Raw genomic sequence first — 113,383 nt, forward strand, 5'->3', positions numbered from 1 at the left:
CCTCCTCCTGTGTCACCCGGTAGTCCAGCGTGACGCTCCAGGGCTCGAATGGGCGGGAGGCCGCGCGGGCTTCCGCCAGCGCGGCGCAGGCGGACGGAAACAGGGAGGTCTCCCAGCGTGCTTTCCAGATCTGCGCCAGCTTGCCGTAATAGCGGTTGATACGCCGGGCGCCCCGACTCTCTGCGTCCAGCTCAGGGGTGCGCAGGGACAGAACCAGCACCGGCTCGCCCTCCCACTTCAGGGCCTGCTTCCACAGGCAGTCCTTGACCATGTCATCAGCTCCTCTCCCTTTATGCTATGAAGAGACGGGAAAAACGTGAAAGCAGCGGATTGCCTCTTTACCTTCGTACTTCACAGTGGTAAAATAATAAGGAGCAAGGCTCTGATTATAGGAAAGCGAGGTCCCGACATGACCAAAAAGCCCAAGAAGGAGCACAGCGACCTGCTGTATGAAAGTATTCTGACTTTGCAGGACCTGGATGAGTGCCGCAAGTTTTTTGAAGACCTCTGCACCGTGGCGGAGCTGCGGGCCATGGAACAGCGGTTCGAGGTGGCGCTTCTCCTCAGCGACGGGATGATCTATAATGATATTTTGGAGCGTACGGGGGCCAGCAGCGCCACCATCAGCCGGGTGAACCGCTCGCTGAACTACGGTGCGGACGGCTACAAGAACGTATTGCCCCGGGCCAAGGACATCCGAAAGAAGTACGAGCAGGACGAATGAGCAGCTACGAAGCGCTGGCGGGGCGGTATGACGCACTGACCGCCGATGTGCATTATGAGGTATGGGCGGATTATGCCGAAAAGCACTTTCGAAGGGCCGGGCTTCCGGTCCACACGGTGCTGGACCTGGCCTGCGGGACCGGAAGCCTGACCTGCCGGCTGGCGGAGCGGGGCTATGAGATGATCGGCGTGGACCAGTCGGAGGAGATGCTGGCTGTGGCGGCGGAAAAGGGACGGGCCGTCCAGGGTGAGAAGCCCATCTTCCTCCACCAGTCCATGCAGGAGCTGGATCTTTACGGGACCATCGACGCCTGCGTCTGTTGTCTGGACAGCGTTAACTATGTCACGTGCCCGGCGGACCTACGCCGGGCGTTCCAGCGCGTTCATCTGTTTCTCATGCCGGGCGGGGTCTTTCTGTTCGATGTGAACACCCCGGAGAAGCTGAGGAATCTGGACGGCCAGATGTTTATGGATGAGACCGATGACACATACTGTGTCTGGCGGGCGGAATACTCGGCCCGCCGTCGAATCTGCACCTACGGCATGGACCTGTTTTTTCGCGAGGGCGCGCTGTGGCGCCGGGAGGAGGAGGTCCATGAGGAATATGCCTACGAGCCCCGGGAGCTGACGGATTATCTCCATGCGGCCGGCTTTCGGGATGTGAAGCAGTACGGCGAATTAAAGCTCCGCCCGCCGAAGCCGGGGGAGGGGCGTATCTTTTTTGCCGCGCGAAAGGATTTGTGAACCATGGATGAGATTATAAGGATGATGACCGGGGACGGCATGGTCAAGGCTGTGGCCGTCACCGGCAAGGATATGGTCGAGCGTGCCCGGCAGATCCACAAGACGCTGCCGGTGGCCACCGCCGCCCTGGGCCGGACGCTGATGGCGGCCTCCATGATGGGGGACATGCTCAAGGAGAAGGACGGCTCCGTGACCCTCCAGATCAAGGGCGGCGGGCCGCTGGGCGCCATCACGGCGGTGTCGGACAGCCGGGGCAATCCCAGAGGTTACCTGCAGAACGGCCAGGTGGATATTCCCCGCAAATACCAGGGCAAGCTGGATGTAGGGACCGCCGTGGGAAGCAGCGGCTCTCTGACCGTCATGAAGGACATGGGACTCAAGGAGCCCTATATCGGCAGCGTACAGTTGGTCAGCGGGGAGATCGCCGAGGATATCACCGCCTACTTTGTGGAGAGCGAGCAGGTCCCTACCGCCTGCGCGCTGGGGGTGCTGGTGGACAAGGATCAGAGTGTGGCTGCGGCGGGAGGCTATCTGGTTCAGCTTCTGCCCGGAGCGGACGAGAGCGTGATCCAGCGGCTGGAGGAGTCCATCGCCCGGCTGGGACCTGTCACGGACGCCCTGCACGGCGGCGCCGACGCGGTGCAGCTTTTGGGGCGGGTGCTGGAGGGGCAGGAGCCGGAGCTCCTGGAGCGCAGACCGGTGGCCTACAAGTGCTATTGCAGCCGGGAGCGGGTGTCCCGCGCCATCATCAGCATGGGCAAAGAGGAGATGCAGAACCTCATCGAAGAGCAAGGCGGGGCGGAGCTGACCTGTCAGTTTTGCGACAAGGTGTATCGCTTTACTAAAGAGGATTTGCAAGAACTTCTGGAGGAAGCGACGCGATAAAGGACAAAAAATATCCAGGAAAGGCAAATTTGGTGTTGACATCTTAGCCTGGCTTTAGTATAATAACTTTCGCCGTCTGAAAGAAACAAATACGGCACCAGGGGAGCATAGCTCAGCTGGTAGAGCGCATGCCTTACAAGCATGATGTCACAGGTTCGAGTCCTGTTGTTCCCACCACAGGTCTTTGACCTGACACCATCTGGCGCGGTAGTTCAGTTGGTTAGAACGCCGGCCTGTCACGCCGGAGGTCGAGGGTTCAAGTCCCTTCCGCGTCGCCATGGGCGGCAACGCCCGCATTTGCCTCTGTAGCTCAGTTGGTAGAGCAGAGGACTGAAAATCCTCGTGTCGTTGGTTCGATTCCGACCGGAGGCACCAATCTCCGGGGGATGCCCATTGGCGTCCCCCGGGAGATTTTTCTCTTCCCATGCATCAAACGCGAATCTGCGGCATATGCTGGACTGTTGATTCGCAGGTGTAGCTCATCTGGTAGAGCGCCACCTTGCCAAGGTGGAGGTAGCGAGTTCGAGCCTCGTCACCTGCTCCAGGAGACTGTGGGTCTCCGCTTTCCGGCGCCATAGCCAAGTGGTAAGGCAGAGGTCTGCAAAACCTTTACCCCCAGTTCGAGTCTGGGTGGCGCCTCCATAAAAATAACCACACCGTCAGGTGTGGTTATTTTTATGGAGACCTGGGGATTTTAACATGCTCGGGCGAAATGAATTCCCCTGCGCCGCCCCGCTGTGCGGGGCCCCGGTTCCGGCCAGGCATCTATAGTGTTCGGACAAGACAAAAAGAAGGACACGACAAAGGGCAGTATCCGTAAGACAGTTATATACAGGAACAGCGTGACTTTCGAAGTCACGCTGTTCCTGTATATAATAATATAGATAGCCGCAAAGCGGCGCAAGCGGTGTAGCCCCTTGTTCGGAACGCAGTGACGCAAAAAGTACATACGGGGCTACACCGTATAGAAATGCGCCCCCCGTCCTAAAGGATTTTAGAAACGGTTCGGCAAACCGGAAGTTGTCTGCCTACTAATTTACTCAACATCAAATTCTCTCGCCAGATAATACGGTGTTCCGTCTTTTGCTTTCATTTCCAATACTATCCGATAGGTTCCCGCTTCCAAGCGAGTACCATAATAATCATATTTTTGAACAACGCTCCCCTGCAAGCCTGTCCCGTCATTTCCACCCAACGAAAATTCTAAATTTCTAAAAGGAAATGCGTCTTGCGAATATGCCAAACGATACCATTGCCCGTCAATATAGCGTTCGAGATACTCAAAGCCAGGGCCACCATCCTCAATGAAGGAATAGACTTCTTTAGAATTTGCAGTAACGGCCCAGCGAATTGTATAGCCTCTAAATGGAGACCATGATGGCTTTTCGATGGTCAGTTCAAAGCCATCAACTTGATTGACAGGATAAGAGACTGGCTCTCCCAGTTTGGGATACTCTGCTGTGACCTGTAAAGTAAGCCATACCCCGCCAGCACAAATGAAGATAAAAATAAGTAAAACAATCCAACCACTGTATTTCTTCATTAGAAACCTCCTCTGAAAACCCCGGTTTGGCGCATATTTTTATCAAACATATTGTAGCAGAAACCCGCAAAGAAATCTACTGTACAAAGAGAAACGCCTGAAGAATTCGCAAATTCTTCAGGCGTTGTGTTTATATTCAGCCAACAGCTTTTTCGGGGTACGGGCAATACTGTCTTACGAACACCGCCCCAAAGTCGTGTCCTTCTTTTTGATTTTGCGCGCGCCTTTGACGGCATTTTTGGGCCTATGTCCACATACTCCTGAGTAGAGGAGGTGTGGACATGGTTTTTTTAGAGCGGCTTGGCGGCTGGATCTGGAATCCTTGGCTGCTGGGCGGCTTTTTGCTGCTGGGACTCTATTATTCCCTCCGCAGCGGATTCTTTCAGGTGTTTGAATGCAGGCTGTGGCTGCGGGCGACGCTGGGCTCGCTGCTGCGCAAACGCGGGCGGGGGAATGGAAAGGGGCTGACCCAGTTTCAGGCCCTCTCCACCGCCCTGGCCTCCACCATCGGCACCGGCAGCATCGCAGGCGTGGCTACCGCCATCTTCTACGGCGGGCCGGGCGCGGTGTTCTGGATGTGGGTCTCCGCCTTCCTGGGGATGATGACCGGCTGCGCGGAAAAGACGCTGGCGGTCCGCTACCGGCAGCGGAACGGCGCGGGGGCATGGCAGGGGGGGCCCATGGACTATATGGAGCGGGGACTGAAGCTGCGACCGCTGGCAATGATGTTCTCTCTCTTCTGCGTATGCGCCTCCATCGGCGGCGGGGATATGGTGCAGGCCAACTCCATCGCCACCTCTCTGGAGCACGCCTTCGGCTGGGACCGTCTGGCAGTGGGGTGCGTGACCGCCGTCCTCACCGGTCTGGTCATTCTGGGCGGCATCGGCCGCATCGGACGGGTGAGCGAAAAGCTGGTGCCGGTGATGGCGCTGCTCTTTTTGGGCGGCGGGGTGCTGGTGCTGGCCCGCCATGCCGTCGCGATACCGGCGGCCCTGACGGAGATCTTCACCCAGGCCCTGACCCCAAAGGCGGCCCTGGGAGGCGGGATGGGGTACGGCATGGCGGCGGCCATGCGCTACGGCGTGGCCCGGGGTGTGTTCACCAATGAGGCCGGCCTGGGCTCCTCCGCCATGGCACATGCCGCGGCGGACGTGGATGAGCCGGCTGAGGAGGGCATGTGGGGCCTCTTTGAGGTCTTTATTGCCACGCTGCTGGTCTGCACGGTTACCGCACTGGTCATTCTGGTCTCCGGCGTGTACGCGCCCCAGACGGCTCTAAGGGCCATCCAGGCGGGAACGGTGGACAGCTCCATGGTGGGCGCAGCCTTGTCGGGAGCGGCTTTTGCTACGGTGATGGGCCGGTGGGGGGGACCCTTTGTGGCGGTCTGCCTTTTGATGTTCGCCTTCTCCTCCTTGCTGGGCTGGAGCTATTATGGGGAGCGGGGGCTGGAATACCTCACCGGCACCAGCCGCTGGACGGGCGTCTACCGCATGGCCTTTCTAGTCTGTGTGGTCCTGGGGAGCGTTGGGGACGTGGGGACGGTCTGGCAGCTGGCCGACGTGTGTAACGGGATGATGGCGCTGCCCAATCTGGCAGCCCTGTTCCTCCTGTCGCCGGAGGCACTACGACTCATCCAGGCGTGGACGCGCAGGCAAAAAAGCGCCCCGGACCGAGCGTGAAGTCGGTCCGGGGCATTCCATACCGTCAGGCGGCGGGAACTACGGATGCAGCACCAGGGAGGGCCGAAGAGGCGTCGGGGGCGGCCTCCGGCGCAGAGACCGCAGGCTCGGGGGAGACGATGGGGTCCGGCGTGGCCTTTCCGTCGATGGTGAGGCTGTAGCCGTTGAGGATGGGGTTGACCTCCTCACCGGTCTGGGGCGCGTGGTCGATGGTGACCGAGTCGCCCACCTTGAGGATGACCGCCGCCGGATTGTCCAGCGCGGAGAGGGAGTAGTAGACATCTTCGCCCTCCAGACGGACGAAGTAGTAGGTGTTGCCGTCCAGAACGGCGGAGAGAATCTCCTCTACGGCGCCGGAGATGGTGGTCTCAGGCAGGACCTCAGGAGTGGTGATGTTGTTTTCAGCCAACTGGAGGATATAATCCTTTTCACATTCCGCCACGGTGTTGCCGATGCCCACGATCTGATACTGCGAGACGTTGACCATGGCGTACATCTTGACGAGCTGGGCGGCGTCCTTCAGGGCAATGAAGTAGGTGGGCTGGCCGGAGATGTTGAGCAGGAGAGGGAAGGTGGCCTGGTACTGAAGGTGCTGGACCTTGCCCTGCGCGGAGGCCATTGCGGACTGCTCCGTGGCGCCGGGGGCCTTATAGTACTTGGTTTCCTTGGTCCGCTGGTTGGACAGCAGGAAGCCCACGTTGGACTGGTCGGAGCCCACGGAGGTGACGCCGGTGTACATATATACGTCGTCGCTCAGGGCAATATAATTGAAGCCCTCGGTGGTGTGGGTTACGTCCCGCTGACCAAAGATGGAGTTGATGAAGCCGTTGACCAGGGTGCCGTGGTAGTCATACTGCTCCATGATGAGTGAGGCCAGGTAGACCCGGTCCACCCAGGTGGGCACATCCTCGTAATACTCGCACTCACCGGTGACAGCATCCATCAGTACGGCGCCGTCGATGTCCCGGCCGCCGAAAAGACCGATGGTCATCTCCAGCTTGGGACAGACCCAATAGGGGTGGCCGCTCTCGTCGATCTCAAAGGTGGGCGTGGAGAACATATAGGTGGGATAGGTAAACCGCAGGTGCCGCATGACGTTGCGGTTCAGGGGCTCGGAGGGGGAATACTTCATGCCCTCCGGCAGGCGGACCACCTCGGCCTCCTGGGAGACCATGTCCACGATGATATAGGCGGGCAGGCCCTGGCTGCGGTTGTTGAACCATTTGATGAGATCGCCGTAGTTCAGCGGGGTGACGCGGACGGGGCGGCCCTGATAATTGATCTGGGTGTAATCATCGGCCACCTCGAACTGGCTGACCATGTCGGACAGCTCGCCCAGCTTGCGGTCGCCCAGGCGCTGAGCGGACTGCTCATCCAGCATGGGGATCTGATCGAAAGAGATCTCCTCCACCTCGGCGGCAAAGTCGCCGTTTTCCACCGTGAGCAGGTCCCGATAGGAGGCAGCTCGGAAGATGGGCATGGAGATGACAGTGCCCAGGATGGCGATCACGATGAGCAGGAGCATCAGAATGCCGATGGGCAGGCATTGGGACTTGATGAAGCGGAAATACTCCTTGATGCCGCCACTGGCGTCCATGTGGAAGCCGGAGGTAATGAGGGCGCAGACCACGTAGATGATGCACAGTACGAAGAAAAAGCCGTAAAAATTGCTGTCATGGAGGTTGATCGCCGGCAGGGAGACGTAAAAATAGAGCAGGCCGAGAACGAGGGTGACAAGAATGTTGATCAGGATGCGGGAGGCTTTGTTTTTCAGGCCGCGGCGCGGTGATTTTTCCATAAAAAGCTCCTTTTTCATTCGGAATGGTTCGGTATTATGCTAATGTAACATATTATACCTTTGAATGCAAGGGATGAAACATGAACAGATTGTAACGCTTAGAGCGCGGCGGCCTCGGCTTCGACTTTGGCCTCGCTGTCCTGCATGGCGCGGAGTGTCATGTCCAGCAGCTTGTCCAGGTCCCAGCCCAGCAGGGCGGCTCCCTGGGCGATCACATCCCGGGAACAGCCGGCGGCAAACTTCTTGTCCTTAAACTTCTTTTTCAGAGACTTGAGCTCCATATCGGTGCAGCTTTTGGAGGGCCGCATGAGGGCCGCCGCGCCGATGAGCCCCGTGAGCTCGTCGCAGGCGAAGAGCACCTTTTCCATCTCATGCTCCGGTTTGACGTCGCAGGCCAGTCCCCAGCCGTGGCTGGCGGTGGCGTGGATCAGGGCCTCGTCCAGACCGTGCTCCCGCATGAGGACCTGGGACTTGACGCAGTGCTCTTCGGGCCACAGCTCGAAGTCCAGGTCGTGGAGCAGCCCGACGGAAGACCAGAAGCTCGCTTCCGCGCCGTAGCCCAGCTCCCGGGCGAACCAGCCCATAACGGCTTCCACCGTCAGGGCATGGCGCAGGTGGAAGGGGTCCTTGTTATACTTCCGGAGCAGATCCAGCGCCTGCAAACGAGAGAGTTCCATATCTTTGACACCTCTTTGGAAAATGTACTTCCATTTATAGCATGTTTTGGGGCACAATACAATGGCCCGCAGTTTTTTCGCAAATTTTGAAAATTCCCTCTTGACGGGAGGGCAAAAGATGATATAATAATCAATGCTGTTCGCCGCAGAGCACGCCCTCCGGCGGTCCGTACTTCCCTGTATTCGAGAAAGATTGCATACAGCATCAGATGGAGTGGTATCGAAGAGGTCATAACGAGCACGACTGGAAATCGTGTGACGGTCAAAAGCCGTCCGAGGGTTCGAATCCCTCCCACTCCGCCAAAATCCCCGTAACCGCAATGGTTACGGGGATTTCACATTTTTTGGGATACTTGCCGTGAAACAGGTATAAAAATAGAAGCACCGCTTCCCGCCCGGATCGTTCAAGCGTTACGGACAATGACCCCACAAAAGCGTACCACAGTGCGTCTTCTGCCCCCAGTCTGCCCAGGCGGGACCGGCTTCTGAAGGGCGCCGCAAAATAAGAAAATCACGCAGGGCATCAGTAGCTCATACGGGGCGAACCTGAAGTCTGCATGCCTGCGGGATGCATCGAAGGTAATCAGCTCACCCTCTTCCACCGCTGCGGAGCGGTCAGAGGTATTCGAGCCAAAACCTTCTATGGATAGTATACCCCAGCCCGGCGGAGGAAGCAAGCAGAGAATTCCTTTGTAATTCCCCGTAGTGGAGCGCAGAGAGAAATTGGACTTGCCATTCCTTACTCCACAGGGTAAAATAATTCATTGACAAACAATGAGGCGCTGGAGGACTGGCATGGACAGGACAATGGAGATGATTCTCTCCCGGGTACAGAAGCCCGCACGGTATACGGGAGGGGAATACAACGCGGTGGTCAAGGACCGCCGGAGTGTGGACACAAGGGTAGCACTCTGCTTTCCGGATACGTATGAGATCGGCATGTCCAACCTGGGTGTACGCATCCTGTATGGACTGATGAATGAGCAGGAGGGCGTCTGGTGTGAGCGGGTCTTTGCCCCCTGGGGGGATATGGAGGCCGAGATGCGCCGAGAAGGGCTTTCCCTCTACGGGCTGGAGAGCGGCGACCCCATCTCGGGGTTTGACGTGATCGGCTTTTCCCTGGGCTATGAACTGGCCTACACCAATGTGCTCAATATGCTGGACCTGGCCGGGCTGCCCCTGCGCACGGCGGACCGAGGGGAGGAGAGCCCCCTGATCATTGCAGGCGGCACCTGCGCCTACAACTCCGAGCCCCTGGCGCCCTTTATCGACATCTTTTGCCTGGGTGAGGGGGAGGACGTGCTGCTGGAGCTGCTGGAGCTCTACCGCCGCGCCCGGAACGAGGGGTGGCGCAGGCGGGAACTGCTGGTAGCCGCCGCCCGTATCCCCGGCCTGTATGTGCCGTCGCTCTATGAGGTGACCTACGGGGAGGACGGCGTGGTGACCGCCGTCACGCCGACGGAGGGTGCGCCTTCCGTGGTGACCAAACGGATCGTCCAGGATTTTGAGCACTCCTATTTTCCCACCAAGACCATCGTGCCCTCCACCGAGATCGTCCATGACCGGGTGATGCTGGAGGTATTCCGCGGCTGTATCCGGGGCTGCCGCTTCTGCCAGGCGGGCTATGCCTACCGGCCGGTGCGGCCCCGTTCCCCCCAGCGCCTGCTGGAGCAGGGCATCGCCGCGTGCCGGGATTCCGGCTATCAGGAGATGACCCTGTCCAGCCTGTCCACCAGTGACTACCGGCCTCTGGAGGGCCTGTGCGACGGCCTGCTGGACTGGTGTGAGCCCCACAAGGTCTCGCTGTCCCTGCCCTCCCTGCGGGCGGACAACTTCTCCATGGGACTCATGGAGCGGCTCCAGCATGTGCGAAAGAGCGGGCTGACCTTCGCCCCGGAGGCGGGGACCCAGCGGCTGCGGGACGCCATCAACAAGAACGTCACCGAGGAGGATCTGCTCACCTCCTGCCGCACCGCCTTTTCCGGTGGGTGGAGCTCGGTGAAGCTCTACTTCATGCTGGGCCTGCCCACCGAGACCGACGAGGACGTGCTGGGCATTGCCGAGCTGGCCAGGAAGGTGCTCCAGGTCTGGCGGGATGTAACTCCCAACCGGCGCCGGGGCTGCCGCATCACGGTGTCCACCGCCTGCTTCGTCCCCAAGCCCCACACAGCCTTCCAGTGGGAGCCCCAGGTGGAGCGGGAGGAGTACCTCCGCCGGGTCAAGCTGTTGCGGGACAACATGCGGGAGAAATCCATCACCTATCACTGGCACGATCCGGAGACCAGCTTCCTGGAGGCGGTTTTTTCCCGGGGGGACCGCCGGCTGGCCGACGCCATCGAGGCCGCCTGGCGGGACGGGGCCAAATTTGATTCCTGGAGCGAGTATTTCAGCCTGGAGCGGTGGCTGAAGGCCCTGGCGGCCTGCGGCCTGGACCCGGCGTTCTATGCCAACCGGACCCGGAGCCGGGACGAGGTGCTGCCCTGGTCCTGCGTTTCCACCGGCGTGCGCACGGAGTTCTTGTGGCGGGAGCGGGAGCTGGCCTATCAGGCCAGGATCACCCCGGACTGCCGGAAGCAGTGCACCGGCTGCGGGGCGGACAAGCTCTATACGGGAGGTATCTGTGATGCCTGATCAGCGCATTTCCTTTTCCAAGACTGGGCGCGCCCGGTACATCTCTCACCTGGATTTGATGCGCACCTTCCAGCGGGCGTTTCTGCGGGCCGAGGTGCCCATCCGGCACACAGAGGGCTTTAACCCCCATGCCTATGTCTCCATCCCCCTGCCCCTGTCGGTGGGCTATTCCAGCGAATGCGAGATTATGGAATTCGGACTGATGGGGGAGGTGCCTTTGAGCGAGGTGCCCTGGCGGCTGACCCGAACGCTGCCGGAGGGCATTACGGTCCACCGGTGCTACGACGCCGCACGGCCCTTCAAGGAACTGTGTTATGTCAACTATATCATCACCCTGGAGTATGAGGCGGGGACCCCGGTGGGGGCGGAAAACGCCATCCGGGCCCTGTTGAGCCGGGACGCGCTGGTGGTGACAAAGAAGTCAAAAAAGGCCAAGTCAGGTGAGACGCAGGTCGATCTGATCCCACTGATCCACCGGGTGGACTATGAGGGACGCCGGGATGCGCTGACCCTGAACGCAGTGCTGCGGGCCCAGAACCCGGGCCTCAATCCGGCGCTCATTTTGGAGGCGATTGGGAGGGAGTGCCCGCAGGCGGCGCCGGACTATGTGAGCTATCACCGCAAACGGGTGCTGGACCGGGAGTTCCAGCCCTACGAGTAAAAAACGCCGCGTGCTGTTGTGAGCACGCGGCGTTTTTTTACCGGCAGAGGCCGCCGGGGCCGTCGGGCTCCCAGGGGAAGCCCCTGGTGTCCGGCGAGCGCTCCGGGTCGATCTGGGATTCGGAAAAGCAGAGGACATCCTCGAAGTTACGGGAGATATACATGCCGTAGAGGCGGCTCAGCATATCCCAGGTCAGTTTATCCAGCGCCCCGGTTTCGTCCAACCCGGCCCGGCGCTGGAGCCAGAGCGCGTTGCGCACGGAGGCGCCGGTGTGCCGTCCGGTGACCGGGGTAGGCTCAATGCCGGACAGCACATGGGACAGGGCCAGAAACAGGGACTGGACCAGGTACATATGGACGCAGCAGTCCCCGGGCCGGACGGTGAAGGCCAGGTCTCGGAAGGCCTGGACCGACCTGGGCGGAGCGGTGATCCGCAGGGAGGCGTAATAAGCGGTGACGATGGCGTCCCAGGTGCCGTTGTCCACCCGCCCGGTGACGGGGCGGCCGCTCTGGCGCTGGAAGCGCATGACCGCCTCCAACGTCTCCTCACCAAAGATGCCGTCGGGGATGAGACAGGGGATATTATGGTCGCAGTAGGAGATTTCCCGCAGCATGACCTGGAGGCTGTGGATGGGAAGCCCCAGAAAATCTCGTTCGCTTCGCATCAGCTCCCACTCCTTTCCACATCCCGGTCGCCAAGGCGGAGCTCCCGACCAGGGAACTGGGTCATACGGGTGATCTGGGAATAGAAATCTGGATCGTTGCCCAGCCCTTGCAGCTCGGCGGGGAAGAGAATGTCATCGGACAGCACAGTGACGTCAATACCCTCAAAGGCGGAGTAGAGGGCGTTCCAGGTGGCGGTATCCACCGTCCCGGTGACAGGAATTCCCTGGGCTGTTTGGAAGGAGCGGACCGCCTGGCGGGTGGCGGGACCATAGATGCCATCCAGTGTGACGAAGGGGATCAGAGGATCAAACTGGGCTAGGATGGAGAGAAAATATTGGACCATCAGCACCTGATTCCGGGGAGAGCCCTCGGACACCGCCTGCGGGGCCTGAAACGGAATGCCGAACATCCGCTGCCCCTCGCTGACCAGCTCGGACAGACGGTTTACCCCCACATAGAGGGAGACCAGCCGATACCAGGTGGCCTTGCCCACCACGCCGTCGGCGGTAAGGCCAAAGATCTCCTGGAAACGGCGGACGGCCTCCTCGGTCTGCTGGCCGAACACTCCGTCTACCGGCTGAATTTTGGGGATGGCAGGGTAGTTCTGGCCGATGCGGTTGAGCTCCGTTTGGACCACCACCACGTCGGGACCGGCTGCGCCCCGGCGCAGGGGCGAGCCGGGATAGGAGTTTTGGAGGCCCTGGACAGGGGCCTCCACTACCAGCTCGATGTCGTTTCCGTAGTACCGCCGCAGGATGGCCATGCTGTCCAGCCCCTGCTGGGCCAGCTCTTGACTGCCCCATTGGGACAGCCCGTCGCAGGTGACGGTGGTGCCGTTGCAGAACTTGGCGGCCAGAGGCTCCACAAAGCCCTGACGGCGGATATAGTCGTTGAAGATATCGTCCACCAATCGGTCGATATTGTCAAAGATGTTGCGGCCTTTGATGAACTTCTGGTCCGTGGCGGTGGTGGAGGTGATCTGGAAGGGATAGCCGCGGCTGACGTAGTATTCGGTGTAGACCCGGTTCAGGGCGAAGGAGATCTGCGCCAGAATATTGGCGCGGAGCGCCGAGAGCTCCCAGGTGGGATAGATCTCGCTGGAGGCTACATTTTTGATGTAGTCGGGGAAGGAGACGGTGACGTTTTCCGCGCTCTGGCTGGCGGGGCCCAGGTGTACGGTGATAAATTCGGGGACATAGGGGATGACAACAGGCGCCATGTGATTCTCCTTTACAGAGGCTGCGGCGTCACCGCAACGGTGCTGGTCATATCTGCCGGGTCGGGGTGTTCGGGCAGGGGGATTAGCTCGGCGTCCTGAAGCGTCTCCACTCCGGAAAAAATTTGCACATTTTCGACACGCAGCATCTGAAAATCCGGATGCTCGACCTGGATGTCACAGGTGGCGTAAGGATGCTCTGGGCCTGGGTGCGTGCTCCCGGCGGCGGCGGGGGCGGGGATGGATATCGGCTGGATCAGCCCGCTCTCATCCGTCACCCGAAGGGCAATGAGATCGCTGCGACCGTCCTGGGTAGGGCGGGTGAGGGTTACGCTGGCGTCGGGTACCGGGATCTGGGCCCGGGAGGTGTACACCCGGACGAGGACGCTGCCTTGCTCTTCCACATTGGATTCCTCCTTCTTTTTCATGCTCGATCCAATTTATGCGCAGACGAAGAAAGAATTGCAAGAAAAGAAGGGGTATAGTATACTGAATTTAAAACGGAGAAAAAGAAAGAGGTGCGCAGTATGCAGGCATTTACCTATCAGGTACCCACGAAGGTGATATTCGGGAGGGAGACGGAACAGCAGGCCGGACCGGCGGTGCAGGCGGAGGGCGGCTCCACGGTCCTGGTGCTCTATGGCGGCGGCAGCGCCGTCCGGAGCGGGCTGCTGGGCCGGGTGACGGCCTCCCTGACCGGGTGCGGACTGCGCTGGTACGCCAAGGGTGGTATCCAGCCCAACCCGGTGCTGCGCTTCGTCTGCGAGACCTTGGAGGAGTACCGGGACAAGGAGATCGACTTTATTTTAGGCGTGGGCGGCGGCAGCGTACTGGATACGGCCAAGGCGCTGGCTGCGGGACTTCCCCGGCCGGAGGTCCCGGTCTGGGACTACTATTCCGGAAAGGAGAAGCCCATTACAGCAATTCCGGTGGGGGCCGTGCTCACCATTGCCGCGGCGGGCAGCGAGACCAGCGACTCCACGGTCCTCACCAACGAGGCCACCCAGGAGAAACGGGGCTTTAACTCAGAGTGGAACCGCCCGCGCTTTGCCATTCTGAATCCGGAGCTGACCTATACACTGCCGCCTTATCAGACGGCCTGCGGCGTGGCCGATATCCTGATGCATACGCTGGACCGCTATTTTTCCGACGTACAGGGCAATGAGCTGACCGACGCGCTGGCGGAGGCCATTCTGCGCACGACCGTCCGGTTCGGGAAGACCGCCCTGGTCCGGCCGGACGATTATGAGGCCCGCTCGGAACTGATGTGGTGCGGGAGCCTGTCCCACAATAATTTGACCGGCCTGGGCCGGACCAAGGATTTTACCGTCCACCAGCTCGGCCATGAGCTCTCAGGGCGGTACGGCATGGCCCACGGAGCCAGTCTGGCGATTATGTGGCCCGCCTGGGCCAGGCAGGTGTGGACCCGCGACCCCGCCCGCTTTGCCCGTCTGGGCCGGACCGTGTTCGGCGTATCGGAGGAAGACGACGGGCAGGCCGCGCTGGCGGCCATCGCGGCGGTGGAGGCCTGCTTCCGGGACCTGGGGCTTCCCGTCAGCCTGGGGCAGTCGGAGGCCGGCGTAATCCCGGAGGAGGAGCTGGAGGCGCTGGCCCTGGGGTGCTCCCGCGGTCGGAGCCGTAGCGTGGGCAGCTTCTGCCCTCTGGACCACGACGGACTGCTGGCGGTCTACCGGGCCGCCAATCACTGAGCCCGCGGTGGCAGAAGGAGTAACCCATGATGAGAAAACAGGCGGCGGCGCTGCTGCTGGCCTTGACCCTGTTGGGCGGCGCCGTCACTCTGGCGGTCTCCGGCGGCACGTCCGGAGACCCGCTGGTGTCCAAGAGCTATGTGGATGGGACATATGTGCCCGCGCTGACGGCCCGGGCGGAGGAGCGGGCCGCCAAGCGCCATGAGGAGACCTATGCCGCGGCGGCGGACCGGCTGGAGGCCAAAGCAGACCTCTATGCGGCCCGTGCGGGGGTGCTGACGGGAGAGGGCAGCTATCATGCCGCCTTTACGGACATTCGGCTCAAGCAGGGGGATGTGGTGCAGGTGAGCGCCGGCTCGGGCTTTTTGCTGCTGGCGGGGGAGGCCTCGCTTTCCTGTCCCTCTGGAAAGGTGCTGGACCTGTCCAACGGCTGGGAGAAGTCTACTGGGGTCCTGACTCTGGAGCGGCGCTACCTGGCGGTGGAGAACACCGTGGCCGCTGTCACGGTGACGTCGCCCACGGCGGTGCTCTCGCTGGAGGGCTTCTACCGCCTGACCGGGAGCGGCGCCACAGACTATAACGCCCTGGCGGACGCCATGAAGGCCCTGGGGCTGTTCAAAGGGAGCGATACCGCCTATGGCTCCGGCTATGACCTGGAGCAGCCGCCTACCCGCATCCAGGGTCTGATTATGTTTCTGCGGCTGCTGGGGGAGGAGGAGACGGCGCTGGCCACCACGGCCCAGAACCCCTTTACCGACGTCCCGGCCTGGGCCGGGCCTTACGCGGCCTACGCTTATGAAAAGGGGTACACCAAGGGGGTGGACAGTGCCGCGCGGCTGTTCGGCACCGACAGCGCCATCAAGGCCGAGGAGTACATGACCTTTGTGCTCCGGGCGCTGGGCTATCGGGACTCCGGCGAAAGTCCGGACTTTATCTGGGATGCGTCCCTGCAAAAGGCGCAGGAGCTGGGTGTTCTCACCGCCGGGGAGTACCGGCTGCTGGCGGAGAGCCGCTTCCTCCGGGCCCAGGTGGTTTATGTCTCCTACTTCGCCCTGGACGCTGCGTACAAGGAGGGGGGAACTCTGCTGGCCCGTCTGGAGAGCTCCGGCACCCTGGACCCTGATGCGGTCCGTCAGGTCCGGTCGGGCGTAACGGTCTCCCGTCTGAACTAAATCGAAATTTTTGAAGCGCCGAACCAAACCGTACCTGATACATAAGATGGAGTGAGGCCGCCAACGGCGGTCCGACATCTAAATCAGGAGGTACTTCATTATGGGGTTTAACGGTTGCGGTTGGGGCGGCGGCGGCTGCCTGTGGATCATCATCATCCTGATCGTCCTGTGCTGCTGCTGTGGCGGCGGAAACTGGGGCGGCTGTGGCTGCAACAATGGTTGTGGCTGCAATGGCGGCTGTGGCTGCAACAACGGTTGCGGCTGTTGATGATCTGACACATACCATAGCCAGATGGCGCGGGCGGGGCAATATTGCCCCGCCCCACATTGCGCAAAAAAAGAAAAATAACGCTTGCATTTTCCATTTTGATGTGCTAAAATAATCTAGCTGTCAGGGAGAGACAAGCCTGACAAGCGATTTGCGGCTGTAGCTCAGTTGGATAGAGTGACTGGCTACGAACCAGTAGGTCGGGGGTTCGAATCCCTTCAGCCGTACCACGTCGGAGTAAAGTATGCTTTGCTCCGACGTATTTTTATTCCTACGGAACAAAAGTACGTCATCCGTCCGCTCCCTTGCTCCTCTTTTCTGAATCGAAGGCCAGCGCAGCAGGTTGGATTCGGGTGGAGAAACGGAAATACCCGGAATGAAGCCGCCTGATAAACAATGATAATCCGAACTACATTCTCCAAGTTGGGGCGTGTGTTCGGATTTATCATTTCGATCGAGCGTATTATTCAAAGAGCAATGGAGGGGAATGTGAACCGCTCCCCGCCATTGCCTTTTTGCGCTGTTGATATATAATGTATAAGGTAAGTATACTAATGAATCCTGAAGTTTGACCGAGCATAAAAGGGGAGGATGGGACGCCCCATTATCTGGCGGCTGAGTTTGATGTTGATTAAACCGGTGGAAGGGAGAAAGATTGTACCAATGTACTTTCCAGACAATATGAACTTTCAATACTTCTTTTTCGCTACATACCCTGGCTATTTTTTGCAGGCGTTGCCGATCGCTCTAGTCGCTGGAATTATCTACGCAGTATATAAAAGAAAAAAACAGGGCGTTTCTTTGCAGGAAACGATTTTATCCTCGCTGTTTGTATGTTACATTACAGGGCTTCTATCTCTGACCTTGTTTAACCTTGTCATGAGCGATATTTACTATTTTCTGTTTTATCATATGCCCAGTGGGAGCAGTTATCATTGGTTTACTTTTGAATATGATTTTATTCCCGACTTTTATTTCGACTTCAGTTCGGAAAATGCCGGTAATATCCTGATGTTTCTTCCGTTTGGGGCTCTCTACCCATTATTTCACAGGAATAGTACATGGATACATACCATCCGAATGGGAATTGGAGTTTCCGTTGGGATTGAATTATTGCAACCGATTTTTGGCCGGAGTTTTGATATTAATGACATTATTTTAAATGGGTTTGGAGTTATTGTGTCCACAGGAGTCTTTTTCTTATTAAAAACGGTGTTCCATCAGAAGTCATAGCAGTGAATCTTTGTATGTGCGATCTGAAATCAGAAGCTTGAACACTGCATCGGTCATTCCATCACCAGAAAAGAGGATTTGGAGAGGGACCTGGATTCATAACTGCCATTTTTAATCGTTCCGGCAGTATATTGGCTTCGAGGGTCAGCCGCATGCCCTAGCCTGCGGTCCCAAAAGTGCTTCTCGTATTTTGTGGAGAAAAAACGCTTGCTGCGGCGCAGGGCCAAGCGGTGATCCTTTTTCTCCTCGGACTATACCCCAACTCCCGTATCCGGACAAATTCCCATCGGCTTATCTTTTGCGAAGCTTTGTGGCCAGCTTTACAAACTCATACCACAACACCGACGCAGCGGCAAGGCCAATCGCTGTAAATAACTGCGCGCCGGTGAGCGGGGCGAGCTTCAGATAGAGGGAAACCGGCGTGTACAGAATCACGGCCAGCAGCGTCAGCGTACCCAGATTGACTGCCCACATGACCGGGTCTTTGCTGAGCCGCCTCACGGAGCGGTAAGCGAAATCGTGGTCAGAGCTGTTGACCTGCACCAAAAACAAATTTGCCAGCATGATGATGGCAAGACCCATGGCGCGAGCCGCCGGGGCGTTGTCCGGATTGCCCGCCAGTGACGCAAAATAAGCGCCAAAGGACGCGGCGAATATAAAAATCCCCTGTAAAACGCTCTTGGCCAACAATTTTCCGGTCAGCAGTTTTTCCTTCGGGTCACGGGGCGTGCGAGCCATGATATCTTCTTCCGCAGGCTGACGCTCCAGAACAATGGAGCAGGTCGGGTCAATGAGCACCTCCAGCAGCACCACGTGAAGCGGCAACAGCAGCAGCGCCGCAGGCGCAATCCCCAGGAAGGGCGCCAGCAGGGAGGCCGCGGCAATGGGAATATGAATGGTGAACACATAGCCCACCGCTTTACGGATGTTGTCGTAGATCCGGCGTCCATCCCGGACGGTCTCCACAATGGTGGTAAAATTGTCGTCCAACAAGATCAGATCGGCGGCCTCGCGCGAAACCTCGCTGCCACGTTTTCCCATGGCAATACCAATGTCGGCATACTTCAGGGCCGGCGCGTCATTTACACCGTCACCGGTCATGGCGACGATCGCACCGTTTTCCTGAAAGGCTTTGACGATGCGCATCTTGTGCGCGGGAATGACGCGGGAGAAAATAGACGCGGTTTTCACTGCGACCCGCAGTTCCTCGTCAGACATGGCCTCCAGTGCCTCGCCGGTAATGATATTGTCGCTTCCGGGAACTCCGATTTTTTGGGCAATAGCGGAGGCGGTGATCCCGTTGTCTCCGGTGATCATGACCACACGAATTCCTGCGCGGTTGCAGACGGCAATGTCGTTCTTGACACTTTCGCGGGGAGGATCGGCAAGCCCCACCAGGCCAAGCAGTGTCAAACGGCAGTCGGTGATGGCGGCGGGGATTGCAGCTTCATTTTCTGGATGGGCGGCGGCAATGGCAATCACGCGCAATCCCTGAGAGGAAAGCGCTTGCATCTGTTCTTCCGCGGCACACCGCGCCTTGTCCGTCAAAGAGCAGAGGGTCAAAATACGTTCCGGGCTGCCTTTGGCGGCAACGACCAGTCTGCCGCCCTTGCGCCAGACGTGTCCCATCATTTTCCGCTCATTGGTAAAGGGATACTCGCGCACAAACTCATTGCTAAACAGGCTCTCTCTGGAAATGCCGTGCGCCTCGCAGCAGCGGAGCATCGCTTTTTCCATGGGGTCGTAGGCGTCGGTTTCACAGCCAAGTCCCATCGTCTCAACGAGCACCTGCTCTGTGCCATCTGCCACCCAAATTTCCTGTACGGTCATTTGGTTCTTGGTAATGGTGCCGGTCTTATCCACGCAGAGGACGGAGACGGCCCCCAGCGTCTCCACACTGGGCAGCTTGCGCACCAGCGAGTTTTTCTTTGCCAGCCGCCACGCGCCCATGGAGAGGAACACCGTAAGGATGACCGGAAATTCTTCCGGAATCATGGCCATTGCAAGCGTCACGCCGGAAAGGATGCTTTCAATCAGACGGTCGGAAAATGGATGATCGGGAATATTGAACCAGGTAAATACGGCCACCAGCGCAAACAGCACGCCTGCTAAGATGGCACAGGTTTTCACCAGCTTGCCGGTCTGCTTTTGCAGCGGGGTATCCGCCTGCGGCGCGGTGGCCACGCCAAGACCGATTTTTCCGTATTCGGTCTGCGCGCCAATTTGATCCACCTGAACGACAGCGGTGCCCTGCGTAACCAGGGTACCGGCATAACAGTAATCCTTGCGCCAGTAATCCGTTGTGGGTTCAGTGCTTCCCGTGGGCGTTTTCCAGACGCCCTCCACTTCGCCGGTGAGAGAGGATTCATCCACGCACAGGTCGGCGCAGCGCAGCACTACGCCGTCTGCCGGAATCTTGACGCCCTCACAGATCATCATCAGGTCGCCCGGAACCAGGTCGGCGCTGGCGATCCGTTGTTCCTTCCCGTCGCGGATGACAGTGATCTGCGGCGCGGATAGATCCTTCAGCGCATGGAGCGTTTGGTCGGTTTTCCACTCCTGGATCACATCAATGCTGATGATGCCCACCACGAAGATGAGCATGATCGCGCCGTCCCTGGGCTCGCCCAGAATAAAATAGATAATGGCGGCGGCAATGAGCAGCAAAAACATAGGCTCACAGAGAATATGAAATATTTTCTGGAAAAAGGTTTCCTTCTTCTGTGGCGACAGCTCGTTTTTACCGTATATGTCCTGCAATCGCTTTGCTTCGGCAGAGGTTAGCCCTGCCACGTTCGGTTGGCTGACTGTCATAAAAGAATCCTCCGTTTCCCGCTGCCATCTGGCAATGCGGTGTCATGATTTCTCCTATGGCACTCCATTTGAGGTCGGCTGTTCCATAAATAGGTATAAAATAGCACACCTATGGAACATACAACTGTCCCACAGATGTGCATAAAAGGAAATGCAATCTGCTGCCGCAGATAAAGCGGCCCGGCCCCACGCCCGCTTCCGGGCATCGCCTGCTCAGTTTGTACTGGTGATCTCGCATCCCGGCAGAACCGGAATGTAATGCAGTGCAAAGAGATTACGTTCCATTATATGTGAGAAGACGTGGAATGTCAACCGTTGGGTGTGCCGGGCAGTAATAGGACCCATGACAAGGTCCCGAAAGCTGTGCAGAAGGCGCTGCCGGTCGGCAGCGCCTTCTACATTTCAGTCTGCGTCCAGCGGGTCCAAGGCCGCGTTGGAGGGGATGGCGGGCTCCGGAAGCTGCTTGTAGAGCACATCGTTTACATGGGAGAGCATCCGCTGCTGGTAGTCCTGGATATCGTCCAGGGAGCGAAAACTGGTGTTGCTCTTTTCCAGCGCAATCTGAGCATCCAACGGCAGCGCGTTGAAATAGGCGATGGCCTCCGGGGAGAGAAGCGCGCGGTCAAGCATGGCCTTCGCCCTCTGCTACGATGCGCTCCAGGACGGCCATCAGGTCGTTCATGTTTTCCAGCTTGACGTCCATGGAGAGAATGTGGTTTTTCAGGTCAATGGGCATGGACTCGAACTGGGCACGGATCTTGGGAGATACTGTGGACATTGGAATCACCTCGCGCCTAGTATGAGCCAAAACGGGCAAAAAAAAACGCCGGCGACCCAAAATGTCGTCCGGCGGAACTTCTTGGTCTGCCTCCCCGGAAGAGCCATTGCCCTTCCGGGGAGCACAGCGGTGTTGCAAAGAGAGAGAGGGAGGAGGTTGGAATTGGTATTAGGTCTTTGCAAGTATAGAATATCATACTGAAAAGGGAATTGATGGACAGTTTTATAACGTGCTGTGAACTTTTTATGAACGACAATATTTTCCTTTTAGACGGGGTCCTGAATGTGGAACAGACTGTCCAGCACCAGCCAGTTTTGGGCAAAGGGGCGCATGAGATTCCAGTATCCGGCTCCGGACAGGCCGTATTCCGGGATGAGGGACAGCTTGGCGGCGATGCTCCTGGCGTCTTCAAACCAGACCTCATGTGCCGTACCCCTCTCGTCCATGTAGCGGAACCAGGGCGCCTGGGCGGTCTCATCGTATTGGATGGCCACACCATAACGCCGGGCCAGGCTGACGGCATACTGGGGGGAGATGGAGGTGGCCCGAGTCTCCCCCTGGCGGAAGGGCAGCGGCCAGTCATAGCCGTAGGCCGGGATGCCCAGCCAGATTTGACCGGCGGGGAGCTCCGTCAGGGCGTACTCCACCACCGAGCGCACATTGGGCAGCGGTGCTACCGCCATGGGCGGGCCGTATGTATAGCCCCACTCATAGGTCATTAAAAAGACGCGGTCGGCGGCGGCCCCCAGGGCGCGGTAGTCGTGGCCCTCATAGAGCAGACCGGGCTGGTCGGCCGAGGTTTTGGGGGCCAGCGCCACCACCACGGGGTAGCCGCGCGGATTCAGCCGCTCCCGCAGGCGGCGGATGAAGGAAGCATAGGCCGCCGCATCCTGGGGGAAAACAAATTCGAAATCCACGTCCAGACCGCTGTAGCCCTTGGTCTCCAGCGTGTTGAGTACATTGTCGATCAGGACGCCCTGGACGTCCTGGTCGTTGAGGACCAGACTGGCCAGCTCGTTGGAAAAGCTGCCCTCGTCGGTGAGGGTGGACAAGTGCATCAGAGCTCCGGTCCCCACATTGCGGGCCGCGGTGAGGAGCGCCTGGTCCTCCAGCGGCACCAGCGCGCCGTCCGGCTGGATGCCATAGGTAAAGGGCGTGATATAGGTGAGGAAGGGAAGGGTACGCCGCAGCAGGCCCGGATCAATAAAGGGGTAGGCATAGCCGTTGACCGCAATGGGGGGGTATTTTGCGCTGTCACCCTGATAGCTGAGGACCACGGTCTGGCCGGAATAGAGGGTGGGGGAGCCCTCCAGGACGGTGTTGTTGCGGTAGAGCTGGCGGACCGGTACGCCGCTGGCCCGAGCCACGGAATAGAGCGTATCGCCGGACCGGGCGGTGTAGACCTGGTCGGGGAAACGGAGGACCAGCGTCTGCCCCACCACCAGCTCGTAGGGGGGAAAAAGCCGGTTTTCGCTGGCAATCCGCTCCGCAGACAGCCCGGATCGCTGGGCGATGGCATTCAGAGTGTCGCCTGCCTGTACGACATAGATCTCCATGGGAGCCTCCCGTCAGACCAGGGTGACGTAGTCTGAGCTGGCATACCCCACCACGCCGTCAAACCGGACCAGATACCAGCCCTGCCACTGGTTGATGACGGTGAGCCGGGCGCCGTCGTAAGCGCGGGCCACGATGGGGGCGGTGGTGGAGGGCCTGGAGCGGATGTTCAGCGAGCCCCAATTTACATCCACCACGGCGGGACGGGCGGGGCGGGGCTCCAGGAAGGGGATGCCGAAGTACTGGCACAGAGAGCTCACGATGTTCCGGGCGATGGCGTTCAGATTGTTCTTGACCCAGGCCGCGTCGTCGGGATTGTCGTGATATCCCAGCTCAATGAAGACCGAGGGCGCCCGGACCCGCCGGACCTCACCGATGGCGGTGGTGGGCTCCGCCCGGACCCGGTCGGGGAGCGGATAAATGTTTTTCAGATTTTCAGCCACGATCTCCGCCGCTCGCCGCCCCTCGGTGCTGCCGGGATAGTAAAAGACAATGATGCCGCGGATCTGGCCGTAGAGGCCCTCCGGAGCGGCATTGGAGTGGAGCGCCAGGTGCAGGTCGTAGTTGCCCTCGTTGGAAGCGCGGATGGCGGCGGCGGCGGTCATTTCGGGCGTGTTGCGGACGTACTGGATGCCGGAGGCGTCCAGATAGGGGACCATGGCGTCCGCCAGCCGGTTCATCCACTCCTCTTCGGTGCCGCCGCTGACGTAAAAGTTGTTCTCCTGGGTGGAAGGAGAGAGATAAATGATAGGCATGGGGATTCCTCCTTTGGTGGTATCCCATCCTATGCGCCCCAAGCGGGTTTGGAACCTTTTGCCGGTGAACCTCGTCTAAAGGGCATAACACAGCCCCATTCCTTCGCGCAACGGATGAAAGTGAGGTGCCCAATGAAAGGAAAAACAATCCTGCCGCTCGCACTCCTGCTCGCCGCGGTGCTCACCGCCTGCTCCGGCGGGAACAGCGCCACCATGGCCGCCGCTCCCTCGGCGGCGGCGGAATACAAGGGAGAGATGGACCGCCCGGAAGAACCGGCCCCTGACATGGCTCTGAGCACAACGCTCCGGGCCGCAGGCGTCTACGAGGACGCCAAGCTCATCCAAAGGGCCGATTACGAAGTGCAGACCACGGACTACCCGGCGGCCGAAACGGCGCTGGAAGCTCTGGTGGAGCGCTGCGGCGGCTACTTTGAGTATCAGGAGACCAGCGGAGGGGGCTATTACGAGAGCGCCGCCCGCCGCTGGGGCAGCTTTACCATTCGGGTCCCCAAAGAGCAGTATGATGCCTTTACGGGCTCGGTGGGCGAGGTGGGACATGTGGTGAGCCAGTCCGGCAGCGCAGAAGATGTGGGACAGAACTATTCCGACATCGAACTGCGCCTGCAAACCCAGAGGACCAAGCAGGAGCGGCTGCTGGCCCTGTTGGAGAAGGCGGCGACTATGGAAGATATCATCTCCCTGGAAAACGCCCTGTCCGAGACCGAGTATCAGATCGAGCAGTATACCTCTGATTTGAAGCGCTACGACTCCCTCATTGATTTTGCGACCATTGAGCTCCGGCTGACCGAGGTGGCCCGGATCAGCGACGAGCCCGGCGAGGTGGCGCCGCTGGGAGCTCGGGTCGCCTCTGCTTTTGGCGAGGGTCTGCATTCCTTTGGCGACGGGCTGGGAAATTTGGCCGTCTGGCTGGCCTATCATGCGGTGGGTGTCACGGCGCTCCTGGCCGTTTTAATGGGGGCGGGGCTGGCCGTCCGGAGGCGGCTTCGGAAGCGCGGCGCGGTCCATGCGCCGCCCGACGCCCAGACAGAGGAAACAGAGGGCCGGTAGAGGCAGGGGGATGGGTCTGCGACCCGTCCCCCCTTGTTATCTGAGGGAAATGTGATATAATGACTGCCCTGAGGACCTGCTCGTCCCCGACTCTGAAAGGGAGGGATTTACCCGATGGAACAGCTCCTATCCGCGCCGCAGGCCCTGATGGACCGGCTTGCGGCTCTGCTGGAGGCGTATCCCCTGGCAACGGCCTGGTACACGGCGGCGGCGCGGTTCGTTTTCCCTGTTCTGGCTCTGCTCATTCTGGCCCGCACCATCCGCTCCCTGGTCACGGTGCCCCATGTACCGGAGGTCTGGGCTTATTTGTCCCTGCCCAACGGGGCGGACGAGCCGCTGACCCATTGGGAGAATATCATTGGCCGCTCCGGATTTTCAGACGTGGTGCTCAACTACCCCACCGTCTCCCGCCAGCACGCCGCTCTGATCCGGGGGGAGGACCGGAATTGGACCCTCTATGACCTGGATTCCAAGGGGGGCGTGGCGGTCAACGGCAGGGAGGTGGCGGGGCAGGCCGCCGTCCAGTACGGCGACGTGCTCTCGTTGGGCGGCGTGGAGACGGTGCTGCTGGCGGTCTCCCCGGAGGAGGAGCAGGAGCGCCGGTCCCGGCGGCGGGCGGAGCGGCCGGTGTCCCCCTGGCTGGGGTTGGTGCTGCTGACTCTGTTTCAGGTCATGACCGCCGTCCAACTGGTCATCGCGGCGGGGGAGCGCGCCTCCGCCGCCATCCCCATGACCTTTTTGTGCCTGAGCCTGGCCATGTGGGCTTACTGCCTCACCCTGCGGGCCCTGCGGCGCATCGGCTTTGAAATGGAGACCGTGGCCTTTTTCCTCTCCACCCTCTCTCTGGCCGTCACGGCCTCCTCGGCCCCCTCGTCCCTGCCCAAACAGTTTTTGGCCGTCCTGCTGGGGCTGCTGCTCTTCCTGGTGCTGGGGGTCTTCCTGCGGGACCTGGAGCGGGCCAAAAAGATCCGCTGGCTCATGGCGGCGGCGGCCATCGGCCTGCTGGGCGTCACGCTGCTGCTGGGAACGGGCAAATACGGGGCGAAAAACTGGATCGTCCTGGGGCCGCTGTCCCTCCAGCCCTCGGAGCTGGCCAAGATCTGTTACATCTTTGCCGGATCGGCCACCCTGGACCGCCTGTTCCGGAAACGGAACCTGGGGCTGTTCATCGTCCTGACCGGGGCCTGCATGGGCGGTCTGGCCCTGATGAGCGATTTCGGCACCGCCGCCGTGTTTTTTGTCACCTTCCTGGTCATTGCCTATCTGCGCTCCGGCGACTGGGCCACCCTGGGCCTCATCACCGGGGCCTGCATGGGCGGGGCCGCCGTGGTGGTCACCATCAAGCCCTACATCCTCCAGCGGTTCGCCACCTGGGGCCACGCCTGGTCCGACGCCTCCGGCGGCGGCTACCAGCAGACCCGGGCCATGTCGGCGGCCGCCTCCGGCGGACTGGTGGGCGTGGGGGCGGGGAAGGGCTGGCTCCACCGGGTCCCGGCGGCGGATACCGATCTGGTATTCGGGATGTTGGCGGAGGAGTGGGGACTGGTCATCGCGGCGCTGGCCGTCCTGTCCATCGTCACCCTGGCGGTCTTTGCCGTCCGGGCCTGCCGGGCGGGCCGGTCCAGCTTTTACACCATCGCCGCCTGCGCCGCCGCCTCCCTGATGGTGTTTCAGACCTGCCTCAACGTCTTCGGGTCGGTGGATCTGCTGCCCTTCACGGGTGTGACCTTCCCCTTTGTCTCCAACGGCGGCTCTGCCATGGTGGCCTCCTGGGGGCTGCTGGCCTTTCTCAAGGCCACGGACACCCGGCAGAATGCCAGCTTTGCCATACGCCTGCCCTCCAGAAGGGCCCGCAAGGCCCCGGAGCGGCAGACGCCTGATTCGGCGGAGCAGGAGGGGACGGCATGAAGCGCATCGAAAGACGGGCGGGGCTGTGTCTGCTTCTGGCGGCGGCCCTGGTGCTGGGCCTGGGGATCTTTACCTTCCGGGAGCTCCGCAGCGGGGGGGCCTGGGCGGCCTCGGCCTTCAATCGACACATCTACAACAGCAAGGGCCAGCTTGCGGTGGGGCGGGTGCTGGACCGGGACGGGGATCTGCTCTCCTGGGTGGACGCGGAGGGGAACCGGGCCTATTACGCCAACCCCACCGTCCGCAAGGCCACCCTCCACGCGGTGGGGGACGCCCAGGGAAAGATCGGCACCGGGGCGCTGGTGGCCTTCGGCGACAAGCTGTCCGGCTACAATCTCCTTACCGGCGCTTACAGCCCCTTTGGAGAGGGGAACGATCTGTATCTGACCCTGGACGCCCACCTCAACTATGTGGCCTATCATGCCCTCAACGGACGGAAGGGGGCGGTGGGGGTCTACAACTATAAGACAGGGGAGATCCTCTGCATGGTCTCCAACCCCTCCTATGACCCGGCAGACCCGCCGGAGATCCAGGAGGGGGACGAGCGCTATGAGGGCGTGTATCTGAACCGCTTCCTCTCCGGCACCTTCGTGCCCGGCTCGGTGTTCAAAACGGTCACCCTGGCTGCGGCCGTTGAGCACATGCCCGACCTGATGAGCCGGACCTTTACCTGCACCGGCTCTACCCTGGTGGGCGGGGAGGCGGTGACCTGTCCCGGCGCTCACGGGGAGCTGGATATCTACGGAGCGCTGGCCAGCTCCTGCAATGGGGTGTTTGCCCAACTGGCGGCGGAGCTGGGCCCGGAGGTGATGGAAGCCTACACCCGGAAGGCGGGACTCACCGGGAGCTACCGCATCAATGGACTGTCCACGGCCAAGGGGAGGTTCCAGTTTTCCGGAGCTACGGCAAATCAGCTCGGCTGGGCGGGAGTGGGGCAGTACAACGACCTGGTGAATCCCTGCGCCCTGATGGTGTATATGGGCGCCATCGCCAGCGGCGGGAAGGCCGCCGTCCCCCAACTCATTCTTCAGACGGTGACGCCGCTGGATTTCCGGGTGTCCCTGTATGTCCGGCACCGGACCGGGCGGCTGGTGGAGGCGGACACGGCGGAGCTGCTGGCCGACATGATGGCACGGAACGTCGCCGAGACCTATGGCAGCGGCCGGTTCCCCAACATGGACCTCTGCGCCAAGTCCGGCACTGGCGAGGTGGGAGGCGGGAAGGCGCCCAACGCCTGGTTTGCCGGGTTCCTACGCAATGAGGACGCCCCCTATGCCTTCGTGGTGCTGGTGGAAAACGGCGGCAGCGGCGCGGAGGCCGCAGGCGGCGTGGCGGCCAAGGTGCTGAATGCCCTGGTCAACGGCGATTAAAGACGGCGGAAGAAATCCGAACGCCCCCCGGCTTTGCCGGGGGGCGTTCGGATTTCGAGCAGGATACTTCGCCCGCATCACATCAGAGGCATAAGGGGCAGGACGCTGTACTGGAGCAGGACGCGCATTTGGGGGTAGATCCGCCGGAAGCTGGTGACCAGACGATCCAGGACCTTTCCTCCGTTTTCGTAGCTGGCGCAGGGAAGCAGGAGCAGATACTGGGTGGCGCTGAAGCGGGTATAGGCATCCCCCTGACGGAGGCCGGAATGGATGACCTCCCGTACGCGGCCCATGCTGACGCCGATCTGCCGGGTTGTGAGGGGTTTTCCACGGGCGTCCAGCACTGAGAGCATGGCAAGCTGCACCACCTGCCCGGTGCGGGCGGCAGTGCGGGCCGACAGACGGTACACATCCTGAAAGATGGCGTATTCGCAGTAGTAGGGGCCCGGGTTCGGCCGGACCTCGCAGAGGGTCTCCCGGACTACGCGGAGGTCCATCTCCACGCTTTGGGTGGACCGGACCAGCTCACGGTAGAGCGCGGTCAGCTCCGCCGAGGGACTGGCGCCAAGCTGTTCCATAAAAAGTTGGGTGACATAGCGGTAGTGCTGGATAGCGGTCTGCTGCGCGCCAGTGGCGATCATGGCCTGCATGAGGTGCAGGTGCGTCCCTTCGTCATAGGGGTCCACCAGGATGGCACGGCGGCACAGGTCCACCGTTTCGGCATAGCGGTCCTCAGCGTCCAGAAGCCCGGCGGCCTCGGTACAGAGCTTGAGGAACTTGGCATGATAGTACACCCGCAGGGAGACAGCCCAGGGCTCGTGGGAAGCCTTTGGGAGGAAATCTCCCCGGTACAGGGCGGCGGCGGCCAGCATGTGCCCCAGCCGATCCGGTCCCGGCCGGGCGGCGGCCTCGCAGAGCGATTCGAACTGCTCGGTATCTACGGTGATGTCCAGGTCATGGTTCCAACGGTAAGTACCCCGCCGGTAGAGGAGGATCTCCTTCCCATTTTCAAAGCCCAGGGCCTCCACGGTATGTCTGGCCCGGTGGAGAAGGGTTTTTAGCGTGTTGACCGGATTGTCGATGTCCGAATCCCCCCACAGCACGTCGATGATCTCGTCTTGGGAGACCACCTTGGAGCGGAAAGCAATGAGATACTCCAAAAAGGTCCACAGCTTTTTGGAGGAACTGGATTGGTCCGTCACCACAAGGGCCTCGCCCGCCACGCGGCGGGTCATGGTAAAGCTTCCGAACATAGAGATGTGCAGCGTATCTGCCGTGCCCACGGGACCACCTCCTTCCAAACCAATCTGCACCGCACGATAGCGGAGCAACGCAGACACAGCCGGGCGTGGGTCGCTTTCCAGCAGCAGCGTCTGAAATCCCACATAAATTCTAACACAGTAAGAGTCCCGAGGCAAGGCATGTCCCCAAAAATGTGCAGTTGTAACCAAAGGAGAACCGCCGGATGCTATACTAAGGATGCCAATTGTGAAGACAATGAGGAAACGGAAGGTGGTCTCAAATGACCCAGGGTCAGAGCCGGTTTGTTCCCTATGAGATGAAGCGCAGCTTGATTCGGGTGTACTCCTATCGTAACAAGGAGATACGGGGGACGCTGCAGAATCCCTATTTTGAAGAAGAGCCGTATTTTGACAACCTGACTCAGCTCCTGATCCGGATGGAGGGGCTGCTCGATGCGCTGGATTTCCCGCAGCGCAGCATGGAGGGCCGTGCGTTCGATCAGCCGGAGCAGAGGGTGGCGGCCGGGGCCCCCCGACCGGCGCCGGAGGCGCTGGGGGAGCAGAAGCCCCTTGCCACGTTCCAGTTGAGCGTTTTGTTTCGGCAGAACGCCAGTTGGCAGGGCAGCCTGACGTGGCTGGAGCGGGCGGAGGAGGCCCGATTCCGCAGCGTTTTAGAGCTGGTTGGCCTACTGGACAGCGCGCTGGCCGCCTGGGAGTGAGAGGGAACGTGAACAAAGGCTCCGGGTCCTGTAGGACCCGGAGCCTTTTCGTTTGCAGACTTGTTTATTTGGTATAGTTGTCAAAGTAGCCCTGGACCAGCACGATGGGAGTGCCCTTGTCGCCGCTGCCGGAGGTCAGGTCGCACAGGGAACCGATCAGGTCGGTGAGCCGCCGGGGCGTAGTGCCCTGAGAGACCATCTGGCCGGTGAGGTCGCTGTCCTTGTGGCGGATATAATCGGAGATCGCCTCCTTGAGGGCGTCGCCGGAGAGGTCGGCAAAGTCATTGTCGGCCAGATACTTGAGCTTCACCTCGTTGGGCTGGCCCTCCAGACCGGAGGTGTATGCGGGGGAGACTACCGGGTCGGCCAACTCCCAGATCTTGCCCACCGGGTCCTTAAATGCGCCGTCGCCGTAGACCATGACCTCCACGTGCTTGCCGGTCTTGGCCTGGACGCCCTTCTGAATCCGCTCCACCACGGGCTGGCAGTTGCGGGGAAACAGCTTGACCTTGTCCTCGGTGGCCTTATTGCTGCCCAGCAGGCCGTAGCGCTCGTTATAGCCGCTGCCGTTCACGCTGGCGGTCATCAGCTCGTCCAGACCGAGCACCAGCTCGGCCCCCGCTTTTTTCAGCAGCCGCTTGGAGCGCTCACGGGTGTGGATGTCGCAGCACAGCACATGCTTGGCGTAGGGGAGAATAGCCCGGCAGTCGTTGGCCAGCACCACCTCTACCTCGCAGCCGCAGCCGGTGATGAGTTCCTTGTAATATTCGATATAGTCCACTCCGGTAAAGACGTGCTTGGTATAGCCGAAGAGCTCCCGGTACCTGGCCTCGGACAGCACGTCCCGGTAGGGGTCCACGCCCTTTTCGTCCACCAGGTCCATGTCGATCAGGTGATTGCCCACCTCGTCGGAGGGGTAGGAGAGCATCAGCACGATCTTTTTCGCGCCCATGGCGATGCCCCGCAGGCAGATGGCAAAACGGTTGCGGCTGAGGATGGGGAAGACCACGCCCACCGTGTGGCCGCCAAATTTGGCCTTTACATCGGCGGCGATCTGCTCCACCGTGGCATAGTTGCCCTGAGCCCGGGCCACCACGGCCTCGGTCACGGCGATGACATCCTTGTCATACAGCTCGAAGGGGGTCTGCTGGGCGGCGGCGACCACGCTGTCCACCACGATCTGGGCGATGTCGTCGCCCTCCCGGATGATGGGCGCACGGATGCCCCGGGACACGGTACCGACTAATCTTTCCATGACTTTGCCTCCAATGGTAAAAATCAATTACACAATATTATAGCGCGAAATTGAAGGCAATGGAAGAGGAAAGTGCAAAAAAGGGCGGTTACCGCAGCCAGAGCAGAAAACGGGCGGCACAGAAGCCGATGAGGCCGCAGCCGGGAAAGGTAAACAGCCAGGTGATGAGAATGGAGCGGGCCACCCGTCGGTCCACGGAGGTCCGGTCCTCGGCCGCCCCAACGCCCAGAATGGCCGCGGTTTTGGCGTGAGTGGTGGAGACCGGAAGGCCCAGCAGCGTGCACAGCAGCAGGCAGAGGGCTCCGGCCAGGTCGGCGGAGAAGCCCTGCCGGGGCCCCAGAGGGACCATGTCGCGCCCCACAGTGTCGATGATGCGCCGGCCGCCGATGGAGGTGCCGGCGGCCATGCACAGGGCGCACAGCACCATGAGCCACAGGGGGATAAGGAAAGTCTCGGTGTCCCGGCGGCCCTGGGCCAGAGCGGCGGAGAGCAGAAAGACCCCCATGAATTTCTGCCCGTCCTGTGCCCCGTGGAGAAAGGCCATGGCGGCGGCGCCCGGTACCTGAAGCCGCCGGAACAGGCGGTCGGTACTGTGCCCGAGGGGGAACAGCCGCCGGACCAGCCCCGCGCAGCGCCGTCCCAGGAGAAAGCCCAGGCCCACAGAGAGGAGCAGCCCCAGAAGCACTTTTGCCCAGGCGGCCGGCTGAACGTTGGACAGGCCGCCCTGAAGGGCCGCGGCGGCCCCGGTGACGCCCGCCACCAGCGCGTGGCTCTCGCTGGTGGGAATGCCAAACCGCCAGGCCGCCGTAGCCCACAGGACGATGGCCAGCAGGGCGGCGCACAGGGCGGTGAGGGCATCGCCGGTGTCCGGGCCGAAGTCGGCGATGGTGTAGATGGTCTCGGCCACCGAGGCGTTGAGGCACGTCATGCACACCACCCCCAGCAGGTTGCACACGGCGGCCAGCCGGACCGCACGCCGGAAGGGGAGGGCCCCGGTAGAGACGGCGGTGGCGATGGCGTTGGGCGCGTCGGTCCACCCGTTGACCAGGATGACAGCCAGGGTCAGGACCGATGCGGTCAGCAGTCCGGGGTCGGAGAGCCGGGACAGGTAGGCAAAAAAGGAAACGGTCAAATCGGACACCCCCTCCCACAATGTACGAGGGAGGGGGCGGAGGTTATTCCAGCTTTCGGCCGCCGGGAGGAATGGACCCGGCGTGGTCGGCGGGGCGGTCGATGTCCTCACCCACCACAGCGGCGGGGACGATGGCGCCCTTGCCGAACTTGCCGCGGATTCCGTCCACGGCGCGTTCCAACTGTTCCCGGCGCTCCCGCCGGGGGGCGGTCTGGGCCAGGAAGAGATCCATCTGCTCCGCCGCCTGGTCCTCGGGGACCAGATTCTGCCCGGTGATGGCCAGCAGGCGGATGGGGGCGTTCATATTCCAGGATTCCCGGATGAGCTCCATTGCGGCGCGGCTCAGCTCGGTGGAGGTGCAGATGGGGATATCCAGCCGTTTTTGGCGACAGATGTTCCGGAAATCGGGGTCCCGTATGGTCACCTGTACGGTGGCGCAGCGCATGGCGTGCTTGCGCAGCCGGGCGGCCACACTGTCGGAGAGCAGGGCCACCCCGGTGCGGATGTCCTCCGGGCCCACCAGATTCCGGCGGAAAGTGATGGAGTTGCCGATGGATTTGGGAGGCGGCAGCGCCCTGGCGGGGACCACGGGGCTGTGCTCCAGTCCGGCGGCGTAGTCATAAAGCTGCCCGCCCATCTTCCCGAGCAGCTCTGTCAGCGGCTCCCGGCCAAAGGCGGCCAGATCCCCGATGGTCCGGACGCCATACTGGCCCAGGACCTGGGAGGAGGCCCGCCCCACGAAGAGCAGATCGGTCACCGGCAGAGGCCACACCTTGTCACGAAAGTTCTCTCGGGTGATGACGGTGGTGGCGTCCGGCTTTTTCAGGTCGCTGCCCAGCTTGGCAAAGACCTTGTTGAAGGATACCCCCACCGAGATGGTGAGCCCCGTCTCCTCGCGCACCTCCCGGCGCAGCCGGTCGGCAATGGCCTTGCCGTCCCCGCCGAAGAGGTGCATGGAGCCGGTGATATCCAGCCAGCTTTCGTCGATGCTGAAGGGCTCCACCAGATCGGTGTACCGCTCGTAGATGGCGTTGATGACCCTGGACCAGTGCCGGTACTTGTCGTGGTGTGCGGGCAGAAGCACCAGGTCCGGGCACTTGCGGCGGGCCTGCCAGATGGTCTCTGCCGTCTTGACCTGAAATTTTTTGGCCGCCTCGTTTTTGGCCAGGATGATGCCGTGGCGGCTCTCCGGATCGCCGCACACCGCCACCGGCGCCGACCGGAGTTCGGGCCGCTCCAGCAGCTCCACCGAGGCGTAAAAGCTGTTCAGATCGCAGTGTAAGATCGTGCGCTCCACATCGGTCACCTCCTGCCTGCCAGTATACGACGGCAGCCTCAAAATGTCAAACGAATGTTCGATATTTATGGGCCGGGTTCCCACGCCAAAAGCTGGGCGATTTGCTCCAAGTGCTCCGCTAGATCCTGGGTCCCATTGTAGTCCAGATAGATCACACGGTCCCCGGCGCAGGCGAAAAGCTGCTGCCCGCCGTAGTCTGTGTCGGTCACCAGCGCCAGCCGGTCGAAGCCGGGGGCGGTCAGCTCCTTTACCTGGTAGCGCTCCGGTTCATATTCGGTTTTCCAGGTGTGGTAGTCAAACAGGTCGTCCAGCAGGGGAGAGGCCAGGAAGGGAAGGGCCAGGTCGTACCAGTCCATGCGCAGGTGGCACGCATTCCCGGCGCCGGGTATGGTTCCGCGCTGCCTCACCTCATAGTGCTGGGAGAGGGGGTACCACTCATAGCGCACGTAGTTATCCCGGTCGGGGCCCTCATAGCCGGGATAGGAAAGGGGCTCTGGGAGGTAAGTCTCAACGCCCTCCAGCTCCGCCAGGGAGAGCAGCGGGGCGGGCCGGGCCAGACCGGCCAGCTCGGACGCCCACCGGCCCGCAGTGAAAAAGTAGACCCCGCTGGCGATGGAGGCGACGGCGCCCAGCGTCATCAGCAGGGTATAGAGCTGACGGATCAGGCCGGTCCGCTTCCAGCCCCGCCCGGTGGGGGCTGGGATGCCCTCGCTGAGCTGCCGCCGCAGACGGCGGATACCCAGGACCTGCCGGAGATAGTAGAGGAGGAACGCCAGGCAGAGCAGGGCGGCAAGGGGGGTGTAGAGAGAATTGCTCTCGACCAGCCGCTGGACCGGGCCGAAGGCGCTGTCCGCCGCCGCCCAGAGAAAGAGGGCCGCCATGACGAGCGCCGCCAGAACGCACACCAGCCCGGAGCGGGTCAGCCGCCTGCTCAGATGCTCCAGCGCGTAGCTCTGGGCCACCGGATCGGTGTGAAATTCCTCGGTCTCCGGGTCATCGGCCCAGTAGACGGCAAAGGCCTGGCCAAAGGGGCCGGCATAGTGCCACCCCCGCCCGGCGCTGTAGTCCACCTGCTCCCGGGCCAGCGAAGCCGGGACAGAGCCGCTGGGTTCGGCGTGGTAGCGGATGGGCATGGGCCTGCCCCGGCGGAACCGGGCAAAGCAGGAGCCCATTTCGGTGAAGAAAAGCCCTCTGGCGGCCATGTCCTCCAGCCAGCTCTCAATGCCGTGCATGTCCAGAAAGTCCACGGGGACCAGCTTGCGCACCAGCTTCATGTCTCATCATCCTCCTCGCTTTCCGCGTCGGCGATGCAGGCCCTGAGCCGCTCCAGTTCGTCGCCGTACAGGGCGCGGCCCTTGTCCGTCAGACGGTAAGTCCGTTTCCGACCCAGAACGTTGACCTCACGGATGAGCTGCTCCTCTTCAAATTTGGCCAGGATGGTGTAGAGGGTCCCGGGTCCCAGCCGGACCCGGCCGCAGGTTTTGCGCTCCACGAAGTCCGCAATCTCGGCGCCGCATAAATCCCGCTTCCGAAAGGACATGAGCACGTAGAACATCGTCTCGGTCAGCGCCTCCAGAGGTCTTTTGGACATCACATGTCCTCCTTATATCGAGCTTCGATATCGACTGTTGATATTATAAGCTTCCGGGATGGCGCTGTCAAGGCAAACAAAAAACGCCCCGACGGCCGTTGAGACGGTCGGGGCGTTTTCAGACTGAGGGATCAGATGTTTTCCGCCTCGGGCTTGGAGACGTCCTTTCTGGGCTCGCCGTGGACGATGTGGCGGGAAACGGCCTTGTAGACCACAAAGGTGATACAGGAATTGATGCCTGCCTTGAGCAGGTTAAAGGGGAGGATAACGGGCAGAAGCATGGCGTCTACCACTTCGGTGGGAGCACCCATGAACATGGGGGTGATAAAGTGGTTGGCGACCATCATCACAAGGCCCATGGTCAGCGTGCCGCAGCACAGGCCGACGACGGCGCCGGCACGGGTGTGCTTGAAGCGGTAAATGGTGGCGGAGACCAGTACCAGGGCGCTGGTGGCGATAACGTGCATGAGGAAACCATAGACGCCGTCGCCGCCCAGGAAGAAGGCCTGGATAAAGGAAGCGAGCACGGTGATGATGACGCCGGCTACCGGACCGTAGGCAAAGGCGCCGATCAAAATAGGCACGTCGGCGGGGTCATACTGGAGAAAGGCGGCGGAGGGGAACAGGGGGAAGTGGACCAGCGTGATGAGAACGGCGCCGATGGCGGTGAGCATGGCCAGTACCGTGAGCTGCTTGGTGCGGGGATTCATAAAGAGCACTCCTTTTCAGACGCAGGATTCCGCTGCGCCCCATGTAATGGAAAACACCTGAAAGGCATCAATGTCTTCCAGGTGTTAAAAACATGGGAAAGGTGCGCGTTTCTTAACACATCTTCTTCCATCCAGACTTCGCATCCAATGGGATGCGTCACTGTCGGTCCCGGAGTTCCACCGGGTCGGTCGTTCGGAGAACGAGTCGCGGACTTTACCGCCGATCGGGATTTTCACCCTGCCCTGAAGACATCTGTGATTCAGTTGTTTTCAACTTCTATTATACGCACAGCCCCCAAAAAAGCAAGTCTAAAATCAAAAAAGTTTACGCACAAATGTTCGATAAAACATTGACTTGCCCTTTTGGATATACTACAATAAGCAAAAAGAGAGAGGGAGAAGGTCATGGACAGAGCCACCACCTGCTGCTTTACCGGGCACCGGCCCAATAAGCTCCCTTGGGGCGAGGACGAGCGGGCCCCCCGCTGTCTGGCGCTGAAGGCCCGGCTGGCGGAGCTGCTGGAGGACTGCTACCGGCAGGGCTACCGCCACTTCATCTGCGGCATGGCCCAGGGGGCCGACATGTACTTTGGAGAAGCGGTGCTGGCCCTGCGGGAAAAGCACCCGGACGTAACGCTGGAGGCGGCCATCCCCTGCGAGGAGCAGGCTGCCCGCTGGAAGGAACGGGACCGCAACCGCTATTTCGGGCTGGTGGAGCGCTGTGATCTGGAGACCATGGTGCAGCACCGCTATACCAGCGGCTGTATGCAGCGGCGCAACCGTTATATGGTGGATCGCTCCTCGCTGGTCCTGGCCGTCTACGACGGGATGCTGGGGGGGACCATGTATACCCTGACCTATGCCATGCGGCAGGGCGTGCGGGTGGTGACCATGGACCTGGACGGAACGATTGGCTGACAGGGCGGGTATCCGGATGTTCCGGATGCCCGCACTTTTGCATTTGCAAAAATAACTTGACATTCTGCTTTTGCAGAGGTAAGATACGAGCACAGAGATTTCTGCAAATGCAAATATAGGAGGAACCCCAATGAGAGAGAGCAGACGGCTGCCGGAATCGGAGCTGGACATCATGCTGGTGGTGTGGAAGGAGGGGGGCGCGGCGACGGCCCCCGCCATCCTGGCGGGTCTTGAGCGGCCTCTGACGGCCAGCGCGCTGCACAGCTATCTGAAGCGGCTGGAGGAAAAGGGCTTTCTGACCTGCGTCAAAAGTGGAAAAGTAAATACCTATACGGCTTTGATCTCCCAGGCGGATTACCAGAGAAGCGAGGGGAGGAGCATCCTCCGCAAGCTCTACGGGGGTTCCCTGACCCGGTTTGCCGCCGCCCTCTATGACGAAGGCCCGGTGGACCAGCAGGAGATTGCCCAGCTCCAGGCCCTGCTGGAGGAGCTGAGGGGGGAAGCCCGGTGATCGGAGCCCTGTTTCAGCGGTTTGTTCTGCTGTCCCTGAGCGGTTCGATGGTGCTGCTGCCCCTGCTGCTTTTCGCCGGTCTCATCCAGCGGCGGTATCGGGCACAGAGCTGTGCGGTGCTGTGGCTGCTGCTGGCGGTGCGGCTGCTGCTGCCCGTCCGGGTGCCGCTGGAATTGCTGCGGCCCGCTGTGACTCTGCCCATGCCGGAGTATACCGCCATCATGCTGCCCCAGACACCGTCGGAGTCCGCACCTGCCGCTCCGGCGTCTGCCGCGCCGTCTGTGGGGGCCAAGCCCCCTGCGGCGGAAAAGGCCCCCACACGCTCCGCGGCGGAGCGGCTGGGGACCGTCTGGCTGCTGGGAGCCGCCGTCTTTCTGCTGGGGCAGGGGGCGGCCTGCCGCCTGACCCGCCGCCGCCTGATGCGAGGGGCGCGGGAGGACGCAGAGGACCAGGCGTGCGTGGAGCGACTCCGGCGAGAGCTGGGAGTCAAAGGGAACACGGCGGTCTGGCGAACCGCCTGGGCGGCCACGCCCCTGACGCTGGGGCTCCTGCGTCCGGTGATCCTGCTGCCGGAGGAGGCCCTCCCGGCGGAGCACCTGGAGCTGGTCCTGCGCCATGAGCTGCTCCACATCCGGCGGGGCGACCTGTGGTACAAGGCGCTGCTGCTGGCGGTTAACGCCGTCCACTGGTTCAACCCCCTGGTGTGGTGGATGGCCCGGGAGGCCGGGCGCAATTTGGAATATTGCTGTGACGACGCGGTGGTGCGGGGCCGGGATGCCGACTTCCGCCGCCGCTATGGAGAGGTTCTGCTGCATGCCGCCGGCGGAGGCGGGCCCGTGCTGTGCACTCGGTTCGGAGACAGCGGGACACGTCTGAAAGGAAGGCTGATGAATTTGTTTCAAACCAAGCGGACCGGGGCGGCCATGGTCTGTGTGGTCCTGGCCGGGGCGGTGCTGGCCGGCGGACTGGTCGCCTGTGAGAGCGCCGGAGCGGCGGGCTCCGGTGATCCCGCGGCCTCCGTGGCTCCGCCCGCCCCGACGGAGACGGCTCGGGCGGGGAAGGACCTGGTGCTGGAAAATGTAGTCCTTCTACATCTGGAAAATTCCGAAATCTATGTGCCGGTGAATAGCATGGAGCCCGATGTCATGTCTGCGGATACGATGGGGGAGGTGCTGGTGGACCGGAAACTGACCGATGGGACAGAGGTCGTGTGCTATTGGATGCCGGATAGTGAGTATACGAAATACTGGGCTATCCGGCAGGGAGACAGCTTGCTGCGGTTTTGTGTAGAGGACAGCGCTTATCAGGCAGGCTATTCGATAGAAGAATTTCAGAATGTGCTTGGGAAAAACGGGTTTCGGATTGAAGCACCCAGAGGAGCGGCCTATCAGGCCTATGATTATTATTACATAGACACAAACGGCGTGCCGAGGCTGCTGGCAGATTGCGCCAACTGGGTAGAAGAGCGTGATTCAAATGGTGACGGCGAAAAGGAACTGCTCTACTTTTATCATGGCGGAGCCTTGCCGTACTACTACTTTCGACAGGGTGACGTGATATATAAAGCGGATATAGAATCTCTGTGGCAGAATAGGTTTCCGGATTTCCAATTAGGGGCTAAAGCGCCGCCTTATGAATGGGCGGATAGAGGCTTGACGGTATATTACAGCAAAAAGATGGAGAATAGCTCGGTCGAACCGGAATTACAGAAAGCGTATCTGGACTTTACGGCTGAGACGATAGAGGCCTGGTTGGAGAAGGATGCTTCTGAGATCGGCTGCCAGTGGCCGGTACCGGAGAACTACCAGATCTCCGCCCTCTCTGGTTCCCGGGTTCACCCTGTCACCGGAGAGAAACGCGGCCACTCCGGCGTGGACATTGCGGCGCCGGAGGGCACCCCGGTCCTGGCGGCGCTGGGCGGCGTGGTGGTGGCATCCGGATTTGACGCCGTCTACGGAAATTATGTGGAGCTTACCCACGAAAACGGCCTTTCCACCCTCTACGCCCAGCTCAACGCCCGGGAGGTGGAAGAGGGCGATACCGTGGACCAGGGCCAGGTGATCGGCACGGTGGGCTCCACTGGCCAGTCTACGGGGGCCCATCTCCACCTGGAGTTCCGGGTGGACGGCGAGGCGGTCGATCCGCTGGCCTATTATCCCGAAAGGAACTTCGAATTCCCCTAATGGGCCAAAACGCCCTGCACCAAACGGTGCAGGGCGTTTTGCATATCCGTTACAGGGCCAGGATGGAGAGGGACTCGTCCTCGCCCACGGCCTTGATCTGGGTGACGGGGGTTTGATAGCTGTCGATGATCTTGGTGGCGATGGGGTCCTCCAGGTCCTTCTGAATCTGGCGGCGCAGGTTCCGGGCGCCGTAAGCGGCGGAGTAGGACTTCTTTACCAGGTAATCCAGTACGCTGTCGTCCCAGGTGAAGGTAATGCCCTTCTCCCGCAGGTTGTCGGTAAGCTCCTGGAGCATGATCTTGGCGATCTCCTTGAAGTTGTCCTCGGTGAGGCGGTTGAAATAGACCACCTCGTCCACCCGGTTGATGAACTCGGGACGGAGGAACTCGCCCAGGGCCTTCATGGCCCGGTCCTTGCTCATCTCGTTGGCGGTGCGGCCAAAGCCCACCGAGCCGGCAGACTTGTTGGCGCTGCCCGCATTGGAGGTCATGACGATGACGGTATTCTCAAAATTCACGTTCCGGCCCTGGGCGTCGGTAATGTGGCCATCGTCCAGGATCTGGAGCATGATGTTGAGCACGTCGGGATGGGCCTTCTCAATCTCGTCGAAGAGGACCACGCAATAGGGCTTGCGCCGCACCTTCTCAGTGAGCTGCCCGGCCTCGTCGTAGCCCACGTAGCCCGGGGGCGAGCCGATGATGCGGCTCACGGCAAACTTCTCCATAAATTCGGACATGTCCAGCCGGATGAGGGACTCGGGGGAGTTGAACATGTCCATGGCCAACTGCTTGACCAGTTCGGTCTTGCCCACGCCGGTGGAGCCCACAAAGATGAAGGACACGGGCTTGCGCTTGGAGGCAATGCCCACCCGGCCCCGACGGATGGCGGAGGCCACGGCCTTGACGGCCTCGTCCTGGCCGATGATATGGCTCTTGAGCCGTTCCTCCAGACGGGACAGGCGTTCATACTCCTGCTCCTGAATCTGGCTGGCGGGAATCTTAGTCCACAGCTCGATGACCCGGGCCAGGTGTTCCACTGTCAGGGCGGGGTCTCCCTTGGCGGTCAGCCCGTCCCGCTCGCCGGTGAGCTGGAGCTCCTGACTCTTGAGGACGGCCAGCCGCTGATAGGCCTTCTCGCTGGCCTGGTTCTCCAGCACGGCCCGCTCCTGGGCCACTCCGGCGAGCTGACGCTGGAGGTCGGCGATCCGGCCCTGCCGGACGCCGGGGTCCTCACCCTCCGCCGCGGGCATGGCCTCCAGCCGTTCCTTCTGCTGAAGCAGGGCGGCCTCCCGCTGCTTGAGCTTCTGGAAGGCCTCGCCGGACTTATCATTGGCGGCGGCCAGCATAACCTCCCGCTCCTTGGCGATGTCGGCCAGCTCCTTATCAATCTCCATAGTCCGGGCCAGAGCCTTGTTGTGGAGGTTCACATCGGAGGAGGCCTCGTCAATGAGGTCGATGGCCTTGTCGGGCAGGAAACGGTCGGTGATGTACCGCTCGGACATGGTGACGGCCAGACGGCACATCTCCGGCGCGATCTTCACGTGGTGATAGGCCTCGTAGTAGGGGGCGATACCCTGGATGATTTGGACGGCATCCTCGATGGAGGGCTCCTCCACGATGACCGGCTGGAACCGGCGCTCCAGAGCGGAGTCCTTTTCAATATACTTGCGGTATTCCGTGAGGGTGGTGGCGCCGATGACCTGAATCTCGCCCCGGGACAGGGCGGGCTTAAGGATATTGGCGGCATTCATGGAGCCTTCGGCATCCCCGGCCCCTACCAGGTTGTGGACCTCGTCAATGACCAGGATAATGTTGCCTAGCTTTTTGATCTCCTCGATGAGGCCCTTCATGCGGCTTTCAAACTGGCCGCGGAACTGGGTGCCCGCCACCAGGGCGGTCAGGTCCAGCAGATAGACCTCCTTGTCCATCAGCTTATAGGGCACGTCCCGCTGGGCGATGCGCATGGCAAGGCCCTCGGCGATGGCGGTTTTACCCACGCCGGGCTCACCGATCAGGCAGGGGTTGTTCTTTTGACGGCGGTTGAGGATTTGGACTACCCGCTCCAGCTCCTGATCCCGGCCGATGATCCGATCCAGCTTGCCGTCCAGGGCTTTTTGAGTCAGGGAAATGCAATAATTTTCCAGAAACTTACGCTTGGGCTGGCGGGGCTCGGTCTTGCCGGGCTTTTCATCCCGGCTCTGCCGGGGCTGCTCGCTGGGCGTAGGCGCGGCGGACTCGCCGCCTCCATTGCCAAAGAGCTTATTGAGGAAGGGAAAGGTGGCGGTCCGGCCCTCGTCGTCCTCGTCGTCGTCCCCGCCGTCCTCCTGGGCCATCAGGCCCTCCATACCCTCGGCGCCGCCAAAGGCGGACATCATCTCATTGGTGATGCCCTCCAAATCATCGTCGGTGATGCCCATCTTCTGCATCATATCCTGAACGGGCTTGATGCCCAGTTCCTTGGCGCACTTGAGGCAGAGACCCTCGTTCTTGGTCTCGCTGCCGTCGATGCGGGTCACAAAAATCACGGCCACGTTTTTATGGCATCTGGAACAAAGCGTTGGCTGCATTATGGTTTCACTCCTTCGAGGGAGAAGGGCTTGATCCATTTCTCCCAGGTTACCGAATCTAACATGTAATTGTGAACTGGTGATGAATTTCGTATGAAAAACATTAAAACACGGTAGGATATCAGGCGCCCAGAATCAGGGTCACCGGATTGGTGGTCATAAAGAATTTGAGCAGACGGGTCTGATCCACGGCCTCTTCCGGTATGATGTTGCCCAGGTAGCGCAGGACCCATGCACAGACGAAGAGAAGGATGCACCCCTTTACCAGGCCCAGCAGGGCCCCGCCGGTCTTGTTGAGGGCGTGCAGGCCAGGCAGACGGGCCACCAGGTCCAGCGCGCGGCTGAGGATGGTCCAGAGGATGAGGATCAGGACGAAGGACAGGCCAAAGATCAGCATGTGGGCCACGCTGCCGGCAATGGAGGCCGCCACCGCGGCGGCGGCGCTGGCGGCCACCTCCGTCATGCCGGCCCGGACCGCCTTGTCCACGGCGTCCACGGCGCTCTGGTAGAAGCCCATGTCCTTAAGGACGTTCAGCACGTCCTGGAGGGGGAGGTCGTCCGGGGTCACCGCGCCGGCGGCACCGGCCGACCCGTCGGACTGCCAGGAGGCGCTTTGAATCTGCTCCTCCAGCCGCTGTTCCAGGGCGGCGGCAAATTTAGGCTCTAAGTACGCGGCCACCTTGGGGGCCATGATGTCTGAGACGGCGCTGGCGCCGATGAAGGCCACGAGGACGGCCAGCAGGCCGCACAGGGAGAGGAGCAGCCCACGCTTGGCGCCCAGCAGGGCAAACACGGCCAGAATGAGGAGAATGACGATGTCGAAGATGAGATAGGGCGTTGTCATAAAGATACCTCGCTGTTATTCGGGAATGAAGAGACGGGCGGTCTCCCCGGTGATGAGCCAGGCGGTGCCGTCGGAGCGGAGCACCACGTCCCGGGCTCCGCCGGTGGTGTCCAGAGAGGCGTAGAGCTCCAGATCGCGGGTGTAGAGATCCAGCCGTCCGGCGGTGAGCACCGCCACATAGCGGCCCGCCGCGTCCAGATCCAGTACTTGGTCGTCCAGCTCCAGAGCGGCCAGCTCCTGCCCGGCGGCGTCCACCGTCAGCAGGGTGGCGCCGGAGCCCGCCCGGTACTTGCCCAGCAGCAGGGTGGCGGAGCGGTCGCCCCCCAGGGAGAAGGCCTTGAGATAGCGGCCGCCGTAGTCGTACTGCCCCGCCAGGGAGCCGTCCAACTGGACGATGGAGAGCGCCTCATCGCCCAGGGCCCAGAAGGAATCGGCGTCGTATTTCAGGTCCAGCACAGCGCTGCCGCCCAGTGAACAGGAGGCATAAGGGGCGTCCTCATCCAGATGATAGAGGGCCAGGGCGCTGTCAAAGGCGTCGTCGGTCTGCCCGGCGGTGAGAACGGCTACGGTCCTGTTGTCGTCAGAGAGCAGGCCGTCCATCAAAAACCGGCTGGAAAGGCGGATGCTGACCAGCGGCTGATAAGACCCATCGTAGACGGTGACGGAGCCCTTATAACCGGGCTCCCGGCTGGTGACGGTGAGGCGTCCAGCGGCGTTGAGCCGGGCGGACAGGATCTCATGGCCCTGAGCGGCGCTGGTCTCCAGCACGGTGGACCGGTCGGACAGGACCCGCAGGGCGTAGCCCCCCGCGTCATAGACCACGGCCGCGCTGCCGGCTCCGTCGGCCACCGGGGTAGTGAGCAGGACGGATTCGGTGAGGTACTCCACGCCGCTGACGGAGAAGAGCCGGGCTCCGCTGGCGGAATAGACCAGCAGGTCGTCCCCCACGCCCAGGCAGCCGCCCTTGCCGCCGCTTTCCAGGCGGAAGGAGGTGGGCTGCCGGTCGTCGCCCGTCTCCAGCGTGCGGTAGGTGATGTAGCGCTTCAGGGAGTCGAGGTTGATCTTGTCCCGGAAAGCCACCAGCGCCACGGCGCCCAACACCAGGGCCAGGGTGAGCAGAAAGGCCAGCAGCCGCACCACGATATTCGGTTTTTTCGGAGGCGCGGGCTCCGGCCGCTTCAGTTCTTCCATGTTTATGCGCAAATCCCCCTGAATAGATTACAAAACATCTTCCTCGTACCACAGCTTGGTCATGTACAATCCGCCCGGAGGGACCGTAGGTCCCGCGGCAGTGCGGTTTCGGTTTTCCAGGATCTCGGTTACGGCCTCCGGCGGGAATTTTCCCTCGGCGGCGTAGACGCAGGTGCCCACCATGGCCCGCACCATATTATAGAGGAAGCCGTTGGCACAGACCCGGCACTCGATGAGGTCCCCGCTGCGGGCGATCTGGAAGTAGTGCACCGTGCGCACCGTGGATTTCACATTGGTGCCCACAGAGCGGACGGCGGCAAAGTCGTGGGTGCCTACGAAGCGGTCGGCTGCCGCCTGCATGACGGCCTCGTCCAGCGGCTTGGGGTAGAACCAGGCCCGATCCACATAAAAAGCGTTGCGGATGCGGGAGTTGTAGATACGGTAGGTGTACTCCTTTTTGAGGCAGGAGCCGATGGCGTTAAAGCCCTCGGACACCTCCGTCGCCTTTACCACCACGATGTCGTCGGGCAGGCGGGTATTCACCGCCAGCGGGATGCGGTCGCAGGGGATGGAAGAGGCGGTGCGGAAGTTGGCGATATAGGTCTCGGCGTGGACGCCGGCGTCGGTGCGGCCCGCCCCGGTGAGCTTCACCGGGTGGCAAACCACGGTGGCCAGGGCCTTTTCCAAGGTCTCGGCCACGGTGACGTCCCGCTTTTGGACCTGCCAGCCGTGGTAGGCTGTCCCGACGTACATGAGTTTCAGAGCAATATTTCTCGTCATGGAAACACCCTTTACCAGCCGAGATACCGCAGGACATACACTGCGGCCACCATGAAGAGGCTGCCCGCCAGGGCCAGATAGTCCCGCCGGACGAAGATGAGCTGCCGCAGGCGGGTGCGGCCCTCACCGCCATGGTAACAGCGGCACTCCATGGCGATGGCCAGCTCGTCGGCCCGCCGGAAGGCGGAGATGAACAGCGGCACCAGCAGGGGCACCAGGGCCCTGGCCTTCTGGAAGAGGTTTCCGGTATCAAAATCGGCGCCCCGGGCCTTCTGTGCGGACATGATCTTGTCGGTCTCCTCGATGAGGGTGGGGATAAAGCGCAGGGCGATGGACATCATCATACTGAGCTCGTGGACCGGCACCCGGAGCTTTTTCAGGGGCCCCAGCAGCTTTTCCAGCCCGTCAGTAAGCAGGATGGGGGAGGTGGTGTAGGTCAGCAGAAAGGTGCAGGTGATGAGCATGGAGATGCGAAGCACCATATAAATGGCAGCCCAAATGCCCTCCACGGTGATTTTGAGAAACTTCCACTGCCAGATGGGGTCGCCGGGGGTGTAGAACAGGTTGAGGATGGCGGTGAGCACGATGATGAAGAGGATGGGCTTCATGCCCCGCAGGATGGTTTTGAGCCGGACCCTGGAGATCTGGATGCAGACCGCCAGCACGGCCATCAGCAGCAGGTAGGAGGGCAGGCGCTTGGCGGAGAACAGGGCTACGATATACAAGACGGTAAAGAGCAGCTTGGTCCTGGGGTCCAACTGATGGATGAAGGAGTTTCCGGGAAAGTATTGGCCCAGGGTGATGTCCTTGAGCGCCATTTACACCGCCCCCTTCTTGCGCGCCAGCGCGGCCTGTACGGCAGCCCGGGCCTGGGCAATGGTGTAGACCGAGGGGTCCACGTCCGCACCCAGCTCCCGCAGGCGGTGGAACACCCGGGTCACCTGGGGGACGCCCAGTCCCATCTCCTCCAGCTCACGGCCGTGGGCAAAGACCTCCCGGGGCGTGCCGGAGAAGGGGATGCGGCCGCCGCTGACCACCACCAGGCGGTCCACGGTGCGGGCCACCTCCTCCATGGAGTGGGAGACTAGGATGATGGTGGCGTTTTTCGCCTCGTGGTAGTCGTGAATGTTGCGCAGGATGGACTCCACGCCCACCGGGTCCAGACCGGCGGTGGGCTCGTCCAGCACCAGGACGGAGGGCTCCATGGCGATGACCCCGGCGATGGCCACCCGGCGCTTCTGCCCGCCGGAGAGCTCAAAGGGGGACTTCTCCAGCGCTTCGTCGGGCAGACCCACGAAGGCGGCGGCGGAGCGCACCCGGCGGTCAATCTCCGCCTCGTCCAGTCCCATGTTCCGGGGACCAAAGGCGATATCCTGATAGACGGTTTCCTCAAACAACTGGTATTCCGGGTATTGGAACACCAGGCCCACCTGGAACCGGGTGGCCCGGGTGCGCTCTTTGGTCTCCCAGATATCCCTGCCCTCGAACAGCACCCGGCCCGAGGTGGGCTTCAGCAGGCCGTTGAGGTGCTGGATCAGGGTAGATTTGCCCGAGCCGGTCCGGCCGATGACGCCCAGGTATTCGCCGCGATAGGCGGCAAAATCCACGTCCACCAGAGCGCCCTGCTCGAAGGGCGTGCCGACGCTGTAGACGTGCGAGAGCTTTTCCGTCTGAATGATGGGTTCCAAAGGAAATCAGTCCTAACATTATAAATGGTGCCTGTCCTTGCGGGGCGGGGGCCGTCAGGTCAAAAGCCGGTACAGGGCCTGGGCGCACTCCTCGACGCTCAGGGCGTCCAAGGGAAGCTCCAGACCGTCCTGGCGCAACGCGTAGCACAGCTCCACCGTCTCAGGGACGGTCAGGCCCACGGCCCTGAGCTCCTCCACGCGGGAGAAGACCGTCTTGGGGGCGCCGTCGGCCACCACATGACCGTCGGCCATGACCACCAGCCGGTCGGCCAGAGCGGCCTCGTCCATGTGGTGGGTGATGAGGACCACCGTGACGCCGGAAGTCCGGTTGAGCGCCTGGATGGTGTGCAGCACCTCACGGCGGCCCACCGGGTCCAGCATGGCGGTGGGCTCGTCCAGCACGATGCAGCGGGGCGCCATGGCGATGACCCCCGCAATGGCCACCCGCTGCTTCTGGCCCCCGGAGAGGAGATGAGGGGCGTGCTCCCGGTATTCATACATTCCCACGGCCTTAAGGGCGGCGTCCACCCGCTGGCGGATCTCCGCCGGAGGGACCCCCAGATTTTCGGGGGCAAAGGCCACGTCCTCTTCCACCACATTGGCTACAATCTGGTTGTCCGGGTTCTGGAACACCATGCCTACGGTGCGGCGGATGTCCAGCAGCCGGGCCTCGTCGGCGGTGTCCATGCCGCCCACCCACACCTTGCCCCCGGTGGGGAGCAGGATGGCGTTCATATGCTTGGCCAGGGTGGACTTGCCGGAGCCGTTGTGGCCCAGCACAGCCACGAAGGAGCCCGCTTCGATCTCCAGATCCACTCCGTCCAGCACGATGGGAGCCAACCCCTCGGTGACGGCATAGGAGAAGCGCAGATCGTCGGTTTTGATGATGGTGCTCATGTTCGCTGCCTCGTTTCAGGTCGGTCGTGCGGGCCTTAGCCCGCCATCCAGCGGCCGGTGGCTCCGCAGGGGAGGGCCAGCCCGCTCTCGGTGACGGGCAGCCCCAGCTCGTCGCTGCGGGTGCGGCCGCCGTATTTGGGGGTGATGAGAGATTCCAAAATGTAGGTCAGCACCGACGGGGCCAGCCCGGTGGTGTAGGAGTTGATGAGGAAGAAAAGAGGCTCGTCAGAGAGCACCCCCATCACCAGCTCCACAAAGGGCCAAAGGCTGTCATCCAGTTTCCAGACCTCGCCGGAGGGGCCGCGGCCGTAAGAGGGAGGGTCCATAATGATGGCGTCGTACCGGCGGCCCCGGCGGATCTCCCGCTCCACAAATTTGGCGCAGTCGTCCACGATCCAACGGATGGGGGCGTCCTCCAGGCCGGAGGCACGGGCGTTGTCCCGGCCCCAGCTCACCATGCCCCTGGCGGCGTCCACATGGCACACCGAGGCTCCCGCCGCGGCGCAGGCCACAGTGGCCCCGCCGGTGTAGGCGAAGAGGTTGAGCACGGAGATGGGCCGCCCCGCCCTGCGGATCTGCTCCATGGCGAAGTCCCAGTTGGCGGCCTGCTCGGGGAAAAGACCGGTGTGTTTGAAGTTCATGGGCTTGACCTGGAAGGTGAGCTCCCGGTAGCGTACCTGCCACTGAGCGGGCACGTCCTTTTTCTCCCAGGCGCCTCCGCCGGTGGAGGCACGGGCATACCGGGCGTCCGGCCGCCGCCACAGCGGGTTGTTCCGGGGTGTCTGCCAGATGGCCTGAGGGTCCGGCCGCACCAGGACGTGTTTTCCCCACCGCTCCAGCTTTTCCCCTCCGCCGCAGTCGATGAGCTCATAATCCCGCCAGCCGTCTGAGACCCACATAGCCTGTCCTCCTTAGAACCGCAAGAATTCCATACTAAAACTAATGTATTATATCACCCCGGTTCCGGCCCGTCAATTTCAAATCGGAGGATTCGACGCTCCTCTTGGGATTTTGCGGAAAAGATTGTGTTTTCGCCTGTGCTGTGCTAAAATTTATCCACAAGTGCAGAGAGAGAGGTGTCGCATATGAGCGCTCCGGAATATTCCTTCCGCAGCGCGGCTTTCGGCGGCTTTAACCGCCGAGACGTGCTGAACTATATCGAGTCCTCCGCCCGGGCGTACCGGGAGAAGGTGGCCGACCTCCAAGGGGAGCGGGACCAGGCGGTCCAGAGCGCCCAGACCGCCGAGGCCGCAGCGCAGGAGGCGCAGGACCGGATCGGAGCTCTGGAGGCGGAGCTGGCCGCCGCGAAAAAAGCCCTGTGCCAGAAGTCCGGGGCTTTGGAGGCGGCGGAGACCGCGCTGGGCCGGGAGCGGGCGGATCTGGCCGGGCTCCGGGAGGAGCTGGGCGGCCTGCGGGGCCAGGTGTCCCGGATGGAGATAGGCGCCCGGGCCTATGAGGAGCTCAAGGACCGCACCGCCACCATCGAGCTGGAGGCCCACCAGCGGGCTCGGGCCATTGAGAAAGAGGCGGAGGAGAAGGCACGCAGGGCCCGGGAGGCGGCCGAGCAGCTTTTGTGCCGTATCCGCTCCGGTTATGAGCGGCTGCGTACCGATGTGGATGCCACCATTACCCACGCTTCGGGGGAGCTGGGGCGAGTGGATAAGGCCCTGGAGTGCGTCAAGGCGGAGTTTGCCGAGCACGATGCCGCACTGGAACAACTGCTGCTCTCCTACCAGGAGGAGAGCGGCGGCCGGAAGGCGCTGGAGCCCCTGCCGCTGGAGGAGAGTTGAGCCATGTGAGCGTACCGGGGCGCCTGTTTACGCGCCGGGCCTGGAGGTGGCCTTCCCCCGCTGGCCGGTGCTGGAGCCCTCCTTCCTGTATGGGGGCTTTCCGCCCAAGGCTCTGCGGAATAAATTCCTTTTTATCAATGATGTAGGGGCTTATCTGACAACGCTTGACAAGGTAGAAACCTCAACAGGAAAGTGCCTTATTCCCGCCCATGCCCCCACCGTGGAGGACAACCGGCTACCATGGGAGCGTGCCTAACTAGTAAAGGAAAACAGCCTGCATGTTGCTGCCGCAACGCGCAGGCTGTTTTTAGGGAACCTGAGAGAAAGGCCATACCAGGAGGGGAGGCGTGCCGGGGTATTTCCGGAGGATTACGGCCTGGATGGCAGCGGATGCGCCTGGGCCCCAGCCCTCTTTGGGAGAGGGGACCGTCCCCTCCACAGCGTCCCCGATAGCGATGTGGGCGCTGGCTGCACCTCCGGTCGCGATGTGAGAGGCCGTGGCGGGATTGCCTGAGGCGGTGACGCCGCGGGCCCAGTGGACTCCATATTGCCCTAGGTTAATGTGGATCAGGGGGCAGGCTGAAGAGAATGCGGCTGCTTTGGTATTCGTAGTGCCAGCCGGGCAGATAGACGGTCTGAACGGGCGGCGCCTCCTGTCGGGGCGGCTCTTGTTCCGCTCCAGTCATGAGATAGTCCAGCGATACGCCGAAAGAGCGGCCCAGCGCGGCCGATTGTCCATGTCCTGACCACCAAGAAGTGCGTTCAATTTGACAACTGCCGGTTGTGCCGGGCTTTTTTCAAGTACATGAAGTGAAGCAGGATACCGATGAGGGCCAGAAAACCGATGTAGCCGCAGATGGGGTAGACGACGCTTACTACATTTTTGAAGCCGAAGATGCTGCCCACAAAGGCCAGGATGCACAACAGCGCGGTAAAGCGTTCGGAGCGGAGCTGCGCACCGGCCCGGAGCTGCACCCGGGTGGTGATGGCGTAGAGGCTGGAGAGGGCGGCAGTGAACATACCGGCAAAGAGCAGGACAGCGTAGAGGAAGCCCAGCACCGGCGTGAGCTGGAAGGCCAGGGCCAGCATGGGCAGCTCGGCATGAGCGACCACATCGGGGTACAGCGTCATGGGCAGGAGGATGCACGCGAAGATCAGTGTCAGCAGGAGCGCGCCCAGGCCCAGCCCGCGGTGGATGGTTTTCCGTTCCCCCGTGCCTTCGGTGAGGGGCACCAGAATAGAGACGGCCGCCATCATGTTGTAGGAGATAAAGGAGAGGGCAGAGAAGAACCAGTTTCCCAGTAAAGGATTTCCACTGGACAGAGGCTTCATCTCCAAGGGTGCAGGGGAAAGGGTGCAGAAGGCGGCCACACCGATGGCGATAGCGGCTGCTACCAGCAGAGGCACCACCAGACTGAAGGAGGCCAGCAGTCCGGCGGCGCCGGCCAGGGCCACTGCCAGCACCAGCAGGGAGATCAGGGCGTCCCCAGCGACGGCGGGCAGACCAAAGACCTGCTCCAGCAGGGCCCCGGCCCCGGCGAGCATGGCCACCATTACGTCAAAAAGGAAGAAAAGGAAGACCCCCTCCACAAAGAGCCGGAGCCAGCGGAGGTCTCGATAGACGATGATGTGGTCGAACTCGGTCCGGCCGGTCTCCTGCGCGATCTCCATGACCATCCGGCTGAACCCTACGAAGGCCAGGATGGCCAGCGCCATACCCACCAGCCCAAAGCCCCCAAAAACGCCAAAAAATTGGAGCAGTTCCTGGCCCGAGAGAAAGCCGGCCCCCAGGAAGCTCCCGGTAAAGACCACGGCAATCTGGCGGGCGGATATTGGTTTCATATGGTACCCCCCTTGAAAGACAAACTGCGGCGCCGGAACAGGCCGGTGCCGCAGCGCACGGAATGACTCAGGTTCGGCCGATGTCGGTCCGGAAATGAAGATCGGTAAAGGATATGTGCTTTGCGCTGTGATATGCACAGGTGATGGCGGATTTCAACGCAGGTCCGACCGCAGTGACACCCAGTACCCGGCCGCCGGAGGTAAGGATGCGCCCATCCTCGGCCCGCTTGGTGCCCGCATGGAAGACCACCGCGGTCTCGCCTGCCTCTTTCAGCCCGGTGATGGGATAGCCGGTCTGGTAGTGGCTGGGATAGCCCCCGGAAGCCAGCACCAGGCAGCAAGCGGCGGACGCCTTCCAGCGAATTTCCAGCTTGTCCAGGGTGCCGTCATGGCAGGCCAGGAAGATATCCATCAGGTCGGTATCCAGCAGGGAGAGGACCGCCTGACACTCCGGGTCTCCGAAGCGGGCGTTGTACTCCACTACCTTGGGGCCGTCGGGGGTGAGCATCAGACCGAAGTAGAGGACGCCCTGGAAGGGGCGGCCCTCGGCCTTCAGCGCCGCCATGGTGGGGAGGAAAATCTCCTCCATACAGCGCCGGGCGACCTCGGGGGTGTAGCCGGGAGCGGGGGAGATGGCTCCCATACCGCCGGTGTTGGGGCCCCGATCACCATCCAGGGCTCGCTTATGGTCCCGGGAGGAGGGCATGGGCACCAGATGCTCCCCGTCGGCAAAGCAGAGCACCGTCACCTCGGGACCGGTCATGCACTCCTCAATGACCACCTTAGAACCCGCCGCGCCAAATTTGCCGTCGGCCATCATGCTCCGGGCAGCCTCCTCGGCCTCGGACACAGTCTGCGCCACCACCACGCCCTTGCCCAGGGCCAAGCCGTCCGCCTTGACCACGATGGGAGCGCCCTGGCGGCGGATGTAGTCCAGAGCGGGCTCCAGCTCGGTAAAGGTCTCGTACCGGGCGGTGGGGATGTGGTATTTGGCCATCAGGCCCTTGGAAAAGACCTTGCTGGCCTCGATGACAGCGGCGTTTTTCCGGGGGCCGAAGGCAGGGATGCCTTTGGCCTCCAACGCATCCACCATACCCAGCGCCAGCGGGTCGTCGGGCGCGACCACGACGAAATCCATCTCATGGGCGGCGCACCAGTCCACCATGGCGTCCACGTCTGTGGCCTTGATGGGGACACAGGTGGCCAGAGAGGCGATACCGCCGTTGCCTGGGGCACAGTAAAGCTCTTTCACTTTCGGGCTTTTGGACAGAGCCCAGACGATGGCGTGCTCTCGGCCGCCGCCGCCCACCACGAGGACTTTCATAGGATACCTCCATTCAGGATATCAGCAGACTCAGCAGATAAAGGACTGCCATATGGACGGGATAGAACCAGTAAAAAAACCATTTGCCGCTGCGCCCCGTGCGGCCGTTGTAGCGGGCCAGAAGGGGGAGCGCAGCCCAGGAGCAGAGCAGGCACAAAAGCTGGTAGGGGAGGTAAAAGCTGGTGAACCAGGGGAGATAAGACGAAACATTTTCCCAGATACGATCGGTCAGCGCCAGCTCCAGTGGAAAGTGGACCAGATAGGTGGCCGCCATGGCCAGCCCCAGGCAGAGCAGGCGCCGGTCCAGACGGGGACCGCAGAGGAAAAGGGCCACCACGGCGGCCACGCCTGCGCCGCCGTAATCCACGTGGAAGAGCTGGCCCAGCAGGACCAGAGCGGCGGCGGGGAGGAGGGCGAAAAACGGATGCAGGCCCCGCTCCCGCAGCAGGCGGTAAAACCAAATTCCCAGGGCGGCAAAGAAGAAGGTGGCGATGACACTACCGCTCTGCCCGCCGGTGGCGATCAGGGCTACCACGTGAGTCAGCGCGCCAAAGAGCCCCAGGCGGAGCAGGTAGCGGCGAAAATCATGGGTGTGCAGGCAGCCCTCAGCCACAAAGAAGGCAAAGATCGGGAAGGCCAGGCGTCCCGCGTACCGGAAGAGATGGTACAGCAGATCATCGGCGCCTGCGACCGCCGCCATGGGGGCAAAGAGCATGCCGACGTGATCGATGACCATGGATACGCAGGCCAGGTATTTAAGCTGTGCACCGGTCAGGCCATTCCCGTGTTCCTTCATGGGGCTGTTTTAATGGTGGAACAGCCGGGCGCCGGTGAAGGCCATGGCGATGCCGTATTGATCACAGGTGGCGATGACATGGTCGTCCCGGATGGAGCCGCCGGGCTGGGCGATATAGGCCACGCCGGACTTTCGGGCCCGCTCTACGTTGTCGCCAAAGGGGAAGAAGGCGTCGGAGCCCACGGACACGCCGTTTTGGGTGGCGATCCACTCCCTGCGCTCGGCGGGCGTCAGGACCTCCGGCCGGACCTGGAAGGTGTTCTGCCACACGCCGTCGGCCAGCACGTCCTCATACTCGTCGGAGATGTAGATGTCGATGGCGTTGTCCCGGTCGGGGCGGCGGATGCCCGGCACAAACGAGAGGCCCAGGACCTTGGGGTGCTGGCGCAGGTACCAGTTGTCCGCCTTGTTGCCCGCCAGACGGGTGCAGTGGATGCGGGACTGCTGCCCCGCGCCCACGCCGATGGTCTGGCCGCCCTTGGCGTAGCAGACCGAGTTGGACTGGGTGTACTTCAGGGTGATGAGGGAGACCAGCAGATCTCGTTTGGCCGCCTCGGGCAGGTCCTTGTTGGCGGTGACCAGATTGGACAGCATGGCGGCGTCGATCTTCAGGCTGTTGTGGCCCTGCTCGAACCAGATGCCGAAAATCTGGCGGCGTTCGATCTCTGCCGGGACATAGGAGGGGTCGATCTGGATGACATTGTAGCCGCCCTTGCGCTTGGTCCGGAGAATCTCCAGGGCCTTGTCGGTGTAGCCTGGGGCGATGACGCCGTCGGAGACCTCCAGGGCCAGATAGCGGGCGGTCTGCTCATCGCAGGCGTCGGAGAGGGCGCACCAGTCGCCGTAGGAGGACAGCCGGTCGGCGCCCCGGGCCCGGACATAGGCGGAGGCGATGGGGGACAGGTCCATTCCCTCGGCAAAATAAATCTTCCGCTCCAGGTCGGTAAGTTCGCTCCCCACGGCGGCGCCGGCGGGGGAGACGTGCTTGAAGGAGGCGGCGGCGGGCAGGCCGGTGGCCTGTTTCAGCTCCTGGACTAGCTGCCAGGAGTTAAGGGCGTCCATAAAATTGATGTAGCCGGGCCGTCCGTTGAGAACCTGTAAAGGAAGTTCTCCCTCCTGCATGAAGATGCGGGCGGGCTTTTGATTGGGATTGCAGCCGTATTTGAGTTCCAGTTCGGTCATGACGAAAGCCTCCTTATTGATGCTTGTTGCGGAGCACGGTCTCAGTCTGGCCGCTCTCCAGGTCGATAAAGCGCACGAACAGGGACACCTTGTTATCGGCGTGGAGGCTCTGCCACAGCTCGGCCGCCAAGGTCTCGGCGTCGGGGGCGGTGATTGCCGCGGGCCGGGGCTCTCCTGTAAAGGAGGGCAGCGGGCTGCCGTCTCCATCATAGGTGCTGATAAAGTGTCCCTGCCCGGCGATGGGGGCGTCGTATTCGAAAAAGAACCGCTGGCAGCAGGCGGGATCGCCCTGGGCGGACTTCAGGATGGACAGACGGTAGGCGCCGTCAGGGCGGACCATACCGGAGATGCGGGGGGTGTAGTTGGGGCCGTCTGGCTCGAACTCCCGGGTGCGCAGAGCACGGACCCAGCCTTCGCCGCGCCGGAAGGCGTCGGCCACCGTGTCGGTCTGGTCGCCGTTGGTGACGATGGTGGTCCCCTCCACCACCCGGACCGGGTGATAGATGATGAGGGAGGGGTCGGTCATCCTGGATGCGTCAAAAGCCCGGGTGCGGATGCCGTCGGCCGTCTCTTCAAAGATGCGGTTGCGGCTGTTCTCGCTGCGGCCCATGATGAAATAGGCGATTACCGCCTTCCCGCCGTCGGCAGAGCGGCCCAGCAGGATACCACGGCCGGGATAGGGGTTGGCGCGGAGGGATTCGTTCAGATCAATCAGCATAATGGCTCCTCCTTTTCACATGCGGGCAGAATATGGACGGTCCGGCCCTTTACGACCAGCCGGTCCTGACAGAACAGCGACACGGCCCGAGGGAGAATGACCCATTCGGCCTGCTCCATCACCCGGCGCTGAAGGGTCTCGGGAGTGTCTCCCTCCTGTATGTCTACCGCCCTCTGAAGGACGATGGGGCCGCCGTCAGGCTCCTCGTTGACAAAGTGGACCGTGGCGCCCGTCACCTTGACCCCGTATGCCAGGGCCCGCTCATGGACGCGGAGGCCGTAATAGCCCGTACCGCAGAAGGAGGGGATGAGCGCCGGGTGGACGTTGAGGATGCGGTTGGGATAGGCCGCCACCATTTCCTCCGTGAGGATGTGGAGGAATCCGGCCAGTACCACCAGGTCGATGTCCAGGCGCTGGAGCCGCTCCACGATGGCGCGGGTCATCTCCCGATTGCCCGGGAAATCCTGCCGGGCCACTACATAGCCGGGGATACCGGCGGCGGCGGCCCGCTCCAGGGCGTAGGCGGTGGGGGAAGAGGAGAGGACGGCGGCGATGGTCCCGTTTTGGATGGCTCCGGCCCCCTGCGCGTCGATCAAAGCCTGGAGATTGGTGCCGCCGCCGGAGACGAGTACGGCGATCCTCTTCATACCAGCACGACGCCCTCGTCGCCCTTGACCACCGAGCCGATGATGTAGGCTCGCTCCCCGGCGCGGCAGAGGAAGTTCTTGGCGTTGCCGATCTCATCTCTGGGGATGGCGATGACCAGACCCACGCCCATATTGAAGGTGTTATACATGTCCCGCGAATCGATCTTGCCCTGCTTGGCGATCAGGTCAAAGATGGGGGGGACGGGGAAGGAGGCGGTCTCGATGCGGGCGGTGAGGCCCGGCTTCATCATGCGGGGCACATTTTCATAAAGGCCGCCGCCGGTGATGTGGCTGATTGCGCGGATGTGGACTCCGTGCTTGAGCAGGCACCGGATGGCCTTGACATAGATGTGGGTGGGCTTGAGCAGCTCCTCGCCCAGGGTGCAGCCCAGCTCGGCCACATGGGTGTTCAGGGTTTTGGCGTCCTCGCCCAGCACCTTGCGGACCAGAGAGAAGCCGTTGGAGTGGACACCGGAGGAGCCAAGGCCCACCAGCAGGTCGCCCTCCTGCATGGTGGAGCCGTCCAACATGTTCTCCTGATCGGCGATGCCCACGGAGAACCCGGCCAGATCGTACTCGTCGGCGGGATAGAAGCCGGGCATCTCGGCGGTTTCGCCGCCAATGAGAGCGCAGCCAGCCTGGCGGCAGCCCTCTACCACGCCGGAGACGATGGACGCGACGCGCTCAGGCACGTTTTTGCCCACGGCCAGATAGTCCAGGAAAAAGAGGGGGGCGGCGCCGGAGCAGACGATGTCGTTAACGCACATGGCCACGCAGTCGATGCCCACGGTGTCGTGCTTGTCCAGGACAAAGGCCAGTTTCAGCTTGGTGCCCACGCCGTCGGTGCCGGAGACCAGGACAGGCTTCTGGATGCCCTCCAGATTGGGGGCAAAAAGCCCGCCGAAGCCGCCCAGCGTGCCGATGACGCCGGGAATGTAGGTGGATTCCACCAGAGGCTTGATGCGGTTGACGGCCTCATAGCCGGCAGTGACGTCCACACCGGCGGCGGCATAGGATTCGGAGTGAGAATTTTTCATAGGTCGTTATTCCTTTCCTGTCCAGCAGTAGGTGCAAATCTGATCGCGGTCGATGCCGATGGCCTCCAGCAGGCCGTCCAGGGATTGATAGCCCAGGGAGTCGAAGCCCAGCGTCTTGCAGATGCTCTGGAGCATACAGGACCCCCTCTGCGTGGAGGCGTCGGCGTATTCGTCCAGGTGCTCCTGCCCCTCGTCCCCCTCCAGCTCCTGCACCGTTTTTCGGGCCAGCAGCTCCATATCGGAGTTGCTGCGGGAGAAGTTCAGAAACTTGCAGCCGTACATGATAGGGGGACAGGCGGAGCGCATGTGGACCTCGGCGGCTCCGGACTCGTAGAGAAATTCCACCGTCTCCCGAAGCTGTGTGCCCCGGACGATGGAGTCGTCCACAAAGAGGAGCTTTTTGCCCTCAATGAGCTCAGGAACAGGGATCTGCTTCATTTTGGCCACCTGGTTGCGCACGTCCTGGTTGACGGGCATGAAGGACCGGGGCCAGGTGGGGGTGTATTTGACGAAGGGGCGGGCGAAGGGCTTGCCGCTGCGGTTGGCAAAGCCGATGGCGTGGGGGACGCCGGAGTCGGGGACGCCGGCCACATAGTCCACTTTGGGCAAGCGGCCCTGCTGCACCTCGTCCCGGGCCATGATCTCGCCGTTGCGGTAGCGCATGACCTCCACGTTGACCCCCTCGTAGTTGGAGTTGGGGTAGCCGTAATAGGTCCAGAGAAAGGCGCAGATCTTCATCTGCGTTCCGGCGGGGGAGAGGGTCTCCCACCCCTCTGCGGTGACCCGGACGATCTCCTGCGGACCCAGCTCATAGGCGTCCTCATAGCCCAGCTTGTGATAGGCAAAGGATTCGAAGGAGACGCAGCAGCCGTCCTCGTTTTTGCCGATGAGCACCGGCAGGCGGCCCAGGCGGTCCCGGGCGCACAGGATGCCGTCCTGGGTCAGGATGAGGATGGTGGCTGAGCCGTCGATCGCCTCTTGGGCGTGGCGGATGCCGGAGATCAGGTCGTCCTTCTGATTGATGAGGGCGGCGGTGAGCTCGGTAGCGTTGACCTTTCCCGAGCTCATGGCCATGAACTGGTGGCCGTGGTCGGAGAAATAGGTTTCCACCAGCCTGTCGGCATTGTTGATGATGCCCACGGTAGTGATGGCGTAAAGGCCCAGGTGGGAGCGCACCAGCAGAGGCTGGGGGTCGGTGTCGCTGATACAGCCGATGCCGGACCGGCCGTGGAAATCGGCCAGGTCCTTTTCGAACTTGGTGCGGAAAGGGGTGTTCTCAATGTTGTGGATCTGCCGCTGGAAGCCGTCGCGCTCATCGTAGATGGCCATTCCGCCCCGGCGGGTGCCCAGGTGGGAGTGGTAATCCACGCCGAAGAAAAGGTCCAGCACGCAGTCCCGCTTGGAGATTGCGCCAAAAAAGCCCCCCATGGATCACCGATCCCCCATCAGACGGCGCATGACCTCCTCATAGGCCTCCTCGGCGCCGCCCAGATCCCGGCGGAAACGGTCCTTGTCCAGCTTCTCGTGGGTGGTCTCATCCCACAGACGGCAGGTATCGGGAGAGATCTCGTCGGCCAGCACGATGGCGCCGTCGCTGGTTTTGCCGAACTCCAGCTTGAAGTCCACCAGGTCGATGCCGATCTCCTTCATGAAGCCCTTGAGCAGATCGTTGACCATGAAGGCGTACTTTTGGATGAGGTCGATCTCCTGCTGGGTGGCCAGCTTGAGGGCCAGGGCATGATAGGTGTTGAGCAGGGGGTCGCCCAGGTCGTCATTCTTATAGGAGAACTCAATGGTGGGCTCGTCGAACACGATACCCTCCTCCACGCCGTAGCGCTTGGCGAAGGAGCCGGCGGAGATATTGCGGATGATGACCTCCAGAGGTACGATGGAGACCTTCTTCACGGCAGTCTCCCGGTCGGACAGCTCTTCCACATAGTGGGTGGGTACGCCCTGTGCCTCCAGCCGGCGCATGAGATTGTTGGTCATGCGGTTATTGATGGCGCCCTTGCCGGTGATGGTACCCTTCTTGAGGCCATTGAAGGCGGTGGCGTCGTCCTTATAGGAGACGATGACCACTTCGGGGTCGCCGGTGGCGAACACTTTCTTTGCCTTTCCCTCGTAGAGCTGCTCCTTCTTCTCGTAAGCCATCTTAAAACTCCTCCATCTGCATGTTTTGATCTTTTTGGGAAACTTCATCGGCCATCTGGGCCTTGAAAGCGGTGAGCTTATTGGCCAGCGCCTCGTCCGAGAGGGCCAGCATCTGGGCGGCCAGGATGGCGGCATTGTCGGCGCCGTCCACGGCCACGCAGGCCACGGGGATGCCCTTGGGCATCTGGACCATGGACAGCAGGGAATCCAGACCTCCCATCATCGAGGTCTGAATGGGGACGCCGATCACAGGCAGGGTGGTGTAGGCGGCGATGACGCCGGCCAGATGGGCGGCCTTGCCGGCGGCGGCGATGACGGCCCCGAAACCGTTTGCCCGGGCGGCAGAGGCAAACTGCTCCGCAGCGGCGGGGGTGCGGTGGGCGGAGATAACCCGGACCTCCACGGGGATTTCAAAGGACTTGAGGCGCTGGATGCAGGGCTTCATGACCTCCAGATCACGGTCAGAGCCCATGACTACGGCAACTTTTTTACACATGCTGTTTCCCTCCTAAAAAACAAAACAAAGCAGGCCATCCGCAAAAACAGATGACCTGCCGATCGGTTACCGATTGAAATTGGACGCATTGAGGCCCTTGCAAACGCCCTGACCATTCCCGTGGGAGATGTACAGAAAAAGCACCATTTCCGCACTCCTTCGTCCGTATTCGAACAAAATTTTATCCCATTTTACACGGGTTTACAAGGGCGGAAAATTAATTTCGTAGGCTTACACAACATCCCCTGCGATTCGGAATCCTGCCTTGGCGATTCTTGCCGTTGAACCGTCAGTACAGGCCGATGCCGCTGAGGATGCGCTGAATTTCGGACGCCCGGCGGGACCAGGCGGCGGCGGAACCGTAGTCTCTCCGGCGGGGGGAGACCCAGGTGGGGTCCTCGGCCAGCGCGCTTGCGCACATGCGGTCATACTCCTCCAGGGAGTGGGCGCCATAGATGACATCGGGGAACTCCTCCACCTGCTCGGGCAGGAGCATGGTGACGATGGGCTTGCCGGTGGAGAGATATTCGTAGATACGCCGGGGAATGACGTCGCTGTCCAGCCGGTCCCGGCGCTGGAGGTCCAGGCAGACGTCAAAGCGGCCCAGATAGTCGGGGACCTCCACCATGGGCCGGGGGCCCAGCAGATGGACGTTGGGCAGCTCGCGCAGGTAGGTCAGTCGGGGATTGTCGCTCACCGGACCCACAAGCACGAACTGCCAGCGGGAGTGGCCCTTGGCAGCGTACTCCACGGGGGCCAGGTCCAGGGCGGCATCCACCGCACCCACCCAGCCCAGCACCGGGCCGGACAGGCCGGACAGCTCCGGGGGAGTATCCAGGTCCGTCCGGCAGAACATGGGGAAATTCACTCCGTTGGGGATGAGGGCGATGTTGGCGTTGCAGGGGGAGAGCCGGTCCCGCAGGTAGGGGGAGGCGGCAAAGACCACGTCGGCCGCCGCCGACAGATCGCCTTCCCAGTGGAGAGGCAGATGAGACCAGTCCCGACCACAGTCGTAAATCAGGCCCTGATAGGCCAGGTAGTCCAGCAGATGGAACTGGGCGGGGGAGGTGGTCCACAGCACGGCGTCCCGGAAGCTGTGGCGACTCATGGCCCGGAGCACCTGGCTGGCCTGCCGCCGCCAGGCCCGGCGAAACAGCAGGGAGGCCCGCTCCGGCACCACGGGGGCGGGGGGCAGCGTGTAAAGGAATACGCCCGGGCGGACCTGCCTGCCCTGTTTGCGTTCCTTGGAGCCGGCGGGCTCAAAGAAGAGGACCTGGGCGCGCTTCAGCCGTGTGACGAGCTGCTGGGTCCGGGTGGGGATGGCCTGCCAGGGCTCGTGGGAGAGGACAACGTATTGTTTCAAGGGGAGGACCTCCGTGGATATCAGGGTTTCGGCGGGGCGAGACCCAGCAGCTTGGCCGCCGTCTCGCTGTTGCGGCGCTCGACCTGGCGCAGGCGCTCCACGCCGCCGGAGAGGAACTGGATATCTCCGATGCGCCGTACGGCGGCGTCAATCTGGCCGGTGAGGCGCTCGTAGGTGAGCTCGCCCAGGTCGGTGAACAGATCCTGGCCGATATAGGACAAAAAGGAACTGATCTTCTGGTCGTAGACCACGCCCACCAGCGGGACGCCCTGTCCGGCGGAAAAGACCAGGGCGTGCAGGCGCATGGAGACCACCACCTGCATCCGGGCGAAAAGGCCGATGGTGTGGTCGGAAGCTCCGGTATCCTCGACGATGTGGTGGGGGGCCTTCATATAGGCGGCCGCCTTCCGGGAAGCCTCCACATCCAGCCGCTTTTCGATGGGCAGAAAGACCGGAGTCAGGCCGTATGTTTCCCAGGCATAGTCCGCCGCCCGCCCGAAGAGTTCGGCCTTCTCCTCAAAGCCGGGCCAGGGGCGGAGGGTAAAGCCGATATACCGGCCGTGAGGGTCCAGCCCCTGGCTCTCCAGCATCCCGTCAATGACCTCGGGTTCGGCGGCGGGCAAAATGACAGTAGGGTCGGCGGAGAGGACGATCTCGGGCCGGGTCACCCCCATGTCCTCCAGCTCGGAAAGGGAATGGGTGTCCCGCAGGGTGATAGCATCCACGCTTTTCTGGAGCACCCGGGAGGCCCGCTTTCGGTTGGAGGGGTGGTGAATGGGGCCGATGCCGCAGCCGTACATGAGGACCTGGTTGCCCAGGCGCTTGGCGGCTGAGATGGTAAAAAGATAGAACCACAGGGAGCGGTGGCTGGTGACGTCCTGCATCAGGGAGCCGCCGCCGTTGATATACAGACGGGTGCGGGCCATGCGCCAGAGGAATTTGGGGACCCCGAAGGTGTAGATGGAGTTGACCCGGTATTTCAGCCGGGTGTCCTGGGGACTGCGGGAGAGAACCCACACGGGCAGATCGGGGTCCAGGTGCCGCAGCTCAGCCACGATGGCCTCCAGAATGGCGTCGTCGCCGGCGTTGCCGCGGCCATAGGCCCCGCAGACCAGGGCGCCGTCCCGGCTGTGATGGGGCCGCTGCCGGCGGCGCAGGATGATCTCGTAGATGTCGAGCTGACGGCGGACGGTGGACTCCAGAGCGTATTCCTCCACGGCCTTCTGGTGCAGGCGCTGGCCCAGATGGTGGCGCAGAGTGGCGTCCCGGGCCAGGGCGACGAGGTGCCGGGCCAGCTCGTCGGCATCGCCGGGGGAGAAGAGCAGCCCGTTGACCCCGTGGTCAATGAGGTAGGGCACACCTCCCACCCGGGAGCTGATGGTTGGCAGGGAGGCCCGGGCCCCTTCGGTGAGGGCGTAGGGAAAGGTCTCGGACAGCGAGGTGAGAGTATTGATGTCCAGGGACTGATAGAAGGTGTTGGTGTCGGTGACCCAGCCGGCGAAGCAGACCTGCCCGGCCACGCCCAGCTCGGCGGCTAACCCCTTGAGCATATCCAGTTGTTCGCCGTCCCCGGCGATGAGCAGCCGGAGCTGGGGACAGGCTGCATGGGCCTTGGCAAAGCCGCGGATCAGGGTGGCGATATCTTTGACCGGGTTGAGGCGGGCGGCGATGCCCGCCACCACGGAGGTCTCGTCAACCTCCAGGCCCACGGACCGGAGATAGGCCATACGGTCCAGGGCGGGGGGCGGCAGGGTGAAGTCGATGCCGTTGTAGATGGGGAAGAGCTTGTCCGGGTCAAAGCCCCGGGAGATGAGCAGATCCACCATGGCGTCGGAGACGCCGATGCGGTAATCCAGCCGCCGCAGTGCGAGGGTATTGATGGTGCCGTAGGTGACGCGGGAGAAGGGTCGGCCCAGATAATCCAGGCGGTAGTCGGAGTGGACGGTGGTGACCACCGGCAGGCCGGTGGATTTGCGCAGAAAGGCGCCCATCATATTCCCGCGGGCACCGTGACAGTGGATGAGATCGTAGCCGCCCTCCCGGATTTTCTGCTTGAGCAGGCGGAGGGTGCGGAGCACATTGCGGTCGGAATAGACCTGAGTGGAGATGCCCAGCTCCCGCGCCTCCTGGGCGAAGGGTCCCTCCATGAAGCAGACCATGTCCACCTCGATGGTCCTGGACAGGTTCTGGAGCAGGGAGAGCACATGGGTTTTGGCGCCGCCGCTGTCGCCGCCGCTGATGAGATGAATGACTTTCATGCCGAGGGCCTCCAAAAAGTACTTGTAACGCAGACAAAAATATTATACAATAGTTCGGTAAGACGGTCAAATAAAAAGAGGACAACGTCCCTTCGCAGAAAAACAAACGGAGGTATCCCATGAAAGTCGTGGATGAAAAGGGAAAAATTTTTGGCAGGCTGAACATCATTGATCTGCTGGTCGTACTTCTGCTCATCGCCGCGGTGGCGCTGGTGGGCTATAAGGCCACCCACCGGGCCGAGAATGCCGGCGGTGGCACTACGGTGCTTACCTACACCGTGGAGTGCGACGCCATCAAGCCGGAGGTCTACGAGAGTGTGAAGGCATTTGTGGAGGCGTCCGAGGAGGGCGACCAGTTGATGGCCAACGGCGAGATGGTGACCGCCTGGGTCACCGACGTTACCGCCACGCCCCACGAGGCCAATGCCACCCTGAGCGCCAACAACGACGGCAGTCTGGTCCTGCCTGTGGACCCGGATACCGTAGATCTGGTGTTCACCATTAAGGCCCATGTGGCCAACACCGTCACCAACGAGGTGGGCTCGCAGGAGGTCCGGGTGGGCAAGCGTCACATCGTCAAGACCACGCATTTTGAGGTGATCGACGGCATCATTCTCACCTGCGGCTGGGAGACCCAGGAGGGGTGAGCCTGCGGACCCGGGTATCTGGAACAATCCATACGAAGGGCGGGGGCACATGGCTGGCCCCCGCTCTGCTTTCTCTGGAGGCATAGGATGCTGGAGTATATTCAGGCCTTGGACGGGGCCGTTTTGCTGTGGATACAGGAAGTCCTGCGCCTGCCCGTACTCGACGGGTTTATGACGCTGTTTACCCAACTGGGCAACGCCGGGCTGGTCTGGGTGGGGATCTCTCTGGCCCTGCTGTTGGTCCCGCGGACCAGACGCATGGGCTTTTGGGCTCTGGTGGCGCTGCTGCTGGGTCTGCTGTGCACGAACGTGGTCCTCAAGCACCTGGTGGGCCGGACCCGGCCCTGGCTGGTGGTGGAGGGGCTCACCCATCTGGTGGTAGAGAACGACCCGCTCTCCTTTCCCTCGGGACACACCTGCGCCGCCTTCGCGGCGGGGTCGGTGTGGGCGCGGTTTGTGGAGCGGCGCTGGCTCAAGGGCCTGTGCATCCTTCAGGCTGTGCTGATGGCCTTTTCCCGCCTGTATGTGGGGGTGCACTTTCCCACTGACGTGCTGGCGGGCTGTGCCGTAGGCCTGTTCTGCGGCTGGCTGGCCTGGCGGCTGTACGGCAAGTGGGAGGCGGGACGGACATGAAGGGACCCATCCTCATTCAGGGGGCCATGGATGTGGAGACCGACTGGCTGGTTTCCCGGCTGGAAGCGCGGGAGGAGACGGTGACAGGCGGCTTTCGCTTCTGGCGGGGCCGCTGCGGAGCCCTGGATCTGGTGGTGAGCCGGACGGAGATCGGCACCATTCGGTGCGCCGCCGCCACCGCCCTGGGCGCCACAGCCTTCCGTCCCCGGGCTGTGATCAATCAGGGCGTTGCCGGCTCCCACCGGGAGGACCTGCACGTAGGAGACCTGGTAGTAGGGCGGAGCTGCATCCACATCCACGATCTCAAGACGCAGATGCGGAACAGGGGGGAGGGCTCGGCGCCCTTCGACTGGGAATTTCACCTCCACGACGACGGGCAGCGGATATTCCCGGTGTATGAAGCGGACCCGGCTTGGGCGGCGCTGTTTGAAAAAGCCCCCTGGCAGGGGACGAGAGTTTCGGGGCGATTGGGCAGCGGCGACGTATTCAACCGGGAGATCGACCGTATCCTGTGGCTCCGGCAGCGGGCGGGGGAGTGCTGTGAGGATATGGAGAGCGCGGCGGCCTATGAGGTGTGCGCCCGCTTCGACGTGCCCTGCGTAGGCGTGCGGATCATCTCCAACAACGAGCTGACCGGAGAGTCCTATCAGCGCACGGTGGGGGAGCGGCTTCAGCGCTTCGTGCTCACAGCGCTGGAGGTGCCTGTATAAAAAGAGGTCCGTACCCAATGGGTACGGACCTCTTTTTATACAGGGGAAAGAAACTTACTTCAGCTCGACCTTGGCGCCGGCCTCTTCCAGCTTCTTCTTCAGCTCCTCGGCCTCATCCTTGGAGACGCCCTCCTTGATGGCCTTGGGAGCGGCCTCGACCAGAGCCTTGGCCTCAGCCAGGCCCAGGCTGGTGATCTCGCGGACGGCCTTGATGACCTTGATCTTCTCAGCGCCGATCTCAGCCAGGACGACGTCAAACTCGGTCTTCTCCTCAGCAGCAGCAGCGGCGGCAGGAGCGGCAGCAGCGGCGACGGCTACGGGAGCGGCGGCGGAAACGCCGAACTCATCCTCGATGGCGTGGACCAGCTCGGACAGGTCCAGAACGGTCAGAGCCTTGATCTCTTCCAGAATAGCAGTAACTTTTTCGCTAGCCATGATATTTACCTCCAAAATGTTGTTTTGTTTCATTTGAGCAACCTGGGAAAAAGAGCACGTACCTTAGCCGGCCTTCTGATCGGCGACGGCCTGGAGTGCGCGGGCCAGACCGCTGATGGTGGCGTCGAGGGAGACGGCCAGACCGCGGACGGGACCCTGCATGGCGCTGAGCAGCATGGACAGCAGGACTTCCTTGCTGGGCAGCTCGGCCAGCGCATTGACCCCGGCCACGTCGATGACCTTGCCATCCACGAAGCCGGCCTTGATGACAAACTTCTGACCGTTCATCTTCTTGGCGAACTCGGCCACCACCTTGGCGGGAGCCACGGGGTCATTGGCGCAGACGGCCAGAGACGTGGTGCCGTTCAGGACGGGCTCCAGCTCGTCCAGACCGGCGTTCTTTACGGCAAACCGGGTCAGGGTGTTCTTGACGACCGCGTAGTCCACGCCGTTCTTGCGCATCTCGGCGCGCAGAGCGGTATCCTCAGCCACGGTGATGCCCTTATAGTCCACGAGGACGCCGCCGGCGGCCCCCTGGAGCTTCTCGGTCAACTCGGCCACGATGGCCTGCTTCTCACTGAGTACCTTTGCATTCGGCATATTGTTTCACCTCCGTCAAAAGCACAAAAAAGTGCTGTCTTCACGTCCAAGACATGAAGACAGCACGAAAAAACATTCGACTGGCTTCCTCGGCAGGATTTACGGGGAATGACCCCACCTGCTGTCTCTGGAACGCGAAATATAATATATCAGCTTTTGGTCGGCTTGTCAAGAAAAACAGAGCAAGTTTAAGCCAGGGTATGTTCCTTGGAAAATACCGGACCTTACATCAGCTTGGCGCCGTTGACCTTGACGCCGGGTCCCATGGTGGAGGCCACCACGCAGCTCTTGATATACTGACCCTTGGCGGCGGCGGGCTTGGCCTTGACAATGGCGCTCATCAGAGCGCTGAAGTTCTCGGCCAGCTTCTCGGCGCCAAAGGAGACCTTACCGATGGGGCAGTGGATGATGTTGGTCTTATCCAGACGATACTCCACCTTACCGGCTTTGATCTCGGTGACGGCCTTGGCCACATCGGGGGTGACGGTGCCGGCCTTGGGAGAGGGCATCAGGCCCTTGGGGCCCAGGATCTTACCCAGACGGCCCACAACGCCCATCATGTCGGGGCTGGCGACCACCACGTCATAATCAAACCAGTTCTCCTGCTGGATCTTCTGAACCATGTCCATCTCGCCCACAAAGTCGGCGCCGGCGGCCTTGGCGGCCTCGGCCTTGTCGCCCTTGGCGAAGACCAGCACGCGCTGGGTCCTGCCGGTGCCGTGGGGGAGGACGATGGCGCCGCGGACCTGCTGATCGGCGTGACGGGAGTCAACGCCCAGCTTCACGTGGAGCTCCACGGTCTCGTCGAACTTGGCGGGAGCGGTCTTGACCACCAGATCCATGGCCTCGGCGGTGTCATACAGCATGGCCTTATCGATCTGCTTTGCGCTGTCCTGATATTTCTTACCTCTAAACATCGTATTTCCCTCCTTCCCTTATTCTCCGACCACGACGCCCATGGAACGGGCGGTGCCGGCGATCATGCTCATGGCGGACTCGATGGAAGAGGCGTTCAGATCGCGCATCTTGGTCTCGGCGATCTTGCGCACGTCCTCCTTGCTGATGGTGGCGACCTTCGTCTTGTTGGGGACGCCGGAACCAGACTCGAGGTTGCACGCCTTTTTGATGAGCACGGCGGCGGGAGGGGTCTTGGTGATGAAGGTGAAGGAACGGTCGGCATAGACGGTGATGACCACGGGGATGATGAGGCCCACGTCATTTTTGGTCCGCTCGTTGAACTCCTTGGTAAAGGCGGCGATGTTCACGCCGTGCTGGCCCAGAGCGGGACCGACGGGAGGAGCGGGAGTCGCCTTGCCGGCCGGAATCTGCAGTTTTACGTAACCAGTTACTTTCTGTGCCACAATGAGCACCTCCTACGAATAAATGTGGTCGGACGGAATCCGGTACGGATTCCTCCCACGTGCGGGGGGAGGGCGCGTTACGCGCCCGGGTTCAGCTTTGGACGGGCTCCACCTGGTCCAGCTCCAGCTCTACCGGGGTCTCCCGTCCGAACATGGATACGACCACGCGGACCTTGCTGCGGTCCAGGTCGATCTCCTCCACGGCACCAAGGAAGGACTCCAGAGCGCCGTCGGTAATCTTGACGGTATCGCCGACCGCGTAGGCGACCACCACTTCCCGCTTCTCCACACCCAAGGCGGAAATTTCGTCCTCGGTGAGGGGGATGGCCTTGGTGCCGGAGCCCACAAAGCCGGTGACGCCGCGGACGTTGCGGACCAGATGCCAGGACTCGTCGGTCATGATCATCTTGACCAGCACATAGCCGGGAAACACCTTGCGCTCCACGACCTTGGGGCCGTTGTCGGTGATCTCGGTGACGGTTTCCAGGGGAATCTTCACCTCGTCGATGAGATCATGCATGTTGCGGTTTTCCACATGCTTTTCGATGGTGGCCTTGACCGTGTTCTCATAACCGGAATAGGTATGGACCACATACCACTTCGCGCTATCAGCCATGACCCGCTCCCTAGGCCTTGCCGGCCAGAGCCAGCAGCGCACGCACGATGGCGCCGGCCAGACCGTCGAAAATCCAGATGCAGGCGCCCACCACGATCACGCATACGATGACGGTGATGGTGTTGCTCACGGTCTGCTTGCCGCTGGGCCAAACGACTTTTTTCAGCTCGCTCTTCATCTCGCGGAACCAGCGTCCGATGCGCTGGAAGATGCCGGGCTTGGACTTTTTATCGTCCTTCTTGTCCTTCTGAGCCTTCGCAGGCTTGCTGGGCGCGGTCGTCAGCTCCTCGTCCGTCGTGGCCTTTTCGATCTTCTCGTTCTCAGACATTCAGTTACACCCTTCTTTCTTGTGACACTTCCGCAGCTCATCACTTGGTCTCGGTGTGAAGCGTGTGCTTTCTGCAGAAGGGGCAGTACTTGTTCCGCTCCAGACGGTCGGGGGTATTCTTCTTGTTCTTGTTGGTGACATAGTTGCGCTGCTTGCACTCGGAGCATCTCAGGGTGATCTTCACCCGCGCGCCGGCCTTTGCCATGTTTCGGCACCTCCTTTAATATATGACCGCTTCCGGACATAAAAAACGCCGGACCCGGCCTTGTCCGCCGAATCCAGCAACGTAAGGCGCGCATAGGCGCCGAGACGCTACGGTGAGGATTCGGCATTGTCTGCCTCCCTATGTCCGCCTGAGGCGGGGAAGGGTTTTGCCCGCATACACCGTAAAAATGCGCACAAAAAAAGAGCCCTTTTCATAGGTAAGATTAGAGTACCACATTTGACGGGAAACGTCAAGGGGAATTTTCATTGACAATCCGGGGTTTTGCCCTGATAATGGAGGAAAAAGGAGTGAAATGATGCGTATCATGGCAATTGACTACGGCGACGCCCGGACGGGCATCGCCATTTCAGATGCGACCGGCCTGTTGGCCGGGCACACCGCGGTCATCCAAAGCCGCAGGCCGGAAGTTGTGGCGGAGGAGATTGCCCGGCTGGTCCGGGTGCACGGCGTGGAGGAGCTGGTCCTGGGCTTTCCCCGGAACATGGATGGGACCGAGGGCCCCCGGGCAGAGCGGTACCGGGCCTTTGCCGAGCAGGTGGCCGGGGCGGCGGGGCTGACGCCGGTGCTCTGGGACGAGCGCCGCACCACCATCGAAGCCCACGCCATCCTTCATGCCGGCGGGAAGAAGATGAAGAGCCACAGGAAAAATGTGGACGCGGTGGCGGCTGCACTGATTTTGGAGGGGTATTTGACCAGAAAGCGAATGGAACCCCGGGAGTAGCGGCGCTACGCCGATCCTGGGGGAATATCTGTTTCGGAGTCGGACTCCTTTGGGGCCCTCCGGAACAGCTCGGTCACGCCGATATAGAGCAGGAAGGCCCCGAAAAAGCGTCGGAGCAGGGTCACGTCCAGGGCGGTGGCCACCCAGGCGGCCAAGGCGGTGCCGGCCAGTCCAGCCGCGATGGCGGGGAGGGCGGCGGGCTTGTCCACGTAACCGTTTTTTAGGTGGGCGGGCAGCGCAGTGGCGGCGGTGGGGAGGAAGTAGAGCAGATTGATGCCCTGGGCCAGATGCTGTTCCACCCCGGCAAAGGCGGTCATGTAGATGAGCAGCAGGGTGCCGCCCCCCACGCCGAAGCCGGAGAGTACACCGGTCGCGGCACCGGCCAGGACCGGGACGAGCCAGCTCACAGGCCGAAAAGCGACTTTGCGCCGCCGTAGAGGATGAGCAGGGCAAATGCCCGGCGCAGCCAAATCATGTTGACGCGTCGGAAGAGCTTGCCGCCTGCCCAGCCGCCAAGGAGGCCGCCCGCCAGATAGGGGAGGGCGGCCGTCAGGTCCAGCCCACCCCGGAAAAAGTAGATGACGGAGGACAGAATGCACAGCGGCAGGATAACAGCTACTGAGGTGGCAAAGGCCCGCCGCTGGTCCAGCCCGCACCGCCGGGTGAGAAATGGGACCAGCACCATGCCGCCTCCGCCGCCAAAAAAGCCGTTGGCGATGCCGGCGAGCCCGCCCGCTACCGCGGGAGCCAGCCAGGCTCGTTTTCGTTCCATAAAAAAACATCCCCCCATTGGCCTTAGTTTGCCAATGGGGGGATGTTTTATTCCCAGCACAGGAAGAAAGCGGCTGTCACCGGACGCCGGTCAGGTCCCGGACTACCTCGCTGGCCAGCAGCAGTCCGGCGGTGGCGGGGACCCACACTACGCTGGCGGGGACGCTGCGGCGGCCGGGGGGTGGGGATTCCGGCTGAGCCGTCCTGCGGGCCTCCTCTGGGGACCAGACTACCTTGTGGTGACGGATGCCTCGTCGGCGCAGCTCTCTGCGAACCACCCGGGCCAGCGGGCAGCCCTCGGTCTTTTCGATGTCGCTGACCCGGAGCAGAGAGGCGTCCAGCTTGTTGCCGGTGCCCAGGGCGGAGAGGATGGGGATCTGCCGTTCCAGGGCGGTCTGGATCAGGTCCAGCTTGCAGGATACCAGATCAATGGCGTCCACAATATAGTCGAACTGCCCTGCAAAAAATTCCTCCCGGCTCTCGGCGGAATAGAGAAAGGAGAGGGGGGTAACCCGGCACGCGGGGTTGATGTCCCGCACCCGGGCGGCCATTGCCTGAGCCTTGGGCTGATCCAGGGTGGAGTGGAGCGCCTCCGCCTGCCGGTTCAGGTTGGAGAGCCCCACCGTGTCGTGGTCGGCCAGAGTGAGAGCCCCCACGCCGGTGCGGGCCAGAGCCTCGGCGCACCAACTGCCCACGCCGCCCAGGCCCAGCACGGCCACATGGGCGCCGGACAGGACCGACATAGCTTCGGAGCCCAGCAGCATCTCGGCCCGGAGAAACGCTTCAGACATAAGATCGCCTCCATGATAAAAGTTCCCGCAGAGGTGCCTGCCTCTGCGGGAACCGCGGTATGGGAGTTAACCGATGACCTTGGCCATGCCCTTTTCCACCGCGGCGGTGGGGTAGGAGGGCATCCGGCTCTCGATCCAGGCGTTGGTGTCGGCGCTGGATAGAGCGGACTGGGCGGTGTTCTTCCAGACCAGGGGGCCCCAGTCCTGGAAGTAAATCAGATGATAGCCCCACTGGCTGCTCTGGGTGTTCTGGATGACGCCCAGATCGCCGCTCTGGCGGCTTTCGTCCAGGCACCAGTTTTTGAAATCGGCGAAGAAGCTGGTAGACTGGGTCACCTTATAGAAGCCGCCGTTGGTGTTGGAGCCGGGGTCCTCGGAATAGGTTTCCGCCAGCTTGGCGAAGGAGTCGGCCGTCCGATCGCCGGCTTCGAACTCGGCCTGGATCGACTCGATCTTGGCCTTGGCAGCGGCGTACTGCTCCTCGGTGGGCTCGGGCGTGGTGGTGGTGCCGTCCTCGTTCTGGACGGGCTCGCCGGTCTCGGCCATGACCAGGATATGGCGGATATCGGCGGAATAGTGGGTCGTGTCATCCAGCCAGCGGCCGTGGAACTGGAGCACATAGTAACCGCTGCTGCTCTCCACCACGGTGACGTCGCCGTCCTTTCGGGCGGAGTCGGTCAGCCATTCGGCGTAATCATAGGAGGCGACGGCGCTGCCCAGCCGGGTCTGCCGGTTGTAGTCGGGGTCGTCATAGTTGGCCTTGGCGTCCTCTGCGGCATAGTCCTTGGCGGCGGCGTTGAATGCCTCGCCGTCCTGGAGCCGGCGCAGCATGGCGTCGGCCTGGGTCTTGGCCAGGCCCATGGCGGCGGCCTTCTCCGCGTCGGTAGCCTCCACAGTGTTGCCGTCGGCATCCGTCTTGGCGGCGGGGGCGCCGCTGATATAGAAGGCACGGAAGTCGAAGGTATCCATGGTGTCGGCGTGCTCCTGGTAGTAGGCGGTCAGCTCCTCGTCGGAGTAGGTAAGGCTCTCCTGATAGTGCTGGGCGTACTCACTGGCCAAGGTGGAGTTGGTGAGGTGCTCACGGAAGGTGCTCTCGGTCATATAGGGACCGTAGACCGCGCGGAGATAGGCGGCCAGCGTATAGCCGTAATCGGTGGCGGACTGCTTGTAGCTGGTGACGGACTCCTCGACGCTCTGCTTGCCTGCGTCGGAGAGGGTGTAGCCGTCCTCAGCGGCGGCGGCGCACAGCAGGGCCTCGTTCTGCAGGGCCTCCAGGGCGCGGTCCTGGAAGAACTGGGCGTAGGTCTGTCCGGCCTCGGCGGTGAGCCCCACATACAGGCTCAGGTTCTGGGCGGTGGTGTCGTCGATGGTCTGCTGGTCGTCGGCCAGGGAGGCGTTGTAGGTGACCAGGCCGTAGTTGGCGTAGTTGCGAATGGTCTGCTTGGCGTTGTTGTAATAGAAGGCCACGTCGCCGACGGTATACTGCTTGTCGCCCACGGTGGCGGCTACGGTGCGCCGCTGGAAGAAGTTCGAATTCCAAACCAGCAGTGCGATGACCAGGACAGCGCAGACAATGCCGATGACGGTGTAGAGGATCTTCTTGCTGCGGGCCTTCTGGGCCTCTTCCGCCTCGCGGCGCTGCTTCTCGCTGAGTCCATCGCCCTGACGCTGCTTTTTTTCTCTGGATGCGCTCATGTATTTCAGTCCTCTCGTTGTTGTTCAGTACACATCAGTGCATTATACAGGATATGGACATGGCTTTCAAGCCTAAAAACACGCTCCGGGCGGAGAGAATGCCGATATTTTACAGAACGTTCAAAATATATTTTCCCGTTTGGGCAAGAAAAATCCGCCTTTATCGTCCGTAGATAAAGACGGAGAAGAAGAGAAAAAAGCTCCCGCTCTGGCCGTGTGGCCCTGATTAAAACCTGCACGCAACGGCAGGTGGGTCGCCTCCGCGCCGCTTTACTGCTTCCAACTTCCGGCACAGGCGAAGCCTGTGCCGGGAGGCCTGCAAGCCACGGCGCGAGGGGGGCGTCCCGTTTCAGAGATGTGGGTTTAAAAAGAAACCATCACGCACCGAGCAGGAGTGATTTGCGTCTGAACGCCCTTATTCGTCCTCGTCCTCAAACAGTTCCTCCATAAACTGCTGATAGACGGCCTCCAATTCTTCCTCGCTGTCCAGGGTGGAGAGCTGTTCCTCACCGTCCACGGAGACCACCTTCAGGATGATGAGGCCGGCGTCCTCTTCCTCATCGGCGGGAGGCTGGCCGTTTTCGTCCGCGTACTCGGCGGGGAAGAAGGCCATGTAGACGGAGCCGTTGAACTCGATGGTGTCCAAGTGCTCCAATTCGATTTCGTGTCCGTCCTCATCGGTGAGGGTGATAAAATTGCCGCCGTACTCGTCGCTCATGGTGGCACCGTCCCTTCTGTTCTTGGCCTTATTCTACCCCGGAGACGGAAAAAATGCAAGTGGGGGACATACCAAATTTTCCGACCCGGCGGCATCTGCACCAAAAAATGGAATTTTTTAGGGTGGACAAATCAACAAAATATGCTATAATAACAGCAAGGTCCGCGCCCTCGACGCGGGCTCCGCCGTGGCGGAAAAAGATTCCGCCGCGGCGGAATGCTTATATGCCCCCATGCGGGCAAAGCGGCTGTACGGCGGACCGCGGGTCTGCACGGACCGGACAGAGAACGTATGTATAGGACCGTACGGCGGCGCACCGCCGGGAACGGAGGTTATTTATTTGGCAGAGACAAACCACACGCCCCAGAGCCCGGGTCCCGGCCGGAGGCGCAGGAAACGGGCCGCCGGAGCAGAGATCGCCCTGAATATTTTGAAGGTATTGGGCACGCTGTTGCTCATCGGTATCACCACCGGCGCCATCCTGGCCTGTTTTGCGGCCGTCTACATCAAGACGGTCATCATGCCGCAGGCGCCGCTGGACCTGACCAAGTTTTCCGTGGACCTGTCCACCACCATCTATTACACGGATCCGAACACCGGCGCGGACGTGGAGTGGCTGACCGTCCACGGGGACGAGAACCGCAAATGGGTGTCCTATGCGGATATCCCGGAAAACCTGGTCCATGCGGCGGTGGCCATCGAGGACAAGCGGTTTTACGACCACCACGGCGTGGACTGGCTCCGGACCGCCCGAGGAGTGCTCACCATGTTCACCGGCGGCGATATCCAGGGCGGCTCCACCATCACCCAACAGCTCATCAAAAATGTGACTGAGCAGGACGAGGTGACGGTAAAGCGGAAGATCCTGGAGATCTTCCGGGCGCTGGACTTTGACCGCAACCACTCCAAGGAGGAGACCCTGGAGTGGTACCTGAATTATATTTATCTGGGGGAGAACTGCCGGGGCGTCTATACGGCCTCCTATGAGTATTTCGGCAAGGACGTCTCCGAGTTGACGCTGGCCGAGTGCGCCAGCCTGATCGGCATCACCAACAACCCCTCCATCTATGACCCCTACCTGGACCTGATCATCACCGACCCGGAGACGGGCGAAAAGGTGACCAACGTCCAGCGCAACAAGAACCGCCAGGAGAACATCCTCTATCAGATGCTGGATCAGGGTTACATCAGCCAAGAGGAGTACGACGCGGCGGTGGCCCAGGAGCTGGTCTTTGTCCGGGGCGAGGACACCAGCAAGCCCAAGGTGGTGTATACCTGGTTCCAGGACCAGGTGATTCGGGACGTGATTCAGGATCTGGTGGACAGCGGCAACGGCTGGTCGGAGGAGTACGTCAAGCAGATGTTCTACAGCGGCGGCCTGTCGGTGTATACCACCTTTGACCCCAAAGCCCAGGCCGCGGTGGACAGTGTGTATGAAAACCTGGACAACCTGCCCTACATCTCCAACGACGGGCAGCAGCTCCAGTCCGCCATCGTGGTGATCGACAACGCCACCGGCAATGTGGCCGCCCTCTCCGGCGGCATGGGGGAGAAGGAGAGCAGCCTGATTTTCAATCGCGCGACCCAGGCGGTCCGGCCCTCCGGCTCCTCCATCAAGCCCCTGTCGGTCTACGGACCGGCCATCGACATGGGACTCATCACCCCCGCCACTGTCATTGACGACTCGCCGTACAACAACAGCCGGGCGGGCGGCTGGCCCATCAACACGCCCGCCGGCTACCGGGGCCTGACTATGGTGTCCGACGCCCTCAAGCGCTCGGTCAATACCGTGGCGGTCAAGATCATGGCCAACTACAGCTCCCCGGAGCTGGCCTATCAGTACCTGACCGGCGAGAACGGCTTCGGCATCACCACTCTGGTGGAGTCCAAGGAGATCAACGGCCAAACCTACTCCGACATCGACATCGCCCCCCTGGCCCTGGGCGGCCTGACCAACGGTGTGACGGTCCGGGAGATGGCGGCCGCCTACTCCGCCTTTCCCCGGAACGGCGTGTATATTGAGTCCCGCACCTACACCAAGGTGCTGGATTCCAACGGCGAGGTCCTGCTGGACAACCAGCCGGAGACCCATACGGTGCTTAAGGAGTCCACCGCGTGGTATATGAACACCATGCTCCAGAGCGTCATGACCTCCGGCGGCACTGGCTCCAGCGGTCGGTTTGACGGCATGTCCATGGCGGGCAAGACGGGCACCACCTCCAGCCGGAAGGACCTGTGGTTCGCGGGTTACACGCCCTACTACACCGCGGTGGTGTGGACGGGCTACGACCAGCAGGAGCGGCTGGGCTCTTCCCTGAACAACCCCTCCATCGGCCTGTGGCGCAAGGTGATGAGCCAGCTCCACGAGGGCTTGGAGAATAGGAGCTTTGCCAAGCCGGAGAGCGTACAGACCGTGACGGTACAGGTCTGCAAGGACAGCGGTATGAAGGCTACCGAGTACTGCAACAAGGATATCCGCACCGTCACCGGACAGGGGGAACGGGTGGTCAGCGTGACCCTGGCCGCCGGAGACGCGCCGACCGAGTTCTGCACCTATCACGTCCCCATCACCATCTGCTCCAACTCCCCCATTAAGGACGCGGAGGGCAATTCCACCGGCGTGTTCCATCTGGCAGGCCCTTATTGCCCGGAGGAGAGCCAGATGGAGGTGTCGGTGGTGGACTTCCCGCGGCGGGAAAACCTGAATGCGGCCGGGATCGGCGCGGTCAGCGTGTCGGACAACATCTTCTTGAAGGAGTATCTGGACAATCTGGGCCAGGCGGCCTACTGCGATCTGCACACCACGCAGCCCGTGGCGCCCGAGACGCCCAAGGTGGTGGACCCGAGAGATCCCGCTACCTGGCCGGGCCCGGAGGATTACCCCACGGTGGAGGAATGGGAGAAGTTTGACCCGTATGACCCCTCCACCTGGCCCGTGGGTTGGACGGAGGCGGGCTCCGGCGGGGGAAGCGGTGAGACTGTGCCGCCCACAGAGCCCCCCACCGAGGCGCCGCTGCTGCCAGAGGGGCCGGACGACAGTGAGCCGTATATCCCTGCCGCCTGATCCAATGCATCCGATCTGCCCCCGGCCGGCCCCTGCCGGCCGGGGGCGCCTGTTTGAAACGGTGGGAATCTTGCAAAGCGCAGGAAAAAACGCTATAATGAGACGTACAGAATCAACCGCACAGCGGCATGGCCGCATATTTTGGAGGTGAGTCCATGCACCAGCATGAGCAGCAGTTTCATATCAAATGCGCCCCGGGGGACGTGGGCCGGTACTGCATCCTGCCCGGCGACCCGGGCCGCTGCGAAAAAATCGCGGCCTATTTTGACGACCCGGTGAAGGTGCAGTCCAACCGGGAATATACCACCTATACCGGCAAGCTGCTGGGAGAAAAGGTTTCGGTGTGCTCCACCGGTATCGGCGGCCCCTCTGCCGTCATCGCCATGGAGGAGCTTGCCGCCATCGGGGCAGATACCTTTATCCGAGTGGGTACCTGCGGCGGCATCGCCCTGCCGGTCAAGAGCGACGACGTGGTTATCGCCACCGGTGCCGTGCGCCATGAGGGCGCCAGCCGGGAATACGCCCCCATCGAATTCCCAGCCGTGTCCGACTACCACGTCCAGGAGGCCCTGGTGGCTTCGGCCAAGGCGCTGGGCAAGCCTTGGCACGCCGGGGTGGTGCAGTGCAAGGACTCCTTTTATGGCCAGCACGACCCGACGCGGATGCCGGTCGGCTATGAACTGCTGGCCAAGTGGGAGGCGTGGAAGCGCCTTGGGGTCCTGGCTTCTGAGATGGAGTCCGCCGCCCTGTTCTGCTGCGCCGCCGCCCTGGGCGTGCGCTGCGGCTCCTGCTTCCATGTGATCTGGAACCAGGAGCGGGAGGCCGCCGGTCTGGAACAGACCGAGAGCCACGATCTGTCCGCCGCCATTGAGGTGGGCATCGGTGCGCTGAAGCTGCTGATCCAAGAGGACCGGGAAAGGACCGAATAGGGCGGAAAACAAAACATTTTTAGGGAAACACAGGGCCGGTTAAGCCGACCCTGTGTTCTTTACACAAAATTTACACGGTAAAGATTTACAGAAAAAGCCCTGTTATGGTAAAATAAATCGAACACAAAATATTTTCTGGTAAAGGAGGCGTCAATGAATAAGAGACTCAAGGAAAAGATAGAGGAGGCCCTGTCCTCGGTCGTACCGATCACGGCCATCGTGCTGCTGCTGAGCTTCACGATGGCGCCCATGCCGGTATCCTCCCTGATGCTCTTTCTGGTTGGAGCCCTGCTACTCATTGTAGGCGTGGGGCTCTTCTCGTTGGGCGTGGATCTGGCCATGATGCCCATCGGGGATGGGATCGGCAGCCAGATCTCCAAGGGGAAACGGCTCTGGAGGATCATTCCACTGTGCTTTGTCATCGGCGTGTTTGTCACCATTGCCGAGCCGGACCTGACGGTGCTGGCCCGCCAGGTTCCCGCTGTTCCGGATCTGGTCATCATCCTCACCGTGGCGGTGGGAGTGGGGGGGTTCCTGGCGGTAGCCGCGCTGCGGGCCAAGTTCGGCTGGCCCCTCAATAAGCTGCTCATCGGCCTGTACGGAGTGGTCTTTGTGATGGCCTTTCTGGTGCCCAAGGAGTTCCTGGCGGTGGCCTTCGATTCCGGCGGCGTCACTACAGGGCCCATTACGGTGCCGTTCATCATGGCATTGGGCGCCGGCCTGACCGCGCTGCATGCCGGCCGCCGCTCCGAGGAGGACAGCTTCGGCGTGGTGGCCCTGTGCAGCATCGGCCCCATCCTGGCCGTCATGGTGCTGGGGCTGTGCTACCGCACCTCAGAGCTCAGCTATACCCCGTTCTCCATCCCGGACCTGGAGACCACCGCCGATGTGGGGCAGTATTTTGCCGCCGGCCTGCCCGCCTACATGCAGGAGGTGGCGCTGGGCCTGCTGCCCATTGTGGCCTTTTTCACCCTGTTCCAGATCGTCTCCCTCCGGCTCAAGCGCAAGACGGTCATCAAGATCGTGGTGGGTATGCTCTATACATATGTGGGGCTGGTGCTGTTCCTCACCGGCGTGAATGTGGGCTTCATGCCCGCCGGACATTACCTGGGGGCTCAGATCGCCGGGCTGCCCTACCGCTGGGTGCTGATCCCCATCGGCATGGTGGTGGGCTATTTCATCGTGGCGGCCGAGCCCGCCGTCCATGTCCTCAACCAGCAGGTGGAGGATCTGACGGGCGGCGCCATCCCGCAGAAGGCCATGGGGCTGGCGCTCTCCCTGGGTGTGGCTGTGGCCCTGGGCCTGGCCCTGACGCGGGTGCTGACCGGCATCTCCATTCTGTGGCTGCTGGTGCCGGGCTACGCCATCGCTTTGGGCCTCAGCTTCCAGGTGCCCAAGGTGTTCACCGCCATCGCCTTCGACTCCGGCGGCGTGGCTTCCGGGCCTATGACGGCCACCTTCCTGCTGCCCTTTACCATGGGAGCCTGTGAGGCGTTGGGAGGCAACGTGCTCACCGACGCCTTCGGCGTGGTGGCCATGGTGGCCATGACGCCGCTCATCGCCATTCAGGTCCTGGGCCTGGTCTACCAGTGGCGGATCGCCCACGGCCCCGAGGAGCTGGAGCTGGCCCTGGCGGAGGGCGCGGACGAGATCATAAGCTATACAGAGGAGGACGAGGCCGATGGGTGACGCTGTGATCAAGCTGATGGTGACCATTGTGGACCGGGGACGGAGCTCCAAGGCCGTGGACCTGTTTAAAGCCGCCGGCCTGCCCTTTCACTATGCCTGTCTGGGCCACGGCACAGCCAATTCCGACATTCTGGACTATCTGGGCCTGGGGGAAACGCAGAAGGACGTGCTCCTCACCGCCGTCCCAGAGCCTGCGGCCCACGGCCTGCTGGTCCGGGCGGCGGAAAAGCTCCAGTTGTCAAGCCCTGGAAAGGGGATCATCTTTACTATGCCGCTGTCCAGCGTCAGTGGCGTGGTGTCTAAAATTCTCAATCGCTCGGCGGCCCGGGAGGACTGGGGCAGGGAACAGGAGGGAACGTCTATGGCAGAAAAGGGGAAAAATGACCTGGTGGTGGTGGTGGTGAACCACGGCTGCACCGACCTGGTGATGGAGGCCGCCCAGGCGGCGGGAGCCAGAGGCGGTACCGTCCTGCACGCCCGCAGGCTGGGCTATGAGGAGGGGGAGCGGTCCGGAGAGGGGGCGGTCCGCCCGGAGAAGGAAATTGTAACCATCTTGGTACCGCGTTCCATCCGGCAGATGGTGATGGAGCGGGTGAGCAAGACCGCAGGAATCAACACGCAGGCGCGGGGCATCCTGTTTTCCCTGCCTGTAGATGAAATCGCGGGGCTGGCGCTGGCGGAGCCCCAGGCGGAGGTCTGAGGGGGCCTTTGCGGACTGAAAAACGCGGACGGCAGAGCCGTCCGCGTTTTTGCGCGTGGAATTAGAGGCTCTCCACGACCTGGACCTGCAAGGGCGGGGCGCCGTCCCAGCGGCCCAGCAGATAGAGAGAGTAGATGCTGTTGGCCTTGGCCTCTAGATAGAAGGAGGCCAGCGGACGCACGCCGCCGTAGTCGGATGAATCGTCATACGAGGCTACGGCGGGCAGATTGCCCACCGTCTCGATATCCGTGGGGTAGGGTGTGGGCAGCCAGGCGGCCTGCAGGATGGAAAAGCCGTACTCCTGAGGACGGGCCTGGCGGAAGGCGGTGACTTCTTTATAGCCTACATCGGAAAAGACCAGACGGCCGTCATCCAGAAAGATGTCCAGGGCGGGGCTGCCATAACACAGATTGACGGCCCGGATGCAGGCGCGTCCAGCAGGGCGGTTGTCGCAGGGCAGGTCGGAGATGCGCAGCAGGTCGAGGCCAGAGGAGGTATGTACCACGGCTATGGTGATGAGTTCCCCGGCACGGAAGGGCAGCGTCTGCTGAAACAGGATGGTGCGAGGGGTGTAGGCGCTGGTCACGGTGACCAGGCGGAAGCCGTCGGAGATCCGTGTGTAGCCGGTCCTGCCGCCGTAAGCCAGGCCGCTGGTCATCAACAGGGGGCCTACCGTGATGCGGACCGGCTCCAAACCCGCCGCCGCATGGAAAAAGCGCACCGTGCAGTAGTGGGGGGACGGCGGGATGGAGGGGGCGCCGGCCGGGCACCCGGGCAATTCCGTTCGGCCGGTAACGGGGGGAAGCGGGGCCACGGAGAACGGCTCCCTCTCCGTGTCCGGAGGCTCAAGCTGGCTCTCTTCGGGGAAGAAGGGGAAGGCGGCGGACGGTTCCGGCCCGGGGCCCTGCGGCGGTTCTTCGGGGGCCAGAGGGGGCAGGGGGGCTGCGGGCAGCGCCATCTCCGGTAGGACGTCCGGCGGATTGCGCCCGGCAGAGCGATTGCCCGGCGTGAAAGATTCATCCATAATGAACGTGCGCTCCTTTCAATGGGTCTACCTCACTCTATGCGGAAAAGGGAATTGGGTGATAAAAGGGGCGAATCCTCTGGAGAAAACGGGGGAACTGCCGGAGCAAGATGGGAAACGGGGCCTCCATCCGGCGTATTGACGGTTGACGGGGCAAGAACGGGGCGATATACTATCTTTTGTTGAATATGCAACGATGATAGAAAAATGAAAGAGGGGCAGTATGAAAAAGACCTATTATCTGGGCCGGCACGCCTCAATCCTTTACCGGCAGGCCAACCGATTTTATGACCGGGAGCTGGCCCCGTACTGCATTGGCTGTGGGCAGCAGTTTTTCCTTTTGCGTATTTTTGAGCACCAGGGAATCAACGTACTGGACTTGGCGCGTCTGGGACAGTTTGACAAGGGAACGGCCACCCGGGCGGTGCAGAAGCTGGAGGAGGAGGGGTATATCCGCTCCGAGCCGGACCCGCAGGACCGGAGGATGCGGCGGCTCTACACTACGCCGACGGCGGAACCCATCGTGCAGAAAGTGTTTGCCGCCCGGGAGCGGTGGAATGGGATCCTAACCCGGGGCATGTGCCAGGAGGAGATCGAGCAGGCGGACAAGCTGCTCGCCCACATGGCGGAAAATGCTCTGAACTACATCCGACAGGAGGGATTGGACCGTGAGCCCTGAGCGTTCTGTCAGCGTGGAGGAGCGGGCGGCGGGCAATCCGCTGGGCTACCAGCCCATTGGACGGCTGCTGCTCAACTTCTCCATTCCGTCGGTCATTTCCATGCTGGTCAACTCCATCTACAACATCGTGGATCAGATTTTCATCGGCCAGGGAGTCGGGGAGCTGGGCAACGCCGCTACCACGGTGTCCTTTCCCATGGTGACGATCATGCTGGCCTTTGCCACCCTCATTGGCTCCGGCGGCAGCGCCTACGCCGCCCTTAAGCTGGGGGAGGGGAAGAACGAAGAGGCCGACCGCACGCTTAACAACGTCTTTGTCATGGCGCTGGGGGCCGGAGTGCTCCTGCTGGCGTCGGGGCTGCTCTTTTTGGAGCCGATACTCCGGGTGTTCGGCGCGGGAGAGGCCGTGATGCCCTACGCCAAGGACTACGCCTCCATCCTTTTGCTGGGAGCCCCCTTCAATATGATGGGCATCGCCCTGTCCAACATGGCGCGGACCGACGGTAGTCCCAGATTGTCCATGTACGGCATACTGATCGGCGCCATCTTGAACACGGTGCTGGATCCCATCTACATTTTTGTGTTTCACTGGGGGGTCAAGGGCGCCGCCATCGCTACCATCACCTCCCAGATCATCTCTGCGGTGATCCTGCTGGCCTACTTTGCCACCCGCAGCCGGCACATGCGCTTCCGCCTGTCCGCCATGCGCCCGGAAGGGAGCATCTGGGGCCGGGTGGTGTCCTTGGGGATCTCCGCGGGCATTACCCAGGCGGTCTCTGTGATCATGCAGATTGTGATGAACAACTCCCTGCTGTATTACGGCAGCCGCAGTGAGGTAGGCGCGGTGACGGCGCAGGCGGCCATGGGGATCGTGATGAAGGTAGCCATGATTCTGCTGGCCTTCTGCATCGGCATCGGCGTGGGGGCGCAGCCCATTCTGGGATTCAACCGCGGCGCACGAAAGTTTCATCGGGTCAAAGGCGCTTACCTCCGGGCCGTTGCGGCGGCTACGGTGGCGGTAACGCTGGGTTGGCTGCTGTGCCAGACCATCCCCCATGTGATTCTGAGCCTCTTTGGGTCGGCCAGCCCGGCTTTTACGGACTTTGCCGTCCGCAGCATGCGCATTTATCTGTTCGGCATCTTCTGCGCGGGATTTCAGGTGGTATCCACCAACTATTTTCAGGCTACCGGCCAGCCCCTGAAGGCGTCGCTGCTGTCCATGCTGCGGCAGCTTCTTCTGCTGATTCCGCTGCTGCTGATCCTGCCCCTTTTCTGGGGACTGGACGGCATCCTCTATGCAGGTCCCATTGCGGATCTTTCCTCCGGCGTGATCGTAGCCCTCTTTATCCTCCCGGAAATGCGAAAGCTGGACCGGCAGGTGCAGGAGGAGGACGCACGGGCCGCAGCTTCCGGGCGGTAGCCCCCTTGATACGGACAAAAAGCAAGCCACCGTACGCGGCGGCTTGCTTTTTGTCATTTCGGGACCGAAGGATTTTGACGTGCAAACAAGCGAAAAAGCAGTCGGACAGGGGAGAAGGCAAACGAGGGAAAGCGTTGCGCCGCAGCAGGTCGGGGCATTCGACAGAAGGTCGGAAAAAATAGGGGTTGCAATTTTCTGAAAAATGGGTTACAATCTGGTTACAAAAAGTGAAGAACAAAAACAAACAGAAGGAGGAAGCACGTGACATGAAGTGGCGCACAGGATGTCTCATGCTTTGCCTGATGGTGGTGCTCCCCCTGGGAAGCAAGGCGCTGGCGGCGGAGGCCGCTACCGACGAAAAAGTGACGAATCTCTCCACACAGGTTGTCTTGGATGACGTCCAGGCGGCGGAAATCGGCAGGGAACACGCAGCTTCTCTGCCCAGCGGCCCCCTGTATTTGGTGGACGGCGAGCTGGTAGGCGACGAGAACCTGACCGTCTATCATGAGACCACCTATGTCTCTCTTCCGGAGTTCGTTCTGGCTCTGCAGCCGGACGCCTCGGTGTGCTGGGACGGCAGCCAGGTGGTAGTCCAGGCCAGCGGCCTGACCATGACGGCCAAGCCGGGCAACTGCTATATTGAGGCCAACGGCCGCGCACTGCATGTACCTGACGGCGTACTTTCCTTGAACAGCAGTACGCTGGTGCCGATTCGGACGGCGGCGCAGGCCATGGGGGCCTCGGTGGACTGGGACCAGGAGAACAGCATGATCTCGGTCCACAGCGGCACGGGCGCGATCACGCCGGCCGAGAGTTATTACGACAGCGACGACCTCTACTGGCTGTCTCACATCATCAACGCCGAAAGCGGCGGGGAGCCTCTGGAGGGGAAGCTGGCCGTGGGGACGGTGATCCTGAATCGGGTGTCCAGTCCCAGATTCCAGAATACCATCTATGGCGTGGTGTTTGCTCCGAACCAGTTTACGCCGGCCAGTACTGGGGCTATCTACCGGGAGCCGAACGCGGAAAGCGTCCTGGCCGCGAAGCTCTGCCTGGAGGGAGTCCGGGTGGGAGGCGAGAGCCTTTATTTTGTGAATCCGACCCGTGCGCCCAACAGTTGGGCGGCCCGGAACCGGCCTTATGTCACCACCATCGGCCACCACAGTTTCTATGCCTGAAAGAAAACCGGAGCCATTTCGGCTCCGGTTTTTTCTCCAGAATGATTGACAAACCGTGGCAATTATGGTATAGTAAATCTCGCGTTTGGCGCGCGGGCGGTACTCGGTCTGTGGAGAGATGTCCGAGTGGTTTAAGGAGCCGGTCTTGAAAACCGGTGACTCGAAAGAGCCGTGGGTTCGAATCCCACTCTCTCCGCCATTTATTTTCCATATTGATATGTGTCGATTGGCTTGGAGAAGTACCCAAGTGGCCGAAGGGGCTCCCCTGCTAAGGGAGTAGTGTGGGAAACCGCAGCGAGGGTTCAAATCCCTCCTTCTCCGCCATAAGGTAAGACCCTTGCAATTACTGAAAACTCAGTGGTTGCAAGGGTTTCCTTTTGTCTTTTGCTTAAGATGATTTAAGAAGTAACGCGCTTCTTTCACAGCGCTTACGACACAGAATCTACACAGAATTTCGGTTAGTTTTGGCGCAGCTTTTCATTGATGAGCTGCGCCGTTTTTTTGCGATGCGTATCTCGAACATGAGTGTAAATATCCTGGGTCATCGCCGCCGTAGAATGGCCTAAAAAGTCCTGCGCGTCCTTTATTTACATCCACGTCGCATTCAAAGAGCATGGTTGCAGAGCTGTGCTGGAGCTCGTGCGCGGTCGTAGATATTCCAGTTTGCTCTGCGTATTCATTCCATAGCCTCTGGTATTGCATCTCGGTCAAGTGCATTTTCCCGTTGTCCTCTGAGAAGATGTAGATGGAATCCGCCTTCGCCGCCAGCAGCTACTCGGACCGCGTGGTCCCGCTGGAGAGTATCGCTGTTTTGGGGCAACTGGAACGCATTGCCCAAAATGGCGTGTATTTCAGCAATGAAGGCGACCGGCGTGGGCGGGTGCAGATTGCCGGATATGACCATCTCATGACCACGGTGTATATTGACGGAGCCCCGTATCTGGTTGATATGCGTGTCCGCGTGGAGGACGAAAGGGCGGGAGGCGGAAATCGACTGTACCACTTCACACCCGAAGCTATCGAAGTCACGAAAAAGAACGATGGCACAACATCCACGGCTGGACGTCACGCGACCAGCGTTCATAGCACGGATGTTGCACCATCTTCTGCCTCCATTATAGCAGATTCCTCCGCCGGTGGCAATACCCAGTCTGCCCAGGCCGGCCCGGAATCATCCGTGGGGGCTGCGCAGGCTGGGTTTACCGGGGACGAGGCGGGGGAGAGCGGCTTTCACGCGCCTTCCGCCATCCAAGACGCGGACCTGACGAGCGCATTTGGCGAGAATGGCGCCCAGGCATACCGCCTCGGGTGGCGGGGCGACATGGACGAGGCGGACTATTACCGGGCCTTTGCCCACGCCTACAACGCCGGGGCGGCGGGACGCAGCCTGGACAGCCTGAAGGATCGGACCTTGACCGACGCCCAGCGCGGGGCGGCATTCGAGTCCGGCAGGAGCGACGCCGACGCGGCGGCCCGAAAGGCCGGCTTCACCACCGTATACGGGAAGGACAGCGGGCTGGTATGGGACGACTACACCAAATCCATGGACCAGAAGGTGGCCGGGCAGGTAAACGAGGTGGCCCAGCGGCTGGGCATCAAGGTGCGTTTTGCCGACCAGGTGGGGGGCGGCGCCGCCAACGGCAAGATTGAAAACGGCGTCATCACCATCGCCCGGGACGCGAAGAATCCGGTCCGGGCGGTTTTCGGCCACGAGATCACCCACCGTATCCAGGAGCTGGCCCCGGAGGAGTACCGGGCCTTCCGGGAGGCGGCCATGGCCCATTATGAGAATGCCGAGGATGGCATGGTGGACGCGCTGGTGTGGGATCAGCAGAGCCGGTACACAGAGGTCGACCAGGAGCTGTCTAACCTGGAGGCCATGGACGAGATCGCCGCCGACTATGCCGGGAGCCTCATGGAGGACGGGGCGCTGCTGGACCGCTTCATCCAGGCCAACCAGGGCAAGCGGACCCTGCTGGAGAAGCTGCGGGGCGTGTTCCGCAGCCTGGCCGACCGGCTGACCGGAAAATACAAGAGCCAGGCCAGGCAGGCCGAGCGGCGGCTGGAGCAGGCCCTGACTGCGGCGGCCAGGCAGGCGGCCAGCTTGCAAGGCAAGGCCCACGGTGCTACAATGAGCGAAACGAAACTCTCTTTGAAGAGCATGAACGAAGACGAGACCGCCGCGCTTTTGCAGTACAAGAGTAGCGATAGCTACAAGGTCAACGCCAAGCTGCGGGACGGCCAGCGCCTTACCGAGGCGGAGCAGAAGATGGTGGACGATCTGGACCGCGCCCTGGAGAAGCTGCCCAAGGTCAAGGGAACCGTGTACCGTACGCTGAACTTTGATGCTGTTTCCAACCCAGAGGAGGAGTTCAACGCTTTTGTTTCTGCCCATGCAGAGGGCGACATTGTGCGCTATGGCGCATATACTTCCACATCCACCGAAGCAGACGGTTATCCTTTGGCGGACGGCGCAAAGTACGGCGTGGTTATGGAGATTTCCAGCGACAGCGCACGGGACCTTGCGGGCTTTGGAAACAATTTTGAGAGCGAGGCTCTTTTTCAGCGCGGAACGATTTTTGACATTGTGAGGGTGACGACCGACGAGAACGGACGTCCCCATATCTACATGAAGGAGATGCTGAATGATGCCCAACGAAACGAACCAGACCATGATACCCAGAAACACGGTCAAGCAGTGCAACAAGTGCAGGAACAGGGTGCTGCACACAATAACCTGTCCGAAGTATCCGAAGGGAATACCAGACAAAGTACTGACCGGAGAGGATTGCCCGGAGTTCGAGGAGAAGGGAGCGAAGAAGTAAAATTTTCCCTCAAGGGCTCCGATCAACTCACCCGCGAGATCGACCGCCTGATGAAGCAGGTGCAGGACGGGACCAGGAGTGAAGCGGAGGTGCAGCAAGAAATCCGTGGGTTGGTGGACGAGGTATATCAGGGGATGGTGGAGCAGTACGGCTCGATGAAACCGGGCGAGAAGCCGGCCCGGGAGGTCTGGGTCCCCCGCCGGACAGCGGACGACCGGAAGGTCTCTCAGACCGTGCGGACCATCCTCGAGGCTGGGGCGACACCGGATACCGCCGTGCAGAACATAGAGGAACTGACGGCCACCGGCGTGTTCTCTTACGAGACCTACACAGATAAGGCCGCCATCGCAGACGCTGAGAATACGATTCGGGACAAGGGCTACGCCACCGCCCTGGCGGAGTGGTCTGAGTCCGTGGGAAAAGGCGAGGTATCCAAGGCCAATACGGCCACCGGCTGGGCTCTGTACAATGCTGCGGCCAACGCCGGAGACCTCAAATCCGCCATGACCGTGCTCACGAAAATGGTGGGACATCAGCGAAACGCCGCCCAGGCGGTGCAGGCCACTCGTATCCTCAAGAGCATGTCCCCGGAGGGGCAACTCTACGGGGTGCAGCGGAGCGTGGGAAACCTTCAGGAAGAACTGAAGAAAGAGTACGGAAAGAATGCACCGGACCTGAAGATAGACCCGAATCTTGCAGAGAACCTGCTCAAGGCGAAAGACCAAAAGGCGCGGGATGAGGCGACCAAGGAGCTGTTCCGTGACATCGGCCGCCAGATGCCCTCCCGGTTTGTGGACAAGTGGAATGCATGGCGGTACCTGGCCATGCTGGGTAACCCGAGGACCCACGTTCGGAACATCGTGGGCAACGCCTTCTTTGCCCCGGTGGTAGCGGCTAAGAGCCTGACTGCCACAGCCATTGAGGGCGCGGTAGACCGGGTATCCGGCGGGAAGCTGGAACGGACCAAGGGGGCCGTGGGCCTGGGCAAGGCCGACCGGGCGCTGCTGTCAAGCGCGTGGGCGGATTATGCCAACGTGCAGGACTCCGCTCTTGGCGGAGGCAAGTACAGCGATTTTGCAAACGCCAACCAGTACATCGAGGAGGGTCGGGTCATCTTCCGGAACAAGGCGCTGGAGAAGGCCCGGAAGTCCAACACCAGGGCCCTGGACGCAGAGGATATCTGGTTCTCGCGCCCCCACTACGCCTATGCGCTGGCCCAATACTGCAAGGCCAACCACATCTCGGCAGAACAGATCGCCGCGGGGGAGGGGATGGATAAGGCCCGGGCCTACGCCATTAAAGAGGCACAGAAGGCCACCTACCGGGATACCAACGCCCTGTCGCAGGCAATCAGCGACCTGGGCCGTTACCGGGGGAAGGGTCCTGTAGGAAAGGGAATCAGCACCGTCATGGAGGGCGTGCTTCCCTTCCGCAAGACCCCGGCCAACATTCTGGCTCGCGGGTTGGAATACAGCCCAGCCGGGCTGCTGAAAGGACTAACCTATGACCTGTACCAGGTGCGCAAGGGTAATCTGAGCGGGGCCGAGGCCATCGACCACATCTCCGCGGGGATGACTGGGACGGGGCTGCTGGCCTTTGGAGTATACTGCGCAGCCCAATGCCTGGTGCGGGGCGCCGGAGGGGACGATAAGGACCGGAAGAAGTTCGCGGAATTGCAGGGGCATCAGAATTATGCGCTGGAGCTGCCGGATGGCACGAGCATCCCCCTGGACTGGCTGGCCCCGGAGGTCCTGCCCTTCTTCATCGGTGTAAACCTATGGGAGATGACGCAGGGGGAGAAGGAGCCACTGACCCTGTCCGCTATCCTCAGGGCCTCTGCAAACGTGACGGAGCCCCTGCTGGAGATGTCTTGCCTCCAGAGCCTGAGCGACGTGTTCGACGCGGTGGGATACGCCTCGTCGGGGGACCTGAACGGGCTCACCGCCGCCCTGGTTACCGCCGCCACCAGCTATCTGACCCAGGGCGTTCCGACCGTCCTCGGGCAATTCGAGCGGACCGGGCAGGAGGAACGGATGACCACCTACACGGAAAAGAACGCCTTCCTGACGCCGGATGCCCAGTACACCCTGGGAAGGATCAGCGGGCGGATTCCAGGATGGGATTACAACCAGATCCCCTATATCGACGCCTGGGGGCGCACGGAGCGCACCGGCGGAGCAGCCAAGCGGGCCGTCGATAACTTTGTAAATCCCGCCTATACATCGAAAGCGGGGAGCAGCCCTATGGAGGACGAGCTGACACGGCTTTATGACGCCACAGGGGAAAAGAATGTGTTCCCTGCTCGCGCCGGGAAGTATTTCACCGTGAACGGAGTGCGCAAGGACCTGACGGCGGAGGAATACATGACCTACGCCACGAAGAAGGGGCAGCTCTCTCACACCTTGGTCACGGAGCTGACGGGCAGCAAATCCTACCAGAGCATGACGGACGATCAATTGGTATATTTAAGCGTAAATGCAAGGCAGAAATGATTCGGCTGACCTGCCGTAGAGCGGAACCAGTAAAGCGCCTCTGCCGCTGCGAAGGCTACCAGTGGAAGAAAATTAAATTACGATTTAACTATGGAACAGGGTCCGTAGAGACAGATATACTTTACAAATACAAATGAATACCGGGATTCGCACGATGCCTGCAATGCCACTGGATATCACGTGGGCGAAAGCGCACAGAACAATATGTGCTCTTTCTTTCAGATGAGGCCAATGTCCATCATCAGGACACAGCCTATAGGAGGAACCATATTGCTGAAAAGGAAAGGGGAGATATACGGCTTTCGTTACCAATCCTGCGCCCACTCTGCTAAGAGCGCCGACCGGATAAAACCGGCCGACGCCCTCGAGAAGGAGAGTCAGTTTTGATTCAGATACCGAGCAACGGAAAGGTTGGCCTGTTCGACGAGCTTGTCCTCGTCCACGTTGACCAGATGTCCTTCCTTGACAACGATCCGGCCATTGACTACAGTGTAATCTACACTGCCTTTGAATCCGACGGTAGCGGGAATTGCGGCAACATCTTGCAGAGTTCCGGTTAGTTCCAGACGGTTGCTGTCGATCAGGAAGAAGTCGGCCGCCATGCCAGGGGCAATATAACCAAGATCATCGCGGCCAAGGAGGCTGGCGCTGCCGCGGGTGGCGATGCGCAGCATGTCGAAACCGGTGGGGGCAGTGGCGGAGTTATTAAGCCGGTGCAGCAGATAGCCTACCCGCAACTCCTCCAGCAGGTTGGAGCCATCGTTGCTGGCAGAGCCATCCACAGCCAACCCAACGGGAACGCCAAGCTCCAGCATTCTGGGGAGCTGCGCAATGCCCGAGGAGAGCTTCATGTTGCTGATGGGGCAGTGGGCCACGCCGGTCTTGGTCTTGGCCATGCGCTGCAGCTCCTCGTCAGTGAAGTGGATGCCGTGGGCGTACCACACATCAGACCCAATCCAGCCGAGGCTTTCCATGTATTCCAGGGGCCGCATACCCAGCCGCTCCAACAGATAGGCTTCCTCGTCCTTTGTCTCAGCCAGGTGGGTGTGCATCCGCACGCCCAACTGACGGGCCAAAATGGCGGTCTGGCGCAGCAGTTCTTCGCTGACACTGAAGGGAGAGCAAGGGGCCAGAGCCACCTGGTGCATGGAATAGCGGCTGGGGTCGTGGAATTGCTTGACTGCAGCCTCAGAATCGTACATGATCTTGTCAATGGTTTGGACTACGCTGTCAGGGGGAAGACCTCCGTCCTTGACGCCCAAGTCCATGCTGCCGCGGGTGGCGTGGAAGCGGACACCCAGTTCATCAGCCGCGGCAAACTGCACATTCAGGAACCGGTCACTCTTACCCTGAGGGAAGACATAATGGTGGTCCAGGATGGTGGTGCAGCCGGTTTTCAGCAGCTCACCCATTCCGGACATAGAGCTATAGTAGATACTTTCCTCTTCGAGATTCTTCCAGATCTCGTATAGAGTCTTCAGCCAGGGGAACAGCTCCATCCGCTGGACCTGAGGCAGATTTCTGCTGAAAATCTGATACAGGTGGTGGTGGGCATTGATCATGCCAGGGTAGAGGATCATACCAGAGGCGTCGATGACCTCGTCAGCCTTTACATCACCCGGTTGGTCGATGGAGACAATCACGCCGTTGCGCACCAGCATAGACGCATGCTCCAGTACCTCGCCCGCGTCGTTGCAGGTTACCAGCCAGCGGATATTCTTAACCAGTAAATCCTTGCTCATCTCCTTCCCCTCCGGCTTTCTGCGGCTTTCCGCTGCTCCATGCGGTAGATGGTCTCCAGGACGATCTGGATCTCCTTTTCCCATGCATCGTGGAGCCGCTCATTCTTTTTGGTATAGATGACCTCTGCGTTGGTCAGGTTGCCGGAGGTGCCGTTGATGGTGGCAGCCCTGACACCCCGCAGGTGGGCCACGGTGTACAGGGCGGAGGACTCCATATCCAGATTCATTACTTTGTAGGAGCGCAGCTTGTCCAGGAACTCCGGTGTCTCACCATAGAAGGCGTCGTCAGAGGAGGTGATGCCGGTGTAAACAGAGAAATCCGTGCCTCGGGTCATTTCCCGGGCGGTGTAGATCAGTTCGCTGGTCAGTTCCAGGTCGGGCACAGCGGGAAAACCTTGGGGGACATAGAACCGGGAGGTGCCTTCATTTTTCATGGCGCCAATGGTGATCATCAGGTCGCCGATCTGGACTCTGGGGTCCAGGGCGGCGCTGCTGCCGATGCGGATCAGGGTCTTGGCACCAATATTTATCAACTCCTCAGCGGCGATGGTGGCGGAGGGGCAACCCATGCCGGTGGAGGTGACGCTAACCCTGATGCCCTTGTAATGGCCGGTAAAGGTCCGGTGCTCCCGGTTATTGGCCTTTAGCTCGGCATTGTCCAAATACTTGGCGGCAATATCACTTCTGGCGGGGTCCCCGGGCAGGAGCACATATTCGCCGATATCCTCGGGCGTCAGGGCAATGTGATACTGCTTCTGGCCCAGGGTAACAGACATTTTATTCAGTGTAGTACTCATAGTTACCTCCGTCAGTCCTTGATATCGCCCGCAGCCTGGGGTCCCTGGACACGGCGGCCGAAGCCGATGAGCACGGCCAGCGTCAGCAGGTAGGGAAGCATCTGCAGGATGCGTTCAGGCAGATTGAATGCCACATGGATGCGCAGTGCCTGGACGAAAACGAACAGCAGACTGGCCAGCATGACGGCCATCACAATTGCAATCGTCTTTTTCATAATATCCTCCTGTATTACGGCAATGTTTGCCGCATGTATGTTGGACCAAAAATAATCAGTTCTGGAATGCTGCGAACAGTTCATTCAGCGCCTTTCTGGAGTTGACCTCCAGGCAGTGCTCGACGAATCTGCCCTCGATGGGCTGCTCACGCAGGTCCACCACGATTTTGCCGCGGCAGTAGGTGCCGCCGCATTCTACACGGGTCACCATTTTGCGGGTGGTTACCACGCTGGGATCCACAGCGACCACCATGGCAAGGGGGTCGTGGAGGGGACTGTACTCCATGGTGTAGTTTTGGATGCGGCTGCCGTTCATATAGTGCTGTAACGCCTTGGAGATGAAGGATACGGCATCCTTCTTGGCAGGATTGCAGCAGCGCAGCAGCTTGTCTACATCGGCGCGGGTAAGATGGGTCACGGTGGTCACATCAAGCCCCACCAACGTCATGTCCCAATCGGCCTGCATGGCGAGGTCGGCCGCCTCGGGGTCGCCGCCGATGTTAGCTTCTACCACAGGACTGACGTTGCCGGACGCATACACCGTACCACCCATGGCCACGACGCGCTTGATCTTTCCGGCATAATCAGGATATTTTGCCAGGGTGTTGGCCAGGTTTGTCATTCTTCCCAGGGAAATTAAAACCAGTTCGCCTGCGTGATCACAGGCCTTCTGATACATGAAGTCAGAAACATCCATGTCCATCGGGCGCTGGGACGTTGCGGGAAGCTCCACATTTCCGGTGCCGTTGTCGCCGTGGATGAAGGTGGGGAAGTCCTCACATTCACCCCGCAGAGGCTTCTCTGCACCGGCACATACGGGGACCTTGCCTTCATAACCAGCCAGCTTCAGAATGCGCATTGCGTTTTCAGCGCCTTTGGAAGCGGATACGTTACCAACACTAGTGGAAATACCGACGATTTCCACATCCTTTCGGAACAGGGCGAACAAGATTGCAATGGAATCATCCACACCGGGATCGCAATCAATAAATATCTTCACGTTTTTCCTCTTTTCGTATGTATTTTGGGATCCAATTACAAAAAAACTGCAGTTTTATTGTCTTGTGTTTCCTCATGCGGCGCTGCTGATATCAGATCAGCACAATGTCGGTAAAGCCGTTGCGTCTGGCGATATCCTCCAGATGCTGAAGTTCATCGGCGGTGGGGACCCGCAGTTGGCTGCGAAAGGGTTGCCGGACGCCAAAGGGGCGGTAGGCGATGATCTTGTAGCGGATGGAGCCCGTTTCCAAGAAGGGGGACAGAAGCCGGGTGATCTCCGTCACCGTCTGCTCGCTGTCCAGATAATCCGGTACCACCACGGTTCGCACCTCTTCCAGCTTGCCAGCTTTGGCGAGCTGGACGGCATTGTCGATGACCATCCGGCTGCCCATGCCGGTGAGCTTGCGGTGCAGGCCGTCATCCCAGGCCTTCACATCCAGCATGACGCCGTCGCATACAGCCATCAGTTCAGCATCAGCCGTGTAGTCGTAGCTGCCGTTGCTGTCCATCAGGCAGGTGAGCTTCTTTTTTTTGGCCAAGGTAAACAGCTCCAGCAGGAAATCCCGCTGTAGGGAGCATTCGCCGCCGGAGACGGTGATGCCCCGGATGAAGGGGAGGTCATTCTTCAGCAGCGCCATTACCTCGGATGCGGAATATTCTCGGACCTTGGCCGAGGCCATATTGGGGCAGGCGGCCAGACACTGGTCACATTTGCAGCACTTCTCCTCCCGCCAGACCACCTTGTCCAGCTCCATGGTCAGGGCCCCGGTGGGGCAGACAGGGACGCAGACACCACAATGGACACAGCGATGGATGGTTTCGGGATTATGGCAGTAGCTACAGGTGTAATTGCAGCCCTGCAGGAAGATCGCAGCTCTGTTTCCGGGCCCATCCACGACGCTGGTGTGGATGATTCTGTTGACAAGCGCTTTCATTCCAGGCTCCGCACCATTCTTTCCAGAATGCGGCTGTTGCGGACCTCGCCAAGCCCCCAGGTGGCGTTGGCCTGCTGAACAGCAATGCCGGCATCGAGCTTGGCGATGTCAGACTTCTTGACCAGATAGCCGGTGATGCGGATGACGTCAGCGTCGGAGCCATAGGTAGAGAAGTAGCGCATGCCCTGGGCAAAGCCGCCCTTGATCAGGTCGACGATGGCGTCGGGGTTGCGCTTGGCAGTCTCGTCGAAGGGGAAGATATCGCCCACACCGGATTTGAAATAGGGGTGGAACTGACTACAGTGGAGCAGGTGCTCATGCAGGGGCAGCTCATCACCGATTGCGATGCGTACGCCGGGGCTGATGGAATAGTCATCGGCGATGCCGACCTGGGCATGGAGGGAGAAGTGATGGTTGGTGCAGTCGCAGAAGCGGCTCTCGTAGCTTTCCATGCACGTGGTCAGTTTATCGAGAATGCGTTTTGCCATGGCGTCGGCTTCCTCGCTGTGGCCGTAGGTGCCGCTCTTGCCTTCCTTTGCCATCAGAATATTGACACATTCGTTCATACCCACCAGACCGAACATGCCGGTGAATTTCTCCAAGCTGACGAAACCCTCCTGGACCAGGAAATTAGACTTGAAGAAGTGCGTCTCCTCCACCAGGAAGGTGATCTTTTTCTCAATGTAGTCGCACAGCTCCTTGACCGCAATGGGCAGCAGATCATGGATCAGGTGCTCGCTGTCCTTGGCCCGTTCGGCCAATCTGCTCAGCACGATGCGAGATAGGGTGAAAGCACCGCCGCCGATGGGCAGGGCATTGTAGCAGCTGGCAATGCCGTAGGGGGTAGTGTAGAGCTTGCTGTACTCCTTGTGATTGGCGAAGCTGGGCTTGGCGCAGGCCAAAGCGCATTCCACGCAGGTCCTTGCAAAATCGTCTGGGGTAATGTCGGGGTCGTACAGCAGTGTCATGGAGGGGATGGCGTTCTCCCACAGCTCCTTCTGGATCTCCACGATCATGCGGCCGGCGCGGGTCTCTTCGGGCCCCAGATTCATATGGCAGTAGGAGTCGGAGATGGTGCGGTCCAGGAAGATGAGAAAGTGACGGATCAGCTTTCTGGCTTCTTCCTCATCCTCGATGAAGGGTTCCAGCAGTTTGTCCACCGGTCCCAGATATACAGGAAAGTGGGTGACAGAGGGAATATGCTGGTAGAAGATTTCCAGGACAGTGACAGCCTCCCACAGGTTGGTAGGGGGGTCCAGTCTCAGGAACCTGCAGCCCTCCCGCATCAGCTTTTCATAGTCGGGCAGAACGTAGCGGGGGGCGTAGGTGCCGTTGCCTTCGCTCATGGTACACAGGACGCCGGCTTCCCGCAGCTCCCGGAACCGCGGGGTGGTATCGAAAAATTCCACATAGTTCAACGGAATCGAAGATAGGTTCATCATCGCTTGCTCATGGGTAAGGGCACAGTTGTCGATGACGGCTTTTACCTCTTTTTTCATGTCAGTAATGTTCATCGTAACAGGTCTGCTCCTTTCGCGTTTTTGATATTGTTGACCTTGTGAAATTATGATATCATATGAACAAACAACATAAAATGACAGGTGTCATTTTTGAAAAAGGTTGGTTAGTATGCTCAAAGACACATCGGTGTTTTTGCACCAAATCTACAACTGCATCCGGGAATTTGACGGTTCTATCCAGGAGGCATATCAATTCCCCCACTCGCCGCAGACCATTCAGGACCTCTCCGCCTGTGCGCCGCGTCTGATGCACCGAAAAGAGGCCAACACCTATTTATTCCATATATTTGAGCCGCTGGAATATATCTATATTTTGCTGGAGGGGACGTGCTGTGTCGAAAAGTACAGTCAGGGTGGGAAAGTGTTTACGGACTCAACCCGGGATGCCATGCAGATCTTCGGCCTGATCGAGGCTGTGACGGATGATCGCTGCCATACTGTGTCCATGAAATGCTTCACAGACTGTACCTATGCAAAAATCCCTGTGGCCAGTTATATGAAGATCATCCAGTCCGACCCTGAGCTGCTGATGATGTCCATGCGGTTCGTATGCATTTTCTTTAGAGAGCATGTGCAGACAACCGATCAACTGATGTTGGGTGCACCCCGCCGAAGTATCCTTTTGAAATTGTATCACTACTGCGCGGAGCGGCCTTTCCCAGTGACCGTCCAAATCCAGAAGAAAGAGCTGGCGCAGGATCTGAATATGAATCTCAGGACCCTTTATCGACACCTGGACAAGTTCTATGAAGAGGGAATACTGTCCGCACACAAGGGAAAGATATGGATTTCAAGGAAACAGTATTTAGAAATTGGAGCGGAATTGATGGATCTGGATGACTAGTACGGTTTCGTTTTATTGAATATCAGGATGAACCAAAAGACTGGCAGGCTCAAGGGCTGCCAGTCTTTCAGCTTTGTAATGAGTCTCTCATAATTGAATTTCTTCTGGATTGGGAATGGAGGACTGGGCGCCTTTTCGGGTAACTGCAATGGCGGAGGCATTCTGACCATAGGTGATGGCCTCTGCAACGTCCGCACCCCTGCTCAGCGCCAGAGCAAATGCCCCCATGAAGCAGTCGCCTGCTGCAGTGGTGTCCACGGCATGCACTTTTTTGGCAGGATAAAAATGCATGCCCTCCCGGTTCATCAGCAGACATCCGTCGCCACCCAGGGAGACCATGACATTTCGAACACCTTTGGAGAACATTTCACCGGCGGCTGCCTCCAGATCCGCTTGGCAGTTGAGGGGCCTGCCTGTCAGAATCTCCAGTTCCGTTTCGTTGGGCTTGATATAGTCCACGCCCTGCCAGAAGGAGTCCGGCAGACCGGGCAGTGCAGGCGCAGGGTCGATGAGGACCGTTTTCCCCATGGATACCGCCAGGTCCTTTGCGTAAGCCACGACGTTCCAGTCGATCTCTAGCTGCATCATAACGATGTCGCAGGCCTGGACCAGGCTTCGGTGTTGATCGATCATCTCCCTGGAGACCAAGCCGTTGGTACCGGCGATTAGAATAATCGAGTTGGCGCCATTATCGTCCACGGTGATAAATGCCTGGCCGGTGGTGGTGCCGGGCAGAGTGGAAATGCCGGAAATATTCACACCTACGGATTCCAAATTTGCTTTCAGCGCTGTGCCGATGCTGTCGTCTGCAACAGCGCCGATTATGCTGACATCACCGCCAAGCTTGCCGACGGTATAGGCCTGATTGGCACCTTTACCGCCGGGGACCAGTGCGATGCTTTTCCCGGCGAGGGTTTCGCCAGACTGGGGCATGTACGGCGTTTCGATTACCGTATCCATATTCAGGCTTCCGATAACCAATATTTTTTTCATCTGCGTCACCTTTCTGTTGTGATAATCATATTCTACGCAATCGTAAAAAATAAAAAAATGTCAAATGTCATAAATTTGCAGCACACATATCGAATTTCGGGAAGCTCTGCATGAAGGAGACATAAATTGATGTTCGGAAGCAGGGAGTTTCAGGCATGTGGGCTGCTTTTGTCCGTATTATTTTCAGAATATTTCCCATTATAATATGTGCACAAATAAGGAGTAAGGAGGCGCTCTATATGTATTATTCCAGTGGTAACTATGAAGCGTTTGCCCGTCCTCAGAAGCCGAAGGGCGTGGATCAAAAATCAGCTTATATTATCGGAACCGGTCTGGCTGCTTTGACCGCGGCCTGCTACCTGGTGCGGGACGGACAGATGAAGGGCGAGCAAATCCATCTCTTTGAGAAAGAGCCCATCCCCGGCGGAGCCTGCGACGGCTGGGAGTATCCCGGCGTGGGCTATGTCATGCGGGGCGGCCGCGAGATGGACAATCACTTTGAGGTTATGTGGGATCTGTTCCGCTCCATTCCCTCCATTGAGACGGAGGGTGTCAGTGTTCTGGACGAGTACTACTGGCTGAACAAGAAGGACCCCAACTACTCCCTCTGCCGCGCCACTGTCAACCGGGGCGAGGACGCCCACACCGACGGAAAGTTTGCCCTGTCCGACAAGGCGGCTATGAAGATCATGAAGCTGTTCTTCACCCCTGACGAGCAGCTCTATGACAAGCGCATCACGGATTTCTTTGACGACGAGGTGCTGAGCTCCAACTTCTGGCTCTACTGGCGCACCATGTTCGCCTTTGAGAACTGGCACAGCGCTCTGGAGATGAAGCTCTATATTAAGCGATTCGTCCATCATGTGGGCGGCCTGCCGGATTTCAAGGCCCTGCGCTTCACGAAATACAACCAGTATGAGTCTATGATCCTTCCCATGATCAAGTATCTGGAATCCCGTCATGTCCAGTTCCACTACAATACCAAGGTCGTCAATGTGGAATTCAACATCCGGCCTGACAAAAAGCTGGCCAAGCGCGTCGAACTGCTTGTGAACGGCGGGAGCCAATACGTGGATCTGACCGAGAATGATCTGGTGTTTATCACCAACGGCGGCTGCGTGGAAAACTCCACCATTGGCTCCCAGAATACCCCCGCCGCCTTCAATACCGAGATCAAGCCGGGCGGCGGCTGGGATATGTGGCGCAAAATCGCAGCTCAGGACCCCTCCTTCGGCCATCCAGATAAGTTCTGCTATGATCCCGAGCAGTCCAACTGGATGAGTGCTACCGTCACCACGCTAGACCAAAAGATCATTCCCTATATCAAGAACATTTGTAAGCGGGACCCCTTCAGCGGCGGTGTGGTCACCGGCGGCATCGTCACAGTGAAGGACTCCGGCTGGCTCCTTAGTTGGACCATCAACCGTCAGCCCCAGTTCCGCAGCCAGCCCAAGGACCAGTGCCTGGTCTGGGTCTACGGGCTGTTCTCCGATAAGCCGGGCGACTATGTAAAAAAGCCCATGCGGGAGTGCACCGGCAAAGAGATCTGCATGGAGTGGCTGTACCACATCGGCGTGCCGGAGCGCGAAATCGAGGAGTTGGCCGAGCACAGCGCCAATACCGTGCCGGTCATGATGCCTTATATCACGGCCTTCTTTATGCCCCGCGCCGCGGGCGACCGCCCCAACGTTGTTCCCGAAGGTGCCGTTAACTTTGCCTTCCTGGGACAGTTTGCCGAGACCAGGCGGGACACCATCTTCACCACCGAGTATTCCATGCGCACCGGTATGGAGGCCGTTTATACCCTGCTGGACATCGACCGGGGCGTGCCGGAGGTCTGGGGCAGCACCTATGATATCCGCGATCTGCTGAACGCCACCATTCAGCTACGCGACGGCAGGCCGCTGACGGAGATGGACCTGGGCTTTAAGGAGAAAATGGTTGTCAAGAAACTGCTGGAGAAGATTCGGGGGACCGACATTGAAAAGCTGCTGAAAGAATATCATGTCATTTAAAGCAGAATATTCTGGTAAATGAAACGGGGCTCCCGCGCTTGCCAATGCGCTTTTGAAAGTACAAATGCTTCCACATGCGTTTTTATTGTATCACGCAAAAGTTTTTTTGAAATTCTGATATCGGTCAGCGTATTGCTCAAGGCCCCGGCTCCGCCAGATTTGGCGGAGCCGGGGCCTTTTTCTTGTAGTCCGAAAACCCCCGGCACAGCCGGAGGCTTTCGCACTACAAAGAATCCCCATCCGCTGCATTTCAGCGGATGGGGTCAGATGGATCGCCTCCTGTGTAAACGAATACTGCCCCAACGCAGATTCCTGTGTAGATTCTTTCGTTAAATGGGCAAATATTATGGTACATTTTGCACAAAAGAAGGCTGGCGTGGTACAGCACATTCACCAGTTTTACCGAAACATGACATTTGTCATTTTCAGCGTTTGCACCAGATGATATTTTTTATATTAAGATTACGGGAAGCCTGATTGAACCGTGCTGGAGGATCCGGCAGAAACGAATCATGAATCCGCAATCAATAAGCTTGAAAGGAAGTCCTCCCATGAAAAAGCGTATTTTGGCACTTATACTTAGTTTGCTGATGCTTGGCTCCTGCCTGTGCGGCTGCGCAAACGCACCCACCGCGGAAACAAACAAAGAGAAGGCTGACACCACGCTCACGGTTTGGTGCTGGGATGAAAATTTCAATATCCCCGTGATGGAGACCGCATGCAAGTATTATCAGGCAGCCGGCCATGATGATGTCACGGTGAACGTTGTTAACGTCAGCGAAGACGACGTCCGCAGCAAATGTGTTGCCGCATTTTCCGGCGGTGTCACGGATGACCTGCCCGATATTATCTTGGTGGGGGACTTCTGGGCCAAAAATTTCCTGACCAACTACAAAGGAATGTTTGCGGATTTGACAGATGCGATCGATTTCTCTGATTTTGCAAATTATAAGGTCCAGTGCCTTACGGTCGATGACCATGTCTATGGCGTTCCGTTCGACAGCGGCGTTGCCGGCATGTTCTACAGAAAGGATTACTTGGAGGCGGCTGGCTATACTGCGGAGGATCTGGTGGGGATCACATGGCCGGAGATGATTGAGATCGCAAAGGCAGTCAAGGAAAAAACCGGAAAGTATGCATTCGATTTTGTACCGTCCGATTGTGCATTTGCTTGGTTTGACAGCGCGATGCAGTCCACAGGTGAGTGGTTCTACGACGAAGAGGGTAATGCGGACTTTGTCAATAATAAAGCTGTGCGGGAAATGTTTGATGTTATCAAAACGCTTTGGAACGACAACTGCGTCTATCGTGCCGAGGCCAAAGATTCTACGACGATTTCGGCAATTCAGGCAGGTGAGATTGCGTTCGTGCTGACCGCCGTTTGGTCCACTCCCACGATTACGGCCGCGACAGATGCTGCCGGCCTGTGGGATTATGCCCCCCTGCCGAAGCTGACCACAACAGACTCCGCGAGCGAGTACACCAATATCGGTGGATCCAGTTGGGTTATCCTGGAAAACTCTGCGAATAAGGATGTAGCGATTGACTTCATGAAGTCGATTTTCGCCGGCGACCTGGATTTCTACAGTCAGATTCTTGCCGAGCAGGGTGCTGTTGCGACATATCTGCCGGCAAGCGAGAGCGAGGCCTATAGCAAGCCTGTGGAATTCTTTAATAATAAGCCGCTGTATGCCGATTTCGCCTCCTGGGGTGCAATGGTTCCCCCAGTCGACTATGGTACAAACACTTGGACGGCAAACGCCGCAATTCAGGCATATTTGCAGAATTATGTTGATTCTGAAATGACGCTGGATGAAGCACTTCAGAAGGTGCAGAAAAACTATGACATGCAGATCGGCAAGTAATTTGAATGAACGCCGCCATCCGTTGTATCTCTTTCCAGCCACTGTGGTGGCTGGAAAGAAATACTATATGTATGCTATGGAAGAACAGGTAACGAAATATGAAGAAAAGATCTTTGACATCTGGCTCATGGGTGAGTTTTTCTCTCCCGGCAATTTTCTTTGTAACGGTATTTATGTTATACCCTGTCGTTTACTCTCTGGTGCTGTCGCTTTACTCACATCAGGGACTGACGTCGACGTTTGTGGGCCTTGGGAACTTTAAAAGACTGCTGTCCGATTCAATTTTCTGGAATTCTCTGCTCAATAACGTGCTGTTTCTGGCAATTCAGGTGCCTATTATGCTATTTTTGGGCCTTCTGTTCGCTTATCTGCTCCAGACAGACGGTTTGAAGTGTCGAGGATTTTTCAGAATGGCGCTTTTCCTGCCCTGTATTACTTCACTGGTCGCATATTCGATTGTGTTTCGGACCATGTTTCAGTTTGATGGGCTGATCAACAGTGCGTTGCAAGCGATTCATGTCATAACCGAGCCTATTCCGTGGCTAACAGATAAGAACTGGGCCCGCGCCTTGATCATCATGGCGCTGTGTTGGCGCTGGACAGGCTATAATGCGATGTATTACATTGCCGGCTTGCAGAATATTACGAGAGACACGATCGAAGCCGCGCGCATGGATGGTGCAAATAAATTTCAGGAGTTTTTCCATATCGTGGTTCCTCAGCTCAAGCAGGTGATCGTGTTTACGTCCATCACCTCAACGATCGGTACGCTGCAGTTGTTTGATGAGATCGCCAACCTGACGAATGGAGGCCCTTCCAACTCGACCCTCACGGTAGCACTCTATACATATCAGCAGTCGTTCCTGCATGCGAATAATTTTGGGTATTCTGCTGCCATCAGTTGGGTGATTGTGCTGATGATTGCGGGGCTTTCTCTGGTGCAGCTACGGCTTACAAGGGAGGAGAGCTGACATGGGAAGAAGAAAGATATCCCCCAAACGTTTTCTTGTCTATCTAATACTGATCCTTGCGGCGCTCATCTCAATTTTTCCCTGCTATTGGATGTTTGCAAGCGCAACCAATACTTCAAAGGCCATTTCGGACGGCAGAATTCTGCCTGGTACCAACTTGATACCAAATTTGGAACATCTGTTTCGGGATTATCCCATCTGGAACGGTCTTTCCAACTCTCTGAAAATTGCGGTTTTATCCGTTGTGCTGAGTCTGATTGTGACGTCGCTGGCAGCATATGGCTTTGAAAAATTTCGCACAAAACGCTCCGAACAGGCCTATGTAATCTTCCTGATCGGAATGATGATCCCCCAGACATCACTCGTGATACCCCTTTATAAAATGATGGCGGACATGAAATTGGTCAACTCGCACCTGTCGATCATTCTGCCCGCTATCGGATCCATCTTCCTCCTGTTCTTTTTCCGTCAGAGTTTTAAATCTATCCCCAATGAGATGATTGAATCGGCCAGGATTGACGGGGCTGGTGAACTGCGGATTTTCTTTCAGATCGTGTTTCCCAGCATGAGGGCGACATATGCTGCCGCCGCAATCTATGCGTTTATGACTTCGTGGAATGCCTATATGTGGCCGATGATTTCGTTGTCCTCCGAACAAAAGAAAACGATTATTCTGATGGTATCCAAGATCGCTTCATCCGCCTATGTTGCTGATTACGGCGTACAGATGGTTGGACTGGTGATTGCGACACTTCCTATGATGATCGTGTTCCTGTTCCTTCAAAGGAGTTTTGTGGATGGCCTTACCGGGTCTGTAAAAGGCTAAGAACGACTATCCGATGAATCGACGTTAATTGAGGAGGAAAACATGAGAAACATATTTAATTTGAACAATCACTGGCTGTTCAAAGATAGCTTTTCCCCTGAGGATGTGCAAGCCTGCGATAGTTCAGAATATCAACAGATCAATTTGCCGCATATCGTAAAGGAACTTCCCTATAATTGCTTTGGGCAAACTGAGTGTGCGATGTGTAGCACATACCTCAAAAGGCTTAGATTGCCGGAAGAATATCGAGGGAAACACTCGATTTTGGAATTTAATGGCGTTATGGCGCAGTATCAGCTATATGTGAATGGTCAATTCGTTCAAAGTCATAAGGGTGGGTATTCCCGTTCCCGAGTAGAGGTCTCTTCTTATCTGCATTCCGGAGAGAACACCATTTTGCTGATGGTGGATTCTCACGAGGACAAGGATATTCCGCCATTTGGCAAGCCCATCGATTTTCTGACCTATGGCGGGATTTACAGAGACGTGAATCTGATCCTTACGGATACTGCATGGATGGAAGATGTGCTGTTCCGATATGCACTAGAGGAGAACGCGGTCGTTTTGAAGCCGGAAATCCATTTCGACAACGCCGGTGAAGCGTTCGACGGTGAGATGATCGTGTTGCTGAAGGGCGAAGACGGTGTATGTGCCAAGCAGTATTCCCGTACGGTCACAATCCCAAGTGGCCGCCAGATACTTTCGCCAGAACCTGAAAAGATGGCCGCACCGGCTCTGTGGGACATTGACCATCCATATCTTTACACCGTGGAGATGCGCCTCATAAAAGATGGCGTGGAGATGGATGAAGTTGAGTTCAAAACAGGGTTTAGAACCATTGCCTGCAGACCCGAGGGCTTCTATCTGAACGGCCGACAGGTCAAACTGGTCGGACTGAACCGGCATCAGGATTATCCCTATGTGGGATACGCCATGCCGAAACGGGTGCAGCAGCGCGACGCCCAGATCCTTTACAGCGAGCTTCATGTGAATACTGTGCGCACCTCGCATTATATCCAGTCCGAAGATTTCATTGCCGAGTGTGATAAACTGGGATTGTTGGTCGTTTCGGAGATTCCCGGCTGGGGCGTTATCGGCGGCGACGAATTCAAGCGTGTCTCCCATCAGGATATCCGGGACATGATCACGGTACAGTACAATCATCCGTCCATTTTCATCTGGAGCATCCGAATCAATGAATCCGACGATTGTGATGAGTTCTATGCCGAGTCTAACGCGATTGCAAAAGGCTTGGATCCAGACCGACCGACGACAGGTGTTCGCTGTATCACGGGAAGTAAGCTGTTGGAAGATGTGTACACGTTTAATGATTTCATTCACTTCAATCATCTTCTGCGAAACGATAAGGAGGTCGTCCTCCAGGCACAGCAGGCTGTCACGGGGCTGCAGTACAAAGTACCGTATCTGGTGAGCGAATTTTGCGGGCACATCTACCCGACAAGACCGACGGACGGCGTGCAGCGGCAGACGCAGCATGCACTGATTCACGCATCCGTTCAGGGAAAGAGTTTAGAACGCAAAGATGCAATGGGCGCGATCGGATGGTGTGCATTCGATTACCATACGCACGGTGACAATGGCTCCGGTGATAAGATCTGTTACCATGGTGTGATGAGCGCATTCCGAACCCCCAAATATGCCGCTCACTTCTATCGTTCTCAGGTTGACCCGAAAACGGAGATTGTGCTGGAGCCGGCAACATTGCTTGCCAGGGGCGAGCCGGATGATGGGATGGTCATTCCCTTTGTCGTATTTACCAACTGCGATTACATCGAGGTCGAGCTTTACGGCAAAAACATCGGTCGGTTTTACCCAAGCCTCAATTACGGCGGTCTGAAGCATCCGCCCGTGATCGTCGACAACAATCCGGGAACGTGGCGAGACACATGGCTGGCAGGTACTGTGATTGGTTTTATTGGCGGGAAGGAAGTTGCACGCCGGACCTATTCGCCGGATGCCTATCTGCAGGATTTGGAAGTGCGTCCGGACGACCTGGAGCTTCATACGACTGTGACTGACGCGACGAGAATCGTGTGCCGGTTCTGCGACCAGCTTGGAAACGCTTTGCCGTTATATAACGGAATCCTACAGATCGAGACGGCTGGCGACGTAGCGGTGATTGGACCGACGACGGTTGCGACAGTAGGCGGATCTATCGCGTTCTGGGTAAAGACGATACCCTCTGCACAAACAGGCGAAGCAACCGTTACAATCACGGCTGCGAACACAAACATTCCCGCAAAAATAGTCAGGCTTGCGCTTTCCCCCGACCCTATGACCCAGACATTAGATTGATCAAACCCTTGTCGGAAAACAGGAACTCCGGCTGACGTGAAGAAGGGAGCCGCCACAAAAGCGTGCGCTACGGCGCATTTTGTGAAAGACCTTGACAGTAAACGGGTATTTCATTTGCCGTGCAACTGACGGTGCTGTTTCCGATTGGGCAAACGTAACATGCAGCAATGTTAGAACGAGTTACTCCACATAATAGCTTGTTGTAGCAAAAAAGGAGGATTACTATTTCCGCCTGACTAGCGGTGCGGCAGTGTGGAGACCTGCCGCAATACATCATCCGAAAAAGTACGGGGATGTGATATCACAGCTTGCGAAGACACTGTGGTAATAGTCTTGAAAATATGGCAAACGTAACCCTGAAGAACGTAAAGAAGATCTATCCCTTTATCAGTAGTGAGAAAAAGAAAAGTAAAAAGAAGGGCGAAGAGCCCGATCCGGGAAAGGTTAACCTGCAGATTACCGATAAGGGCGTTGTAGCGGTTCAAGAATTCAATCTGGAGATCGCAGACAAGGAATTTATCGTTCTGGTTGGCCCCTCCGGTTGCGGTAAGTCCACCACCCTTCGGATGGTCGCAGGCCTGGAAGAGATCACCGAAGGCGAACTATGGATTGGCGATAAGTTGGTCAACAATGTGGCTCCCAAGGACCGCGACATTGCCATGGTATTCCAAAACTATGCGCTGTATCCCCATATGACCGTGTATGATAACATGGCCTTCTCTCTGAAGCTGAAGAAGACTCCCAAGGATGAGATCGACCGTAAGGTTCGCGAAGCTGCCGAGATTCTAGACATCACCCAGTATCTGAACCGTAAACCCAAGGCGCTGTCCGGCGGTCAGCGACAGCGTGTTGCCATCGGTCGCGCCATCGTGCGTGACCCGGCTGTCTTCCTGATGGACGAACCTCTGTCTAACCTGGACGCCAAGCTTCGCAACCAAATGCGTGCGGAGATTATCAAACTGCGCCAGAAGATCAACACCACCTTTATCTATGTCACCCACGACCAGACCGAAGCTATGACCTTGGGCGACCGTATCGTCATCATGCGTGACGGCTTCATCCAGCAGATCGGCACTCCCCAAAATGTCTTCGATCACCCCGCAAACCTGTTCGTCGCGGGCTTCATCGGCACGCCTCAGATGAATTTCTTCGATGCCAAGCTACGGAAGATGGGCGATGTGTACTCGGTGGAAGTCTGCGGCGCCATCATCGAACTGCCTGCCGACAAGCAGGCTGCCCTGAAGGCTGCCGGCGCTGAAGCTCAGGAGATTACTTTGGGCATTCGTCCCGACCACATCACCCTGTGTGAAGGCGGCGCAGCTTCTATCAACGCGACAGTGGACGTTACTGAACTCATGGGCTCCACCATCCATATGCATGTTAACATTGCCGGTGAGGATGCAGTCGTGATTCTGCCTACCATTGACCTGAGCTCTGAGCAGAAGAATGGCTTTAAATATGGTACCAAGATCAACATCACCTTCGGCGGCAATGTTGTCCATATGTTTGGTAAGGACACGGAACGGAATTTGCTCTAAGGCAATACCGCACAAAACAAAGGGGGGCAGTATAGGCGGAAATAATGTGCCGCCCAAGAAAAAAGAATTTCTTGGGCAGATAGATCGCATCGCTCCGTGGGGAGAATGGGTGGCAGAAATCAAGCCGTGGGATTACAAGGGGGAGCGCGCCGTAAGCGTTCTGTCGCTTACGGCGGCTTTTTTAAACAGCGCAGTCTCTCATCCTGTACGGAACGTATCGTTCCATCGGGGCGTCCTTAGGGGATAATGTAGAATAAATCGGCGTTCTATCGCGTGACAGGACGCAGGAAACAGCACCCCACAACAAGACCGGGCGCGGTAGTCAGTGATTGGCTGCCGCGCCCGGTTCTTTTTTATTCAGCTTAATCCTCATATAAATCTCCACTATTTTCTTTATTCAGTGTTCCATCTAATTCAATCATTAAAAATTTAGTCATTGATGTGACTACGGGACGGTGTAAGATGCCTTTGGGTACAATGATAAATTCACCCGCATCTACCCGCGTCAATCCGTCGGTTGTTTCTAACTGAAAACTTCCTTCAATAACATAAAATAACTCGTCCGAATCTTCATGGATATGAAAATCCAATGTTCTATTTTCCACATTGACTACGCTAAGGGTATGACCATTCAGTTTACCAACCTTTTTATAAACATATAGCCTATCAACCCTATTAGCCTCTGCAAGTAAGTTGATTTTTTCTAACATAAATCCAGCCTCCCAATAGTATAATTTGCCTTCTCCGCCAAAGGCATACTGAAACAGCCCTACAAACTGGAAGTTGTCAATTACGCAAACTCAACTATTACGACCTCGTTTCCGTCAATATCGCTTAAGCGAACCTCGTAAGTTCCCCAATCATGTCGAATGGCTTTGGACAGCGGAACCCCTTTTTTCTTCAAACCTTCCATCGTTAAATCGAGATTATCTGTTTGAAAAACAAATGATTGATGTCCCGTCGGCTGTGCGTCGAATGCTTTACAATCCCATATACAAAGAGTAGGGGCGTTTTCAATAAAGCCAAGATAAACTCCATTTGATTCGTCCACATCTGTCTTAATAAAGGGTATTCCTAATACCTCTCTATAGAAATCTATAAGTTCTTTCGCTTGCTCAGAAAAAATATTTGTACAATAGTATCCTGTGATCATCTTCTCACCTCATCAAATTCCAATTTGTCTGTCACTACAAAATCATCTTGTATGAAATATCATATCATACCATAGACTAAATGTCTATGCCCCTATTTATCCCCGTTCCACTTCCTTATCCCGTTCCGGCTCTCTGTCCTGCCGCAAAACGCTGTCAATGTTCCTCTTGATAACGTCGTATGGAGCTTTGCATAATCGGCTTGCAGGGCGGCAACATGGGGGAGCTTGCCGGATATGCCCGCTGCTTTCAATGCCTTTGCTGCCGCTTCATGCAGAATGATACTGCCCTCATGGGCGGCGCGGTATTTGCCGAGCGGGCGGACAGCCCCAAAGCGGGGCGTTAGAACAGGAGACGGGCGCATCCATATGGATGCGCCCGTGGTGCTGCGGCCTCTATTTGACTGCGGTGTGCGAATGTGGTTCCGATGCGTCCCCGTTTGTCCCGTGCCGAACTCCGGCGATGAAGCGGTCAAGCTGGTCCATCCACCGGGGGCCGAGTACGCCGAACAGGAGGAAGGCGACAAGTATTGTGAGAATTGCCATACCACCACTTCCTTTCTTACAGGATAGCACGCCTGCTGTTCAAGAAGTGTTTGTGTTTGAGCGGCGGCGTTAAGAACGGGTTAAGAGCCTGCGGGAAAGGACAGCGCCCCCTGCGGCAAAATGTCTGCTGCAAGGGGCGCTTGGTTTTTACAGATGGAGAAATTTCTGCATGTCTCGGTTGCTGCCCAGGGCGAGCAGCGTCTCGTCGCGCTGGAAGGTATGGTCCGGGCCGGGAAGAGGCTCCAGACGGCCGCTGCGCTTAATGGCCAGGATGCTGATGTGGTATTTCTGCCGTACAGCTAGCTGCACGATAGTCTTGCCCACCCACGGCTCCGGGACCTGGGTCTCATAGATGGCATGCTCCGGCGTGAGTTCGATATAGTCGAACACGTTGTCCGAGCTGTAGCGTACGGCCGACCAGAGCGCCATCTGCTTTTCCGGATAGATCACGTCGTCGGCTCCGTTGCGCAGCAGGAACTTGGCGTGGACGTCCCGGGCGGCCCGCGAGAGGACGAAGGGCGCGCCGTATTCCTTTAGAAGAGCGGTGGTCTCCAGAGAGCTCTGAAAATCATCGCCGATGGCCACCACGCACAGGTCGAAGTTTCGCACGCCCAGGGAGGCGATGAACTGCTCGTTGGTACTGTCTCCGATCTGGGCGGTGGTGACGAAGGGGAGAACCTCATTGACTCGCTCCTCACTGCTGTCTACCGCCATGATCTCGTGCTTGAGTTCGTGGAGCTTGAGCGCCATATGGCGGCCGAAGCGGCCCAGGCCGATCAGAAGAACTGATTTCATAGGGGAAGACTCCTTTATCCGACTGCAATTTTTTCCATGGGGAGCTGTGCGGGGGCCGGGACGTGGCTGGTGGAGAGCAGGGCGTACATCATGGTGAGCCCGCCCACCCGACCAAAGTACATGAGCAGAATCAAAACCAGACGGGAGAGCCCGCTCAGTTCCGGGGTGATCCCCAGGGAAAGTCCCACAGTGCCGATGGCGGAGGCCGTCTCAAAAAGGGCGCAGGAGAGGGGGACGCCATCCCAGGCCGCAATCAGCACCCCTGCGGTGAGGAAGAGGGTGGCATACAGCGTACAGATGGACACCGCGCTGCGCAGGGTAGCGGGAGGCAGGCGGCGTCCAAAGCATTGGATATTCTCCCGCTTTTGGAATACAGCCCGGACGCTGAGCAGGAAGGTGGCCAGGGTGGTGGTCTTAAAGCCGCCGGCGGTGGAGCCGGGGGAGCCGCCGACGAGCATCAGGAGGATCAGGAGCATCTGGGAGCTGCCGGCCAAACGGGTCAGATCGACGGTGTTAAAGCCGGCGGTGCGCGGAGTGACCGACTGGAAGAGAGAGGCCAGCAGACGCTCGGAGAAGGTGAGGGTCTCCCAGCGGGGCTGGGAAAACTCGAACAGATAGAGGGCAAGTGCCGGAAGGAGGATCAGCGCCGCCGTAATGGTCAAAATGAGCTTGGACTGAAGGCGATAAGCGTGCAAATGCCAGCGGTAGCGGCAAAGGTCCTCCCAGGTGAAAAAGCCGATGCCGCCCGCGACGATCAGGCCCATGATGGTACCGCACACCAGGGGGTCCCCAACATAATTTGTAAGAGAGGAAAAGGGTCCCGCGGCCCCCATCAGGTCGAATCCGGCGTTGCAGAAGGCGGAGACGGAGTGGAAGAGGCTGAACCATAGTCCCGGAAAGAGCCCCATCTCGGGGCAGAAGCGCAACGCGAGGAAAAGGGTCCCGGCCGCCTCCATCAGGAAGGTGGCTTTCAGGATAAAGCCTGTCATTCGAATGATACCGCCCACCTGGGGGGCGGCGATAGCCTCCTGCATGAGGCAGCGCTGCCGCAGGCCGATGCGCTTGCCCGTGAACAGTGAGACTGCGACAGCCGTGGTGACCACGCCCATACCGCCCGTCTGGATGAGCAGAAGGATCACCGCCTGCCCAAACTCAGACCAGTAGGTGACGGTATCGTGCAGGACGAGCCCGGTGACACAGGTAGCGGATGCGGCGGTAAAAAGCGCGTCAAGGAAGGGGGCGCCGCCGGGCGAACGGCTGGAGATGGGAAGCATCAGAAGCCCTGTCCCGGTAAGTATGAGGAGCAGAAAACCCAATATGATGACCTGAGCAGGTGTTACATGTTCATTTTTCCAGAAGGCCAAGCCGTTCCCCCGCGATCCATGCCGAGGAGCAAGGTGCCCCCCGGATTCTTAACGCCATCATAACATAACGCGGGTTAGGTCCCTGTTAAAGAAAAAGCCGCTGTGTTAAGATTACGTTAAAAATGGGTCTTAACATAATCTTAATACAGCGGATCAAAAGAATAACACCGTGAACATGTAGGATATGATATACTCAATTCCATAGGAGGTGAAGCCGATGACGGATTTTCGGCCGGACCCGGGGGAACCGCTTATGGAGGTGGGGCCCCAGAAAGAACAGACGGGTGGAAAGCTGAAGATTTTCTTCGGCTATGCGGCCGGTGTGGGCAAGACCTACGCCATGCTGGAGGCCGCCCATCACGCCAAGAGCATGGGCGCGGACGTGGTGGCCGGATACATCGAGCCCCACACCCGCCCCGAGACGCAGGCTCTGCTGGAGGGGCTGGAGCGGCTGCCGCCGCGGCGCATCCCATATAAGGGGATTCAACTTCAGGAGTTCGACCTGGATGGGGCCCTGGAACGCCGCCCACAGCTCCTACTGGTGGATGAACTGGCTCATACCAACGCGGCGGGCTGTCGCCATCTCAAACGGTATCAGGATATCGAAGAGCTGCTCCGGGCGGGGATCAACGTATATACCACTATCAATGTCCAGCATCTGGAAAGTCTGCACGACATTGTAGCCGCCATCTCCGGCGTATCCATCCGAGAGCGGGTGCCGGACAAGGTGTTCGATTCCGCCGACCAGGTAGAACTGGTGGATATCGAACCGGCCGACCTGCTGGAGCGGCTGCGGGCGGGGAAAATCTACCGGCCGGCTCAGGCCCGCCGGGCCGAGGACCACTTCTTTACCCAGAAAAACCTGGCGGCCCTGCGGGAGATCGCCCTGCGCCGCACGGCCGACCGACTGGGCAGGACCTCCGAAGCAGCGGGCCGTCCCAGTGTGGGGGACGAGCATGTGCTTACCTGCCTGTCGGCTTCGCCCTCCAACGCCAAGGTGATCCGCACCGCGGCCCGAATGGCGGAGGCCTTCCACAGTGAGTTTACGGCCCTTTTCGTGGAGACGCCGGATTTTCAGACCCAAAACGCCGAGGATCGGCGGCGGCTCCGGGCCAACCTGCGTCTGGCGGAGGAGCTGGGAGCCCGTATTGCTACCGCCTATGGCGACGATGCGGCCGTCCAGATTGCCGAATATGCCCGTACCGCCGGGGTCTCCAAGATCGTGTTGGGCCGCAGCAACCGAAAGCGCTCGCTGCGTACCCGGGGCAGGAGTCTGGTGGACCGGCTGACGGAGTGCTCGCCGGATCTGGATATCTATATCATCCCTGACAACCAGCCGCCCTACCGCCCCCGGGAGGAGGCGCGGCGTTGGCATCCCCATTTCTCTTGGGCGGATGCGGGAAAAACGGCGCTGTGCCTGGCTCTGGCCACGGTGGTGGGATGGCTTTTTTACCTGCTGGGCTTCAGTGAGGCCAACATTGTTACGGTCTACATCCTGGGGGTGCTGTTCACTTCGGTGTGGACGGGGGGCAGGGGCTATGGGGCTGCGGCTTCTCTGGTCAGCGTTCTGGTCTACAACTTCTTCTTTACGGTGCCGCGCTTTACCCTGCTGGCCTACGACCCGGGCTATCCACTGACCTTCGCCGTCATGCTGGTAGCCAGCCTGGTGACCAGTTCTCTGACCCTGCGCGTCAAAAGCCAGGCCAGGCAGGCAGCTCAAAAGGCTTACCGCACCCAGGTTCTGCTGGAGACCAGCCAAAAGCTCCAGAAGGCAGAAGGGGAGACGGCCATACTGGACACCACGGCGGGGCAACTGCGCAAGCTGCTGGAGCGGACAGTCCTGTTCTACCCAGTGAACGGCGGGCAGATGCCGGAAAGCCCCCGCGTCTACCCCGCGCAGTCTGAGGAGGATACGGCCATTTATCTGCGCCCGGAGGAGCGGACGGTGGCCTGCTGGGTGCAGAAAAACAACAAGCACGCGGGCGCGACGACCAATACGCTGCCCAGCGCCCGCTGTTTGTATCTGGCGGTCCGGGGCGAGCGCGGGGTGCTGGCCGTAGCGGGGATTTCCATGGCGGAGAGAGCAGAACCGGATGCCTTTGAAAAGAATCTGATGATCGCTATCCTGGACGAGTGCGGCCTGGTACTGGAAAAGACCATGCTGGATCGGGCGCGCCGGGAGATCGAAGAAAAGGCCAGGCAGGAGGCGCTGCGGGCCAACCTGCTGCGGGCGATTTCCCACGACCTGCGCACGCCGCTGACCAGCATTTCGGGAAATGCCGGCATTCTGGTGGAGAATTCAGCGTTGCTGGATGAATCGAAGCGGCACGAGCTCTACCTTTCCATCTATGACGACAGCATGTGGCTGACCAATCTGGTGGAAAACCTGCTGTCCGTTACCCGCATTGAGAACGGCACCATGGAGCTTCGTATGCAGCCGGAGCTTCTGGAGGAGGTGTTTCAGGAGGCGTTGGCCCATTTGGACCGCCATGCGCCGGAACACCGCATCACGGTGGAACTGGGGGATGACCTGCTGATGGCCAGGATGGACGCCCGGCTGATGGTGCAGGTGGTCATCAATCTGGTGAACAACGCCATCAAGTATACGCCGCCTGGGTCCAATATCGTACTTTCCGCCGCAAGGAGGGGGGATATGGTGGAAGTGCGGGTGGCGGACGACGGACCGGGCGTGGGCCCGGAAGCCAAATCCAAGATCTTTGAT

Annotated in this window: 102 protein-coding genes, 9 tRNA genes, 1 other RNA gene, 2 riboswitches and 1 other annotated feature (2 of these 115 running past the window's edge); of the genes, 48 read left to right on the top strand and 64 right to left on the bottom strand. The window is 60.0% G+C overall.

Going from position 1 to position 113,383, the window contains the following annotated elements; all coding sequences use genetic code 11:
- Positions 1 to 271 carry the 5' end (the start) of an RsiV family protein gene (locus tag BN2154_RS07040; RefSeq protein WP_050618145.1) on the bottom strand. It extends 389 nt beyond the left edge of the window, so only the first 271 of its 660 coding nucleotides appear in the window; it begins with the start codon at positions 269 to 271; its stop codon lies beyond the left edge, outside the window.
- Positions 272 to 409: 138 nt separating this feature from the next.
- On the opposite strand from BN2154_RS07040, the gene BN2154_RS07045 reads away from it, so the two are divergent.
- From BN2154_RS07045 to BN2154_RS07080, 8 genes are all read left to right on the top strand, one after another.
- A complete protein-coding gene (locus tag BN2154_RS07045) occupies positions 410 to 724 on the top strand; it encodes a YerC/YecD family TrpR-related protein (RefSeq protein WP_050618146.1) in 315 nt (104 codons plus the stop codon).
- Positions 721 to 1,467 carry a class I SAM-dependent DNA methyltransferase gene (locus tag BN2154_RS07050; RefSeq protein ID WP_050618147.1) on the top strand — a complete coding sequence of 249 codons (747 nt, stop codon included), beginning with the start codon at positions 721 to 723 and terminating at the stop codon, positions 1,465 to 1,467. The genes BN2154_RS07045 and BN2154_RS07050 overlap by 4 nt, the downstream gene beginning before the upstream one ends.
- A 3-nt stretch (positions 1,468 to 1,470) precedes the next feature.
- Positions 1,471 to 2,352, top strand: coding sequence for an Hsp33 family molecular chaperone HslO (gene hslO, locus BN2154_RS07055; RefSeq protein ID WP_050618148.1), 882 nt, complete (start codon positions 1,471 to 1,473; stop codon positions 2,350 to 2,352).
- Positions 2,353 to 2,453: 101 nt separating this feature from the next.
- Positions 2,454 to 2,529 (top strand) — tRNA-Val (locus tag BN2154_RS07060).
- 24 nt (positions 2,530 to 2,553) lie between these two features.
- Positions 2,554 to 2,630 (top strand) — tRNA-Asp (locus BN2154_RS07065).
- Between the two features lie 21 nt (positions 2,631 to 2,651).
- Positions 2,652 to 2,727, top strand: a tRNA-Phe gene (locus BN2154_RS07070).
- A gap of 93 nt (positions 2,728 to 2,820) precedes the next feature.
- A tRNA-Gly gene (locus BN2154_RS07075) sits at positions 2,821 to 2,896 on the top strand.
- A 24-nt stretch (positions 2,897 to 2,920) separates the two neighbouring features.
- Positions 2,921 to 2,994: transfer RNA gene (locus BN2154_RS07080), tRNA-Cys, on the top strand.
- A 394-nt stretch (positions 2,995 to 3,388) separates the two neighbouring features.
- Here the strand turns inward: BN2154_RS07080 and BN2154_RS07085 are convergent.
- On the bottom strand, positions 3,389 to 3,895 hold the full coding sequence (locus BN2154_RS07085) for a hypothetical protein (RefSeq protein WP_238074840.1): 507 nt from the start codon (positions 3,893 to 3,895) through the stop codon (positions 3,389 to 3,391).
- Positions 3,896 to 4,176: 281 nt separating this feature from the next.
- Between BN2154_RS07085 and BN2154_RS07090 the strand changes: the two genes are divergently transcribed.
- Positions 4,177 to 5,574, top strand: a complete 1,398-nt coding sequence (locus tag BN2154_RS07090) for an alanine/glycine:cation symporter family protein (RefSeq protein WP_050618149.1) — start codon at positions 4,177 to 4,179, stop codon at positions 5,572 to 5,574.
- 25 nt (positions 5,575 to 5,599) lie between these two features.
- Here the strand turns inward: BN2154_RS07090 and BN2154_RS07095 are convergent, their stop codons facing one another.
- Positions 5,600 to 7,372 (bottom strand): CvpA family protein, encoded by a 1,773-nt coding sequence (locus BN2154_RS07095; protein WP_238074842.1) that lies wholly within the window; start codon positions 7,370 to 7,372, stop codon positions 5,600 to 5,602.
- Positions 7,373 to 7,470: 98 nt separating this feature from the next.
- Entirely contained in the window at positions 7,471 to 8,049 is a 579-nt protein-coding gene (locus BN2154_RS07100; RefSeq protein WP_050618150.1) for a hydrolase, read from the bottom strand.
- Between the two features lie 211 nt (positions 8,050 to 8,260).
- On the opposite strand from BN2154_RS07100, the gene BN2154_RS07105 reads away from it, so the two are divergent.
- The 3 genes from BN2154_RS07105 (at position 8,261) to BN2154_RS07115 (ending at position 11,341) form a co-directional block, all read left to right on the top strand.
- Positions 8,261 to 8,352, top strand: a tRNA-Ser gene (locus BN2154_RS07105).
- Positions 8,353 to 8,844: 492 nt separating this feature from the next.
- Positions 8,845 to 10,680 carry a TIGR03960 family B12-binding radical SAM protein gene (locus BN2154_RS07110; protein WP_050618151.1) on the top strand — a complete coding sequence of 612 codons (1,836 nt, stop codon included), beginning with the start codon at positions 8,845 to 8,847 and terminating at the stop codon, positions 10,678 to 10,680.
- Entirely contained in the window at positions 10,673 to 11,341 is a 669-nt protein-coding gene (locus BN2154_RS07115; protein ID WP_050618152.1) for a TIGR03936 family radical SAM-associated protein, read from the top strand. Before BN2154_RS07110 ends, BN2154_RS07115 begins: the two co-directional genes overlap by 8 nt.
- A gap of 37 nt (positions 11,342 to 11,378) precedes the next feature.
- Here the strand turns inward: BN2154_RS07115 and BN2154_RS07120 are convergent, their stop codons facing one another.
- Genes BN2154_RS07120 through BN2154_RS07130 form a run of 3 tightly spaced genes read right to left on the bottom strand, consistent with a single transcriptional unit; the run spans position 11,379 to position 13,626 of the window.
- Positions 11,379 to 12,005 (bottom strand): peptidoglycan-binding domain-containing protein, encoded by a 627-nt coding sequence (locus tag BN2154_RS07120; RefSeq protein ID WP_050618153.1) that lies wholly within the window; start codon positions 12,003 to 12,005, stop codon positions 11,379 to 11,381.
- Entirely contained in the window at positions 12,005 to 13,225 is a 1,221-nt protein-coding gene (locus BN2154_RS07125; protein WP_050618154.1) for a peptidoglycan-binding domain-containing protein, read from the bottom strand. The genes BN2154_RS07120 and BN2154_RS07125 overlap by 1 nt, the downstream gene beginning before the upstream one ends.
- 11 nt (positions 13,226 to 13,236) lie before the next feature.
- A complete protein-coding gene (locus BN2154_RS07130) occupies positions 13,237 to 13,626 on the bottom strand; it encodes a hypothetical protein (RefSeq protein ID WP_094762405.1) in 390 nt (129 codons plus the stop codon).
- 123 nt (positions 13,627 to 13,749) lie between these two features.
- Here BN2154_RS07130 and BN2154_RS07135 point away from each other — a divergent pair, with 123 nt between their 5' ends.
- The 5 genes from BN2154_RS07135 to BN2154_RS07150 all read left to right on the top strand — a co-directional run bounded on the left by BN2154_RS07135 (position 13,750) and on the right by BN2154_RS07150 (position 17,604).
- Positions 13,750 to 14,931, top strand: coding sequence for an iron-containing alcohol dehydrogenase (locus tag BN2154_RS07135; protein ID WP_050618156.1), 1,182 nt, complete (start codon positions 13,750 to 13,752; stop codon positions 14,929 to 14,931).
- A gap of 26 nt (positions 14,932 to 14,957) precedes the next feature.
- Positions 14,958 to 16,103: a hypothetical protein gene (locus BN2154_RS07140; RefSeq protein ID WP_242853713.1), complete on the top strand. Its 1,146-nt coding sequence runs from the start codon at positions 14,958 to 14,960 to the stop codon at positions 16,101 to 16,103.
- Between the two features lie 100 nt (positions 16,104 to 16,203).
- Positions 16,204 to 16,371: a hypothetical protein gene (locus BN2154_RS16010; RefSeq protein ID WP_195892321.1), complete on the top strand. Its 168-nt coding sequence runs from the start codon at positions 16,204 to 16,206 to the stop codon at positions 16,369 to 16,371.
- A 153-nt stretch (positions 16,372 to 16,524) separates the two neighbouring features.
- Positions 16,525 to 16,601, top strand: a tRNA-Arg gene (locus tag BN2154_RS07145).
- A gap of 394 nt (positions 16,602 to 16,995) precedes the next feature.
- The gene (locus BN2154_RS07150; protein WP_242853775.1) at positions 16,996 to 17,604 is read left to right on the top strand and encodes a VanZ family protein; all 609 of its coding nucleotides are present in this window, start codon (positions 16,996 to 16,998) and stop codon (positions 17,602 to 17,604) included.
- Between the two features lie 291 nt (positions 17,605 to 17,895).
- Here BN2154_RS07150 and BN2154_RS07155 read toward each other — a convergent pair whose 3' ends face one another.
- The 5 genes from BN2154_RS07155 to BN2154_RS07175 all read right to left on the bottom strand — a co-directional run bounded on the left by BN2154_RS07155 (position 17,896) and on the right by BN2154_RS07175 (position 23,505).
- A complete protein-coding gene (locus BN2154_RS07155; protein ID WP_050618158.1) occupies positions 17,896 to 20,418 on the bottom strand; it encodes a cation-translocating P-type ATPase in 2,523 nt (840 codons plus the stop codon).
- A 122-nt stretch (positions 20,419 to 20,540) separates the two neighbouring features.
- A riboswitch (NiCo riboswitch) is annotated at positions 20,541 to 20,645 on the bottom strand.
- 175 nt (positions 20,646 to 20,820) lie between these two features.
- The gene (locus BN2154_RS07160; protein ID WP_050618159.1) at positions 20,821 to 21,048 is read right to left on the bottom strand and encodes a hypothetical protein; all 228 of its coding nucleotides are present in this window, start codon (positions 21,046 to 21,048) and stop codon (positions 20,821 to 20,823) included.
- Positions 21,041 to 21,196: a hypothetical protein gene (locus BN2154_RS16015; protein WP_050618160.1), complete on the bottom strand. Its 156-nt coding sequence runs from the start codon at positions 21,194 to 21,196 to the stop codon at positions 21,041 to 21,043. The genes BN2154_RS07160 and BN2154_RS16015 overlap by 8 nt, the downstream gene beginning before the upstream one ends.
- Positions 21,197 to 21,462: 266 nt before the next feature.
- Positions 21,463 to 22,752, bottom strand: a complete 1,290-nt coding sequence (locus tag BN2154_RS07170) for a glycosyl hydrolase family 18 protein (protein ID WP_050618161.1) — start codon at positions 22,750 to 22,752, stop codon at positions 21,463 to 21,465.
- Between the two features lie 12 nt (positions 22,753 to 22,764).
- Positions 22,765 to 23,505 carry an N-acetylmuramoyl-L-alanine amidase gene (locus BN2154_RS07175; RefSeq protein WP_050618162.1) on the bottom strand — a complete coding sequence of 247 codons (741 nt, stop codon included), beginning with the start codon at positions 23,503 to 23,505 and terminating at the stop codon, positions 22,765 to 22,767.
- Between the two features lie 132 nt (positions 23,506 to 23,637).
- Between BN2154_RS07175 and BN2154_RS07180 the strand changes: the two genes are divergently transcribed.
- The 3 genes from BN2154_RS07180 to BN2154_RS07190 all read left to right on the top strand — a co-directional run bounded on the left by BN2154_RS07180 (position 23,638) and on the right by BN2154_RS07190 (position 27,851).
- A complete protein-coding gene (locus tag BN2154_RS07180) occupies positions 23,638 to 24,573 on the top strand; it encodes a DUF4349 domain-containing protein (RefSeq protein WP_050618163.1) in 936 nt (311 codons plus the stop codon).
- Between the two features lie 114 nt (positions 24,574 to 24,687).
- On the top strand, positions 24,688 to 26,481 hold the full coding sequence (locus BN2154_RS07185) for an FtsW/RodA/SpoVE family cell cycle protein (protein ID WP_050618164.1): 1,794 nt from the start codon (positions 24,688 to 24,690) through the stop codon (positions 26,479 to 26,481).
- Positions 26,478 to 27,851: a penicillin-binding transpeptidase domain-containing protein gene (locus tag BN2154_RS07190; RefSeq protein WP_050618165.1), complete on the top strand. Its 1,374-nt coding sequence runs from the start codon at positions 26,478 to 26,480 to the stop codon at positions 27,849 to 27,851. Before BN2154_RS07185 ends, BN2154_RS07190 begins: the two co-directional genes overlap by 4 nt.
- A 77-nt stretch (positions 27,852 to 27,928) precedes the next feature.
- Here the strand turns inward: BN2154_RS07190 and BN2154_RS07195 are convergent, their stop codons facing one another.
- Positions 27,929 to 29,134 (bottom strand): AfsR/SARP family transcriptional regulator, encoded by a 1,206-nt coding sequence (locus BN2154_RS07195; protein WP_050618166.1) that lies wholly within the window; start codon positions 29,132 to 29,134, stop codon positions 27,929 to 27,931.
- A 239-nt stretch (positions 29,135 to 29,373) separates the two neighbouring features.
- Here BN2154_RS07195 and BN2154_RS07200 point away from each other — a divergent pair, with 239 nt between their 5' ends.
- Positions 29,374 to 29,811 carry a hypothetical protein gene (locus BN2154_RS07200; protein WP_050618167.1) on the top strand — a complete coding sequence of 146 codons (438 nt, stop codon included), beginning with the start codon at positions 29,374 to 29,376 and terminating at the stop codon, positions 29,809 to 29,811.
- Between the two features lie 64 nt (positions 29,812 to 29,875).
- On the opposite strand, the gene BN2154_RS07205 is transcribed toward BN2154_RS07200, so the two are convergent.
- The 6 genes from BN2154_RS07205 to BN2154_RS07230 form a co-directional block, all read right to left on the bottom strand.
- Positions 29,876 to 31,066 carry a coenzyme F420-0:L-glutamate ligase gene (locus tag BN2154_RS07205; protein WP_050618168.1) on the bottom strand — a complete coding sequence of 397 codons (1,191 nt, stop codon included), beginning with the start codon at positions 31,064 to 31,066 and terminating at the stop codon, positions 29,876 to 29,878.
- Between the two features lie 88 nt (positions 31,067 to 31,154).
- Positions 31,155 to 32,198, bottom strand: coding sequence for an inorganic phosphate transporter (locus tag BN2154_RS07210; protein ID WP_050618169.1), 1,044 nt, complete (start codon positions 32,196 to 32,198; stop codon positions 31,155 to 31,157).
- Positions 32,199 to 32,241: 43 nt separating this feature from the next.
- On the bottom strand, positions 32,242 to 33,495 hold the full coding sequence (dinB, locus tag BN2154_RS07215) for a DNA polymerase IV (RefSeq protein ID WP_050618170.1): 1,254 nt from the start codon (positions 33,493 to 33,495) through the stop codon (positions 32,242 to 32,244).
- Positions 33,496 to 33,560: 65 nt separating this feature from the next.
- Entirely contained in the window at positions 33,561 to 34,769 is a 1,209-nt protein-coding gene (locus tag BN2154_RS16440) for a DUF2812 domain-containing protein (protein ID WP_050618171.1), read from the bottom strand.
- Positions 34,766 to 35,086 carry a PadR family transcriptional regulator gene (locus tag BN2154_RS07225; RefSeq protein ID WP_050618172.1) on the bottom strand — a complete coding sequence of 107 codons (321 nt, stop codon included), beginning with the start codon at positions 35,084 to 35,086 and terminating at the stop codon, positions 34,766 to 34,768. The genes BN2154_RS16440 and BN2154_RS07225 overlap by 4 nt, the downstream gene beginning before the upstream one ends.
- A gap of 131 nt (positions 35,087 to 35,217) precedes the next feature.
- Positions 35,218 to 35,796 carry an ECF transporter S component gene (locus BN2154_RS07230; protein WP_050618173.1) on the bottom strand — a complete coding sequence of 193 codons (579 nt, stop codon included), beginning with the start codon at positions 35,794 to 35,796 and terminating at the stop codon, positions 35,218 to 35,220.
- Positions 35,797 to 35,911: 115 nt separating this feature from the next.
- Positions 35,912 to 36,051: riboswitch (FMN riboswitch) on the bottom strand.
- A 150-nt stretch (positions 36,052 to 36,201) separates the two neighbouring features.
- Between BN2154_RS07230 and BN2154_RS07235 the strand changes: the two genes are divergently transcribed.
- The 3 genes from BN2154_RS07235 (at position 36,202) to BN2154_RS07245 (ending at position 39,408) form a co-directional block, all read left to right on the top strand.
- Positions 36,202 to 36,714, top strand: coding sequence for an SLOG family protein (locus BN2154_RS07235; RefSeq protein WP_050618174.1), 513 nt, complete (start codon positions 36,202 to 36,204; stop codon positions 36,712 to 36,714).
- Between the two features lie 130 nt (positions 36,715 to 36,844).
- On the top strand, positions 36,845 to 37,225 hold the full coding sequence (locus tag BN2154_RS07240; RefSeq protein ID WP_050618175.1) for a BlaI/MecI/CopY family transcriptional regulator: 381 nt from the start codon (positions 36,845 to 36,847) through the stop codon (positions 37,223 to 37,225).
- On the top strand, positions 37,222 to 39,408 hold the full coding sequence (locus tag BN2154_RS07245; RefSeq protein WP_050618176.1) for a M23/M56 family metallopeptidase: 2,187 nt from the start codon (positions 37,222 to 37,224) through the stop codon (positions 39,406 to 39,408). Before BN2154_RS07240 ends, BN2154_RS07245 begins: the two co-directional genes overlap by 4 nt.
- A gap of 49 nt (positions 39,409 to 39,457) precedes the next feature.
- Here BN2154_RS07245 and BN2154_RS07250 read toward each other — a convergent pair whose 3' ends face one another.
- The 8 genes from BN2154_RS07250 to BN2154_RS07285 form a co-directional block, all read right to left on the bottom strand.
- Complete coding sequence (locus tag BN2154_RS07250; RefSeq protein WP_050618177.1) at positions 39,458 to 41,974, bottom strand: ATP-dependent Clp protease ATP-binding subunit; 2,517 nt, start codon at positions 41,972 to 41,974, stop codon at positions 39,458 to 39,460.
- Positions 41,975 to 42,095: 121 nt separating this feature from the next.
- Positions 42,096 to 42,818 carry a CvpA family protein gene (locus BN2154_RS07255; RefSeq protein WP_050618178.1) on the bottom strand — a complete coding sequence of 241 codons (723 nt, stop codon included), beginning with the start codon at positions 42,816 to 42,818 and terminating at the stop codon, positions 42,096 to 42,098.
- A gap of 15 nt (positions 42,819 to 42,833) precedes the next feature.
- Positions 42,834 to 44,009 carry a DUF5711 family protein gene (locus tag BN2154_RS07260; protein WP_050618179.1) on the bottom strand — a complete coding sequence of 392 codons (1,176 nt, stop codon included), beginning with the start codon at positions 44,007 to 44,009 and terminating at the stop codon, positions 42,834 to 42,836.
- Positions 44,010 to 44,036: 27 nt separating this feature from the next.
- Positions 44,037 to 44,789 carry a tRNA pseudouridine(38-40) synthase TruA gene (gene truA / locus BN2154_RS07265; RefSeq protein ID WP_050618180.1) on the bottom strand — a complete coding sequence of 251 codons (753 nt, stop codon included), beginning with the start codon at positions 44,787 to 44,789 and terminating at the stop codon, positions 44,037 to 44,039.
- Between the two features lie 11 nt (positions 44,790 to 44,800).
- Complete coding sequence (locus tag BN2154_RS07270; RefSeq protein ID WP_050618181.1) at positions 44,801 to 45,607, bottom strand: energy-coupling factor transporter transmembrane component T family protein; 807 nt, start codon at positions 45,605 to 45,607, stop codon at positions 44,801 to 44,803.
- The gene (locus tag BN2154_RS07275; RefSeq protein WP_050618182.1) at positions 45,608 to 46,477 is read right to left on the bottom strand and encodes an energy-coupling factor transporter ATPase; all 870 of its coding nucleotides are present in this window, start codon (positions 46,475 to 46,477) and stop codon (positions 45,608 to 45,610) included. It lies immediately after the preceding gene.
- 54 nt (positions 46,478 to 46,531) lie between these two features.
- The gene (locus BN2154_RS07280) at positions 46,532 to 47,374 is read right to left on the bottom strand and encodes an energy-coupling factor transporter ATPase (protein ID WP_050618183.1); all 843 of its coding nucleotides are present in this window, start codon (positions 47,372 to 47,374) and stop codon (positions 46,532 to 46,534) included.
- A 35-nt stretch (positions 47,375 to 47,409) separates the two neighbouring features.
- Positions 47,410 to 48,273: a class I SAM-dependent methyltransferase gene (locus BN2154_RS07285; RefSeq protein ID WP_050618184.1), complete on the bottom strand. Its 864-nt coding sequence runs from the start codon at positions 48,271 to 48,273 to the stop codon at positions 47,410 to 47,412.
- Positions 48,274 to 48,459: 186 nt separating this feature from the next.
- Here BN2154_RS07285 and BN2154_RS07290 point away from each other — a divergent pair, with 186 nt between their 5' ends.
- On the top strand, positions 48,460 to 49,164 hold the full coding sequence (locus BN2154_RS07290) for a hypothetical protein (protein ID WP_050618185.1): 705 nt from the start codon (positions 48,460 to 48,462) through the stop codon (positions 49,162 to 49,164).
- Between the two features lie 762 nt (positions 49,165 to 49,926).
- Here BN2154_RS07290 and BN2154_RS07295 read toward each other — a convergent pair.
- The 12 genes from BN2154_RS07295 to csaB form a co-directional block, all read right to left on the bottom strand.
- Complete coding sequence (locus tag BN2154_RS07295; RefSeq protein ID WP_050618186.1) at positions 49,927 to 51,006, bottom strand: YkvI family membrane protein; 1,080 nt, start codon at positions 51,004 to 51,006, stop codon at positions 49,927 to 49,929.
- A gap of 67 nt (positions 51,007 to 51,073) precedes the next feature.
- The gene (purD, locus tag BN2154_RS07300; protein WP_050618187.1) at positions 51,074 to 52,330 is read right to left on the bottom strand and encodes a phosphoribosylamine--glycine ligase; all 1,257 of its coding nucleotides are present in this window, start codon (positions 52,328 to 52,330) and stop codon (positions 51,074 to 51,076) included.
- 13 nt (positions 52,331 to 52,343) lie between these two features.
- Positions 52,344 to 53,126, bottom strand: a complete 783-nt coding sequence (locus tag BN2154_RS07305) for a TraX family protein (RefSeq protein ID WP_050618188.1) — start codon at positions 53,124 to 53,126, stop codon at positions 52,344 to 52,346.
- 9 nt (positions 53,127 to 53,135) lie between these two features.
- Positions 53,136 to 54,308: a phosphoribosylaminoimidazolecarboxamide formyltransferase gene (locus BN2154_RS07310; protein ID WP_050618189.1), complete on the bottom strand. Its 1,173-nt coding sequence runs from the start codon at positions 54,306 to 54,308 to the stop codon at positions 53,136 to 53,138.
- A gap of 13 nt (positions 54,309 to 54,321) precedes the next feature.
- Positions 54,322 to 55,029, bottom strand: a complete 708-nt coding sequence (locus BN2154_RS07315; RefSeq protein WP_050618190.1) for an IMP cyclohydrolase — start codon at positions 55,027 to 55,029, stop codon at positions 54,322 to 54,324.
- Positions 55,020 to 55,673, bottom strand: coding sequence for a phosphoribosylglycinamide formyltransferase (gene purN, locus BN2154_RS07320; protein WP_050618191.1), 654 nt, complete (start codon positions 55,671 to 55,673; stop codon positions 55,020 to 55,022). Before purN ends, BN2154_RS07315 begins: the two co-directional genes overlap by 10 nt.
- Positions 55,670 to 56,710 carry a phosphoribosylformylglycinamidine cyclo-ligase gene (gene purM, locus BN2154_RS07325; protein WP_050618192.1) on the bottom strand — a complete coding sequence of 347 codons (1,041 nt, stop codon included), beginning with the start codon at positions 56,708 to 56,710 and terminating at the stop codon, positions 55,670 to 55,672. The genes purN and purM overlap by 4 nt, the downstream gene beginning before the upstream one ends.
- A gap of 6 nt (positions 56,711 to 56,716) precedes the next feature.
- Positions 56,717 to 58,138, bottom strand: a complete 1,422-nt coding sequence (locus BN2154_RS07330) for an amidophosphoribosyltransferase (protein ID WP_050618193.1) — start codon at positions 58,136 to 58,138, stop codon at positions 56,717 to 56,719.
- 3 nt (positions 58,139 to 58,141) lie between these two features.
- Entirely contained in the window at positions 58,142 to 58,861 is a 720-nt protein-coding gene (gene purC, locus BN2154_RS07335; protein ID WP_050618194.1) for a phosphoribosylaminoimidazolesuccinocarboxamide synthase, read from the bottom strand.
- Between the two features lies 1 nt (position 58,862).
- Positions 58,863 to 59,357 carry a 5-(carboxyamino)imidazole ribonucleotide mutase gene (gene purE, locus BN2154_RS07340; protein ID WP_050618195.1) on the bottom strand — a complete coding sequence of 165 codons (495 nt, stop codon included), beginning with the start codon at positions 59,355 to 59,357 and terminating at the stop codon, positions 58,863 to 58,865.
- A gap of 289 nt (positions 59,358 to 59,646) precedes the next feature.
- Complete coding sequence (locus BN2154_RS07345) at positions 59,647 to 60,720, bottom strand: glycosyltransferase family protein (protein ID WP_242853715.1); 1,074 nt, start codon at positions 60,718 to 60,720, stop codon at positions 59,647 to 59,649.
- Between the two features lie 20 nt (positions 60,721 to 60,740).
- The gene (gene csaB / locus BN2154_RS07350) at positions 60,741 to 62,978 is read right to left on the bottom strand and encodes a polysaccharide pyruvyl transferase CsaB (RefSeq protein WP_050618196.1); all 2,238 of its coding nucleotides are present in this window, start codon (positions 62,976 to 62,978) and stop codon (positions 60,741 to 60,743) included.
- A 119-nt stretch (positions 62,979 to 63,097) separates the two neighbouring features.
- On the opposite strand from csaB, the gene BN2154_RS07355 reads away from it, so the two are divergent.
- The 3 genes from BN2154_RS07355 (at position 63,098) to BN2154_RS07365 (ending at position 64,968) form a co-directional block, all read left to right on the top strand.
- Positions 63,098 to 63,625 (top strand): DUF4330 domain-containing protein, encoded by a 528-nt coding sequence (locus BN2154_RS07355; protein ID WP_050618197.1) that lies wholly within the window; start codon positions 63,098 to 63,100, stop codon positions 63,623 to 63,625.
- Positions 63,626 to 63,712: 87 nt separating this feature from the next.
- Positions 63,713 to 64,258 (top strand): phosphatase PAP2 family protein, encoded by a 546-nt coding sequence (locus BN2154_RS07360; protein WP_050618198.1) that lies wholly within the window; start codon positions 63,713 to 63,715, stop codon positions 64,256 to 64,258.
- Positions 64,255 to 64,968, top strand: a complete 714-nt coding sequence (locus BN2154_RS07365) for a 5'-methylthioadenosine/S-adenosylhomocysteine nucleosidase (RefSeq protein WP_050618199.1) — start codon at positions 64,255 to 64,257, stop codon at positions 64,966 to 64,968. The genes BN2154_RS07360 and BN2154_RS07365 overlap by 4 nt, the downstream gene beginning before the upstream one ends.
- Positions 64,969 to 65,022: 54 nt before the next feature.
- Here BN2154_RS07365 and rplL read toward each other — a convergent pair whose 3' ends face one another.
- From rplL to rpmG, 7 genes are all read right to left on the bottom strand, one after another.
- Positions 65,023 to 65,403 (bottom strand): 50S ribosomal protein L7/L12, encoded by a 381-nt coding sequence (gene rplL / locus BN2154_RS07370; RefSeq protein WP_050618200.1) that lies wholly within the window; start codon positions 65,401 to 65,403, stop codon positions 65,023 to 65,025.
- 63 nt (positions 65,404 to 65,466) lie between these two features.
- Positions 65,467 to 66,003 (bottom strand): 50S ribosomal protein L10, encoded by a 537-nt coding sequence (rplJ, locus tag BN2154_RS07375; RefSeq protein WP_050618201.1) that lies wholly within the window; start codon positions 66,001 to 66,003, stop codon positions 65,467 to 65,469.
- A 16-nt stretch (positions 66,004 to 66,019) separates the two neighbouring features.
- Positions 66,020 to 66,152 (bottom strand) — a sequence feature (ribosomal protein L10 leader region).
- A gap of 75 nt (positions 66,153 to 66,227) precedes the next feature.
- A complete protein-coding gene (gene rplA / locus BN2154_RS07380; protein WP_050618202.1) occupies positions 66,228 to 66,920 on the bottom strand; it encodes a 50S ribosomal protein L1 in 693 nt (230 codons plus the stop codon).
- An 18-nt stretch (positions 66,921 to 66,938) separates the two neighbouring features.
- A complete protein-coding gene (gene rplK, locus BN2154_RS07385) occupies positions 66,939 to 67,364 on the bottom strand; it encodes a 50S ribosomal protein L11 (RefSeq protein ID WP_050618203.1) in 426 nt (141 codons plus the stop codon).
- 91 nt (positions 67,365 to 67,455) lie between these two features.
- Positions 67,456 to 67,980 carry a transcription termination/antitermination protein NusG gene (gene nusG, locus BN2154_RS07390; protein WP_050618204.1) on the bottom strand — a complete coding sequence of 175 codons (525 nt, stop codon included), beginning with the start codon at positions 67,978 to 67,980 and terminating at the stop codon, positions 67,456 to 67,458.
- A gap of 10 nt (positions 67,981 to 67,990) precedes the next feature.
- Complete coding sequence (gene secE, locus BN2154_RS07395; RefSeq protein ID WP_050618205.1) at positions 67,991 to 68,308, bottom strand: preprotein translocase subunit SecE; 318 nt, start codon at positions 68,306 to 68,308, stop codon at positions 67,991 to 67,993.
- Positions 68,309 to 68,348: 40 nt separating this feature from the next.
- Positions 68,349 to 68,513: a 50S ribosomal protein L33 gene (gene rpmG, locus BN2154_RS07400; protein ID WP_033119311.1), complete on the bottom strand. Its 165-nt coding sequence runs from the start codon at positions 68,511 to 68,513 to the stop codon at positions 68,349 to 68,351.
- A 316-nt stretch (positions 68,514 to 68,829) separates the two neighbouring features.
- Between rpmG and ruvX the strand changes: the two genes are divergently transcribed.
- Positions 68,830 to 69,255 (top strand): Holliday junction resolvase RuvX, encoded by a 426-nt coding sequence (ruvX, locus tag BN2154_RS07405; protein ID WP_050619573.1) that lies wholly within the window; start codon positions 68,830 to 68,832, stop codon positions 69,253 to 69,255.
- A gap of 5 nt (positions 69,256 to 69,260) precedes the next feature.
- Here ruvX and BN2154_RS16020 read toward each other — a convergent pair whose 3' ends face one another.
- The 6 genes from BN2154_RS16020 to BN2154_RS07430 form a co-directional block, all read right to left on the bottom strand.
- Positions 69,261 to 69,662 (bottom strand): sulfite exporter TauE/SafE family protein, encoded by a 402-nt coding sequence (locus BN2154_RS16020; RefSeq protein ID WP_050618206.1) that lies wholly within the window; start codon positions 69,660 to 69,662, stop codon positions 69,261 to 69,263.
- Positions 69,659 to 70,027, bottom strand: a complete 369-nt coding sequence (locus BN2154_RS16025; protein WP_050618207.1) for a sulfite exporter TauE/SafE family protein — start codon at positions 70,025 to 70,027, stop codon at positions 69,659 to 69,661. Before BN2154_RS16025 ends, BN2154_RS16020 begins: the two co-directional genes overlap by 4 nt.
- A gap of 76 nt (positions 70,028 to 70,103) precedes the next feature.
- Positions 70,104 to 70,817, bottom strand: coding sequence for a tRNA threonylcarbamoyladenosine dehydratase (locus tag BN2154_RS07420; protein WP_050618208.1), 714 nt, complete (start codon positions 70,815 to 70,817; stop codon positions 70,104 to 70,106).
- A gap of 66 nt (positions 70,818 to 70,883) precedes the next feature.
- A complete protein-coding gene (locus tag BN2154_RS07425) occupies positions 70,884 to 72,512 on the bottom strand; it encodes a peptidylprolyl isomerase (protein ID WP_050618209.1) in 1,629 nt (542 codons plus the stop codon).
- A gap of 196 nt (positions 72,513 to 72,708) precedes the next feature.
- A non-coding RNA gene (gene ssrS, locus BN2154_RS15235) (6S RNA) lies at positions 72,709 to 72,910 on the bottom strand.
- 17 nt (positions 72,911 to 72,927) lie between these two features.
- On the bottom strand, positions 72,928 to 73,230 hold the full coding sequence (locus BN2154_RS07430; RefSeq protein ID WP_050618210.1) for a DUF1292 domain-containing protein: 303 nt from the start codon (positions 73,228 to 73,230) through the stop codon (positions 72,928 to 72,930).
- A 340-nt stretch (positions 73,231 to 73,570) separates the two neighbouring features.
- Between BN2154_RS07430 and BN2154_RS07435 the strand changes: the two genes are divergently transcribed.
- The 4 genes from BN2154_RS07435 (at position 73,571) to BN2154_RS07450 (ending at position 79,612) form a co-directional block, all read left to right on the top strand.
- Positions 73,571 to 76,294, top strand: coding sequence for a transglycosylase domain-containing protein (locus BN2154_RS07435; protein WP_050618211.1), 2,724 nt, complete (start codon positions 73,571 to 73,573; stop codon positions 76,292 to 76,294).
- Between the two features lie 155 nt (positions 76,295 to 76,449).
- Complete coding sequence (gene udp, locus BN2154_RS07440; RefSeq protein ID WP_050618212.1) at positions 76,450 to 77,223, top strand: uridine phosphorylase; 774 nt, start codon at positions 76,450 to 76,452, stop codon at positions 77,221 to 77,223.
- Between the two features lie 153 nt (positions 77,224 to 77,376).
- Complete coding sequence (locus BN2154_RS07445; protein ID WP_050618213.1) at positions 77,377 to 78,912, top strand: DUF1538 domain-containing protein; 1,536 nt, start codon at positions 77,377 to 77,379, stop codon at positions 78,910 to 78,912.
- A complete protein-coding gene (locus tag BN2154_RS07450; protein ID WP_050618214.1) occupies positions 78,905 to 79,612 on the top strand; it encodes a hypothetical protein in 708 nt (235 codons plus the stop codon). The genes BN2154_RS07445 and BN2154_RS07450 overlap by 8 nt, the downstream gene beginning before the upstream one ends.
- Positions 79,613 to 79,673: 61 nt before the next feature.
- Here the strand turns inward: BN2154_RS07450 and BN2154_RS07455 are convergent, their stop codons facing one another.
- The gene (locus tag BN2154_RS07455) at positions 79,674 to 80,636 is read right to left on the bottom strand and encodes a DUF4397 domain-containing protein (protein ID WP_050618215.1); all 963 of its coding nucleotides are present in this window, start codon (positions 80,634 to 80,636) and stop codon (positions 79,674 to 79,676) included.
- Between the two features lie 223 nt (positions 80,637 to 80,859).
- Here BN2154_RS07455 and BN2154_RS07460 point away from each other — a divergent pair, with 223 nt between their 5' ends.
- The 6 genes from BN2154_RS07460 (at position 80,860) to BN2154_RS07490 (ending at position 89,230) form a co-directional block, all read left to right on the top strand.
- Complete coding sequence (locus BN2154_RS07460) at positions 80,860 to 81,315, top strand: MarR family winged helix-turn-helix transcriptional regulator (RefSeq protein ID WP_050618216.1); 456 nt, start codon at positions 80,860 to 80,862, stop codon at positions 81,313 to 81,315.
- Positions 81,305 to 82,735, top strand: coding sequence for an MATE family efflux transporter (locus BN2154_RS07465; RefSeq protein WP_050618217.1), 1,431 nt, complete (start codon positions 81,305 to 81,307; stop codon positions 82,733 to 82,735). Before BN2154_RS07460 ends, BN2154_RS07465 begins: the two co-directional genes overlap by 11 nt.
- A 266-nt stretch (positions 82,736 to 83,001) precedes the next feature.
- Positions 83,002 to 83,913: a cell wall hydrolase gene (locus BN2154_RS07470; protein ID WP_242853716.1), complete on the top strand. Its 912-nt coding sequence runs from the start codon at positions 83,002 to 83,004 to the stop codon at positions 83,911 to 83,913.
- A 112-nt stretch (positions 83,914 to 84,025) separates the two neighbouring features.
- A tRNA-Ser gene (locus tag BN2154_RS07475) sits at positions 84,026 to 84,112 on the top strand.
- Between the two features lie 34 nt (positions 84,113 to 84,146).
- Positions 84,147 to 84,237 (top strand) — tRNA-Ser (locus tag BN2154_RS07480).
- A 421-nt stretch (positions 84,238 to 84,658) separates the two neighbouring features.
- Positions 84,659 to 89,230 carry an ADP-ribosyltransferase gene (locus tag BN2154_RS07490; RefSeq protein ID WP_154666656.1) on the top strand — a complete coding sequence of 1,524 codons (4,572 nt, stop codon included), beginning with the start codon at positions 84,659 to 84,661 and terminating at the stop codon, positions 89,228 to 89,230.
- Positions 89,231 to 89,607: 377 nt separating this feature from the next.
- Here BN2154_RS07490 and BN2154_RS07495 read toward each other — a convergent pair whose 3' ends face one another.
- The 6 genes from BN2154_RS07495 to BN2154_RS07520 form a co-directional block, all read right to left on the bottom strand.
- The gene (locus tag BN2154_RS07495; RefSeq protein ID WP_050618221.1) at positions 89,608 to 90,972 is read right to left on the bottom strand and encodes an 8-oxoguanine deaminase; all 1,365 of its coding nucleotides are present in this window, start codon (positions 90,970 to 90,972) and stop codon (positions 89,608 to 89,610) included.
- The gene (locus tag BN2154_RS07500) at positions 90,969 to 91,769 is read right to left on the bottom strand and encodes a nucleoside phosphorylase (RefSeq protein ID WP_050618222.1); all 801 of its coding nucleotides are present in this window, start codon (positions 91,767 to 91,769) and stop codon (positions 90,969 to 90,971) included. The genes BN2154_RS07495 and BN2154_RS07500 overlap by 4 nt, the downstream gene beginning before the upstream one ends.
- Positions 91,770 to 91,780: 11 nt before the next feature.
- Positions 91,781 to 91,984: a hypothetical protein gene (locus tag BN2154_RS07505; RefSeq protein WP_050618223.1), complete on the bottom strand. Its 204-nt coding sequence runs from the start codon at positions 91,982 to 91,984 to the stop codon at positions 91,781 to 91,783.
- Between the two features lie 55 nt (positions 91,985 to 92,039).
- Positions 92,040 to 92,984, bottom strand: coding sequence for a nucleoside hydrolase (locus BN2154_RS07510; RefSeq protein ID WP_050618224.1), 945 nt, complete (start codon positions 92,982 to 92,984; stop codon positions 92,040 to 92,042).
- A 91-nt stretch (positions 92,985 to 93,075) separates the two neighbouring features.
- Complete coding sequence (locus BN2154_RS07515; protein ID WP_050618225.1) at positions 93,076 to 93,918, bottom strand: YjjW family glycine radical enzyme activase; 843 nt, start codon at positions 93,916 to 93,918, stop codon at positions 93,076 to 93,078.
- Positions 93,915 to 95,417: a YjjI family glycine radical enzyme gene (locus tag BN2154_RS07520; RefSeq protein ID WP_050619574.1), complete on the bottom strand. Its 1,503-nt coding sequence runs from the start codon at positions 95,415 to 95,417 to the stop codon at positions 93,915 to 93,917. The genes BN2154_RS07515 and BN2154_RS07520 overlap by 4 nt, the downstream gene beginning before the upstream one ends.
- A gap of 130 nt (positions 95,418 to 95,547) precedes the next feature.
- Between BN2154_RS07520 and BN2154_RS07525 the strand changes: the two genes are divergently transcribed.
- Positions 95,548 to 96,282 carry a Crp/Fnr family transcriptional regulator gene (locus BN2154_RS07525; protein ID WP_050618226.1) on the top strand — a complete coding sequence of 245 codons (735 nt, stop codon included), beginning with the start codon at positions 95,548 to 95,550 and terminating at the stop codon, positions 96,280 to 96,282.
- Between the two features lie 87 nt (positions 96,283 to 96,369).
- Here BN2154_RS07525 and rbsK read toward each other — a convergent pair whose 3' ends face one another.
- Complete coding sequence (rbsK, locus tag BN2154_RS07530; RefSeq protein WP_050618227.1) at positions 96,370 to 97,275, bottom strand: ribokinase; 906 nt, start codon at positions 97,273 to 97,275, stop codon at positions 96,370 to 96,372.
- Positions 97,276 to 97,514: 239 nt separating this feature from the next.
- Between rbsK and BN2154_RS07535 the strand changes: the two genes are divergently transcribed.
- The 6 genes from BN2154_RS07535 to BN2154_RS07560 all read left to right on the top strand — a co-directional run bounded on the left by BN2154_RS07535 (position 97,515) and on the right by BN2154_RS07560 (position 106,806).
- A complete protein-coding gene (locus tag BN2154_RS07535) occupies positions 97,515 to 99,290 on the top strand; it encodes an oleate hydratase (RefSeq protein ID WP_050618228.1) in 1,776 nt (591 codons plus the stop codon).
- A gap of 551 nt (positions 99,291 to 99,841) precedes the next feature.
- Entirely contained in the window at positions 99,842 to 101,155 is a 1,314-nt protein-coding gene (locus tag BN2154_RS07540; RefSeq protein ID WP_050618229.1) for a type 2 periplasmic-binding domain-containing protein, read from the top strand.
- Positions 101,156 to 101,253: 98 nt separating this feature from the next.
- Positions 101,254 to 102,126 carry a carbohydrate ABC transporter permease gene (locus BN2154_RS07545; protein WP_050618230.1) on the top strand — a complete coding sequence of 291 codons (873 nt, stop codon included), beginning with the start codon at positions 101,254 to 101,256 and terminating at the stop codon, positions 102,124 to 102,126.
- A 1-nt stretch (position 102,127) separates the two neighbouring features.
- Positions 102,128 to 102,952 carry a carbohydrate ABC transporter permease gene (locus BN2154_RS07550; protein ID WP_050618231.1) on the top strand — a complete coding sequence of 275 codons (825 nt, stop codon included), beginning with the start codon at positions 102,128 to 102,130 and terminating at the stop codon, positions 102,950 to 102,952.
- Positions 102,953 to 102,994: 42 nt separating this feature from the next.
- Complete coding sequence (locus BN2154_RS07555; protein WP_050618232.1) at positions 102,995 to 105,268, top strand: glycoside hydrolase family 2 protein; 2,274 nt, start codon at positions 102,995 to 102,997, stop codon at positions 105,266 to 105,268.
- A gap of 341 nt (positions 105,269 to 105,609) precedes the next feature.
- On the top strand, positions 105,610 to 106,806 hold the full coding sequence (locus tag BN2154_RS07560) for an ABC transporter ATP-binding protein (protein ID WP_050618233.1): 1,197 nt from the start codon (positions 105,610 to 105,612) through the stop codon (positions 106,804 to 106,806).
- 362 nt (positions 106,807 to 107,168) lie between these two features.
- On the opposite strand, the gene BN2154_RS07565 is transcribed toward BN2154_RS07560, so the two are convergent.
- Together BN2154_RS07565 and BN2154_RS07570 are read right to left on the bottom strand one after the other, a co-directional pair.
- On the bottom strand, positions 107,169 to 107,516 hold the full coding sequence (locus tag BN2154_RS07565) for a cupin domain-containing protein (RefSeq protein ID WP_050618234.1): 348 nt from the start codon (positions 107,514 to 107,516) through the stop codon (positions 107,169 to 107,171).
- Between the two features lie 80 nt (positions 107,517 to 107,596).
- Positions 107,597 to 107,959, bottom strand: coding sequence for a VOC family protein (locus BN2154_RS07570; RefSeq protein ID WP_050618235.1), 363 nt, complete (start codon positions 107,957 to 107,959; stop codon positions 107,597 to 107,599).
- Between the two features lie 179 nt (positions 107,960 to 108,138).
- On the opposite strand from BN2154_RS07570, the gene BN2154_RS16610 reads away from it, so the two are divergent.
- Positions 108,139 to 108,303, top strand: coding sequence for a hypothetical protein (locus BN2154_RS16610; RefSeq protein WP_438819135.1), 165 nt, complete (start codon positions 108,139 to 108,141; stop codon positions 108,301 to 108,303).
- Between the two features lie 346 nt (positions 108,304 to 108,649).
- Here BN2154_RS16610 and BN2154_RS07575 read toward each other — a convergent pair whose 3' ends face one another.
- A complete protein-coding gene (locus BN2154_RS07575; protein ID WP_050618236.1) occupies positions 108,650 to 109,297 on the bottom strand; it encodes a potassium channel family protein in 648 nt (215 codons plus the stop codon).
- Between the two features lie 14 nt (positions 109,298 to 109,311).
- Positions 109,312 to 110,661: a TrkH family potassium uptake protein gene (locus tag BN2154_RS07580; protein ID WP_094762411.1), complete on the bottom strand. Its 1,350-nt coding sequence runs from the start codon at positions 110,659 to 110,661 to the stop codon at positions 109,312 to 109,314.
- 217 nt (positions 110,662 to 110,878) lie between these two features.
- Here BN2154_RS07580 and BN2154_RS07585 point away from each other — a divergent pair, with 217 nt between their 5' ends.
- Positions 110,879 to 113,383 carry the 5' portion of a sensor histidine kinase gene (locus BN2154_RS07585; RefSeq protein ID WP_050618238.1) on the top strand. The gene runs 180 nt beyond the window's last position, so only the first 2,505 of its 2,685 coding nucleotides appear in the window; the start codon lies at positions 110,879 to 110,881; its stop codon lies off the right edge, out of view.

Source organism: Intestinimonas massiliensis (ex Afouda et al. 2020) (assembly GCF_001244995.1).
Classification (GTDB): Bacteria; Bacillota; Clostridia; order Oscillospirales; family Oscillospiraceae; genus Intestinimonas; species Intestinimonas massiliensis.

Excerpts from the sequence above, each read along its gene's own strand:
- BN2154_RS07045 (WP_050618146.1), top strand. The coding sequence starts at position 410 with ATGACCAAAAAGCCCAAGAAGGAGCACAGCGACCTGCTGTATGAAAGT.
- BN2154_RS07050 (WP_050618147.1), top strand. The coding sequence starts at position 721 with ATGAGCAGCTACGAAGCGCTGGCGGGGCGGTATGACGCACTGACCGCC.
- hslO (WP_050618148.1), top strand. The coding sequence starts at position 1,471 with ATGGATGAGATTATAAGGATGATGACCGGGGACGGCATGGTCAAGGCT.
- BN2154_RS07085 (WP_238074840.1), bottom strand. The coding sequence starts at position 3,895 with ATGAAGAAATACAGTGGTTGGATTGTTTTACTTATTTTTATCTTCATT.
- BN2154_RS07090 (WP_050618149.1), top strand. The coding sequence starts at position 4,177 with ATGGTTTTTTTAGAGCGGCTTGGCGGCTGGATCTGGAATCCTTGGCTG.
- BN2154_RS07095 (WP_238074842.1), bottom strand. The coding sequence starts at position 7,372 with ATGGAAAAATCACCGCGCCGCGGCCTGAAAAACAAAGCCTCCCGCATC.
- BN2154_RS07100 (WP_050618150.1), bottom strand. The coding sequence starts at position 8,049 with ATGGAACTCTCTCGTTTGCAGGCGCTGGATCTGCTCCGGAAGTATAAC.
- BN2154_RS07110 (WP_050618151.1), top strand. The coding sequence starts at position 8,845 with ATGGACAGGACAATGGAGATGATTCTCTCCCGGGTACAGAAGCCCGCA.
- BN2154_RS07115 (WP_050618152.1), top strand. The coding sequence starts at position 10,673 with ATGCCTGATCAGCGCATTTCCTTTTCCAAGACTGGGCGCGCCCGGTAC.
- BN2154_RS07120 (WP_050618153.1), bottom strand. The coding sequence starts at position 12,005 with ATGCGAAGCGAACGAGATTTTCTGGGGCTTCCCATCCACAGCCTCCAG.
- BN2154_RS07125 (WP_050618154.1), bottom strand. The coding sequence starts at position 13,225 with ATGGCGCCTGTTGTCATCCCCTATGTCCCCGAATTTATCACCGTACAC.
- BN2154_RS07135 (WP_050618156.1), top strand. The coding sequence starts at position 13,750 with ATGCAGGCATTTACCTATCAGGTACCCACGAAGGTGATATTCGGGAGG.
- BN2154_RS07140 (WP_242853713.1), top strand. The coding sequence starts at position 14,958 with ATGATGAGAAAACAGGCGGCGGCGCTGCTGCTGGCCTTGACCCTGTTG.
- BN2154_RS16010 (WP_195892321.1), top strand. The coding sequence starts at position 16,204 with ATGGGGTTTAACGGTTGCGGTTGGGGCGGCGGCGGCTGCCTGTGGATC.
- BN2154_RS07150 (WP_242853775.1), top strand. The coding sequence starts at position 16,996 with ATGTTGATTAAACCGGTGGAAGGGAGAAAGATTGTACCAATGTACTTT.
- BN2154_RS07155 (WP_050618158.1), bottom strand. The coding sequence starts at position 20,418 with ATGACAGTCAGCCAACCGAACGTGGCAGGGCTAACCTCTGCCGAAGCA.
- BN2154_RS07160 (WP_050618159.1), bottom strand. The coding sequence starts at position 21,048 with ATGCTTGACCGCGCGCTTCTCTCCCCGGAGGCCATCGCCTATTTCAAC.
- BN2154_RS16015 (WP_050618160.1), bottom strand. The coding sequence starts at position 21,196 with ATGTCCACAGTATCTCCCAAGATCCGTGCCCAGTTCGAGTCCATGCCC.
- BN2154_RS07170 (WP_050618161.1), bottom strand. The coding sequence starts at position 22,752 with ATGGAGATCTATGTCGTACAGGCAGGCGACACTCTGAATGCCATCGCC.
- BN2154_RS07175 (WP_050618162.1), bottom strand. The coding sequence starts at position 23,505 with ATGCCTATCATTTATCTCTCTCCTTCCACCCAGGAGAACAACTTTTAC.
- BN2154_RS07180 (WP_050618163.1), top strand. The coding sequence starts at position 23,638 with ATGAAAGGAAAAACAATCCTGCCGCTCGCACTCCTGCTCGCCGCGGTG.
- BN2154_RS07185 (WP_050618164.1), top strand. The coding sequence starts at position 24,688 with ATGGAACAGCTCCTATCCGCGCCGCAGGCCCTGATGGACCGGCTTGCG.
- BN2154_RS07190 (WP_050618165.1), top strand. The coding sequence starts at position 26,478 with ATGAAGCGCATCGAAAGACGGGCGGGGCTGTGTCTGCTTCTGGCGGCG.
- BN2154_RS07200 (WP_050618167.1), top strand. The coding sequence starts at position 29,374 with ATGACCCAGGGTCAGAGCCGGTTTGTTCCCTATGAGATGAAGCGCAGC.
- BN2154_RS07205 (WP_050618168.1), bottom strand. The coding sequence starts at position 31,066 with ATGGAAAGATTAGTCGGTACCGTGTCCCGGGGCATCCGTGCGCCCATC.
- BN2154_RS16440 (WP_050618171.1), bottom strand. The coding sequence starts at position 34,769 with ATGAAGCTGGTGCGCAAGCTGGTCCCCGTGGACTTTCTGGACATGCAC.
- BN2154_RS07225 (WP_050618172.1), bottom strand. The coding sequence starts at position 35,086 with ATGTCCAAAAGACCTCTGGAGGCGCTGACCGAGACGATGTTCTACGTG.
- BN2154_RS07230 (WP_050618173.1), bottom strand. The coding sequence starts at position 35,796 with ATGAATCCCCGCACCAAGCAGCTCACGGTACTGGCCATGCTCACCGCC.
- BN2154_RS07235 (WP_050618174.1), top strand. The coding sequence starts at position 36,202 with ATGGACAGAGCCACCACCTGCTGCTTTACCGGGCACCGGCCCAATAAG.
- BN2154_RS07240 (WP_050618175.1), top strand. The coding sequence starts at position 36,845 with ATGAGAGAGAGCAGACGGCTGCCGGAATCGGAGCTGGACATCATGCTG.
- BN2154_RS07250 (WP_050618177.1), bottom strand. The coding sequence starts at position 41,974 with ATGCAGCCAACGCTTTGTTCCAGATGCCATAAAAACGTGGCCGTGATT.
- BN2154_RS07255 (WP_050618178.1), bottom strand. The coding sequence starts at position 42,818 with ATGACAACGCCCTATCTCATCTTCGACATCGTCATTCTCCTCATTCTG.
- BN2154_RS07260 (WP_050618179.1), bottom strand. The coding sequence starts at position 44,009 with ATGGAAGAACTGAAGCGGCCGGAGCCCGCGCCTCCGAAAAAACCGAAT.
- truA (WP_050618180.1), bottom strand. The coding sequence starts at position 44,789 with ATGACGAGAAATATTGCTCTGAAACTCATGTACGTCGGGACAGCCTAC.
- BN2154_RS07270 (WP_050618181.1), bottom strand. The coding sequence starts at position 45,607 with ATGGCGCTCAAGGACATCACCCTGGGCCAATACTTTCCCGGAAACTCC.
- BN2154_RS07280 (WP_050618183.1), bottom strand. The coding sequence starts at position 47,374 with ATGAGCACCATCATCAAAACCGACGATCTGCGCTTCTCCTATGCCGTC.
- BN2154_RS07285 (WP_050618184.1), bottom strand. The coding sequence starts at position 48,273 with ATGTGGGTCTCAGACGGCTGGCGGGATTATGAGCTCATCGACTGCGGC.
- BN2154_RS07290 (WP_050618185.1), top strand. The coding sequence starts at position 48,460 with ATGAGCGCTCCGGAATATTCCTTCCGCAGCGCGGCTTTCGGCGGCTTT.
- BN2154_RS07295 (WP_050618186.1), bottom strand. The coding sequence starts at position 51,006 with ATGAAACCAATATCCGCCCGCCAGATTGCCGTGGTCTTTACCGGGAGC.
- purD (WP_050618187.1), bottom strand. The coding sequence starts at position 52,330 with ATGAAAGTCCTCGTGGTGGGCGGCGGCGGCCGAGAGCACGCCATCGTC.
- BN2154_RS07305 (WP_050618188.1), bottom strand. The coding sequence starts at position 53,126 with ATGAAGGAACACGGGAATGGCCTGACCGGTGCACAGCTTAAATACCTG.
- BN2154_RS07310 (WP_050618189.1), bottom strand. The coding sequence starts at position 54,308 with ATGACCGAACTGGAACTCAAATACGGCTGCAATCCCAATCAAAAGCCC.
- purN (WP_050618191.1), bottom strand. The coding sequence starts at position 55,673 with ATGAAGAGGATCGCCGTACTCGTCTCCGGCGGCGGCACCAATCTCCAG.
- purM (WP_050618192.1), bottom strand. The coding sequence starts at position 56,710 with ATGAAAAATTCTCACTCCGAATCCTATGCCGCCGCCGGTGTGGACGTC.
- BN2154_RS07330 (WP_050618193.1), bottom strand. The coding sequence starts at position 58,138 with ATGGGGGGCTTTTTTGGCGCAATCTCCAAGCGGGACTGCGTGCTGGAC.
- purC (WP_050618194.1), bottom strand. The coding sequence starts at position 58,861 with ATGGCTTACGAGAAGAAGGAGCAGCTCTACGAGGGAAAGGCAAAGAAA.
- purE (WP_050618195.1), bottom strand. The coding sequence starts at position 59,357 with ATGTGTAAAAAAGTTGCCGTAGTCATGGGCTCTGACCGTGATCTGGAG.
- csaB (WP_050618196.1), bottom strand. The coding sequence starts at position 62,978 with ATGAAAGTCATTCATCTCATCAGCGGCGGCGACAGCGGCGGCGCCAAA.
- BN2154_RS07355 (WP_050618197.1), top strand. The coding sequence starts at position 63,098 with ATGAAAGTCGTGGATGAAAAGGGAAAAATTTTTGGCAGGCTGAACATC.
- BN2154_RS07360 (WP_050618198.1), top strand. The coding sequence starts at position 63,713 with ATGCTGGAGTATATTCAGGCCTTGGACGGGGCCGTTTTGCTGTGGATA.
- BN2154_RS07365 (WP_050618199.1), top strand. The coding sequence starts at position 64,255 with ATGAAGGGACCCATCCTCATTCAGGGGGCCATGGATGTGGAGACCGAC.
- rplL (WP_050618200.1), bottom strand. The coding sequence starts at position 65,403 with ATGGCTAGCGAAAAAGTTACTGCTATTCTGGAAGAGATCAAGGCTCTG.
- rplJ (WP_050618201.1), bottom strand. The coding sequence starts at position 66,003 with ATGCCGAATGCAAAGGTACTCAGTGAGAAGCAGGCCATCGTGGCCGAG.
- rplA (WP_050618202.1), bottom strand. The coding sequence starts at position 66,920 with ATGTTTAGAGGTAAGAAATATCAGGACAGCGCAAAGCAGATCGATAAG.
- nusG (WP_050618204.1), bottom strand. The coding sequence starts at position 67,980 with ATGGCTGATAGCGCGAAGTGGTATGTGGTCCATACCTATTCCGGTTAT.
- secE (WP_050618205.1), bottom strand. The coding sequence starts at position 68,308 with ATGTCTGAGAACGAGAAGATCGAAAAGGCCACGACGGACGAGGAGCTG.
- rpmG (WP_033119311.1), bottom strand. The coding sequence starts at position 68,513 with ATGGCAAAGGCCGGCGCGCGGGTGAAGATCACCCTGAGATGCTCCGAG.
- ruvX (WP_050619573.1), top strand. The coding sequence starts at position 68,830 with ATGCGTATCATGGCAATTGACTACGGCGACGCCCGGACGGGCATCGCC.
- BN2154_RS16025 (WP_050618207.1), bottom strand. The coding sequence starts at position 70,027 with ATGGAACGAAAACGAGCCTGGCTGGCTCCCGCGGTAGCGGGCGGGCTC.
- BN2154_RS07420 (WP_050618208.1), bottom strand. The coding sequence starts at position 70,817 with ATGTCTGAAGCGTTTCTCCGGGCCGAGATGCTGCTGGGCTCCGAAGCT.
- BN2154_RS07425 (WP_050618209.1), bottom strand. The coding sequence starts at position 72,512 with ATGAGCGCATCCAGAGAAAAAAAGCAGCGTCAGGGCGATGGACTCAGC.
- BN2154_RS07430 (WP_050618210.1), bottom strand. The coding sequence starts at position 73,230 with ATGAGCGACGAGTACGGCGGCAATTTTATCACCCTCACCGATGAGGAC.
- udp (WP_050618212.1), top strand. The coding sequence starts at position 76,450 with ATGCACCAGCATGAGCAGCAGTTTCATATCAAATGCGCCCCGGGGGAC.
- BN2154_RS07445 (WP_050618213.1), top strand. The coding sequence starts at position 77,377 with ATGAATAAGAGACTCAAGGAAAAGATAGAGGAGGCCCTGTCCTCGGTC.
- BN2154_RS07450 (WP_050618214.1), top strand. The coding sequence starts at position 78,905 with ATGGGTGACGCTGTGATCAAGCTGATGGTGACCATTGTGGACCGGGGA.
- BN2154_RS07455 (WP_050618215.1), bottom strand. The coding sequence starts at position 80,636 with ATGGATGAATCTTTCACGCCGGGCAATCGCTCTGCCGGGCGCAATCCG.
- BN2154_RS07460 (WP_050618216.1), top strand. The coding sequence starts at position 80,860 with ATGAAAAAGACCTATTATCTGGGCCGGCACGCCTCAATCCTTTACCGG.
- BN2154_RS07470 (WP_242853716.1), top strand. The coding sequence starts at position 83,002 with ATGAAGTGGCGCACAGGATGTCTCATGCTTTGCCTGATGGTGGTGCTC.
- BN2154_RS07490 (WP_154666656.1), top strand. The coding sequence starts at position 84,659 with ATGGAATCCGCCTTCGCCGCCAGCAGCTACTCGGACCGCGTGGTCCCG.
- BN2154_RS07495 (WP_050618221.1), bottom strand. The coding sequence starts at position 90,972 with ATGAGCAAGGATTTACTGGTTAAGAATATCCGCTGGCTGGTAACCTGC.
- BN2154_RS07500 (WP_050618222.1), bottom strand. The coding sequence starts at position 91,769 with ATGAGTACTACACTGAATAAAATGTCTGTTACCCTGGGCCAGAAGCAG.
- BN2154_RS07505 (WP_050618223.1), bottom strand. The coding sequence starts at position 91,984 with ATGAAAAAGACGATTGCAATTGTGATGGCCGTCATGCTGGCCAGTCTG.
- BN2154_RS07515 (WP_050618225.1), bottom strand. The coding sequence starts at position 93,918 with ATGAAAGCGCTTGTCAACAGAATCATCCACACCAGCGTCGTGGATGGG.
- BN2154_RS07520 (WP_050619574.1), bottom strand. The coding sequence starts at position 95,417 with ATGAAAAAAGAGGTAAAAGCCGTCATCGACAACTGTGCCCTTACCCAT.
- BN2154_RS07525 (WP_050618226.1), top strand. The coding sequence starts at position 95,548 with ATGCTCAAAGACACATCGGTGTTTTTGCACCAAATCTACAACTGCATC.
- rbsK (WP_050618227.1), bottom strand. The coding sequence starts at position 97,275 with ATGAAAAAAATATTGGTTATCGGAAGCCTGAATATGGATACGGTAATC.
- BN2154_RS07535 (WP_050618228.1), top strand. The coding sequence starts at position 97,515 with ATGTATTATTCCAGTGGTAACTATGAAGCGTTTGCCCGTCCTCAGAAG.
- BN2154_RS07540 (WP_050618229.1), top strand. The coding sequence starts at position 99,842 with ATGAAAAAGCGTATTTTGGCACTTATACTTAGTTTGCTGATGCTTGGC.
- BN2154_RS07545 (WP_050618230.1), top strand. The coding sequence starts at position 101,254 with ATGAAGAAAAGATCTTTGACATCTGGCTCATGGGTGAGTTTTTCTCTC.
- BN2154_RS07550 (WP_050618231.1), top strand. The coding sequence starts at position 102,128 with ATGGGAAGAAGAAAGATATCCCCCAAACGTTTTCTTGTCTATCTAATA.
- BN2154_RS07555 (WP_050618232.1), top strand. The coding sequence starts at position 102,995 with ATGAGAAACATATTTAATTTGAACAATCACTGGCTGTTCAAAGATAGC.
- BN2154_RS07560 (WP_050618233.1), top strand. The coding sequence starts at position 105,610 with ATGGCAAACGTAACCCTGAAGAACGTAAAGAAGATCTATCCCTTTATC.
- BN2154_RS07565 (WP_050618234.1), bottom strand. The coding sequence starts at position 107,516 with ATGTTAGAAAAAATCAACTTACTTGCAGAGGCTAATAGGGTTGATAGG.
- BN2154_RS07570 (WP_050618235.1), bottom strand. The coding sequence starts at position 107,959 with ATGATCACAGGATACTATTGTACAAATATTTTTTCTGAGCAAGCGAAA.
- BN2154_RS16610 (WP_438819135.1), top strand. The coding sequence starts at position 108,139 with ATGGAGCTTTGCATAATCGGCTTGCAGGGCGGCAACATGGGGGAGCTT.
- BN2154_RS07575 (WP_050618236.1), bottom strand. The coding sequence starts at position 109,297 with ATGAAATCAGTTCTTCTGATCGGCCTGGGCCGCTTCGGCCGCCATATG.